The organism is Tabrizicola sp. T46 (assembly GCF_057219895.1).
Window position 1 is genome coordinate 1 of sequence record NZ_JBXVVV010000002.1, and the last position, 107,081, is coordinate 107,081.

General features: G+C 65.4%; 115 protein-coding genes and 2 tRNA genes (1 of these 117 running past the window's edge). 57 read left to right on the top strand and 60 right to left on the bottom strand.

What is annotated here, in order from left to right; genetic code table 11:
- Positions 1-48: 48 nt before the first annotated feature.
- Positions 49-125: transfer RNA gene (locus AC2D9V_RS07410), tRNA-Met, on the top strand.
- A 404-nt stretch (positions 126-529) separates the two neighbouring features.
- On the opposite strand, the gene AC2D9V_RS07415 is transcribed toward AC2D9V_RS07410, so the two are convergent.
- Both AC2D9V_RS07415 and AC2D9V_RS07420 read right to left on the bottom strand, forming a co-directional pair.
- Positions 530-994: a hypothetical protein gene (locus AC2D9V_RS07415; protein ID WP_484713425.1), complete on the bottom strand. Its 465-nt coding sequence runs from the start codon at positions 992-994 to the stop codon at positions 530-532.
- Between the two features lie 108 nt (positions 995-1,102).
- Entirely contained in the window at positions 1,103-2,206 is a 1,104-nt protein-coding gene (locus tag AC2D9V_RS07420) for an ArsR/SmtB family transcription factor (protein ID WP_484713426.1), read from the bottom strand.
- A 64-nt stretch (positions 2,207-2,270) separates the two neighbouring features.
- Here AC2D9V_RS07420 and AC2D9V_RS07425 point away from each other — a divergent pair, with 64 nt between their 5' ends.
- The 4 genes from AC2D9V_RS07425 (at position 2,271) to AC2D9V_RS07440 (ending at position 5,409) form a co-directional block, all read left to right on the top strand.
- The gene (locus tag AC2D9V_RS07425) at positions 2,271-3,146 is read left to right on the top strand and encodes an AraC family transcriptional regulator (RefSeq protein ID WP_484713427.1); all 876 of its coding nucleotides are present in this window, start codon (positions 2,271-2,273) and stop codon (positions 3,144-3,146) included.
- Positions 3,147-3,228: 82 nt separating this feature from the next.
- On the top strand, positions 3,229-3,546 hold the full coding sequence (locus AC2D9V_RS07430; protein WP_484713428.1) for a 2Fe-2S iron-sulfur cluster-binding protein: 318 nt from the start codon (positions 3,229-3,231) through the stop codon (positions 3,544-3,546).
- Positions 3,543-4,625, top strand: a complete 1,083-nt coding sequence (locus tag AC2D9V_RS07435; RefSeq protein ID WP_484713429.1) for a cytochrome P450 — start codon at positions 3,543-3,545, stop codon at positions 4,623-4,625. The genes AC2D9V_RS07430 and AC2D9V_RS07435 overlap by 4 nt, the downstream gene beginning before the upstream one ends.
- The gene (locus AC2D9V_RS07440; RefSeq protein WP_484713430.1) at positions 4,615-5,409 is read left to right on the top strand and encodes a 3-methyl-2-oxobutanoate hydroxymethyltransferase; all 795 of its coding nucleotides are present in this window, start codon (positions 4,615-4,617) and stop codon (positions 5,407-5,409) included. Before AC2D9V_RS07435 ends, AC2D9V_RS07440 begins: the two co-directional genes overlap by 11 nt.
- A 56-nt stretch (positions 5,410-5,465) precedes the next feature.
- On the opposite strand, the gene AC2D9V_RS07445 is transcribed toward AC2D9V_RS07440, so the two are convergent.
- Positions 5,466-6,266 (bottom strand): IclR family transcriptional regulator, encoded by an 801-nt coding sequence (locus AC2D9V_RS07445; protein ID WP_484713431.1) that lies wholly within the window; start codon positions 6,264-6,266, stop codon positions 5,466-5,468.
- Positions 6,263-7,003 carry an SDR family NAD(P)-dependent oxidoreductase gene (locus tag AC2D9V_RS07450; RefSeq protein WP_484713432.1) on the bottom strand — a complete coding sequence of 247 codons (741 nt, stop codon included), beginning with the start codon at positions 7,001-7,003 and terminating at the stop codon, positions 6,263-6,265. Before AC2D9V_RS07450 ends, AC2D9V_RS07445 begins: the two co-directional genes overlap by 4 nt.
- A 148-nt stretch (positions 7,004-7,151) precedes the next feature.
- Between AC2D9V_RS07450 and AC2D9V_RS07455 the strand changes: the two genes are divergently transcribed.
- The 7 genes from AC2D9V_RS07455 to AC2D9V_RS07485 are packed head-to-tail and all read left to right on the top strand — an operon-like array spanning position 7,152 to position 14,037.
- On the top strand, positions 7,152-7,928 hold the full coding sequence (locus tag AC2D9V_RS07455; RefSeq protein WP_484713433.1) for an SDR family NAD(P)-dependent oxidoreductase: 777 nt from the start codon (positions 7,152-7,154) through the stop codon (positions 7,926-7,928).
- A gap of 25 nt (positions 7,929-7,953) precedes the next feature.
- Positions 7,954-9,303, top strand: coding sequence for an ABC transporter substrate-binding protein (locus tag AC2D9V_RS07460; RefSeq protein WP_484713434.1), 1,350 nt, complete (start codon positions 7,954-7,956; stop codon positions 9,301-9,303).
- Between the two features lie 53 nt (positions 9,304-9,356).
- Positions 9,357-10,226: a carbohydrate ABC transporter permease gene (locus tag AC2D9V_RS07465; protein ID WP_484713435.1), complete on the top strand. Its 870-nt coding sequence runs from the start codon at positions 9,357-9,359 to the stop codon at positions 10,224-10,226.
- A complete protein-coding gene (locus AC2D9V_RS07470) occupies positions 10,226-11,044 on the top strand; it encodes a carbohydrate ABC transporter permease (protein ID WP_484713436.1) in 819 nt (272 codons plus the stop codon). Before AC2D9V_RS07465 ends, AC2D9V_RS07470 begins: the two co-directional genes overlap by 1 nt.
- Positions 11,041-11,961: an aldose epimerase family protein gene (locus AC2D9V_RS07475; protein ID WP_484713437.1), complete on the top strand. Its 921-nt coding sequence runs from the start codon at positions 11,041-11,043 to the stop codon at positions 11,959-11,961. Before AC2D9V_RS07470 ends, AC2D9V_RS07475 begins: the two co-directional genes overlap by 4 nt.
- 7 nt (positions 11,962-11,968) lie before the next feature.
- Complete coding sequence (locus AC2D9V_RS07480; RefSeq protein WP_484713438.1) at positions 11,969-13,138, top strand: mandelate racemase/muconate lactonizing enzyme family protein; 1,170 nt, start codon at positions 11,969-11,971, stop codon at positions 13,136-13,138.
- The gene (locus AC2D9V_RS07485; RefSeq protein ID WP_484713439.1) at positions 13,135-14,037 is read left to right on the top strand and encodes an SMP-30/gluconolactonase/LRE family protein; all 903 of its coding nucleotides are present in this window, start codon (positions 13,135-13,137) and stop codon (positions 14,035-14,037) included. Before AC2D9V_RS07480 ends, AC2D9V_RS07485 begins: the two co-directional genes overlap by 4 nt.
- 79 nt (positions 14,038-14,116) lie before the next feature.
- On the opposite strand, the gene AC2D9V_RS07490 is transcribed toward AC2D9V_RS07485, so the two are convergent.
- The gene (locus tag AC2D9V_RS07490; protein WP_484713440.1) at positions 14,117-14,686 is read right to left on the bottom strand and encodes a hypothetical protein; all 570 of its coding nucleotides are present in this window, start codon (positions 14,684-14,686) and stop codon (positions 14,117-14,119) included.
- Between the two features lie 114 nt (positions 14,687-14,800).
- On the bottom strand, positions 14,801-17,089 hold the full coding sequence (locus AC2D9V_RS07495) for an adenosylcobalamin-dependent ribonucleoside-diphosphate reductase (protein ID WP_484713441.1): 2,289 nt from the start codon (positions 17,087-17,089) through the stop codon (positions 14,801-14,803).
- 111 nt (positions 17,090-17,200) lie between these two features.
- Here AC2D9V_RS07495 and AC2D9V_RS07500 point away from each other — a divergent pair, with 111 nt between their 5' ends.
- Complete coding sequence (locus tag AC2D9V_RS07500; protein WP_484713442.1) at positions 17,201-17,623, top strand: DUF1489 family protein; 423 nt, start codon at positions 17,201-17,203, stop codon at positions 17,621-17,623.
- A gap of 48 nt (positions 17,624-17,671) precedes the next feature.
- Here the strand turns inward: AC2D9V_RS07500 and AC2D9V_RS07505 are convergent, their stop codons facing one another.
- Positions 17,672-18,022, bottom strand: coding sequence for a hypothetical protein (locus AC2D9V_RS07505; protein ID WP_484713443.1), 351 nt, complete (start codon positions 18,020-18,022; stop codon positions 17,672-17,674).
- 129 nt (positions 18,023-18,151) lie between these two features.
- Here AC2D9V_RS07505 and AC2D9V_RS07510 point away from each other — a divergent pair, with 129 nt between their 5' ends.
- Entirely contained in the window at positions 18,152-18,991 is an 840-nt protein-coding gene (locus AC2D9V_RS07510) for a ParB/RepB/Spo0J family partition protein (RefSeq protein WP_484713444.1), read from the top strand.
- A gap of 405 nt (positions 18,992-19,396) precedes the next feature.
- On the opposite strand, the gene hisG is transcribed toward AC2D9V_RS07510, so the two are convergent.
- The 3 genes from hisG to hisS form a co-directional block, all read right to left on the bottom strand.
- Positions 19,397-20,089 carry an ATP phosphoribosyltransferase gene (gene hisG, locus AC2D9V_RS07515; protein ID WP_484713445.1) on the bottom strand — a complete coding sequence of 231 codons (693 nt, stop codon included), beginning with the start codon at positions 20,087-20,089 and terminating at the stop codon, positions 19,397-19,399.
- Positions 20,086-21,180, bottom strand: coding sequence for an ATP phosphoribosyltransferase regulatory subunit (locus AC2D9V_RS07520; protein ID WP_484713446.1), 1,095 nt, complete (start codon positions 21,178-21,180; stop codon positions 20,086-20,088). The genes hisG and AC2D9V_RS07520 overlap by 4 nt, the downstream gene beginning before the upstream one ends.
- An 88-nt stretch (positions 21,181-21,268) precedes the next feature.
- Positions 21,269-22,744 (bottom strand): histidine--tRNA ligase, encoded by a 1,476-nt coding sequence (gene hisS / locus AC2D9V_RS07525; protein WP_484713447.1) that lies wholly within the window; start codon positions 22,742-22,744, stop codon positions 21,269-21,271.
- A gap of 79 nt (positions 22,745-22,823) precedes the next feature.
- On the opposite strand from hisS, the gene AC2D9V_RS07530 reads away from it, so the two are divergent.
- Positions 22,824-23,021 carry a SlyX family protein gene (locus AC2D9V_RS07530; RefSeq protein ID WP_484713448.1) on the top strand — a complete coding sequence of 66 codons (198 nt, stop codon included), beginning with the start codon at positions 22,824-22,826 and terminating at the stop codon, positions 23,019-23,021.
- Between the two features lie 8 nt (positions 23,022-23,029).
- On the opposite strand, the gene AC2D9V_RS07535 is transcribed toward AC2D9V_RS07530, so the two are convergent.
- A complete protein-coding gene (locus tag AC2D9V_RS07535) occupies positions 23,030-23,674 on the bottom strand; it encodes a DUF924 family protein (RefSeq protein ID WP_484713449.1) in 645 nt (214 codons plus the stop codon).
- A 182-nt stretch (positions 23,675-23,856) separates the two neighbouring features.
- Between AC2D9V_RS07535 and AC2D9V_RS07540 the strand changes: the two genes are divergently transcribed.
- From AC2D9V_RS07540 to AC2D9V_RS07560, 5 genes are all read left to right on the top strand, one after another.
- A complete protein-coding gene (locus AC2D9V_RS07540; protein WP_484713450.1) occupies positions 23,857-24,639 on the top strand; it encodes a transporter substrate-binding domain-containing protein in 783 nt (260 codons plus the stop codon).
- 39 nt (positions 24,640-24,678) lie between these two features.
- Positions 24,679-25,482, top strand: a complete 804-nt coding sequence (locus AC2D9V_RS07545; RefSeq protein WP_484713451.1) for an amino acid ABC transporter permease — start codon at positions 24,679-24,681, stop codon at positions 25,480-25,482.
- Between the two features lie 54 nt (positions 25,483-25,536).
- Complete coding sequence (locus AC2D9V_RS07550) at positions 25,537-27,549, top strand: M3 family metallopeptidase (RefSeq protein ID WP_484714469.1); 2,013 nt, start codon at positions 25,537-25,539, stop codon at positions 27,547-27,549.
- Between the two features lie 39 nt (positions 27,550-27,588).
- Positions 27,589-28,353, top strand: coding sequence for a TSUP family transporter (locus AC2D9V_RS07555; protein ID WP_484713452.1), 765 nt, complete (start codon positions 27,589-27,591; stop codon positions 28,351-28,353).
- 68 nt (positions 28,354-28,421) lie between these two features.
- Positions 28,422-29,102, top strand: coding sequence for an alternative oxidase (locus AC2D9V_RS07560; protein ID WP_484713453.1), 681 nt, complete (start codon positions 28,422-28,424; stop codon positions 29,100-29,102).
- A 45-nt stretch (positions 29,103-29,147) separates the two neighbouring features.
- Here the strand turns inward: AC2D9V_RS07560 and zapE are convergent, their stop codons facing one another.
- The gene (gene zapE / locus AC2D9V_RS07565) at positions 29,148-30,233 is read right to left on the bottom strand and encodes a cell division protein ZapE (protein WP_484713454.1); all 1,086 of its coding nucleotides are present in this window, start codon (positions 30,231-30,233) and stop codon (positions 29,148-29,150) included.
- A gap of 390 nt (positions 30,234-30,623) precedes the next feature.
- On the opposite strand from zapE, the gene AC2D9V_RS07570 reads away from it, so the two are divergent.
- Positions 30,624-31,712, top strand: coding sequence for an aminotransferase class V-fold PLP-dependent enzyme (locus AC2D9V_RS07570; RefSeq protein WP_484713455.1), 1,089 nt, complete (start codon positions 30,624-30,626; stop codon positions 31,710-31,712).
- 14 nt (positions 31,713-31,726) lie between these two features.
- Here AC2D9V_RS07570 and AC2D9V_RS07575 read toward each other — a convergent pair whose 3' ends face one another.
- Positions 31,727-32,833 carry an alpha/beta hydrolase gene (locus tag AC2D9V_RS07575; protein ID WP_484713456.1) on the bottom strand — a complete coding sequence of 369 codons (1,107 nt, stop codon included), beginning with the start codon at positions 32,831-32,833 and terminating at the stop codon, positions 31,727-31,729.
- Positions 32,834-33,171: 338 nt separating this feature from the next.
- Here AC2D9V_RS07575 and AC2D9V_RS07580 point away from each other — a divergent pair, with 338 nt between their 5' ends.
- Complete coding sequence (locus AC2D9V_RS07580; RefSeq protein WP_484713457.1) at positions 33,172-34,527, top strand: glutamine synthetase family protein; 1,356 nt, start codon at positions 33,172-33,174, stop codon at positions 34,525-34,527.
- A gap of 28 nt (positions 34,528-34,555) precedes the next feature.
- On the opposite strand, the gene AC2D9V_RS07585 is transcribed toward AC2D9V_RS07580, so the two are convergent.
- From AC2D9V_RS07585 to AC2D9V_RS07600, 4 genes are all read right to left on the bottom strand, one after another.
- Positions 34,556-35,764 (bottom strand): efflux RND transporter periplasmic adaptor subunit, encoded by a 1,209-nt coding sequence (locus AC2D9V_RS07585; RefSeq protein WP_484713458.1) that lies wholly within the window; start codon positions 35,762-35,764, stop codon positions 34,556-34,558.
- Between the two features lie 4 nt (positions 35,765-35,768).
- Positions 35,769-38,132 carry an ABC transporter permease gene (locus AC2D9V_RS07590; RefSeq protein ID WP_484713459.1) on the bottom strand — a complete coding sequence of 788 codons (2,364 nt, stop codon included), beginning with the start codon at positions 38,130-38,132 and terminating at the stop codon, positions 35,769-35,771.
- Positions 38,126-38,836: an ABC transporter ATP-binding protein gene (locus tag AC2D9V_RS07595; RefSeq protein ID WP_484713460.1), complete on the bottom strand. Its 711-nt coding sequence runs from the start codon at positions 38,834-38,836 to the stop codon at positions 38,126-38,128. Before AC2D9V_RS07595 ends, AC2D9V_RS07590 begins: the two co-directional genes overlap by 7 nt.
- Before the next feature lie 66 nt (positions 38,837-38,902).
- Positions 38,903-39,265: a hypothetical protein gene (locus tag AC2D9V_RS07600; protein ID WP_484713461.1), complete on the bottom strand. Its 363-nt coding sequence runs from the start codon at positions 39,263-39,265 to the stop codon at positions 38,903-38,905.
- Between the two features lie 132 nt (positions 39,266-39,397).
- Here AC2D9V_RS07600 and ppsA point away from each other — a divergent pair, with 132 nt between their 5' ends.
- The 4 genes from ppsA to AC2D9V_RS07620 all read left to right on the top strand — a co-directional run bounded on the left by ppsA (position 39,398) and on the right by AC2D9V_RS07620 (position 45,089).
- Positions 39,398-41,830: a phosphoenolpyruvate synthase gene (ppsA, locus tag AC2D9V_RS07605; RefSeq protein WP_484713462.1), complete on the top strand. Its 2,433-nt coding sequence runs from the start codon at positions 39,398-39,400 to the stop codon at positions 41,828-41,830.
- A gap of 249 nt (positions 41,831-42,079) precedes the next feature.
- Positions 42,080-42,766, top strand: coding sequence for a hypothetical protein (locus tag AC2D9V_RS07610; protein WP_484713463.1), 687 nt, complete (start codon positions 42,080-42,082; stop codon positions 42,764-42,766).
- A complete protein-coding gene (locus tag AC2D9V_RS07615) occupies positions 42,766-43,869 on the top strand; it encodes an AAA family ATPase (RefSeq protein ID WP_484713464.1) in 1,104 nt (367 codons plus the stop codon). Before AC2D9V_RS07610 ends, AC2D9V_RS07615 begins: the two co-directional genes overlap by 1 nt.
- Complete coding sequence (locus AC2D9V_RS07620; protein WP_484713465.1) at positions 43,866-45,089, top strand: vWA domain-containing protein; 1,224 nt, start codon at positions 43,866-43,868, stop codon at positions 45,087-45,089. Before AC2D9V_RS07615 ends, AC2D9V_RS07620 begins: the two co-directional genes overlap by 4 nt.
- Positions 45,090-45,568: 479 nt before the next feature.
- Here the strand turns inward: AC2D9V_RS07620 and AC2D9V_RS07625 are convergent, their stop codons facing one another.
- The 4 genes from AC2D9V_RS07625 to AC2D9V_RS07640 are packed head-to-tail and all read right to left on the bottom strand — an operon-like array spanning position 45,569 to position 49,329.
- Positions 45,569-46,654, bottom strand: a complete 1,086-nt coding sequence (locus AC2D9V_RS07625; protein WP_484713466.1) for a type 2 periplasmic-binding domain-containing protein — start codon at positions 46,652-46,654, stop codon at positions 45,569-45,571.
- Between the two features lie 44 nt (positions 46,655-46,698).
- Positions 46,699-48,039, bottom strand: a complete 1,341-nt coding sequence (locus AC2D9V_RS07630) for a TRAP transporter large permease (RefSeq protein WP_484713467.1) — start codon at positions 48,037-48,039, stop codon at positions 46,699-46,701.
- Positions 48,039-48,548 carry a TRAP transporter small permease subunit gene (locus tag AC2D9V_RS07635; RefSeq protein ID WP_484713468.1) on the bottom strand — a complete coding sequence of 170 codons (510 nt, stop codon included), beginning with the start codon at positions 48,546-48,548 and terminating at the stop codon, positions 48,039-48,041. The genes AC2D9V_RS07630 and AC2D9V_RS07635 overlap by 1 nt, the downstream gene beginning before the upstream one ends.
- Before the next feature lie 22 nt (positions 48,549-48,570).
- Positions 48,571-49,329: a DeoR/GlpR family DNA-binding transcription regulator gene (locus AC2D9V_RS07640; RefSeq protein ID WP_484713469.1), complete on the bottom strand. Its 759-nt coding sequence runs from the start codon at positions 49,327-49,329 to the stop codon at positions 48,571-48,573.
- Between the two features lie 149 nt (positions 49,330-49,478).
- Between AC2D9V_RS07640 and AC2D9V_RS07645 the strand changes: the two genes are divergently transcribed.
- The 3 genes from AC2D9V_RS07645 to AC2D9V_RS07655 are packed head-to-tail and all read left to right on the top strand — an operon-like array spanning position 49,479 to position 53,495.
- A complete protein-coding gene (locus tag AC2D9V_RS07645; protein ID WP_484713470.1) occupies positions 49,479-50,867 on the top strand; it encodes an NAD(P)/FAD-dependent oxidoreductase in 1,389 nt (462 codons plus the stop codon).
- Positions 50,860-52,068: an NAD(P)/FAD-dependent oxidoreductase gene (locus AC2D9V_RS07650; protein ID WP_484713471.1), complete on the top strand. Its 1,209-nt coding sequence runs from the start codon at positions 50,860-50,862 to the stop codon at positions 52,066-52,068. The genes AC2D9V_RS07645 and AC2D9V_RS07650 overlap by 8 nt, the downstream gene beginning before the upstream one ends.
- Positions 52,065-53,495 (top strand): FGGY family carbohydrate kinase, encoded by a 1,431-nt coding sequence (locus AC2D9V_RS07655; RefSeq protein ID WP_484713472.1) that lies wholly within the window; start codon positions 52,065-52,067, stop codon positions 53,493-53,495. Before AC2D9V_RS07650 ends, AC2D9V_RS07655 begins: the two co-directional genes overlap by 4 nt.
- Positions 53,496-53,593: 98 nt before the next feature.
- Here AC2D9V_RS07655 and AC2D9V_RS07660 read toward each other — a convergent pair.
- The 4 genes from AC2D9V_RS07660 to AC2D9V_RS07675 form a co-directional block, all read right to left on the bottom strand.
- A tRNA-Arg gene (locus AC2D9V_RS07660) sits at positions 53,594-53,670 on the bottom strand.
- Positions 53,671-53,718: 48 nt separating this feature from the next.
- Positions 53,719-55,059, bottom strand: a complete 1,341-nt coding sequence (locus tag AC2D9V_RS07665; protein ID WP_484714470.1) for a sensor histidine kinase — start codon at positions 55,057-55,059, stop codon at positions 53,719-53,721.
- A gap of 93 nt (positions 55,060-55,152) precedes the next feature.
- The gene (locus AC2D9V_RS07670) at positions 55,153-56,568 is read right to left on the bottom strand and encodes a dihydrolipoyl dehydrogenase family protein (RefSeq protein ID WP_484713473.1); all 1,416 of its coding nucleotides are present in this window, start codon (positions 56,566-56,568) and stop codon (positions 55,153-55,155) included.
- A 1-nt stretch (position 56,569) separates the two neighbouring features.
- The gene (locus AC2D9V_RS07675) at positions 56,570-57,304 is read right to left on the bottom strand and encodes a TVP38/TMEM64 family protein (RefSeq protein ID WP_484713474.1); all 735 of its coding nucleotides are present in this window, start codon (positions 57,302-57,304) and stop codon (positions 56,570-56,572) included.
- 257 nt (positions 57,305-57,561) lie between these two features.
- Between AC2D9V_RS07675 and rpmH the strand changes: the two genes are divergently transcribed.
- From rpmH to yidD, 3 genes are read left to right on the top strand one after another with little or no spacing between them, the layout of a single operon-like run.
- Positions 57,562-57,696 carry a 50S ribosomal protein L34 gene (gene rpmH, locus AC2D9V_RS07680; protein ID WP_103259146.1) on the top strand — a complete coding sequence of 45 codons (135 nt, stop codon included), beginning with the start codon at positions 57,562-57,564 and terminating at the stop codon, positions 57,694-57,696.
- A 38-nt stretch (positions 57,697-57,734) separates the two neighbouring features.
- Positions 57,735-58,142: a ribonuclease P protein component gene (gene rnpA, locus AC2D9V_RS07685; protein WP_484713475.1), complete on the top strand. Its 408-nt coding sequence runs from the start codon at positions 57,735-57,737 to the stop codon at positions 58,140-58,142.
- Positions 58,139-58,411 (top strand): membrane protein insertion efficiency factor YidD, encoded by a 273-nt coding sequence (gene yidD / locus AC2D9V_RS07690; RefSeq protein WP_484713476.1) that lies wholly within the window; start codon positions 58,139-58,141, stop codon positions 58,409-58,411. The genes rnpA and yidD overlap by 4 nt, the downstream gene beginning before the upstream one ends.
- Here yidD and argE read toward each other — a convergent pair.
- Complete coding sequence (argE, locus tag AC2D9V_RS07695) at positions 58,408-59,556, bottom strand: acetylornithine deacetylase (protein WP_484713477.1); 1,149 nt, start codon at positions 59,554-59,556, stop codon at positions 58,408-58,410. The genes yidD and argE overlap by 4 nt on opposite strands.
- Positions 59,557-59,652: 96 nt before the next feature.
- Between argE and AC2D9V_RS07700 the strand changes: the two genes are divergently transcribed.
- Positions 59,653-60,327 carry a hypothetical protein gene (locus tag AC2D9V_RS07700; protein WP_484713478.1) on the top strand — a complete coding sequence of 225 codons (675 nt, stop codon included), beginning with the start codon at positions 59,653-59,655 and terminating at the stop codon, positions 60,325-60,327.
- A gap of 23 nt (positions 60,328-60,350) precedes the next feature.
- On the opposite strand, the gene AC2D9V_RS07705 is transcribed toward AC2D9V_RS07700, so the two are convergent.
- Positions 60,351-61,334 (bottom strand): adenosine kinase, encoded by a 984-nt coding sequence (locus AC2D9V_RS07705; RefSeq protein ID WP_484713479.1) that lies wholly within the window; start codon positions 61,332-61,334, stop codon positions 60,351-60,353.
- Complete coding sequence (gene nth, locus AC2D9V_RS07710; protein WP_484713480.1) at positions 61,331-61,975, bottom strand: endonuclease III; 645 nt, start codon at positions 61,973-61,975, stop codon at positions 61,331-61,333. The genes AC2D9V_RS07705 and nth overlap by 4 nt, the downstream gene beginning before the upstream one ends.
- Positions 61,976-62,075: 100 nt before the next feature.
- Here nth and AC2D9V_RS07715 point away from each other — a divergent pair, with 100 nt between their 5' ends.
- The 3 genes from AC2D9V_RS07715 to AC2D9V_RS07725 all read left to right on the top strand — a co-directional run bounded on the left by AC2D9V_RS07715 (position 62,076) and on the right by AC2D9V_RS07725 (position 64,530).
- The gene (locus AC2D9V_RS07715) at positions 62,076-62,906 is read left to right on the top strand and encodes a methylated-DNA--[protein]-cysteine S-methyltransferase (RefSeq protein WP_484713481.1); all 831 of its coding nucleotides are present in this window, start codon (positions 62,076-62,078) and stop codon (positions 62,904-62,906) included.
- 106 nt (positions 62,907-63,012) lie between these two features.
- Positions 63,013-63,660, top strand: a complete 648-nt coding sequence (locus AC2D9V_RS07720) for a YiaD family glycine zipper/OmpA-like lipoprotein (protein WP_484713482.1) — start codon at positions 63,013-63,015, stop codon at positions 63,658-63,660.
- Between the two features lie 102 nt (positions 63,661-63,762).
- The gene (locus AC2D9V_RS07725) at positions 63,763-64,530 is read left to right on the top strand and encodes a FadR/GntR family transcriptional regulator (RefSeq protein ID WP_484713483.1); all 768 of its coding nucleotides are present in this window, start codon (positions 63,763-63,765) and stop codon (positions 64,528-64,530) included.
- Between the two features lie 111 nt (positions 64,531-64,641).
- On the opposite strand, the gene AC2D9V_RS07730 is transcribed toward AC2D9V_RS07725, so the two are convergent.
- From AC2D9V_RS07730 to AC2D9V_RS07750, 5 genes are all read right to left on the bottom strand, one after another.
- Positions 64,642-65,196 carry a F0F1 ATP synthase subunit B gene (locus AC2D9V_RS07730; protein ID WP_484713484.1) on the bottom strand — a complete coding sequence of 185 codons (555 nt, stop codon included), beginning with the start codon at positions 65,194-65,196 and terminating at the stop codon, positions 64,642-64,644.
- Positions 65,197-65,199: 3 nt separating this feature from the next.
- Positions 65,200-65,724: a F0F1 ATP synthase subunit B' gene (locus tag AC2D9V_RS07735; protein WP_484713485.1), complete on the bottom strand. Its 525-nt coding sequence runs from the start codon at positions 65,722-65,724 to the stop codon at positions 65,200-65,202.
- 68 nt (positions 65,725-65,792) lie between these two features.
- Positions 65,793-66,029 (bottom strand): F0F1 ATP synthase subunit C, encoded by a 237-nt coding sequence (locus AC2D9V_RS07740; RefSeq protein WP_484713486.1) that lies wholly within the window; start codon positions 66,027-66,029, stop codon positions 65,793-65,795.
- 44 nt (positions 66,030-66,073) lie between these two features.
- Entirely contained in the window at positions 66,074-66,835 is a 762-nt protein-coding gene (locus tag AC2D9V_RS07745; RefSeq protein ID WP_484713487.1) for a F0F1 ATP synthase subunit A, read from the bottom strand.
- Positions 66,836-66,837: 2 nt separating this feature from the next.
- On the bottom strand, positions 66,838-67,167 hold the full coding sequence (locus tag AC2D9V_RS07750) for an AtpZ/AtpI family protein (RefSeq protein ID WP_484713488.1): 330 nt from the start codon (positions 67,165-67,167) through the stop codon (positions 66,838-66,840).
- 204 nt (positions 67,168-67,371) lie between these two features.
- Between AC2D9V_RS07750 and AC2D9V_RS07755 the strand changes: the two genes are divergently transcribed.
- A complete protein-coding gene (locus AC2D9V_RS07755; RefSeq protein ID WP_484713489.1) occupies positions 67,372-67,746 on the top strand; it encodes an ArsR/SmtB family transcription factor in 375 nt (124 codons plus the stop codon).
- 121 nt (positions 67,747-67,867) lie between these two features.
- Positions 67,868-68,044, top strand: a complete 177-nt coding sequence (locus AC2D9V_RS07760) for a hypothetical protein (RefSeq protein WP_484713490.1) — start codon at positions 67,868-67,870, stop codon at positions 68,042-68,044.
- Here AC2D9V_RS07760 and AC2D9V_RS07765 read toward each other — a convergent pair.
- From AC2D9V_RS07765 to AC2D9V_RS07825, 13 genes are all read right to left on the bottom strand, one after another.
- Positions 68,013-68,807, bottom strand: coding sequence for a division plane positioning ATPase MipZ (locus AC2D9V_RS07765; protein ID WP_484713491.1), 795 nt, complete (start codon positions 68,805-68,807; stop codon positions 68,013-68,015). The two genes, AC2D9V_RS07760 and AC2D9V_RS07765, sit on opposite strands and share 32 nt — an antisense overlap.
- Before the next feature lie 204 nt (positions 68,808-69,011).
- Positions 69,012-69,233: a 50S ribosomal protein L31 gene (gene rpmE / locus AC2D9V_RS07770; protein ID WP_484713492.1), complete on the bottom strand. Its 222-nt coding sequence runs from the start codon at positions 69,231-69,233 to the stop codon at positions 69,012-69,014.
- An 11-nt stretch (positions 69,234-69,244) separates the two neighbouring features.
- Positions 69,245-69,619, bottom strand: coding sequence for a 50S ribosomal protein L19 (gene rplS / locus AC2D9V_RS07775; RefSeq protein ID WP_484713493.1), 375 nt, complete (start codon positions 69,617-69,619; stop codon positions 69,245-69,247).
- Between the two features lie 262 nt (positions 69,620-69,881).
- The gene (gene trmD, locus AC2D9V_RS07780; protein ID WP_484713494.1) at positions 69,882-70,682 is read right to left on the bottom strand and encodes a tRNA (guanosine(37)-N1)-methyltransferase TrmD; all 801 of its coding nucleotides are present in this window, start codon (positions 70,680-70,682) and stop codon (positions 69,882-69,884) included.
- 42 nt (positions 70,683-70,724) lie between these two features.
- Complete coding sequence (locus AC2D9V_RS07785; protein WP_484713495.1) at positions 70,725-71,696, bottom strand: hypothetical protein; 972 nt, start codon at positions 71,694-71,696, stop codon at positions 70,725-70,727.
- Positions 71,697-71,741: 45 nt separating this feature from the next.
- The gene (gene rimM / locus AC2D9V_RS07790) at positions 71,742-72,248 is read right to left on the bottom strand and encodes a ribosome maturation factor RimM (protein WP_484713496.1); all 507 of its coding nucleotides are present in this window, start codon (positions 72,246-72,248) and stop codon (positions 71,742-71,744) included.
- 64 nt (positions 72,249-72,312) lie between these two features.
- Complete coding sequence (gene rpsP, locus AC2D9V_RS07795; protein ID WP_484713497.1) at positions 72,313-72,666, bottom strand: 30S ribosomal protein S16; 354 nt, start codon at positions 72,664-72,666, stop codon at positions 72,313-72,315.
- Between the two features lie 59 nt (positions 72,667-72,725).
- Positions 72,726-73,022: a chorismate mutase gene (locus AC2D9V_RS07800; RefSeq protein WP_484713498.1), complete on the bottom strand. Its 297-nt coding sequence runs from the start codon at positions 73,020-73,022 to the stop codon at positions 72,726-72,728.
- Positions 73,019-73,651, bottom strand: coding sequence for a GNAT family N-acetyltransferase (locus tag AC2D9V_RS07805; RefSeq protein ID WP_484713499.1), 633 nt, complete (start codon positions 73,649-73,651; stop codon positions 73,019-73,021). Before AC2D9V_RS07805 ends, AC2D9V_RS07800 begins: the two co-directional genes overlap by 4 nt.
- Entirely contained in the window at positions 73,648-74,175 is a 528-nt protein-coding gene (locus AC2D9V_RS07810) for a GNAT family N-acetyltransferase (RefSeq protein ID WP_484713500.1), read from the bottom strand. The genes AC2D9V_RS07805 and AC2D9V_RS07810 overlap by 4 nt, the downstream gene beginning before the upstream one ends.
- Positions 74,172-74,711 carry a GNAT family N-acetyltransferase gene (locus AC2D9V_RS07815; RefSeq protein WP_484713501.1) on the bottom strand — a complete coding sequence of 180 codons (540 nt, stop codon included), beginning with the start codon at positions 74,709-74,711 and terminating at the stop codon, positions 74,172-74,174. Before AC2D9V_RS07815 ends, AC2D9V_RS07810 begins: the two co-directional genes overlap by 4 nt.
- Complete coding sequence (gene ffh / locus AC2D9V_RS07820; RefSeq protein ID WP_484713502.1) at positions 74,708-76,219, bottom strand: signal recognition particle protein; 1,512 nt, start codon at positions 76,217-76,219, stop codon at positions 74,708-74,710. The genes AC2D9V_RS07815 and ffh overlap by 4 nt, the downstream gene beginning before the upstream one ends.
- 179 nt (positions 76,220-76,398) lie before the next feature.
- The gene (locus AC2D9V_RS07825) at positions 76,399-76,884 is read right to left on the bottom strand and encodes a hypothetical protein (RefSeq protein ID WP_484713503.1); all 486 of its coding nucleotides are present in this window, start codon (positions 76,882-76,884) and stop codon (positions 76,399-76,401) included.
- A gap of 101 nt (positions 76,885-76,985) precedes the next feature.
- On the opposite strand from AC2D9V_RS07825, the gene AC2D9V_RS07830 reads away from it, so the two are divergent.
- The gene (locus tag AC2D9V_RS07830; RefSeq protein WP_484713504.1) at positions 76,986-77,900 is read left to right on the top strand and encodes a LysR family transcriptional regulator; all 915 of its coding nucleotides are present in this window, start codon (positions 76,986-76,988) and stop codon (positions 77,898-77,900) included.
- A 4-nt stretch (positions 77,901-77,904) separates the two neighbouring features.
- Here the strand turns inward: AC2D9V_RS07830 and recQ are convergent, their stop codons facing one another.
- On the bottom strand, positions 77,905-79,944 hold the full coding sequence (gene recQ / locus AC2D9V_RS07835) for a DNA helicase RecQ (protein WP_484713505.1): 2,040 nt from the start codon (positions 79,942-79,944) through the stop codon (positions 77,905-77,907).
- Positions 79,945-79,946: 2 nt separating this feature from the next.
- Positions 79,947-80,234 (bottom strand): YggT family protein, encoded by a 288-nt coding sequence (locus AC2D9V_RS07840; RefSeq protein WP_484713506.1) that lies wholly within the window; start codon positions 80,232-80,234, stop codon positions 79,947-79,949.
- A 129-nt stretch (positions 80,235-80,363) separates the two neighbouring features.
- Between AC2D9V_RS07840 and AC2D9V_RS07845 the strand changes: the two genes are divergently transcribed.
- The 9 genes from AC2D9V_RS07845 (at position 80,364) to AC2D9V_RS07885 (ending at position 89,097) form a co-directional block, all read left to right on the top strand.
- Complete coding sequence (locus AC2D9V_RS07845) at positions 80,364-80,891, top strand: acyl-CoA thioesterase (RefSeq protein ID WP_484713507.1); 528 nt, start codon at positions 80,364-80,366, stop codon at positions 80,889-80,891.
- A 128-nt stretch (positions 80,892-81,019) separates the two neighbouring features.
- Positions 81,020-82,390, top strand: coding sequence for an MFS transporter (locus tag AC2D9V_RS07850; RefSeq protein WP_484713508.1), 1,371 nt, complete (start codon positions 81,020-81,022; stop codon positions 82,388-82,390).
- A complete protein-coding gene (mepA, locus tag AC2D9V_RS07855) occupies positions 82,390-83,283 on the top strand; it encodes a penicillin-insensitive murein endopeptidase (RefSeq protein ID WP_484713509.1) in 894 nt (297 codons plus the stop codon). Before AC2D9V_RS07850 ends, mepA begins: the two co-directional genes overlap by 1 nt.
- An 87-nt stretch (positions 83,284-83,370) precedes the next feature.
- Positions 83,371-83,991 carry a queuosine precursor transporter gene (locus tag AC2D9V_RS07860; protein WP_484713510.1) on the top strand — a complete coding sequence of 207 codons (621 nt, stop codon included), beginning with the start codon at positions 83,371-83,373 and terminating at the stop codon, positions 83,989-83,991.
- 320 nt (positions 83,992-84,311) lie between these two features.
- Positions 84,312-85,340 carry an AraC family transcriptional regulator gene (locus tag AC2D9V_RS07865; RefSeq protein ID WP_484713511.1) on the top strand — a complete coding sequence of 343 codons (1,029 nt, stop codon included), beginning with the start codon at positions 84,312-84,314 and terminating at the stop codon, positions 85,338-85,340.
- Between the two features lie 94 nt (positions 85,341-85,434).
- On the top strand, positions 85,435-86,877 hold the full coding sequence (locus AC2D9V_RS07870; protein WP_484713512.1) for an arylsulfatase B: 1,443 nt from the start codon (positions 85,435-85,437) through the stop codon (positions 86,875-86,877).
- Between the two features lie 28 nt (positions 86,878-86,905).
- On the top strand, positions 86,906-87,673 hold the full coding sequence (locus AC2D9V_RS07875) for a porin family protein (protein ID WP_484713513.1): 768 nt from the start codon (positions 86,906-86,908) through the stop codon (positions 87,671-87,673).
- 102 nt (positions 87,674-87,775) lie between these two features.
- Positions 87,776-88,198 (top strand): alternative ribosome rescue aminoacyl-tRNA hydrolase ArfB, encoded by a 423-nt coding sequence (arfB, locus tag AC2D9V_RS07880; protein WP_484713514.1) that lies wholly within the window; start codon positions 87,776-87,778, stop codon positions 88,196-88,198.
- Entirely contained in the window at positions 88,195-89,097 is a 903-nt protein-coding gene (locus AC2D9V_RS07885) for a phosphotransferase enzyme family protein (protein ID WP_484713515.1), read from the top strand. The genes arfB and AC2D9V_RS07885 overlap by 4 nt, the downstream gene beginning before the upstream one ends.
- 23 nt (positions 89,098-89,120) lie before the next feature.
- Here AC2D9V_RS07885 and pncB read toward each other — a convergent pair whose 3' ends face one another.
- Together pncB and pncA are read right to left on the bottom strand one after the other, a co-directional pair.
- Positions 89,121-90,413, bottom strand: coding sequence for a nicotinate phosphoribosyltransferase (gene pncB, locus AC2D9V_RS07890; RefSeq protein WP_484713516.1), 1,293 nt, complete (start codon positions 90,411-90,413; stop codon positions 89,121-89,123).
- A gap of 2 nt (positions 90,414-90,415) precedes the next feature.
- The gene (gene pncA, locus AC2D9V_RS07895) at positions 90,416-91,024 is read right to left on the bottom strand and encodes a bifunctional nicotinamidase/pyrazinamidase (protein ID WP_484713517.1); all 609 of its coding nucleotides are present in this window, start codon (positions 91,022-91,024) and stop codon (positions 90,416-90,418) included.
- 99 nt (positions 91,025-91,123) lie between these two features.
- Between pncA and trhO the strand changes: the two genes are divergently transcribed.
- Positions 91,124-92,035, top strand: a complete 912-nt coding sequence (trhO, locus tag AC2D9V_RS07900) for an oxygen-dependent tRNA uridine(34) hydroxylase TrhO (RefSeq protein WP_484713518.1) — start codon at positions 91,124-91,126, stop codon at positions 92,033-92,035.
- Between the two features lie 18 nt (positions 92,036-92,053).
- On the opposite strand, the gene AC2D9V_RS07905 is transcribed toward trhO, so the two are convergent.
- Complete coding sequence (locus AC2D9V_RS07905; protein WP_484713519.1) at positions 92,054-93,091, bottom strand: LLM class flavin-dependent oxidoreductase; 1,038 nt, start codon at positions 93,089-93,091, stop codon at positions 92,054-92,056.
- Positions 93,092-93,329: 238 nt separating this feature from the next.
- Between AC2D9V_RS07905 and AC2D9V_RS07910 the strand changes: the two genes are divergently transcribed.
- From AC2D9V_RS07910 to AC2D9V_RS07920, 3 genes are read left to right on the top strand one after another with little or no spacing between them, the layout of a single operon-like run.
- Positions 93,330-93,812, top strand: a complete 483-nt coding sequence (locus AC2D9V_RS07910) for a RidA family protein (RefSeq protein ID WP_484713520.1) — start codon at positions 93,330-93,332, stop codon at positions 93,810-93,812.
- Positions 93,813-93,864: 52 nt separating this feature from the next.
- Positions 93,865-94,080, top strand: coding sequence for a type II toxin-antitoxin system PrlF family antitoxin (locus tag AC2D9V_RS07915; RefSeq protein ID WP_484713521.1), 216 nt, complete (start codon positions 93,865-93,867; stop codon positions 94,078-94,080).
- Positions 94,067-94,396, top strand: coding sequence for a type II toxin-antitoxin system PemK/MazF family toxin (locus tag AC2D9V_RS07920; protein WP_484713522.1), 330 nt, complete (start codon positions 94,067-94,069; stop codon positions 94,394-94,396). Before AC2D9V_RS07915 ends, AC2D9V_RS07920 begins: the two co-directional genes overlap by 14 nt.
- A 5-nt stretch (positions 94,397-94,401) precedes the next feature.
- Here AC2D9V_RS07920 and AC2D9V_RS07925 read toward each other — a convergent pair whose 3' ends face one another.
- Positions 94,402-95,145: an NYN domain-containing protein gene (locus AC2D9V_RS07925; RefSeq protein ID WP_484713523.1), complete on the bottom strand. Its 744-nt coding sequence runs from the start codon at positions 95,143-95,145 to the stop codon at positions 94,402-94,404.
- Positions 95,145-96,275, bottom strand: a complete 1,131-nt coding sequence (locus AC2D9V_RS07930; RefSeq protein ID WP_484713524.1) for an S-(hydroxymethyl)glutathione dehydrogenase/class III alcohol dehydrogenase — start codon at positions 96,273-96,275, stop codon at positions 95,145-95,147. Before AC2D9V_RS07930 ends, AC2D9V_RS07925 begins: the two co-directional genes overlap by 1 nt.
- 170 nt (positions 96,276-96,445) lie before the next feature.
- Between AC2D9V_RS07930 and AC2D9V_RS07935 the strand changes: the two genes are divergently transcribed.
- Positions 96,446-96,724 (top strand): I78 family peptidase inhibitor, encoded by a 279-nt coding sequence (locus AC2D9V_RS07935; protein WP_484713525.1) that lies wholly within the window; start codon positions 96,446-96,448, stop codon positions 96,722-96,724.
- Between the two features lie 56 nt (positions 96,725-96,780).
- Here the strand turns inward: AC2D9V_RS07935 and AC2D9V_RS07940 are convergent, their stop codons facing one another.
- A complete protein-coding gene (locus tag AC2D9V_RS07940; protein WP_484713526.1) occupies positions 96,781-97,221 on the bottom strand; it encodes a cytochrome c in 441 nt (146 codons plus the stop codon).
- 169 nt (positions 97,222-97,390) lie between these two features.
- Here AC2D9V_RS07940 and AC2D9V_RS07945 point away from each other — a divergent pair, with 169 nt between their 5' ends.
- A complete protein-coding gene (locus AC2D9V_RS07945; protein WP_484713527.1) occupies positions 97,391-99,055 on the top strand; it encodes a Y-family DNA polymerase in 1,665 nt (554 codons plus the stop codon).
- Positions 99,056-99,133: 78 nt separating this feature from the next.
- Here the strand turns inward: AC2D9V_RS07945 and AC2D9V_RS07950 are convergent, their stop codons facing one another.
- A complete protein-coding gene (locus AC2D9V_RS07950; protein ID WP_484713528.1) occupies positions 99,134-100,291 on the bottom strand; it encodes an acetyl-CoA C-acyltransferase family protein in 1,158 nt (385 codons plus the stop codon).
- A 130-nt stretch (positions 100,292-100,421) separates the two neighbouring features.
- On the opposite strand from AC2D9V_RS07950, the gene AC2D9V_RS07955 reads away from it, so the two are divergent.
- Positions 100,422-101,522 (top strand): MFS transporter, encoded by a 1,101-nt coding sequence (locus AC2D9V_RS07955; protein WP_484713529.1) that lies wholly within the window; start codon positions 100,422-100,424, stop codon positions 101,520-101,522.
- A 33-nt stretch (positions 101,523-101,555) separates the two neighbouring features.
- Here the strand turns inward: AC2D9V_RS07955 and AC2D9V_RS07960 are convergent, their stop codons facing one another.
- Entirely contained in the window at positions 101,556-102,116 is a 561-nt protein-coding gene (locus AC2D9V_RS07960) for a DUF2585 domain-containing protein (RefSeq protein WP_484713530.1), read from the bottom strand.
- A gap of 98 nt (positions 102,117-102,214) precedes the next feature.
- Between AC2D9V_RS07960 and AC2D9V_RS07965 the strand changes: the two genes are divergently transcribed.
- Complete coding sequence (locus AC2D9V_RS07965) at positions 102,215-102,436, top strand: hypothetical protein (RefSeq protein WP_484713531.1); 222 nt, start codon at positions 102,215-102,217, stop codon at positions 102,434-102,436.
- 40 nt (positions 102,437-102,476) lie between these two features.
- Here the strand turns inward: AC2D9V_RS07965 and AC2D9V_RS07970 are convergent, their stop codons facing one another.
- The 4 genes from AC2D9V_RS07970 to AC2D9V_RS07985 all read right to left on the bottom strand — a co-directional run bounded on the left by AC2D9V_RS07970 (position 102,477) and on the right by AC2D9V_RS07985 (position 106,772).
- Entirely contained in the window at positions 102,477-103,217 is a 741-nt protein-coding gene (locus AC2D9V_RS07970) for a metallophosphoesterase (RefSeq protein WP_484713532.1), read from the bottom strand.
- Between the two features lie 81 nt (positions 103,218-103,298).
- Positions 103,299-103,889: a dimethylsulfonioproprionate lyase family protein gene (locus tag AC2D9V_RS07975; protein WP_484713533.1), complete on the bottom strand. Its 591-nt coding sequence runs from the start codon at positions 103,887-103,889 to the stop codon at positions 103,299-103,301.
- 43 nt (positions 103,890-103,932) lie between these two features.
- Positions 103,933-105,525, bottom strand: coding sequence for a phosphoglycerate dehydrogenase (gene serA / locus AC2D9V_RS07980; RefSeq protein ID WP_484713534.1), 1,593 nt, complete (start codon positions 105,523-105,525; stop codon positions 103,933-103,935).
- 89 nt (positions 105,526-105,614) lie between these two features.
- Positions 105,615-106,772, bottom strand: coding sequence for a phosphoserine transaminase (locus AC2D9V_RS07985; RefSeq protein WP_484713535.1), 1,158 nt, complete (start codon positions 106,770-106,772; stop codon positions 105,615-105,617).
- Positions 106,773-106,927: 155 nt separating this feature from the next.
- Between AC2D9V_RS07985 and serB the strand changes: the two genes are divergently transcribed.
- A protein-coding gene (gene serB / locus AC2D9V_RS07990) for a phosphoserine phosphatase SerB (RefSeq protein ID WP_484713536.1) crosses the window boundary here: on the top strand, positions 106,928-107,081 show its 5' portion. The gene runs 722 nt beyond the window's last position; the window shows 154 of its 876 coding nt (coding positions 1-154); its start codon is at positions 106,928-106,930; its stop codon lies beyond the right edge, outside the window.

A 107,081-nucleotide genomic window follows, 5' to 3' on the forward strand; every position in this document is an offset into this window, starting at 1 on the left:
CGCGACCCACCAGGGCCGCAACTCGACCAGGCCGAACAGGCCAAGCGTCGCGGGGTGGAGCAGCCCGGTAGCTCGTCAGGCTCATAACCTGAAGGCCGCAGGTTCAAATCCTGCCCCCGCAACCAGGTTTTACGAATAGCCTCAACAGGTTAGCGGCCGCCCTCCCGGGCGGCTTTTTTCTGCGCTGCGCGCAGGTCAACAATAGGTCAACAAGCGGACGAATTCCGCGTGCGATTCCAGTGGGATAGTGGCCAATCAGGATCAGGAACGCGCGAAAACCGCAGGAGACTGCGTTCAAACGGGACGAAGGCTGATCCGCAGATGGGAAAGCGCCTCGTGATCTCGTCCCGCCTCTGATCCAAGCTCCAGACTCATTGATCGTCAAAGCCGAAACAGGACGGTTGCACCGGTGGTGAGTTCCGCGTCGCTATTGGGCGACCGCCCACCACCTGCTCATGGGCGTTCGCCGACGAAAACCCCTTCTCGGCCCGACCGCGAAGGCTCCGAAGCGTCCTGGCCGCAAGGTCCATCAGGTGGAGGTGGTAGACCAATACGTCCCACCCTTATGGTTGACGTATTCGACAAAGGCCCGCGCTTCGTCCAGACCGCGAGACCCGAGGTTGACTGCCAGCATCATGTCGGTCCCGGCCTTCTCGGCCCAGTCGGCGAATTCGTGGATCCCAACCTGGTTGGTCTCGGTCGTGCGCCAGGCGAGGTCGAGGCGTTTCGGACGCTGGTCCTTTGGGCCGATGCCATCCTCCCAGTTATAGGCGGAGACGAAGTTGCCGCCCGGATAGCGGCAGATCGGGGTGTCGAGGGCACGGACAAGATCGATCACGTCCCGACGCATCCCTTCGGCGTCGGCTGTCGGATGGCCCGGTTCGTAAATTCCGGTATAGACTGCGCGGCCCAGGTGTTCGAGGAACGAGCCGTATAGCCGCTTGTCGATATCCGCGATCGTATAGGCGCTATGCGCCGTGACCTTTGCCTTCATTCTTCCCTCCCGGCCGGATGATGCGAATCCGCCTATCCGGTCCATACCAGTTTTTCCGGTATAGTTCGCCGCGATGTGAAAGTCCGTCAAGCGAAATGGTGTAGGGTTTCAGCCGCGCATCAGGCGAAGCGTGATGTCACTGTCGTGGTTGCCGAAACCCCGACCGAAGATGTTGAGCCCCCCGGGGTGACGCGCATCTTCCTTCACGCCAATCCGCACCCGGATGGAGCGGTGGTCGCTCAGCTCGAGGTCTGACAGAGCGCAGTTCGAAATCCGCTGCCCATCCAGGAAGGTCCCGTCTGCGGTCACCTCCCAGCGCTTCAGATCGCCATACTGCGACCCCGCCAGTTTCCACCAGTCCGGCGTATAGTTTCCCCGCTTGTCGCCGTTGTCACCAGGCGACGTCCAGGTCCCGATCTCATGGCCATTGATCGCAATGGTGATGTCCGACGGCCAGTCCTTCGAGGTCCCGGGAACTTCGGACGAGATCTCAAGGGTCAGCTCTACCGCTCGCACAGCCGTTCCGGCCAGCTTGGCGTTATTGGGGAACTGGTACTCGACGAAGCCTCTGGTAAACCACAGCAATCCAGCGCGCATCCGGTCTGGATCAAGAAAGGTGTCCGGCACGTCCAGAAGCCCGATCACACCATCGGGCGAGCACAGACCGCACGGCGCCGAAACTTCGCAGCGCGTGTAGAGCCCGATGGGCATGGACACTTCGATCGCATCCGAAAGTTGCGCAGACGGAGGGTCCTTGAAGGCAATCAAGAGCTCGGTGAAGGTCGAAAGGCAGATTTTCTGGCTGCCTTTTCGGCCCTTTTCCGACCTCGTCTGCACCAGTCCGGCATCGACCAGGATCTGGATGTTCGACGATACAGTCGACTGCGGAAGGTCGAGATCCTCCGAGATCTGATTGACATTGCGGGGTCCGCGACGTGTCAGATGCTCAAGAATCCTCGCCCGGACTTCGCTGGCAAGACTGCGCAAAATGTCCTGGCGCTCAAGGGGATCGATGACGAGAATCTGGTTTGTCATGACATCACTGTTCCAGCCTGACCCTTTAGTATCAGGATCATCGATGCAAATAAAGTTGAACGACGACAGTGGCTTTTCCCACGGCAAGGCCCAACGAAACAATCCAGCACGCAGAAGAATGTGTTCTGCTGGCGCGCAAGAAGCAGAATTGACCTTGCGCCACGGCTGCGTATCCAAGGCAGTATGCAGCCCTTTCTACCCCGCCAGAACTCTGCGCCCCTGACCACGGGAGACTTGCCGGATGGATGTCTCGCCCAGCTTCGAACTGATCCGCGGCCGGGCAAACACGTTTCTCTTTGCCGAAGTGGTCCGGCTGGAAGCCGGAGCCGACAGACGGGGTGCGCCGGTTCATTTCCATCCGCAGACTGAACTTGTCTGGTTCCGCAGGGTGGAAGGGGCGGTGGTGCTGGATGGCACCAGCTATCCGTTGCAGGACCGCCAGGCTGTTCTGCTGCCCTCAATGCAGGTCCATTCCTTCGAAACCGGCACCGGTCCGCGCGACTGGGTCCTTCTGCAGTTCGAGCCTTTCCTGATCGAGCCGCTTCTGCCGCGGGCACCGCTTCTGGCGGCAGCGCGCCCGCTGATCCTGTCGCCCGACCCCGAAACCGCGGCGCGCATCGATTTCCTGTGCGACTGGCTGTGTGCGATTTCCACACGGTCCGATCGCGCGCTGGAAGCGCAGCAGGTGCTGGTTCTGATCCTCGTCACTCTGGCCGCGGCACGTCCGGAGCCGGCCAACTGCATCCCGGAGGTCCAACCTCTGTCAGGGCCCCTGCAGGATGCTCTTCGGCTGATCCATGCCGACCCGCGCGGGGCCCCCAGGCTTGCGGCGGCTGCCCGGCGCGCGCGGGTCAGCGATGCCCATTTCTCGCGCCTGTTCAAGGCGCGGGTCGGCATGGGTTATGCGGCCTATGTCCAGATGCACCGGCTGAACGTCGCCGCCCGGCATCTCCTGACCGGTCAGGATCCTGTCTCGCAGGTCGCCTACTGCGTCGGCTTCTCGTCGGCTGCGCATTTCTCGACTGCCTTTGCCGAACGCTTCGGTCTGAACCCCAGAACCTTCCGCAACCGCGGCCTGGGAAGATCGGACCATGATCAAGACGGGAAAAGAAATTGACCGCAGCGGAAAAGAAGCTCTCGTTCGCCAAACGCGACCGAGCCGATATCCTGTCCCGGCATCACGACACGGGAGACAGAGGTTGGCGACGTTCACATTCAAGCTTGGGGATGGGCAGCTCAGGACCCTGACCGCGCACGGCGGAACGGTGATGGAGGCGGCTCGTGCCGCTGGTGTTCCCGGGATTGTCGGCGAATGCGGTGGTGCCTGCGCCTGCGGAACCTGTCATGTCCACCTGTCCCCTGCGGCACTTGCCGCGCTTGGGACGGCCACGCAGGCCGAGGCGAACATCCTTGAATTCGAAGACAGCGCGGCCCCATCCAGCCGCCTGTCCTGTCAGATCAGGGTCGCCGATGTGCCCGACGGCACGCTCTTCGTTGTTCCCAGGGTGATCGCATGACCACGACCGTCGAGCGCAATGCAGAGGACGGGGACGAAATCGTCCATGTCCGTGCCTATCGCAGTCTGCGCCAGATCGCCAGGGACTGGCAGCAGTTCAGCAATGACGCGCTTGGCCGCATCCAGATCCCGGCAGAGGACCAGACGCGCACGTTCCGCCAGTATCCCATCGAGGCCGACCCGCCACAGCACACCGCCTATCGCGCCCTTGTTCAGGCGACTTTCAATCAACCCTTCGATCCTGATTATGCCGCCCGGATTTCCGAACTGATCGAAGGGATGGTGACCGAAGCCCTGGCAAAGCCCGATGTCGAGGTTGTCGAAGGATTTGCCCTGCCGCTGCAGTCGCGCGCGTTGACCCATCTGCTGGGCATGCCGGCAGAGGAAGCGGATCTCTGGGTTGGCTGGGGCTTGCATGCTTTCCGCGCCGAGACGGGCTATGACCTTGCACGCGCACGCCGGCTGGTGGACTACATCGCCGACAGGCTGGAGCGTGCGCCGCAGGAATGGCCGGGAAGTCTCTTTGCCGTGTTGCGAAAGGCAACCCTCGACGGTACCCCGCTGTCGCATGACATGGAGATGGGCTTTGCTCATCTGGTCTTTGCGGGGGGACGCGACACGGTGATCCGGCTGATCTCGGGCGGCATCGCCTATCTTGCCGGGAACCCAGGGGCTCTGTCCGCACTCAGGGCCGAGCCGGGCCTTGCCACGACGCTTACCGAGGAGCTGGTCCGATACCTCTCGCCTTTGCCATACCTCGGTCGCATCTGCTCCCGGCCGACCGAGATCGACGGCGTCCCCGTGGCGGCCGGTCAGCGTGTGGCGCTGTGCTTTGCCGATGCGAACCGCGACCCGAGTGTGTTCTCCGACCCTGATCGCATCGTCATGGACCGCAGCCCCAATCCGCATGTCGGCTTCGGCAGCGGGCCGCACAGCTGCCTCGGCTCGGCTCATGCGCGCCTGCTTTCGCGCACTGTGCTCCGAACCCTGGCAAGTCGTGTCGCGCGACTAGAGCCGGTGGACTCCGTGCCGCCGGGGCTCGACTTCGAAAAGCTCAGGGTTCGTTTCCATGAAACTTGAGGCACATCACATCCGTGCGCTGAAGGGTCAGCGCCAGCTGATACAGATCAACGTGAACGGCGCCGACCAGGCTGCCGCAGCCGAGGCTGCCGGCGGCATCGACATCATCGTGAATGGAGAGAAGTCGCGCTGGTCCGAGATCCGGCGCGCTGCGCAAGGCACCCATCTCTGCCTGTCGCTGGTGCATGGTCAGGCCGCCAGCCGGTCCGACGCATTGCGGCAGGCCTTCGAAGCCTTGGATATGGGGGCTGACTCCGTCTACTGCTCGCTGTCACCGCATTTCATCGAGGCTCTGGCGCGCGAAGGCATCCCGGTCTGCGCCCATGCCGGACTGGTGCCGCAGAAGGCGCGGCTGACGGGGATGCGAGGCTTTGGCAAGACTGCTGCCGAGGCGCAGCAGGTGTTCCGTGCGGTCAAGGCCTTTGAGGATGCCGGTGCCGCGATGGTCGAGCTTGAGTGCCTTGCCGCGCCGGTAACTGCGCTGATCACGTCGGCGACCCGCCTGACGACGGTCTCGATCGGGTCGGGGCCGGGGGCGGATGTGCAATACCTGTTCGGCTGCGATATTCTGGGAGAGCCGGGTTTTCGCCCGCGCCACGCACGTGCCTTCGACGACTTTGCTGCCGAGTATTCCCGCCTTCAAACCCGCCGCATTGCGGCCTTCGCCGCCTTTCGCGATGCCGCCCTCTCGGGCACCTATCCCGCCGATGCCGAAACCGTCGCAGCCAGTGCCAACGAAATGGCCCGCTTTGCAGAGTGGTTGAAGTCTGCCTTGCGGGAGTGACCGGATGTGAAACGCGGTTTTCGGTCTGACCTTGCTGTTTCGGGTGCAGCCCCCGGTCAGGCCTTGCTTGAAAGAAGTGCGGCCCCCAGGTCGGCGGCCGCCTCCCGGACGGCGGCAACCAGCAAGCGATGGTCGGGCGAGCTGAGGCGCTGCTCGGGCGCGGCAAGGCTGATCGCGGCCATGACTTTGCCTTCTGCGTCCAGAACCGGCGCGGCGATGCAGCCGGCATGTTCGTTGGTCTCGCCGATCTCGATGGCAAAGCCCGCACGACGGCACGCTCTGATTTCGGCCATCAGGCGATCGACGTCCGTTTCCGCCCGGCCGGTGGGGGAAGGGGCTACCGTCGCCTCCAGAAGCCGGCGCAATCCGACGTCGTCAAGGTCAGAGACCAGCAGGCGTCCTGCTGCGGCCCAGTTCACCGGAACCCGCGAGCCGGTATTCGAGATGATGCGCACCGCGCGCACGCCTTCTTCCTTGAGAAGCACGTGCATCAGCGGGCCTTCCATGGCCGAGAGCTGCACCGTTTCGCCGGTCTGATCGCGCAAGGCGCGCACGATCTGCCCGCCAACCCGCAGGATGTCGATCTGCGCGCGGTACCCGGCCCCAAGTTCGTGCAGCCGATGGCCCAGCGCAAACCGCGTGCCATCTCCTGCGGGGGTGAGCAGGCCTTCATGCAGCATGGCGTTCAACAGGTCATAGGCTGTCGACTTCGGGATCGAAAGGGCGGTGGCCATCTCGGCGACACTCTGCGGCTGACCGCGGCCGTGGATCAGGGACAGCATGGCAACGGCTCGGCGCAGGCTGCGCGCACCCGAGCCGCTGGGGGCGGTCCCGGCCGGATTGGCCCGGGCGGTCAATACGTCGCCCGGCCGCCGGAGAGATCGAAGACCGCGCCGGTGGTGAAGCTGTTCTCCTCCGAGCACAGCCAGGTGATCATTGCTGCCGCTTCCTCGACCTTCAGAAACCGGCCGCGCGGGATCTTCGAAAGCATGTATTCGATATGGGTCTGCGCCATCTGGTCGAAGATCCGGGTCTTGGCTGCCGCCGGAGTGACGCAGTTCACCGCGATGTTCTGCCCGGCATGTTCCTTGCCCAGCGACTTCGTCAGCGCGATTACCCCGGCCTTCGATGCCGAATAGGCCGCTGCGTTCGGGTTCCCCTCCTTCCCCGCGATCGAGGCGACGGTGACGACCCGACCGTATCCCTGAGCCTGCATCTGCGGCAGGATCGACCGGCAGCAGTTGAAGGTGCCGGTCAGGTTGATCTCGATGATCTGCCGCCATTCGGCAGGGTCATAGGCCACGACTGGTCCGTTCGACCCCGCAATCCCCGCCGAGGTGACGAGGACGCCCACCTGGCCCAGCGCCGCCTCTGTCGCCGCCGCCGCCTGCGCCACCGCCGCCGTATCGGCCACGTCTACCGCGAAGGACCGCCCGTCAAGCGCCTGCGCCGCCTGCCGGGCAAGGTCTGCGTCCATGTCCCAGATCGCCACCTTCGCCCCTGCTCGGGCAAGCCTCTCGGCCACCGCAAAGCCGATACCCTGTGCCCCTCCCGTCACCACCGCGACCCGTCCTGCCAGACCCGTCCCGTTCATTCGCCTGCCCTCCGGCCCGCTTGACTCGTGGTAGGGTCAACCCTAACCTGTACAAAACCCCGGACGCAATTCCGAAATTTCGGAATAGGGGCAGGGAGGATCGGATGTCGCGCCAGACCCTTTCCGCACGATCCCGCCGAGGCCCTGCGTGAGCGGGCTGCTTTCCGGCCTTTCCTGTCTGGTTACCGGCGCGGGCCAGGGCCTGGGCCAGGCAATAGCGGAAGAAATGGCCGCTGAGGGCGCGCATGTCACGCTTGTCGACCGCAATGCCGCGACGGTCGCAGAGGTTGCCGCAACGATCCGTGCGAAAGGTCTAAGCGCCGAGGGCCATGCGCTCGACGTCACCGACGCCAAGGCCTTTGCCGCGCTGGTGGCCGACCTTGGCCGGCACCGCGGGATCGATGTGCTGGTAAACAATGCGGGGATCAATCCGCCTGCCCGCAGCATCCTCGACGACACGCAAGAGGACTGGGACCGCACCATCGCCGTCAACCTCGAAGCGGTCTGGCGCGGGTCCAAGCTTGTCGCCCCGCACATGGCCGAGCGCGGCGGAGGGCGGATCATTCACATCTCCTCGGTCCAGGGCTTCGTTTCCTCGGGCAAGTGCGGGTCCTACAACGCGGCCAAGGCCGGGGTCATCGGCCTTACGACCTCGATGGCGGTAGAGCTTGCGCCTCACGGCATTCTCGTCAATGCCGTTGCCCCGGGCTTCCTGCGCACCCCGATGTCCGTGGTCGATGGCGTGGACGAGACCGAAACGCCCGAATTCCGCGCCTGGTATGTCGACCGCGGGCGTATCCCGCTGCGCCGCGCGGGCGAACCATCGGACGTCGCCGGAACCGTCGTATTCCTGGCCTCACCGCTTTGCCGCTGGATGACGGGTCAGGTCCTGACTGTGGACGGCGGCATGACAGCAACATTCTAGCTCGCAAAGATAAAGGGAGGACGACATGACCACGCTTGCAAGACTTCCAACCCGTCTCGACCGCCGCCGCTTCCTTCAGGCCGGGGCGGGCCTCGGCGCGCTCACCTTCAGCGGCGGTCTCGCCGGCCGTGCCCTTGCGCAAACGCCCGCGCTCGACATGTGGTGGTGGGGAGAGCAGGAACTGCCCGGCCTTCAGGCCTATCTCGACAAGGCCATCGCCGCCTTCACCGAGGCCCAGATCACCCCGATGCTGCAGGATACAGCCGTCGTGATCTCACAATTCCAGACCGCCGCAGCGGCAGGCGAGGCACCTGACATCCAGTATCTCTGGAACGGTATCTACCATATGGAAAGCGTCTGGCTGGGTTATCTCGCCCCTCTGTCCGACCTGATGAATGCCGATATCCTTGCCGCTTCGAACCATGGCCCGCTTTCGCGTTTCGACGGCAAGGTCTGGCGCATGGGATGGTATCCCCTGCCGATGCCCTGGTATTACAACAAGGACCTGTTCGAGAAGGCCGGACTGAACGCCGACGCGCCACCCGCAACCTGGGATGAACTTCTTGCCGCCTGCGAGGCGCTGAAGACCGCCGGGATCGAGCCCTTCGGCGGCGGCGTGCAGGACGGCTACTGGGCCGAGTGGTACCTGACCCACGCCCTGTCGCAGAACCTCGACACTGTAGGCGACGCGGTGAACCTCTTCATCGGCGATCTCGACTTCCGCGAGCCGCGCTACCACCAACACTGGGTAAAGCTTGCCGAGCTCCGCGATGCGGGCTTCCTGAACAAGGACATGGCAAGCCTTGGACTGTACCCCGGGATCGACCTCTGCGTGAACGGCCAGCTTGGTATCTGCTCCTCGATCGGCACGCGGCTGCCGGCGGATGCCAAGACCACGAACGGCCGCATCGGTTGCATGACGCTTCCGGTCTTCGGTCAGGGGCAGCTTGCAGGCCGCCCTGTAGTGGACATGCAGGGCCTTGGCATCAGCGCAGGGTCCGAGGCTCCCGACGTCGCGGCACGGTTCCTGGAGTTCCTGAACGCGCCCGAACAGCTCGCCTCCTTCTGGGAAGCCACCGGCTGGATTCCCGCCGCTTCGGGCTTTGATGACAGCGTGATCGCCGACCCCTCGGTCAAGGACCTGTGGACCAGATGGGGCAAGGCCGAAAACCGGATCACCAACATCACCAACCTGATGCCCGGCCAGTTCTACGAACAGGCGGCGATCCCGACGGGCCAGAACATCATCACCGCCGGGATGTCAGGTGAAGAGGCGGGCGAACTCGCGGCCCAGGTCGCCCAGGAATGGCGCGCGTTCAACCCTGACCTTGTCGAGAAATACCAGGCCTGGGCCGCAGAGCTTTCGGCCAGCTGACCGCTTCCGGGCGCGGCCTCATTGCCGCGCCCGCCCTCGCCCGAAGGCCCCGGATGCGCCGCAACTCTCCGCTTCTGCCCTATCTCTTCCTCCTGCCGCTGGTCGCGCTTCTGACCTTCGTCTTCGGGCTTTCGCTGATCCGGCTGGTCGAGTTCAGCTTTAAGCAGGTCCGCGGCATCGACGGCCCGTGGATCGGCCTGAGGAACTACGAGCTCGTGCTGGGCCAGCCCCTGTTCTGGGAGGCGGTCCGCCACAACCTTCAGCTTTTCCTCGTCATCCCGGTGATGGTCGTCATCGCGCTGGCCCTAGCCCTCCTCCTCTACGAACGCCTCCCCGGCTGGCGCGTCCACCGCACGATCCTGTTCCTGCCTTACATCCTCGCGATTCCGATCATCGCGGTGGTGATGAAGCAGATGTTCCAGTTCTCCGGCCCGGTGAACGCGGTCCTCTCGGCACTGTCGCTGGACTTTCTGGTGCTGGACTGGATCGGGTCGGCAGATGTCGCGCTCTGGACCGTCATGGGCCTGATCCTCTGGCGGGAAACCGCGCTGGGGGTGATCCTGTTTCTCTCCCGCCTCATGGCGCTTGACGAAACCCTGATCGAGGCCGCGCGGCTGGACGGGGCGAAATGGTGGCACCGGGCCTGGTATGTGCTGATCCCGCAGATGCGCGGTGTGATCGAGTTTTTCGTGGTGATCAGCGCGATCACTATGCTGTCAGCCGTCTTTTCCTATGTCTACGTGATCGGGGGCGGGCGGGGTGGGCCAGGCACCGCAACGATGGTCATCGAGCTTTACATCTTCAACGCACTGATCCGCACCAGCTTGCCCGGCATAGCGGCGGCAGTCAGCGTGATGCTGTTCCTCGTCTCGCTCCTTCTCATCTGGGCGCTGTTCCGTGTCCGCCGCAGGGAGGCCGACTGATGCGCGCCCGGATACGCCCGCTGCCGCATCTTGCGCTGACGGTCGCTTCAGCGATCGCATTGGTTCCGACCATCTACATGCTGGTCACCGCGCTGAAGTCGCAGGAGGAGTATCAGGCCGACAAGACCGGCCTGCCGGATGGGCTGGTGCTCGACCATTTCCGCCAGATCCTGTTCGAAACGCCGATCTTCCTTTGGATGCTGAACAGCCTGATCCTTGTCGCAGGCTCGGTCGCCCTGTCGCTGGCGGTCTCCTGTCTCGCCGCCTATGCCATCGCGCGGATGGAGTTCCGGGGCCGCGACACGATTTTCACCCTCTCCACCGCACTGATGGCCGTGCCGCCGGTCGTGCTGATCGTGCCGCTTTTCGTCCTTTACACGCAGCTTGGCCTGATCAGCACCTTTACCGGCGCGATCCTCATTTATGCCGGGCTGATCACGCCCTTCTCGGTCTACCTGCTCGTCACCTTCTTCCGCACTCTGCCACAGGAACTGATCGACGCCGCCGTGATGGACGGGGCAGGCCACCTTCAGATCCTCCTGCGCGTCGTCCTGCCCCTGTCGCTCGCGCCCCTTCTCACGCTGGTCATCGTGAATGCGCTTTTCGTCTGGAACGACCTTCTGATGGCGGTGATCTTCCTGCAGGACGACGCCAAAAAGACGGTGATGGCCGGAATCGCGGTGTTTCAGGGGCGCTACAACAACCAGATCCCGCTGACGATGGCCGGGATGGCCGTGGCCGCCGCACCGATGCTGATCCTCTACCTGACCTTTCAGCGCCATTTCGTGCGCGGTCTCATGGCGGGGGCGGTCAAGTGACGGTCGTGCTCGAAAACAGCACCCTGCGCGCGACCGTAACGCCACGCCTTGGCGGCACGATAACCGCGCTCCGTCACCTGCCCAGCGGGGCCGAACTCCTCGCCCGCACGCCTTGGGAAACCTTGTCCGAACCGCTGGACTTTGCACCCGATGAGGCCACCTGGCTCACCCGCTTCTCCGGTGGCTGGCCGGTGATGTTCCCGAACGCAGGCGACGCTTGCCGGGATGGAACCGTTCGGCATGGCTTCCACGGCGAGGGTTCGATCGCCGAGTGGCAGGTGACCGAGACCTGGAACGGCCTCATCCTGAGCCGCCGGTTCGAGACCGCGCCTGTCTCGATGACCCGTCAGCTTGCGCTTGAGGGCAACCGACTGATCGTCGTCGAGACTGTCGCCGCACACGCCCCCTGCACCACCGTCTGGGGCCAGCATGTGACACTGGGGGGCGATCTGTTGAACGGGCCGGTGACACTCGACACCAGTGCCCGCCAGCTGCGCGCCTGTGCCCATTTCATCCCGCCCGAAAGCCCCCTTCTGCCCGGTGCGACCGGGACCTGGCCAATCCTTCCCGGCCGCGAGCGCCCCGTGAACCTCGCTCACCCGCCCGAGGGAGCCTCGCTTCTCGCCTGCCTCGCCGACCTCGGCCCCGCGCCCTGGGCCAGCCTTTCCCGCGCCGATGACCTGACTGTCCGGCTTGACTGGACCGCCGAACCCTGGCCCCTCGCCTGGCTCTGGGTCGAAACCGGCGGCACGAGGGGCGCTCCCTGGAACGGCCAGGCCCGCATGATCGCCATCGAGCCCTGCTCGACCTGGCCCGCCACGGGCCTTGTCGCTGCCCGGGCCGCCGGCGGTCCTGTCCTCACCCTCACCCCGGGCGAGGTCCGCCACGCCACGATTTCCCTGACCGTATCCTCCTGAGGCCCTCATGCGCATCGACGCCGTCGACTTCTTCTACCTCGCCATGCCCACCGTCACCACCGCCGCCGACGGCAGCCAGGATGCCCTTGTCGTCCGCGTCAGCGCGGGCGGCCATGTCGGCTGGGGCGAGTGCGAGGCCTCCCCCCTCGCCTCCATCGCCGCCTGGGTCGCGCCAATGTCGCACGGCGCCTGCCGCCCGGTCGGGGCCTCGGTTCTGGGCCGCAGCCTGAACGGACCGGAAGACATCGCGGCGATGGCGCATGACGTCGCCTACAACTCGATGGACCTGCTGCAGGCCGCCCACACCTGGTCGGGGGTGGAGATAGCGCTGTGGGACCTCCTCGGCCGCGCGCGGGGGGAACCCGTCTGGCGACTTCTGGGGCAGGACAAGGCCCATCCGAAGCTGCCCTACGCTTCCGTCCTCTTCGGCCAGACACCCGAGGAAACGGGCGCGGCGGCAAAGGCGATCCGCACCGCGGGCTTTACTGCGGCCAAGTTCGGCTGGGCCCCCTTCGGCCTCGACCTTGCCGAGGACATCCGTCATCTGGAAGCCGCCCGCGCAGGCCTGGGAGAGGACGGTATCCTTCTCATCGACGCCGGCCAGATCTTCGGCGCGGATGTCGAGGCCGCTGCCCTGCGCCTTCCCGCCCTCGCTGCCGCCCGCGCCGCATGGCTCGAAGAACCCTTCGGCGGTTCGGCCCTTGCCGCCTATGCCGCGCTGGCCGCCCGTTCGCCCGTCCCGCTTGCCGGGGGTGAGGCCGCGCATAACGCCGACATGGCCGAGCACCTCATCGACTTCGGCCGCGCCGGCTTTGTCCAGATCGATACCGGGCGCATCGGCGGGCTCGGCCCCGCCCGGCGCGTCGCGTTGAAGGCCGCCGCCTCGGGTGTGACCTATGTCAACCACACCTTCACCTCGAACCTTGCCCTGTCCGCCTCGCTGCAACCCTACGTGGGGCTGGAAAGCCACCGCATCTGCGAATACCCCACCGGACTGCAGCCTCTTGCCCGCGACCTTACCCTGACCCGGATCGCCCCGGGACCCGACGGCCTCATCCGGCTGCCCGACGCCCCAGGCCTGGGCATCGAGGTCAACCCCGAGGCGCTGACCCACTACGCGGTTGAGGTCGAGATCAAGGTCGGCGGCAAGCTCCTTTTCGCCACGGGTCGGGCATGACTGGGCCGGCCAATCCGGGGCCGGTCGAACGGCTGGCGGCAACCGGTGCCAAGGTCGGAGAGTCGCCCCTTTGGCTCCCGGACCGGAACGTCTGGCTCTGGCTGGACCTCCAGGGCCGCAGCGTCCATCTCTACGATCCTCTGACCGCAGCCGATCGGGTGATCGCCCGCGACCTTCCCGAGGATCTCGCCTGCCTCGTCCGCTGGACAGCAGACGCAGCGCTTCTTGTCTCGGTGCGCGGGTTTCACCGGCTTGACATCACAAACGGCACGGTCCGCCCTGTGGCCTGCCCCATCGACCTACCTCCCGGCACCATCTTCAACGATGGCAAGGTCGACCGGCACGGCGCGCTCTGGATCGGATCGTCGGACGCCGCAGAATCCGCTCCCATCGGTCGGCTCTGGCGTCTGTCGCAGGGGCAGGTGACCGAGATCGCGGCCGGCTTCACCGTTTCGAACGGCCCCGCCTTTGCGCCGGACGGAAGTGCTGCCTATTTCGCAGATACCTTCGGCCGCCGGGTCCTTCGCTTTGCGCTCGACCCGGCGGGCAGACCGACGGCGCAAAAGACCTTCCTGTCGCTCGCAGACGAGGAGGGCTATCCCGATGGCATGACCACCGACAGTGCAGGCACGCTTTACGTGGGCCATTGGGACGGCTTCCGCATCAGCCGCCACGCGCCCGACGGTGCCGCCCTGCCGCCGATCCCGGTTGCCGCGCGGAACGTGACCTCCCTGGCCTTCGGGGGCGAAGCGATGCGTTCGGCAGTGGTGACGACCGCCGCCCTGTTCCCCGGGCAGGAAGACCCGGGTCCGGCAGGCTGGAATGGAGATCTCCTGGGTTTCCGCTCACCGGTCCCCGGGCTTGTCGAACCACCGCTCGCTTCCGATTGGAACGGCTGAGGCCACAATCCGCTTCGGGTTTGCAGGTCGCCCTGTGCCGCCTTTGGCGCGGGCAAAGCCGCGGCCGCGGGCGCGCGCGTCATTCGTCCTTGTTGCCCGCCGCCTTCCTCTCGCTCTTGGCAATAAGCTCCTGCAGCACTTCCTCCCGCGGGCGCCAGTTGTAGCGTTTGTCTTCCCTGGTCGGAGACCAGAACAGATTGCCACCGTTGCGCCAGGGGTCGACGACGATACCGTCATAGACTGTGTCGCCGGGCCTAGTGATGACCGCCGTGTGATGGATGATCCGGAATTCGCTTGGCGGCGAGATCGCCCGCTTGATCTCCAGGGTGCGGAACCCTTCCTGCTTCAGGCGCTTGCTCAGATCCTCGGCCCAATGGTTGCACAGGCCCCGCTTGCGCAGACCCTGGTGGACCTTTTCATTGTGGATGATCGGCAGGTCGGTAATGCCGTATTCCTTGGCAAGCTGAAGCGAATAGTTGAACGATATGTCGGCAGCGCGCCTCGCCTCTTCGGGGTCCACTTCCGGCCCAAGCCGCATGATCTCCTGCGCAAGGGCATCGATGTTTTCCTGCTCGACAGTCGGCGTATAGGCACAACCCCCTATCGTCAGGGTCGCGGCAAGAAGGAAAAGCACCTTTCGGCGGATCATCGGGGCAGCCTTGTCAGCAGATTGGTCACGGTAGGGCCAACAGGCATTCCCATATCCAGTAAGTGCCGGCAACTTCACCCGATCAGCTCGAAGGGTCAAGTGACCGCCGACCCCTCACCCGCACTTCGAATGCCCGCAGGACCCGCAGGTCAGGCAGCCTTCCACCATCCGCAGGTCATAGCTGCCGCAGGACGGGCAGGCCTTCTTCGGGGCCTCGCCCACCCGCACCACCTCGGCCTTGGGGTCGGACTTCAGCCCCAGCCCCTCGCCCTCGATGAAACCGATGTCGATCAGGTGCCGCTCGATCACCCCGCCGATGGCCGCCAGGATCGACGGGATATAGCGCCCCTCCATCCAGGCCCCGCCGCGAGGGTCGAAGACGGCCTTCAGCTCCTCCACGACGAACGAGATATCCCCGCCGCGCCGGAACACCGCTGAAATCATCCGGGTCAGCGCCACGGTCCAGGCGAAATGCTCCATGTTCTTCGAGTTGATGAACACCTCGAACGGCCGCCGGTGCCCCGCCGTCACGATATCGTTGATCGTGATGTAAAGCGCGTGCTCCGAGCCCGGCCACTTGACCTTGTAGGTCTGCCCCTCAAGTGCAGCAGGCCGGTCCAAGGGTTCAGAGAGGTAGACCACCTCGCCCCCGCCCGCGACCCCGCCCCGGACCTGATCCGGGGCCTCCCCCGGTGCCTTCTCGGACGTTTCGGACACCGTCAGGACCGACCCCGTCACCTCGTTCGGCCGGTAGGTCGTGCAGCCCTTGCAGCCCTGGTCCCAGGCGGCCATGTAGACCTCCTTGAAGGCGTCAAAGCTGATGTCGACCGGGCAGTTGATGGTCTTCGAAATGCTGGAATCCACCCACCTTTGCGCCGCCGCCTGCATCCGCACATGGTCCAGCGGCGGCAGGGTCTGGGCGTTTACGAAATGCGGGGGCAGGGGCGCGTCGCCGAACTTCTCGCGCCAGAGGCGCACCGCGTAGTCGACGACTTCCTCTTCAGTCCGGCTGCCATCCGGCTGCAGGACCTTACGCGTATAGGCATAGGCAAAGACCGGCTCGATCCCGCTGGAGACGTTCCCTGCGTAAAGGCTGATCGTCCCGGTCGGCGCAATGCTGGTCAGAAGCGCATTGCGGATGCCGTGCTTCCGCACCGCCTCGCGGACGTCCGCATCCATTCCCTGCATGTTGCCCGATGCAAGGAACCCCTCCGCCTCGAACAGCGGAAACGCCCCCTTCTCCTTCGCCAGATCGACCGATGCGAGATAGGCCGCCCGCGCAATCGCATGCATCCAGCCCTCGGTGACCTTGGCCGCCTCTTCCGACCCATAGCGCAGCCCGACCATCAGCAGCGCATCGGCCAGCCCCGTCACGCCAAGCCCGATCCGCCGCTTGGCCTGCGCTTCCGCCGCCTGCTCGGGCAGGGGAAAGCGGCTGGCATCGACAACGTTGTCCATCATCCGCACCGCGACGCGGACCAGCCGGTCCAGCGCGCCGGTGTCCAAGGCAGCGCCCGGCTCGAAAGCCCCCGTCACCAGCGTGGCAAGGTTGATCGAGCCCAGCAGGCAGGCGCCATAGGGCGGCAGGGGCTGCTCGCCGCAGGGGTTCGTCGCGGCGATCGTCTCGGCATAGCCAAGGTTGTTCATCGCGTTGATCCGGTCGATGAAGATCACCCCGGGTTCCGCATAGTCGAAGGTCGACCGCATGATCCGGTTCCACAGGTCCCGCGCCTCGACCGTCTTGTAGACCTTCCCGCCGAATGACAGCTCCCAAGGGCCGTCCGCCTTGACCGCCGCCATGAAGGCATCGGTCACGAGGACGGAAAGGTTGAACATCCGAAGGCGCGCCGGGTCCTTCTTCGCCTCGATGAAGGCCTCGATATCCGGATGGTCGCAGCGCATCGTCGCCATCATCGCGCCGCGCCGGCTGCCCGCCGACATGATCGTCCGGCACATCGCATCCCAGACATCCATGAACGACAGGGGGCCCGAGGCATCCGCCGCCACCCCTTTCACCTCGGCCCCCTTCGGCCGGATGGTCGAGAAGTCGTACCCGATCCCGCCGCCCTGCTGCATCGTCAGCGCGGCTTCCTTCAACGCGGTGAAGATGCCCTCCATCGTGTCGGGGATCGTTCCCATGACAAAGCAGTTGAAGAGGGTGACGCTGCGCCCCGTTCCCGCCCCCGCCGTGATCCGCCCCGCCGGCAGGAACCGGAACCCTTCCAGCGCCGCATAGAACTCCGCCTCCCACTTCGCCGGCTCGGCCTCCACCTCCGCCAGCGCCCGCGCGATCCGCCGCCAGGTATCCTCGACCGTCCCGTCAATCGGCGCGCCGTCGGCTGCCTTCAGGCGGTACTTCATGTCCCAGATCTGCTCGGCAATGGGGGTGTCGAATCGCGACATCGGGCGATTTGTCCTTCAAATTGTGGATAAGTCCGGGCGAACCCACAAGATACGCCCATGCCCCCTCCGGGTCAACTTGCACTCGCCCCGCCGCCGGCTATCTTCGCCCCCATGATCCACCTCATGAAGCTCTCCGTCGGTTCCGTCTCGGTCGAGGACCACGAGGACTGGCAGATCAGCCAGCGCCCGCACTGGCCCACCGGACAGGCGATCCACGTCACCCGCATGTGGCCGAAACGCGAGGCCGAGGTGCTGGACGGCGGCTCGCTTTACTGGGTCATCAAGGGCCTCGTCCTCTGCCGCCAGCGCATCCTCGACCTGAAGGAGGTCAACCTCGGCGACGGCATCCCCCGCTGCGCCCTGATCCTCGATGCAGCCATCATCCGCACCGAACCGGCCCCCCGCCGCCCCTTCCAGGGTTGGCGCTACCTCGAACCGAAGGACGCCCCGCGCGACCTGCCGAAGGCCCGGGCAAAGGACGATCCCCTGCCCGAAGCCCTCGCCCTCGCCCTGGCCGAGATCGGCCTGCGCTGATCCCCCGGGCCCACCAACTTTCGACGAAAATTCGCAGGCGGCCCGGCGTCAGAAATTGTTCGGGTTCCCCGCGACGATCGTCCCCGTCCCGCCGTCCGCGCCGTCCTTCACCCAGGTCACCGCCTCGCCGTCGATCCGGACGCCCCAGCAGTCCTTCCCCTCGCCATAGTCGAAGCACATGGCATCACCCTCGACCGTCCAGGTCCCGGTATAGCCGTCGCCCTTGATCGCGCCGTCGGCCGCGTAGAACTCGGTGTAGGCGCCGGAGGCCGTCATGCTGCCCTGCACCGTGTTGCCGGCAATCGCCGCGCTGATCTCGGCGCCGGTGGCCAGGTCCTGCGCCATCGCTGCGGCAGTCGACAGGCCAAGGGCCAGCATCGCGGGGAACAGTCGGGTCATTCGTCTCACTCCTTGTGTGGGTTGCCCGTCGCCAGATAATCCGCAGCTTGCGCCCGTCCAGCGCACGCCCGGCTTACCCCGCCTTCACCCTCTCTCCCGCACCCTCGCCCGGGAAAAAATGAGCCGCCGATGGACCCCCTCCACCACATCCCCCTGGCCGAGATCGACCGCCACGCCCTTCTGCGCGACCGAACCGTCCTGGACGAAGGCGCCCTCCACGCACTCCAGTACTCCATCGCGCTGGAAGGCCTCCGCCTGCCGATCGAGGTCTGGCCCCTCGCCGCCCCCCACCCCGACCCCGAAACCGGCCCCTTCCGCTATGGCCTGATCTCCGGCCTCCGCCGCCTGACCGCCTGCGAGGGGCTGGGCCACACGACGATCCCCGCCTTCCTCCGCTCTCCGCCCAGCACTGCCAGCGCGCTCGCCGCCATGGTGACCGAGAACGAGGTGCGCGAACCCGTCTCGCCTTGGGAAAAGGCCGTCCTCATCCTGAACGTGATCGAGGAAGGTCACTTCGACACCCCCGACGCCGCCATCGCCGCCCTTTTCCCCGCGCTCTCCCGCACCTCGCGCAACCGCATCCGCGCGCATGTCCGCGTGGTGCAGGACCTCGGCCCCTTCCTCGCCACGCCGCACCAGATGCCGACGCGCCACCTCGACATGATCGCCGCCGCGCTCTCCACCGGGCATGAGGACCTGCTGGCGGCCGTCCTCGAGCCCCTCACCGGGGCCGGAATGACGACCCAGTGGTCCGCCCTCCGCCCGGTCTTGGAGGATGTGCTGCGCGAACCCACCAACCCCGTCACCTGCCGCCCCCGCCGGTTTCTGAGGCTCCCCCAGGGCCTGACCATCACCCGCGAGCCAACGCCCACCGGCTGGCTCCTCCGCCTCACCGGCCCCGAGGCCCGGAAAGGCGGTCTCGCCGACGACGTGATGGACAAGGTGGAAGAGTGGTTCGCCAAACCTTAGGTCGGGGCCCGCGCCGACGAAGACCCCCGTAGGCTGGGGTTCCACCCCACCACCGCCCTCAGTAGGGTGCGCTGCAGCGAACCACCCCGTCCCCGCAGGTCGGGCTTCAGCCCGACTCTCCCCGCGCCCCGGCCATCACAGCCTGTCATCCCCACGCAAGCGGGGATCCACCGTTTCGGCCCGGGCTGGATCCCCGCTATCGCGGGGATGACACAACCTCCGTCCCAACCGACAAGAGTTCCGAGCCGTGACTGGGAGGCACCGGCGGAGGGCCTTACTGGCAGGACCAGGGATCGCCTGCGTGGAAGTTGGCTCTATACACGCCTTAACAAACCCCTAACGCCCACACGCAACCCACTGTTATCGCGAGACATTCCCATTTTGACCACTGTGGTCACCCGGAGTCTATTGCGGCCCCCGGACCCCCAGCAGCCCCGCCAGCCGGCCCATCGCCGCCCGGTCCTCCCCCGTCCACTCCGCCGCGCGGGAGGACCAGAGGACCGCCTCGCTCCGGTGGATCAGCCCGTCCGAGAGGACCCGCAGGTGGTTGGCCCGCAGCGTCTCGCCCGAGGAGGTGATGTCCGCGATCGCCTCGGCCGTGCCGTTCTTCACCGTCCCCTCCGTCGCCCCCAGGCTGTCGACCAGCTGGTAGTCGGCGACCCCCTGGGCCTGCAGGAACTCCCGGACCAGCCGGTGATACTTGGTCGCGATCCGAAGCCGGAACCCATGCGCCGCCCGGAAGGCGGCGGCGGCGGCATCGAGGTCGTCGACCGTCTCAACGTCGATCCAGACGTTCGGGACCGCGATGATCAGGTCGGCCTGGCCAAAGCCGAGGCGGGCGAGTTCCTCGACCTCGTCCTCGGCCAGCTGTTCCCGGACAAGGTCCGACCCGGTGACGCCGAGGTGGATCCTGCCGGCAGCCAGCTCACGCGGGATTTCCCCGGCGGAGAGGAAGACGGGCTGGATGCCGGGCAGGTCGGCGGTGCCGGAATACTCCCGCTCCGCCCCTGTCCGGCGGATCTGGAGGCCGCGCTGGCCGAACCAGGCGAAGGTGTCCTCCATCAGCCGCCCCTTCGACGGCACGCCGATCCGGATCATGACGCCCCCCTCAGCCGTGCGACGAGGCCGGGGCGGATGACCCCCCCGACCGCCGGGATCGAGGCGCCCTGGCCCAGGACCGCCGTGAGGGCGTCATACCGGCCCCCGCTGGCGACGGGGGGGAGGCCGGGGGCGTGGAAGCTGAAGACGAAGCCATCGTAGTATTCGAGGCTGGTCCGGCCGTGGCTGGCCTCGAATGGAAGGGTAGCGATATCAACGGCTTGTGAGGCCAAAGCCTCCAGCCGGGCCGCGAAGCGGTCGACGGCCGGGGCGATGGCAGGCAGGAGGGGGGTGATCCCCCGGAGGTGGGTCAGGGCCGCCGCAGCCGGGGCCTCGAGGCCGAGGAGGTCGTAGAGGAGGGCGGCCTCGGCTGCCTTGATCGGGGGGGTGGCGGCGTCGGCGACGAGGCTTTCGGCGCGGGCGGTGATCTCTTCGGCCGTGCGGAGGCCGATGAAGGTGCCGGCCTCCTCGATCATGGCGGCGGGGGTGCCGGTTGCAAGACGGTCGAGCAGGCGGAGCCGGCCGGCCGGGACCGGGGCACGGCCGGCGAAACGGTCGAGGAGGGCGCGGAAGCGGGCGGGCCGCCAGATGTGGCGGAGGAGGGCCGCCTTTCGTCTATCTGTGGTATCAAGCCCACGCACGGCGGCCATCAGGATGCCGACATCCCCGGTCACCGGGCGCAAGGACAGGTCGGCCAGAAGGTCACGGAACAGCGCAAACACCTCGGCATCCGCGACCTCGGGGGCAGCGCGGTCGAAGACCTCATACCCCACCTGAAGATACTCGCTGGCCCGGCCCGAGCCGCGCGGCTGCTTGCGGAAAACCTCGCCCAGATAGGCATAGCGGGCGGGATCGGCTCCGTGGGCCATGTGGGCCTGCACGACCGGGACGGTGAAGTCGGGGCGGAGCATCATCTCGCCCTGGAGGGGGTCATCGGTCACATAGGCGCGGGCGCGGATATCCTCGCCATAAAGGTCAAGGAGGGTTCCGGCGGGTTGCAGGATGTCGGTTTCCACCGGCACGGCCCCGGCGGCGACGAAGGCGGCCAGGAAGCGCTCGCCCTCGGCGCGGATGGCGGCCTTGGGGGTCATGCGTCGGCCTTGCGACAGGCAGGCGCGTGGCCGGGCGGGGCCAAGAATTTTCGACGAAAATTCTTGATGGACTGGACGGCGGCAAAGGTCATCGGCCCAGCATCCGCTTGACCGCAGCCACGAGGTCGGCCCGTGGCACCTCGACCTGGGCGGGGCGGTCTTTCCATTCTTCCAGAGTGGCGCTTTCGGCGATCTTTGCGCCGAGGATCAGGTCCTTGAGGATGACCGTCCCGGCAGCGGCTTCGTTGCCGCCCTGGATGACGGCGACGGGCGAGCCGCGCTTGTCGGCGTATTTGAGCTGGTTGCCGAAGTTCTTCGGGTTGCCAAGGTAGACCTCGGCCCGGATGCCGGCGGCGCGGAGTTCGCCGACCATGGCCATGTAGTCGGCCATCCGGTCGCGGTCCATCACGGTGACGACGACCGGCCCTTCCGTTTCGCCCCCGATGCGGCCCTTTGCGCGGAGCGCGGCGAGGAGGCGGTCGACGCCGATCGAGACGCCGGTTGCGGGCACGTCCTGCCCGGTGAATCGCTTGACGAGGCCGTCATAGCGGCCCCCGCCGGCGACCGAGCCGAAGTTGCGCGGGCGGCCCTTTTCGTCAGTGATCTGGAAAGTGAGCTCGGCCTCATAGACCGGGCCGGTGTAGTAGCCGAGGCCACGGACCACGCCGGGGTCGATGACGATGCGGTCGGGGCCGTAGCCCTGGGCGGCGAGGAGGTCGGCGATCGCCTCGAGTTCTGCCACCCCTTCGGTCCCGATTGCGGAGGCACCGACTAGATCGCGAAGGCGGGCGAGCGTGTCTGCGCCAGTGTCGCGCTTGGCCGTCGTGAAGCCCATGACCACCTCGGACTGAGCAGAATTCAGCCCGGCACCCTTTGTGAAATCGCCACTTTCGTCCTTGCGCCCTTCGCCCAGAAGCGCGCGGACGCCCTCCGGTCCCAGACGGTCGATCTTGTCTATGGCACGGAGGACGATGCCGCGTTCGGCGTGCTTGTCGTCCCCGGCGAGGCCAGCAACCTCCATCACCCCGTTCAGAACCTTGCGATTGTTCACCTTCACGACGTAATCCCCGCGCGGGATGCCCACTGTTTCCAATGCATCGGCCAGCATCGCGCAGATTTCGGCATCCGCGGCGACCGAGGCTGACCCGACGGTATCCGCGTCGCACTGGTAGAACTGCCGGAAGCGGCCCGGCCCCGGCTTTTCGTTCCGCCAGACCGGGCCCATCGCATAGCGGCGGTAGGGCGAGGGGAGGTCGTTGCGGTACTGCGCGGCAACGCGGGCGAGGGGGGCCGTCAGGTCATAGCGGAGGGCGAGCCAGTCGGCATCCTCATCCTGCCAGGCGAAGACGCCTTCGTTCGGGCGGTCGACGTCGGGAAGGAACTTGCCCAGCGCCTCGACCGTCTCCACCGCCGAGGTTTCCAGAGGGTCGAAGCCGTAGCGATGGTAGACCCCGGCGATGGCATCCAGCATCCCCTTCCGTTCGGTCACTTCCGTGCCGAAGTAATCGCGGAACCCTTTCGGCGTTTCGGCCCGGGGGCGGCGGGGGGATTTGTCGTTCGCCATGGGGGGCTTGCCCTTCGCTTCTTGTCGCGCCTCGTGTAACGAAAGGGGCAGGGGGCGGCAAGCGTCAGGGAAAGCGGGCATGGACCGGATCGAAGCGCTGGAGGAACGGATCGCGCATCTGATCCGCACGGTCGACGACCTGTCGGATGTGGTGGCGCGTCAGGCGGGCGAGATCGACCGGCTGACCCGGCTGACGCGCCTTCTGGCCGAGCGGGAAGCCGAGCGGGAGGCGGGGATCGATGCGCCGGCGGCCAATGTGAAGCCGCCGCATTGGTGAGGCGTTGCCTAGCCCCTTGGCGGGGACGGGGCGAGATGGGGAAAGTCGCCCGCTGCGATGTAGCTTTCCTCGTCTTTGGTGGAGATGCGGCCGAGGATCGCGTTGCGGTGCGGGTGGCGACCGAAGCGTTCGATGACCGCCCGGACGCGGGCGTTCTGTGCCCTGAGACGGTCTCCGGTTGAGGCGAGACACTCCGGCAGGTCTGCTACAAGCTCTTCGGAGAGCCGGTCCATCAGGTCGATGCGGTCAAGATGGTCCGGGCCTTCACAATGCCCGAGCGCGATGATGTAGAAGAGCCGTGCCCAGGGGGGAACAGCTCTTGCATCCCCATTCCGGATTCCCTCCAGCGCGAGACACGTTGCCTTGATGTCCTGCGCATAGGCCGCAGGCGTGTCGCGCCAGAGCGAGCGGGGAAACTGGTCCAGCGCAAGGAGAAGAGCCAGGCGACCCTGTGGCGTAGTGGCCCAGTGGTCGAGTTCGCCTTTAGCTGCGGCCCGCGTCAGGCCCTCGAACCGCGCAGCAATGGCTTCGTCCATGCCGCCATACATTCGTTCCCGGATCCAGCCGGTGAAGGCCTGCTGATCCGTCCAGAAGCCGGTGTCGTGAAACCAGAACTTGAGCACCTCCTGGGGGTCATGCAGCGAGACGGTCATGGTGTTTCCCCTGCGACGGGCGAGACTGGCAGCGTGCTGCTGGCGCACGATTCGTGCAAGTGCAGGCCGTTCTGCCGTGAGGCGAGGCTTTCTGCCGGGATGGGTGGTGCGGGTGCCTTGCGCGCGCCGGTCCCTCTGGTCATAGTCTGCCATCGAAAAGAACCAACCGGGAGCCGGAACCCATGAAACTGACTGCTGCCCTTCTGGGCCTTAGCCTTCTGACCACCCCTGTCCTCGCGCAGGACCTGCCGGACCTGCAGGGCCGCGAAGTCGTGGTGGTGACCGAGAATGCCTATCCGCCGCTGCAGTTCCTGGACAAGGACGGGCAGGCCGTGGGCTGGGAATACGATGCGATGGCCGAGATCGCCAAGCGGCTGAACATCACCGTGAAATACGAGAACATCAGCTGGGACGCGATGATCCCGGCGGTCAGCGAGGGGCAGTATGATCTCGGCATGACCGGGATCACGATCCGCGATGACCGGAAGGAGCAGGTGGATTTCTCGGACAGCTACATGACCAGTGAAATGGTGATGATGGTGCGCGGGGATGAGACGCGGTTCACGGATGCGAAGAGCTTTGCGGAAAACGCCGATCTTCTGATGGCGGCGCAGCCAGGGACGACGCCCTTCTATGTCGGGGTCTACGAAGTGCTTGACGGCAACGAGGCGAACCCGCGGATCAAGCTCTTCGAGACCTTCGGAGCGACGGTCGAGGCGCTGAAGGCCGGCGACGTGGACCTGGTGCTGACCGACGGGACCGCCGGCGCGGGCTATGTCGAGGCGTCGGGCGGGGGCCTGAAGATCATCGGCGAGAAGCTGGGGACCGAGGATTTCGGCTTCATCTTCCCGAAGGGGAGCGACCTGGTGGCGCCGATGAACGCGGCGATCGCCAGCATGAAGGCCGACGGCACGATCGACGCGCTTAACACCAAGTGGTTCCTTGAATACAAGATGGGCGAGTAAGGACCCCGGGCCCGGGCGGCAGCGTCCGGGCCCTTTCGCATGACGCCCAATCCCGAACCTGACAAGGACTTTCCCTGGTGGCTGGTGATCGTGGGGATCACCGGCCTTTGGCTGTTCTACGAGGTCTGGGCGAGCGAGGTCTATTCGGCGGCGCTGTCCACCCTGGCGAAGGGGATCTGGATCACCGTCCTTGTCACGCTGGTGGCCTATTTCGGTGCCTGCGTGATCGGGCTTGGCCTCGCGCTGGCGGGGCTGTCGCGGTGGATCGTGCTGCGGCAGGCGGCGCGGCTCTACATCGAGGTGATGCGGGGGATCCCGATCATCGTGCTGCTTCTCTACGTGGCCTTCGTCGTGGCGCCGGGGCTGGTGGCGGCCTGGAACTGGGTCGCGGTGCCGCTGGGGGCCGATGAACTGCGGGGGCGGGATTTCCCGTTGCTCTGGCGGGCGGTGATTGCGCTGATGCTGGCCTATTCGGCGTTCCTGGCCGAGATCTTCCGGGCGGGTCTGCAGGCGGTGGACAAGGGCCAAATCGAGGCGGCGAAGGCGCTAGGGCTGAATGGCTGGCAGCGGTTCCGCCACATCGTCTTTCCGCAGGCGTTCCGGATGGTGCTGCCGCCCTTGGGCAACGACTTCGTGGCGATGGTGAAGGATTCGTCGCTGGTCAGCGTGTTGGGGGTGAGCGACATCACGCAGCTGGCCAAGGTGACGGCGGCGGGGAACTTCCGCTATTTCGAGACTTACAACGTTGCGGCGCTGCTCTATCTCACGATGACGATCGGGCTATCGCTGCTCTTGCGGCGGCTGGAGACGCGGCTGCGGGCAAGGTCCGGCGCGGAACGCTGAGAGGGCAGAGCCTCCGGCGGGGATATTTGGAGACGAAGAATGAACGCTGGTGCGATGAGCAATCCGTTGCTGCAGGTCTGGGACACGCCGTTCGGCCTGCCGCCTTTCGCGGCGATCCGGGATGAGGATTTCGGGCCGGCCTTCGACGAGGCGCTGGTGCGGGCGCGGGCGGCGATCGGGGCGATTGCGGAAGGGCCGGGGACGTCCTTTGCCGAGGTGATCGAGGCGCTGGAGCTGGCGGAGGGGGACCTCGACCGGGTGTCGGGAGTGTTCTACAACCTTGCCGGCGCGGACAGCACCGAGGCGCGCGAGGCGCTGATGCGGGAACTGGCCCCGAAGATGAGCGCGTTTTCGTCCGAGGTCACGAACAACAAGGCGCTTTGGGCGAAGATCGAGGCCCTGTGGCAGGGGCGCGAGAGCCTTGGGCTGACGGCGGAGCAGGGCCGCGTGCTGGAGCTTTACCGGCAGATGTTCGTCCGGTCTGGTGCTGCGCTGGACGGCGCGGCGGCAGAGCGGCTGACGGCGGTGAAGGCGCGGCTGGCGGTCCTTGGGACTCAGTTCGGGCAGAACCTGCTGGCAGAGGAGCGGGGTTGGTTCATGGAGCTTGCCGCGGCTGATCTGGCGGAGCTGCCGGAGTTCGTGCAGGCGGCGGCGAAGGCGGCGGGCGCGGAACGCGGGTCGGGGCCGGTTGTCACGCTGAACCGCAGCCTGATCGTGCCGTTTCTGCAGTTCTCGCCCAACCGCGCCTTGCGCGAGAAGGCCTATGAGGCCTGGGTGGCGCGGGGGGCAAATGGTGGCGAGACGGACAACCGGGCCGTTGCGACAGAGATCCTGAGCCTGCGGGCGGAACGCGCGGCGCTGCTGGGCTATGCGGATTTCGCGGCCTTCAAGCTGGAACCGGAGATGGCGAAGACGCCTGACGCGGTGCGGGACCTGCTGATGCGCGTCTGGACGCCGGCGCGGGCTAAGGCGCTGGAGGATGCGGCTGTCCTTGAGGCGATGCTGAAGGCTGACGGGTTTGCCGGCCCGCTGGAGCCGTGGGACTGGCGCTACTATTCCGAGAAGCGGCGGAAGGCGGAGCATGACCTCGACGAGGCGGCGCTGAAGCCATACCTCAGCCTTGATGCGATGCTGGCGGCGATGTTCGACTGCGCCACCCGCCTTTTCGGGCTGGAGTTTCGCGAGATCGAAGGCCCGTTCTATCACCCCGACGTGCGGGGCTGGGAGGTTACCCGGGCGGGTAAGCATGTGGCGGTGTTCCTGGGCGACTACTTTGCGCGGGGGTCCAAGCGGTCCGGTGCCTGGTGCAGCGCGATGCGGTCGCAGCGGAAGCTCGGCGGTGAGCAGCGGCCGATCGTGGTGAACGTCTGCAACTTTGCCAAGGGCGACCCCTGCCTTCTGTCCTATGACGATGCGCGGACGCTGTTCCACGAATTCGGCCATGCGCTGCACCAGATGCTGTCGGATGTGACCTATGGGTTCATCAGCGGCACCTCCGTGGCGCGGGACTTCGTCGAGTTGCCGAGCCAGCTTTACGAGCACTGGCTGGAGGTGCCTGAGGTGCTGGAAACCCATGCGCGGCACCACGTGACGGGCGAGCCGATGCCGGCGGACATGCTGGAGCGGCTGCTGGCGGCGGGGACGTATGACCAGGGCTTTGCGACCGTGGAATTCGTGTCGAGCGCGCTGGTAGACTTGGAGTTCCATACCGGCAGCCCGCCCGCCGACCCGATGCAGCGTCAGGCCGAGGTGCTGGAAGGGCTGGGGATGCCGCGGGCGATCCGGATGCGCCATGCGACGCCGCATTTCGCCCACGTGTTCAGCGGAGACGGCTATTCTTCGGGCTACTATAGCTACATGTGGTCGGAGGTGATGGACGCCGATGCCTTTGCGGCCTTCGAGGAAGCGGGCGATCCTTTCCACCCGGAGACCGCCGCGAAGCTGGAGCAGTTCATCCTGTCGGCTGGCGGGTCGGAGGACGCCGAGGCGCTGTACCTGAAGTTCCGCGGCAAGATGCCGGGGGTCGAGGCCTTGCTGAAAGGCCGGGGGCTCTTGGACGCGGCCTGAGGGCTTGCCCTTCGCGCGTTGCCGGGTGACAAGCGCCGGGTGTTTGAAGTTGCGACCCATCTCGCGCTGGTCCTGATCCTTGCGGCCTTTGTCGCGGGGGTTGTCGACAGCATTGCAGGCGGGGGCGGGCTGGTGACGGTCCCGGTCCTCCTTCTGTGCGGGGCCTCGCCGATCGAGGCGCTGGCGACCAACAAGCTGCAGGGGACCTTCGGGTCGGGCACGGCAATGATCGCTTACGCCCGGGCGGGCCATGTCAGGCCGAAGGAGCAGGTGGGCATGGCAGCGATTTCGGCCCTGGCCGGGGCAGGGGGTGCGCTGGTGGCGCATCTCATCCCGGTCGAGGTCCTGCGGATCATCATGCCGTTGGTCCTGATCGGCGTTGCGGCCTTCTTTGCGCTGAAGCCGGGACTGACCGACGAGTCGCGGGCGGCGCGGATCAGCCCGCCGGTCTTTGCTGCGACGGTGGTGCCGCTGGTGGCGGCCTATGACGGGTTCTTCGGACCCGGCACGGGATCATTCTTCATGATGGGCTTCGTCCTTCTGGCAGGCTACGGCGTGTTGAAGGCCACGGCTCATACCAAGATGCTGAACTTCGCCTCGAACCTTGGGAGCCTTCTGGTCTTCATCCAGACCGGGGCGACATGGTGGTTCGTCGGTCTGGCCATGGCAGCGGCGCAGGTGGCCGGGGCGAGCCTGGGTGCGCGGCTGGCGTTGCGTGTCGGTGCCGGCCTCATCAAGCCGCTGATCGTGACCGTGTCGGTCGCGATGGCCCTGCGCCTTCTGTGGCAGGCGCTGGCAGGGTAGCGCAGATCGTCGCACCGGATTGCAGGCGCGCTGCTGACTTCCATCTTTCAGACAGGAAAGGATGGATCATGTTCGACAACGTACCCGACCCCGCCCAAACCCGCACGCTGGACCAGCACAAGGCCCCCGAAGGCCTGTCTGACCGGATCGCCCTGCGGCTCGTCAAGTTCATGCGCGTCTTTGCCGACGCCTTCTTCTCGAAACGCTACGGCCACCGCGCGGTGGTGCTGGAGACCGTCGCCGCCGTGCCGGGCATGGTGGGGGGCCTTCTGCAACACCTGAAGGCGCTGCGGCATATCCGCGAGGATGAGGGCTGGATCCGCGAGCTTCTGGACGAGGCCGAGAACGAGCGGATGCACCTGATGACCTTCATCCACATCGCCAAGCCCTCGCTTTTCGAGCGGGCGCTGATCATGGGTGGGCAGGCGATTTTCTTCAACGCCTACTTCTTCCTTTACCTCTTCGCGCCCAAGACCGCGCACCGGGTGGTGGGTTACCTCGAGGAAGAGGCGGTGGTCAGCTACACGAGCTATCTGGCCGAGGTGGACGCCGGCCGGGTCGAGAACGTGCCTGCGCCGAAGATCGCGATCGATTACTGGAAGCTGCCCGAGGACGCGCGGCTGCGCGAGGTGATCGTTGCAGTCCGGGCGGATGAGGCCAAGCATCGTGACGTGAACCACGGGTTTGCCGACGTGCTGGCGGCCGGTGCGCCGAAGCGCTCGGTCGCGGCGGGGCGGGCGCTGGACTGAGGACGGGACGAGTTTTCTGCGAAAACTCGGGGCCCGCTGGCGGGCTTAGGCGACCTCGCCCCAGTCCGCCGCCTGCATTTCGCGCAGGCGGCTGGCGGTGCGGTCGAATTCGAATGAGCCTTCGCCTTCGAGGTAAAGCCGCTCGGGTTCGTCCGCCGCCGAGGCGATGAGACGCACCTTTGCCTCGTAAAGCGCGTCGATCAGGGTGACGAAGCGTTTCGCCTCGTTGTAGTTCGCGGCGGAAAGCTGGGGGATGTCCTCAAGGATCAGGACGCGGACGGCGCGGGCGATGGCAAGGAAATCGGCCGGGCCAAGGGGGCGGGCGCAGAGGTCCCAGAAGGTGGCGCGCCCGACGCCGTTGGCGAAATGCGGCAGGGTCAGCTTGCGACCGTTGACCTCGAGATCAAGGGCCGCGCCGGTCGCCCCGCCGGTGAGGTCGGTCCAGATCGCCGAGATCGCTGCCGTGGCGGTGCGGGCGGGGTGGAAGTAGACCTGCGCCCCGGCAAGCCGGTGCTGGCGGTAGTCGGTCGGGCTTTCCAGTTCCACGACCTGGAGCCGGGTCTCGATCAGGTCGATGAAGGGGAGAAAGAGCGTCCGGTTCAGGCCGTCCTTGTAAAGGTCGTGCGGCGGGCGGTTCGAGGTGGTGACGATCACGACCCCGGCGGCGAAGAGTTTCTCGAAGAGGCGCCCGACGATCATCGCGTCGGTGATGTCGGTGATCTGCATCTCGTCGAAGGCGAGAAGGCGGGTATCCCGGATCACCGCCTCGGCCACCGGGGCGAGGGCATCTTCGACCTCGCGCTTCCGGGCCTCGTGCATGCCGCGGTGAATCTCCTGCATGAAGGCGTGGAAGTGGATGCGGCGTTTCTGCGGGATCGCCGTGGCCTCGGTGAAGAGGTCCATCAGCATCGACTTGCCGCGCCCGACGCCGCCCCAGAGGTAAAGGCCCTTCGGGGGCGTCAGGGGTTTGGCGAAGAGCCCGGCGAAAAGGCCGACGCGGCGGGTGGCGTTTGCCTCGAGCCAGGCGCGCAGGTCTTCGAAAAGCGGCAGGACGGCGTGCTGGGCGGGATCGGCGCGCAGGGTGCCTTTGGCAACCTTCGCCTCGTAGATCTCGGTCAGGGTCTGGCGCATCGCGGGGTGGGTTTCGCTGGATCAGGTGAGGATGATCGGGTCTGGCCCGCTGTGTGCACCTTCGTCAAGCCGTGTCGTGTGCGCCGTCTCTTGCGCAAGTGCCGGCATCGAATGCGGTCGTGGTTCTTGCCATGTCCGGCAAGGGGTCGTTGGCCGTCGTTTCGGTGCAGGCGATCAGTGGACTTGGACTTGTCCTTCATGACCAAGAGGAGGTCGCAACAGAGCCGTCATGGCAAGCGAAACGGGCGTTCTCGCCGAAGGGGCGGATGCACAAACCTTTACGCGCGGCCTTCTATCGGAAGTGACGAAAAGCTGGTACGCGGGAAGCGATGTCCATCTCCCGGAACGCCGCAGATGTCGAAGTCCTATTTCCTTTATCATTCAATAGGAATGTATCCGGGCAAGGCCGAGGATCTGGCGCAGGCGATGGCCGGCTTCGCCGAAGTCTGGGGGCGGGCGGACGATTCGCAATGGGTTCATGTCCTGCCCCTGCGCCAGCGGTTCATCGATCGCTGGAGGCAGATATTGAAGGCCGCTGAAGGCACGGTCACGACGTGCGACAGCGTCACGCAGGGACTGCACATGGTGATGGATGCCCTGCCTGAGAGGATACTCAGAGGCCGTACAGTACTGGTAGCGGCAGACTGCTTTCCATCAAGCCATTTCCTGCTGACAGGGATGGCACGGCGGCGTGGCTTCGAACTGCGCACTGTGGCACTCCGTAATGGCGCGGCTGCAGTCGATGACGATGATTTCCTGTCGCAGTGGACGCCTGACGTGGCAGTGGCCCTGGTCACCTGGGTCTCGTCGACCACGTCGGCCCGCGTTGATCTTGCCCGCCTGGTTGACCATGGCCGACGCATGGGCTCGTTGGTCGGTGTCGACGTTACTCAGGCCGCGGGACTTCTGCCGTTCGACGTAGCCGCGCCCGAAGTGGACTTCGCCCTTTCGACGTCGTTGAAGTGGATGTGCGGCACGCCTGGTGCCGGCGCCCTATATGTTGCGCCGTCACTGATCGCCGAATGTCAGCCTGCACTGCGCGGCTGGTTCAGCCAGCCTGACCCCTTCAACTGGGACATATCGCAGTTTTCCTATGCCGGAGACATCCGCCGGTTCGACTCGGGTACACCTTCCTGCATGGCGGCCCTGGCCTCGCTTCCTGCGATGGACTGGCATGCGAGGCAGGATCACGCGGCACTCTTGGCACACAACCGTCGTCTGACCAGCCAGATATTCGCTGCTGCGGATGAGTTGGGCCTCAAGGTGCTCACCCCGCGCGACGACGAAAGGCGCGGGGGATCGGTCATGCTGGACTTGCCGCAGGCCTGTCCGGCCCCCGAGGTTGTTGCCCGGTTGCGAGCGCGCAGCGTCACAACTGACCATCGCGGCCAGACGCTGCGCCTTTCGCCCGGCACGGTGACCACTGACGAGGGCTGCGAACTGCTTGCCACAGCGTTGGCAGAGGCGATGCAGGGCTAGGCCGACCTTGCAGCTTACGGTCCAAGGATGGTGATCGGCAGATCACCCAGCAGCCGTCCAAGCGCGGGAGTGGGCGTTTCGCCGAAACTGCGGTTGGCGTTCAGCCCCCTCCCGATCAGTCGGACGACCTCGGGCGAACCGGCAAACTTGGAGTGGCTGCCCGAGGAGGAATCCTCGATCTGCGAAAGGTCGATCACCGTGAGGCCAAGTCCTTCAAGCTCGGTTGTGTTTGCGGCACCGACCCGGGGCACACCCCCGGCGATGCGTCGGGAAAACCGCAGGGCCGCATCGTCGGTCGATGCCAGGATGTACATCCGCTCGACCACCGGCCGCGGGAGTTGTGCCAACTGCGTGCGGAAAAGGTCGATGTCGATGTCGGGCGAGGCCAGCATGATCGTGTCGAGCACGTTGCGGCTGTTCAGCCACCCCTCTTGCTGCGCGTCCACCAGGCCTTCCATAGTGAGGAACGCACCCATCGAATGGGCAAAGACATCGATGCTGGTCGCGTTCGTCTTGCCGAGGATACTCGCGAGTTCGGCGATCTTGCCTCGGGCGACCAGGGCGCTGTTCAGGTCATAGACATAGCGAGGGGCCCTTGCGGCCGAGGCCCAGGTGAAGAGGACCGGCACGCCCTGGAACCCGGTATCCTCGACGAACTGGCCAAGGCGCAGGATCGCGTCACTGGTCGTGTTGTTGTAGCCGTGAATGAAGAGGAGGATCTTTCGCTCCTCCCTGGGGCGCTTTGCGAGCTCACGGTTCAACTCGGCCACGAAGGTGCCGCTGGTGCTGTAGACCACGGGGTCGACCACCGTGAATTCCGTTCTTGGATCGGGCGGCAGGCGCCTGGGCCGGTCGAGCGTCCCTGTGACATGCGTTGGCGGAATCGTGACATTCACAGATGCAAGGCCGATTTCGGGTGCACGTTCGCCGGAAAAGAAGGCGCCGACCACTTCGGAGGCTTCGCGGGTTGTCGTGATGAAGATGCGGTGTTGTGTAAGGCCTTCGACAGACTGCGACGGTATATCCGGGTTCGCGATGCCGACAAGCTCTGGCGGGCGGCTGCAGCCCGCGAGAAGTCCGACTGAAAGTGCCAAGACGGTCCCAAAGACAGAGAAGCGCATCCAGAACTCCGTAAGTTGCGATCCGATCGGTCCGCCACATGGCGCGAACCTAACCTTGCGGCATGAACCTCGCAAGCGAGCATATTCATCCGCCTGGAAGTCCGATGCCTTCGGTTCTACCGCGGCCACGAGAAATGCTGGCCCTTGCAGGCGGGGTGAAAATCGTTTTGCCTGACGACCGCCGCTCCCGTCATGGTGGCGATGGTATCGAATATCGGTCTTGACCGCCGCATCACATCACCAGCATCTGACCTGCTCCGGCAGAGGTCAGGTCCGTCAACCCGCCCGCCCGTTCTGCCCGGGGTGAAACTGGATCAATACGCTAGGAAAATCTGACCATGTCCGTTCCCGTCGAACTGGCCGCCTATCTGGAAAAGCATCCCGACACCCGCTTCGTCGATGCGGTTCTTTATGACCTTTGCGGTACGGCGATCGGAAAACGCGTACCGGTGCGCGATGCAGCGAAACTGTGGTCGGGTGGCGTTGCCTTCTGTGCCGGCATCACGACACTGGATGCCCTTGGTGCCTGCTGGGATGTGAACGGCATCGGATTCTCGGACGGCGATCCCGATGCCACCAGCTACCCGATACCCGGCACGCTGGTGCCCGTGCCATGGGCGGAGGTTCCGACGGCCCAGGTCCAGATTGCTCCGGCACCCCCGACCGATGCGTCGCACTGGTGGTTTGATCCGCGCGCCATCCTCGGGTCAGTCGTTTCATCTTTCGCGGAGCTGGGCCTGAAGCCTGTGGTTGCAAACGAGCTGGAATTCTACTTTGTCGACCCCAGACGTGATGAAAGGGGCCGCATCTCACCCGCCGTGCCTGGGCGAAGCGGTCGTGCCCCCGATGCGCCACGGGTTCTGGCGTTTGACAAGCTGGACGAATGGGCCAGCCTTCTGGCCGAGATCGATGCGGCTTGCGTGGCACAGGGCGTACCGGCAGGAGCGGCAACGGCAGAGTATGGCGGAGCGCAGTTCGAGGTGAACCTGGCACATGTCGATGACCCGGTTCTGGCCTGTGACCACGCGGTTATGCTTCGGCGTATCATCAAGGGAGTGGCGGCACGGCATGGTCTGGAGGCCACCTTCATGTCCAAGCCATTTGCCGACCAGTCAGGATCAGGGCTGCATGTCCATGCAAGCCTGGTGGATCTTGCAGGCGTCAATGTCTTTGACGAAACGAGGCCAGACGGTGATCGCCTTCTGGGGCATGCCATCGCAGGACTGCAGGCGAGCACCTACGACGCAATGGCCTTTTTCGCCCCGAACATTAATGCCTATCGCCGCTTCGCCCCGAACCAGTTCGTACCCGTGAACACGAGCTGGGGTTTCAACAACCGGTCAGTCTCTTTCCGAGTGCCAATGGGCGGCGGCCGCGCCCGTCGGATCGAACACCGTATCGCCGGGGCAGATGCGAACCCATATCTTGTGATGGCGGCAATGCTGGCTGGTTTTCACCATGGTCTGTCCCACAAGCTTACTCCGACCCCGCCCTCCACCGGAAACGCGGGAGAGGAAGCCGATCCGGATATGCCCCTTCGCCTCTGGACCGCGCTTGACCGGCTTGAAGGATCTAGCCTCATGGCCAGCTATTTCGGCCCGCGCTATCCCGCAGCCTATGCTGCCATCAAGCGCAGCGAATTCGAGGCTTTCATGGCCGATGTCCTGCCACGGGAATATGACTGGTATCTGTAAGGCGGCAGGTCTATCCACGTCATGACGGTCAGTCGCCGGTGGTGATTCCAGCATCGCCGGCCCGAGGCACCACGGCCACGCCATCGGCAATACGGTCATTCGGGTGAACTATCACCAGGTCGCCTGTCTGGAGGCCGTCCAGCACCTGCGCGAAACGCTCATTCCGTTCGCCAAGTGTCAGCGTTTGAAGACGTGCGCGCCCATCCCGCAGGACAAAGGCGGCCCAGGACTTGCCGTCCCGGAAGAGCGCGCCAATCGGGAGGGTGAGTACATCCCTGGCGCGCCAGAGCGTAATCCTGGCAATGACCCGAAAGCCGTGACCTAGCTGGGCATGGCTTTCGGGTTGGCCTTGCAGCGTCAGGATCACCTTGACCCGCTGTTCTTCGATCCCTAGTGCCGAAACCTTGGTCACTGCGGATGGCTCCACCCGCTCGACCACGGCCGGAATGGGGTTGCCGCCCCAACCGGTGACGGTCGCAGTTGCTCCTGGCCTGACACGGACCGCATCGCGCGATAGAAGTTCCACCTCGACTTCCATGTTCCCCGGGTCACCGATCTCCAGAAGCGGCGTACCGGGCTGAATAACCTGTTCGCTTTCGGTCAGCACCCGCAACACCCGGCCAGACGTCGGCGCAAAGACCTCAAGGCAGCATTTCCCGGCCTCGCCATTCTGGTCAGGGCGCAGCACTGCAAGTGCGCTTTCAAGCTCCTTTTCGCGGACGGCAAGGTTGGCAACCGCGCTGCTGACCGCCGCTTGGGTGGTTCGCTGTTCACGGATGGCGTCGTCATGGGCACGCTGCGAAATTGCCCCCTTTGCGAAAAGGGCGATGGCCCGATTGGCTTCGCTGGTCATGAAGTCGTGAATGGCCTCGGCCTGGGCAAGTTGAGCGCGCGCAAGTTCGGTTGCGGCTTGGGCGGCAGCGGCGGCTGCTTCGGCCACCGCGCGGGCCCGGCTGTCCAGCAGCACTGGCGCAGCAGGTCCGATAAGGGCAACGACGGTTTCGCCTTCTACAACGCTGTCGCCGGCATGAAGACTGATGCGCTGAAGCTTCCCGGCGGTGGTTGCAGAGACCGTGAAGACATCCCGGATACGTGCCTCGCCTTCCTCTTCGACCACGATCTCAAGCGGACGCAGGGCGACCTCGGCAAAATCCACCTCGATTGGCCGAGGGATGAAGGCCCAGACCAGAAAGCCGACCAGAACAAGCAAGATCGCGGCGGGGACAAGGCGTAGCATGGGGTTACTCCCGTGTCTTCAGGACTTCGATCATGTCCAGATTGTTGATCCGCCCGCGGATGGCTGCGGCCGAGACGAGGGCGGCGGCCATGACGACCAGTGAGGCGGTGGCAAAGACCTCTCGCCCGATCACGAAGGGCACGCGGTAGAGGTCGGACGAAAAGGCAGCAACCATCGCCAGGCTGATGCCGTAGCCGATCATCCAGCCGATCGGTTGTGCCAGAAGGACGACGGTGGCCAGTTCTGCGAAGAGGACGCCAGACACCTCGCGGTTGGTGAAGCCAAGGACACGGAGGCTGGCAAGTTCCCGCCCCTGCTCGGAAAGGGCAATGCGCGAGAAGTTGTAGACCACGCCGACCGCGATGACGGTGGCCAGTCCGACGTAGACGGTGATCATCACGGTAATGTTCTCGGCCAGGGTTTCCTTGAACCGGTTCAGCATCAGCGAGGTCACGGTGATCATTTCCGTTTTGGGGGCAGCCTTTGCAGCGGCGAAAAAGGCCGCGTCCTGGGCTTCGTCGATCATCAGGTTCAGTCCCGAGACGAGCGCCCCTTCCCCCATCAGCCGGTTGAGCGCGGCGATGTCCATCGTCGCGCCCAGTCCGACATAGCCCAACGAGATGCCGCTGACCGGTAACGTCAGGGTGGGACGTGCCCCCTCTAGCACCTCGACGGTGACCAGATCGCCGGGGCTGACATTGAGAGAGTCGGCCAGCGCCTCTGACAGGATCAGTCCGGACTCGGGCAGGGTCATGGGCCTCAGGCTGGCATCGAGCACCCGGGAAAGCTCTGCCCCGGCAGGGTGGCCCATGATGCCCAGCTTCTTCGACAGGTTCCGGTGACTGATCCGCGCGGTGACCATGCGAAAGGGTTCGGCCGCCAGGACGCCGGGCATTTGGCGAACCGCGAAGAGGGTGCGCTGCGGCTCGGGTGTTCCGAAGACCACCTGGACGTCGTGTCGTTCGCTGCGGAAGAAGGTGATGTCGATCATGTGGTTGATCGACCCGAAGGACCAAAGCGACGCCACCAGGATTGCCACGGCCATTGCGACGCCCAGCGTGCTGGATGCGGTGCGGAACGGCCAGCGGAAGAGGTGACGCGCGACCATGACACCGGTCTGGCGCATGGGCACGAACCGCCGGACCCAACCGGCTTTCTGGCGGTAGCTTGCCGGGGCAGGCGGTGCCATGGCGACGGCTGGAGGCAGCTTTGCGACGGTACGCACGGCCTGCAACGCGCCGGTTATGGCCGAGGCCAGCGTGATGATGGCCGCAAGCCCGTAGATCTGCGGATCACGCGTGAAGAGCAGGTAGGGAAAGGAGAAGAACCGCGCGTACATCCCTGCCAGACCGGCCCCGAGCCAGGTGCCGACCGCAAGGCCGATGACGATGCCGAGCACAGAGATCAGCAGCACAAATTCGATGTAGTGCTGCGCCACAGCGCGCGAGGAATAGCCGATGGCCTTCAGAAGACCGATCTGCTCGCGCTCCAGCGTGATGAGGCGAGAGAGGGTCATGTTGACCAGCATTGCCGCGACCAGAAGGAAGATCGGGGGGAGGACCTTCACCATGGCCGACAACTGTTTCAGTTCGGCATCGAGGAACGCGTGCGAGGTCTGGTCCTTCCTTGGGAATGCCCCGATGCCGCCATAGCGCGCCGTCAGCCGGTCCAGCGTTTCGATGACCCGGTCCGGGTTGGCGCCCGGCGCGAGTTTCAGGACAACGTTCGAAAAGGCGCCCTCCAGGTCGAACGCGGCTTCAAGGCTGGTGCGCGGGGCCCAGACGACACCGAAACGGCGCGGGTCAGGCATCATCTGGCCGGGGCCGAGGGCATAGATGAATTCGGGCGAGAGGGCGACCCCGGTCACCAGAAGCTCGCGCCGCTTGCCATTCATCAAAACTGGCAGCCGGTCACCCGGTCCAAGGGCATGGGCGGTTGCGAACCCGTCTGCAATCACGACCTCTTCAGCGGACTGCGGATCGGGAAGCCGGCCGACACGCAGGTAAAGCTGGTTGAGCCCGGCGTCACTGGCTGGAAGCGAGACGAAAAGCACCGATCCCGGTTCCGTCATCCCGGGAAGATCCAGCAGCCCCAGCTTCACGATCCGTGCCTCGGCATCAAGGACGCCTTCGATCTCGTCAATCTCGGCCAGAAGGCCGCGGGGGGCGCGGGTCACGTCGGCGAAGACATCGGCGAAGCGGTAGTCCTCGTAGTATCGCGCGCGGGTCTCATAAAGCGAGGAATAGGCGCCGTTGCCGAGGATGAGCGTCGCCACCCCGGCAGCGAGGACCAGCGCAATCGCCAGAACCTGCGCCCAAAGCCGCTGCAGGTCGCGCAGGACCTTGCGGCGAAGGGGGTTGATCACCATGCGACCTCCGACGCGGCCTTCTTCACGGCGTTCACGCTTTCCTCGACGATCCGACCGTCGGCAAAGCGGATCACGCGGTCGGCAATGTCGCGGATTGCGGCGTTGTGGGTGATGACCAGTGTCGTTGCCCCGACTGCCCGGTTCACCTGAAGCAGCGCCTCAAGGACCTTGACGCCGGTGGCGCTGTCCAAGGCTCCCGTCGGTTCGTCACACAATAGAACCTCGGGGTTCTTGGCGATGGCCCGGGCGATGGCGACACGCTGCTGCTCGCCGCCGGAAAGCTGGGCCGGGAAGTGATCTGCACGGTCTGCAAGGCCGACCAGCGCAAGCGCCGCGTCTGCTGTCATGGGGTGGCGGGCGATTTCGGTGACCAGCTGGACGTTCTCACGCGCCGTGAGGCTGGGCACGAGGTTGTAGAACTGGAAGACGAACCCCACGTGGTCACGCCGGTACTGGGTCAGCCCCTTTTCATCCAGTGCACTCAGCTGGTGATCAGCAAACCAGGCCTCGCCGGCGGTTGCGGTATCAAGCCCGCCGACGATGTTGAGGAATGTGGATTTACCCGAACCGGAGGGCCCAAGGATAACGATGAACTCGCCTTTGCGAGCCACGAAGTCGATGCCGCGAAGGGCATGCACCTCGAGCGCACCGTTGCGATAGACCTTTGTCAGGCCTTTGGCACGGAAGACGATGTCAGCGGTCATGGCACCAAGGCTCCATACCGGCACATTGGTCTCGGCGTTGGGGAAACCTTACAGCTGCGCCGTGGTTCAGCGCTGGATCTTCTGCAAGGCCACGTCGAGAAGCGCCTCAAGCAAGGCAAGCGAGACGACCGAGCCCGTCCCAAGCCCCACGATCTCGATTTCGTCACTGCCACGCGTTTCGCGCAAGGAACAACGCCAATGGCCATCAGGTTCGGTTGCCTTGCCTGTCAACTGGATCGACCAGTTCGGCAAGGCCATGTCGATCAGGTGAAGTACCGCTTCCACCTTGTCCGTCACGGATTGCGGCAGCGCGGGGAGAGTCGGAAACACAAGCCTTGCGGCATCGGCGGCTTCGACAAGCAGAGCCTCGTCCAGTGTCGAGGCGTCCGTGACCCGCTCTTTCGCGTTCAGGATGTCCGTCTTAGTCATCGCGGTCTCCATTTCCGTGCTGTTGCGCCATCAAGCCATCAGATTTCCGTGCGCGCCTTGATCCGCGTCAAGAACCGTCACGAAAGGACGGCGCATCCTCCGCCCCGTGCAGCCAACCCGGAGGAGAGCGCGATGGCCCGGAAGTCCGTCAACGTCATGTGGTTCGAAGACCTGTCGCGCGGCGATGTTGCCCTGGTCGGCGGCAAGAACAGTTCTCTGGGCGAGATGGTGCGCCAGTTGGGCAGGAAAGGGATCAAGGTCCCTGGCGGTTTTGCCACGACCGCCGACGCTTACCGCGCCTATCTGACGGCCAATGACCTTGATGCGCGGATCGACGACGTGATCACGCGTTGGCAGGATAACCGGATCACGCTGCATGAGGCCGGTACTCAGGTCCGAGGCATGATACTTGAGGGTGATTTCCCAAAGGACATCCACGACGACATCCTGGCCGCTTACCGGGAACTCTCGCGCCGGGCGGGAACGACGGACCTGCCGGTCGCCGTCCGATCCTCTGCCACGGCCGAGGATCTGCCGGACGCAAGCTTTGCCGGACAGCAGGAAACCTACTTGAACGTGCGGGGCGAAAAGGCCGTGCTGGCAGCGTGCCGGCGTTGCTATGCCTCGCTTTTCACGGACCGGGCGATCACCTACCGGCAGTTGAAGGGCTTTGGTCACACGAAAGTCGCGCTGTCCATCGGGGTGCAGCGGATGGTGCGGTCGGATACCGGCGGGTCCGGCGTGATGTTCTCGATCGACACCGAGAGCGGGTTCGACAAGGTCGCGCTCATCACTGCGGCCTGGGGGCTGGGCGAAAACGTCGTGCAGGGCGCGGTGAACCCGGACGAGTACGAGGTCTACAAACCCTTCCTCGGCAAGAAATCCCTTACGCCCATCGTCAAGAAGTCGCTCGGCGCGAAAGAGATCAAGATGATCTACGCCGGCAGCGAAAGCGGCGAGACGAAGAACGTCCCCACCTCCAAGGCCGAACGGGCGGCCTGGGTGCTGAGTGATGCAGAGATCCTTGATCTCGCGCGGATGGCGACGACGATCGAGACGCATTACGGCCAGCCGATGGACATGGAATGGGCCCGCGATGGTGATACGGGCGAGCTTTTCATCGTGCAGGCCCGGCCGGAAACCGTGCAGTCGCGCAGCGATACCGGGGCGATCAAGTCTTACAGCGTGAAGAAGGCCGGAAAGGTGCTGCTGAAAGGTCTGAGCGTCGGGTCTGCCGTTGCCACTGGAAGGGTCAGCATCATTGAGTCGGCCCATGAGATCGACCAGTTCGTCGACGGCTCGATCCTTGTGACCGGTACCACCGACCCTGACTGGGTGCCAATCATGAAGCGCGCCTCGGCGATCGTGACCGACCACGGCGGCCGCACCAGCCATGCTGCCATTGTCAGTCGCGAGCTTGGCTTGCCCGCCATCGTGGGCACCGGCAATGCGACGCATGTCCTGCATGACGAGCAGGAGGTGACCGTCTCTTGTGCGGGTGGCGATGAGGGCGTGATCCATGAGGGGATCGCCGAATTCACCACCGAAACCCTGCGTCTGGATGACCTGCCGCAGACCCGAACGAAGATCATGCTGAACCTCGCCAATCCGTCCGCCGCCTTCCGCTGGTGGCGGCTGCCGTTCGACGGGGTAGGCCTCGCGCGGATGGAGTTCGTCGTGAACAACGCGCTGAAGGTCCACCCGATGGCGCTGGTGCATTTTGACGCCTTGAAGGACGAAACGGCCAAGGCTGAAATCGCCGAATTGACCAAGGGCTATGCCGACAAGACTGACTTCTTCGTCGACGGTCTTGCGCGCGGCCTTTCACAGATTGCCGCCGTCGCCTACCCGCGCCCGGTGATCGTGCGGATGAGTGACTTCAAGACCAACGAGTACGCCGAGCTTCTGGGCGGGCGTGAATTCGAGCCACATGAGGAAAACCCGATGATCGGTTTCCGTGGCGCCTCACGCTATTACTCGCCCCGCTACGAGGCGGGGTTTGCGCTGGAATGCAAGGCGATCCTGAAGCTGCGGAAAGAGATGGGCTTTGACAACGTCGTGGTGATGATCCCCTTCTGCCGGAGTCCGAAAGAGGCTGACCGCGTGCTGGAGACTATGGCCAAGCATGGGTTGAAGCGCGGGAAGGATGGTTTGCAGGTTTATGTCATGGGCGAGATACCGGCGAACGTGATCCTTGCGGAAGATTTCGCGGCCCGGTTTGACGGGTTCTCCATCGGCTCGAACGATCTGACGCAACTTACCCTTGGGATCGACCGCGACGCCGAGGATCTTGCCGAACTCTTTGAGGAATCCGACCCCGCAGTCCTGTGGATGATCGAGAACCTGATTACGCGGGCACACAAGGCCGGGGCCAAGGTCGGTCTCTGCGGTCAGGCACCAAGCAATGACCCGGCTTTTGCACGGTTGCTGGTCAGGGCCGGGATCGACTCCATTTCGGTAACCCCAGACAGTTTCGTTGCAGTGAAACGCAACGTCGCAGAAGCGGAAGCCACCCCGCTCACCAGGAAGCTCGACAAGACTGAGCCTCTTGCCCCGGCCCCCTAAACAGGCCCGTCGGACGGGCAAGCCGCTAACGAATTCAGCCGCAAAGGCGGTTGCCACCAGTGCAGTTGCCTTCCGCAAGCTGGCGAGGGAAAGCAAGCAAACGGCGCTTGAGCCAAGAAGCAATTTGGCGCGCCGGACCTTTACGGCTCAACGACGACCTTCCGGTTGGGGCGCAGTTTTCGGCAGGCTTCAAGGCGTTTGCAAACCTGACTGGCCGTCCTATGTCCGCGATGGAAGTCGTGAGATGCGATGCTGATCCTTACAAACGCTACGTTGTGGAATCCTGGTGTGCTCGAGACGCGCAGCCTGCCGAAGAAATTCCTGGGCCGGGTCCTTGTCGTACCGCTGACCGCAAACATCAGGCTATGGAGTCGACTTCTGGTCGAGATGCAGGTCGTGCGTTTCGCGGTTACGCTTCTACCCTTCGCGCTAAGTCCAATTCTGGTTGCCGACCTTGCGGTCCCGGTCATGCAGGCCCCGGCCCTCATGGTTATGCTGGTCGTACTTGTTGAGTTGAGGGTCCTGCGTCTAACGGCAGCTGAACGGGCGGCCCAAGTCGAGCCGGACGACGCGGCCCGCAGGCTGGACATCCTCAGCTTTCGCGCGCGCGCGTGTCTGCGGACTATCGCAGCACGGCATGACTTGCGGGAGGGGTCACTTCGACTCGTGGTCGAACAGTCGGAACTCGCACGGGTCCCGCCGCTGACGCTTGTCTCGGTGCAGGGCGACGTGCCGCGCCCTCATGTATTGTCGCTTAAGTCCGATGATCGCGATCTGCTGCAGCAAGGATTGTTCGACAATGCCTTCAGCGAACTGGACCTGCTGAGCGTCAATCACCGGGACAACCTTTACATCCGCGAAATCACGCAGGAAGCGCGGGCGGTGTCGGCGCATGCCCGGTTGGCAGCCCTGCTTGAAAAGGGTGCTACGGCCTGATGGGTGTGAACGCAACAACAGTGTCTGCCGGAGAAGCACTGCGCGTGCTGCAGGCCGGCTGGGAGGCGCAACGGGCGGGGGGCATGACGGCCTCGTGGATGCTGCACGGCCGTCCGGGGGTCGGAAAGACCGAACTTGTGCAGACTCTTGCCGACCGGATCGGGGCCGAGCTTCATGACCTTCGTCTCACCACGATGGAGCCGCAGGACCTGCGTGGACTTCCCTACTATGACCACTCTACGGCCAAGACGGTCTGGTATCGCCCCGAAGACCTGCCTGACAGTGATACCCCGGCCATCCTGTTCCTCGACGAACTGACGGCAGCGGCCCCTTCACTGCAGCCGACGGTTTACGGACTGCTGCAAGAGCGTCGGGTTGGCCGTCACCAGCTTCCGGCCAGCGTGATGATCGTGGCTGCGGGAAACCAGGTCGAGGACGGCGCGATCGCCTATGACATGGGCACGGCCCTCAGCGACCGGCTGATCCACATGATCGTGCAAGCGAGCGCCGAGGACTGGCTGGCGAACTACGCCATCCCCGCCGGCATTCACCCCACCGTAGCCGCGTTCATCCGCACGCGCCCTGACCTACTTGAGACGACCGAAGACAGTCTCCGTCGGGGCCAGATGATCGCCTGCACTCCTCGGAGCTGGACGCGTGTCAGCCGCATCATGGACTGCATCGCTGATCGCGCGACCCGGCAGGTGATGGTAGCGGGCACGGTCGGGGCAGCCCCGGCGGCCGAGTTTTCGCTTGTGGCAGATGAAATCGCGGCGACGGTCCGGATCGATCAGATGCTTGCCACCCCCCGAAGTGAACGTGGCGCGCTCTACCCGACAACTCTGCATGGTCTGACGGCGATGGTCTTCGGACTGGTAGGGATCACCACCCGCGAGACCCTGCCTGCCGCCATCGAGATCCTGGCGGATCTTCGTGCGGAGAAGGGTTTGGCAACACGGGGCCTGCCGATCAGTGAACTTGCCAGCTTCGGCTTCGAACTTCTGATCGGGCGAGCCCTTGACCAGGGCTGGCAACAGGTCTTCGCGAGCTCGCAGCTCTATGCCGAGTATGCAGCTGATCGTCGTGCGATGGGCTTGCCATGAGGCCGCATTCGGCCCGCGCCGCGCGGGCTATTGCCCATTTGGGAGAGGTCGATGCTGCACTTGCCGTCCTGGCGCTCTGGTGCCGTCACCGCGACGGGACCGGGCACACGGTGACGCAAGGCGAGGTCATAAGCTATGGGCCGGGCTTCGATCTCTTAGGCCTGCCAGAACAGGTCGGCCTTGTGGCGCACCATGTCCTGCATGTGGCGTTGCGGCACTCGGCGCGCTCGGCGAACATCGTAGAACGACTGGGCGATGCCTTTGATCCGGTGCTTTTCACGCTGGCTGCAGATGGCATTGTCAACGAGGCGCTGATCCTTGCGGGCCATGCCATTCCCCGGCCTGCCGTCCTTTTGACCGAACTTCTCGCTGAAGCCGGGAAGCCCGCGCCAAGCGCAGTCGCCGCGCTCGAGCGCTGGGATGCGGACCGGCTGGCAATGGTATTGCACAGCGACCCGGCACGGGCAAAGCGTGTGCGCGACTGGGCCAGGACGCGGGGCTTTGCCGATGACCTGCGAACCGGCGAGAGGGACGAAGCCCAGCCCGCACAGTCTGCAGCTGACTGGCGCAACCAGATCCTGCGCGCCATGGAGGCTGGCCGGAAGGCCGGGTCTGGCATCGGTCGCCTTGGAGCGATCCTGGCCGATCTCGCGCCCGATGTGCTGCCGTGGGAAGTGCTTTTGCGGGGACTGCTGGCCAAGGCACTGGCGGAACGCCCGAAAGCAAGCTGGCACCGCCCTTCGCGGCCCTTCATTGCGCGTCTTGCCGAGGCAGAAAGACGTGGCAGCGCCATGCCCGTCTTTGAGCCGGGGAACCAGCGCAGGGACCAACGACCGAGGATCGTGGTAGGGCTGGACACCTCTTCCTCCATCGCCCCTCAGAGCCTGCGGCTATTCTGGGCCGAGGCCGACGGCATTGCCCGCCGGACTGGGGCAGAGGTGCATCTCCTGGTCTTTGACGAGGCGGTCCATGAATCGCGCCGCCTTGATCCTCCCGCTTGGCGCGATCATGCCAGACAATCGGTCAGGACGGGCGGCGGCACGGACTTCACAGACCTCTTCGCCAGAGGTGCACTCCTGCATCCGTCGGTCCTTGTCGTGCTCACCGATCTGGAAGCGGCAATGCCTGACCCGCCAAGGTTTCCGGTCATTTGGGCTGTGACCGGCCGTGTCAATAGACCTCCTTTCGGCAGATTGGTCGTCATCGGCGACCAGGCGTGAACTGCCTCTCGCACATCGCAGGGGAGCGGATAGCATCGCCCAGTCGCGGATGCACCACCGAAGCTGTCAACAGATGCGCGGTAGTTGTTCGCCGATCAGCGTATCGACCAGACGGCGTACGCCGAATGCAGTCCGCAGGGTGACCCAACCAGCGGGGCCAGGCGCGGCTTGTCGATCACACAGTTTCTGTCGCTATCCGGCAACGACCACGACGCTGTCACAAGCGTGTAAGGACCCGGATGCTGCGGGTCGGGTTTCACCGACCCGCATTCCAGCAAGAGCAGTATCCTGCCTGGACGATTACGAGGGGAAAGCCCCGGCTGCATTGCTTGAATGAGCCGGGGGTTGTCACGAACGACAGCCGACATTGGAGTGCCCCTTCACTCGTTGCTCAGAAAGGAACCGTATCAATCAGCCATCAGCTGCCAGTCTTCCTTGCACTCCAACCTGCGCAGCATTCAGCAGCGCGAGCTCCGATGCTAGCGGTAAGGGTATCCTGCCTTTTCCATCGTGTCGGCGTACTTCTTGAACGCTTCAATCACTTTGGCCGATCGAGGCGATGACGCCGCCACTTCGTCCCAGAAGCCCTTGGAATCTTCAAGAACCTGGGCCCATTCAGCATCCGGAAGCGAGGTAAGCTCCATCTTTTCGCCCTCGACGCGCAGCTTGGCCTCGCCGCCCCAGTACCAGACGTTCCGGTAGTAGTGCGACTGGTCGATCGTGATCTTGAACAGCTCCTGCAGGTGCGGAGGCACCTTCTGCCAGCTGGCGGTGTTGGCGAAGTAGCTGCCAAACCACGCCCCCGTCACCGAGTTGGTCAGTGCATAGTTGCACACATCCGCCCATCCAACTTCATAGGCCTCCGTGAAGCCGCACCAAGCCACGCCGTCAAGCTCCCCGGTTTGCATTGCGACTTCCACGTTGTCCCACGGGATTGTCACCGGGACGAGGCCATACCTGGCAAGGAAACGCCCAGCGGTCGGAACGCCGAAGACGCGCAGGCCCTGCATGTCGGCGAGGCTGCGGATCGGCTTGTCCACGGTGAAGATGTGCAGCGGGTCCCAGGCGCCGGCCGAAAGCCAGGTGACGCCGTCGACTTCCGAATACGCCTCTTCCCAGATTTCCTTCAGCCCGTAATACCGGAATAGCGCCGGCACATCGAGGCTGAAGCGGGTGGCAAAGGGGAAGTAGCCGCCGAACACCGCGATGTCGACGGGCGAGGCCATCGTCGCCTCGTCCGACTGGACGGCATCAATCGTGCCGTTCTGCAGTGCGCGGAAGAGATCCGCCGTTGGAACCAGCTGGTCGGCATAGAAGAGCTCGATCTCCATCTCGCCGTTGGCGGCTGCGTTGAAGGCATCGATCTGCGGCTTGATCACATGGGCGCCAAGGGGGGCGCCAGAGTAGGTCTGAAGCCGCCACTTGATCGGGCCGGTCTGGGCGATCACCGCCGGAGCGGCCAGCGTTGCGCCGGCCACGGCGCCCGCGCCCATCACCGACTGGCGCAGGAAGTTCCGGCGCGAGGCGAGGATCGCCTCGGAAGGGCTTGGTTTCTTGTCCGTCATCTTCGTCTCCTTGTTGCAGGGGCTCTTTCGGCCCGGTTGGTCGTTCAGCCCCGCACGCTTTGCAGCTGCTCGGGCAGCCACAGAGCGATCTGCGGGAAAATCATCAACAGCACGATGGTCAGGATCATCATCGCCACGAAGGGCCAGATCGAACGGTAGATGTCGCCCAGGCTGATCTCGCTCGGCGCAAGCGAGCGCATGAGAAACAGGTTATAGCCGAAAGGCGGCGTGATGTAGGCGATCTGGCAGGTGATCGTGTAGAGGATGCCGTACCATACCAGCTGGTTGTCGAACCCAAGGTCCAGGCTCGCCACCAGTGGAATGTAGAGCGGCGCCACGATGACCAGCATGGCCGTGTCGTCCAGGAACATCCCCAGCAGGATGAAGCTGACCTGCATCATGATGATGATCATCCAGGGGCTCAGGTCCCACTGTGTGATGAACAGCGTCTCGATGGCCTTCACCGCGCCCAAGCCATCGAAGACCGAGCCGAAGGCCAGCGCCGCAAGGATGAGCCACATGAACATGCAGCTGACGGCGAGCGTCTTCATCGAGGTCTCGCGCACCAGCCGCCAGCTGAACCGCCCCTTGGCCCAAGCCGCCAGCGTCGCCGCGGTGGCGCCCACGGCAGAGCTTTCCACCAGGCTCGTGATGCCACCGACGAAGAGTCCCGTCATGGTGAAGAAGATCAGGAAGGGGATGATCCCCGCCTTGGCCAGCGCCAGCTTGTCGCGCAGAGGCATTGAAAGCTCTTCGGCCGGGACCGGGGGTGCGAGCTTCGGGTTCAGTTTCGCCCGGACCATAATGTAGACGATGAACATCGCGGCCATCATCAGCCCCGGCATCACGCCCGCGAACCACAGCTGCGACACCGGCTGCCGCGCGATCATGCCGTAAAGCACCAGCACGACCGAGGGCGGGATCAGGATGCCCAGCGACGATCCGCCTTGCACCACGCCCGAAATCAGCACCTTATCGTAGCCGCGCCGGATCATCTCGGGCAGGGCAATCGTGGCGCCAATCGCCATCCCCGCGACCGACAGCCCGTTCATCGCCGAGATGATGACCATCACCAGGATGGTGCCCACGGCAAGGCCCCCCGGAAGGCGGCCGAACCAGACATGCATCATCTTGTAGAGGTCTTCCGCGATCCCGGATTCGGCCAGGATGTAGCCCATGTAGATGAACATGGGCAGTGTCAGCATGGCATACCAGTTGAAGAGCTTGAACACCTGATTGTAAGGCAGTTCAGCCGCGCCGTTGCCGTACAGAAGCAAGGCCGCCCCTGCCGCCACAAACCCGATCGCCGCGAACACCCGCTGTCCGGTGATCAGCAACAGTGCCATCGTGGCGAACATCAGAAGCGCAATCATCTCGTATGACATCAGATGCGCTCCCCGCGCAGGGTGGCGATGTGCTTGAAGACCAGGCTGAACGCCTGCAAAAGCATCAGCACAAGGCAGACCGTAAGGAGCGCCTTGATCGGGACGGTGGAGGGGTTCCAGATCGAGAACCGCCGCTCGTTCGTCTCGATCGCGTATTGCAGCGACGAGATCGAGCCCCAGAGCATCACGCCCAGATAGAAGATCAGGCACCAGACGGTGAAGAGGTCGACCTTCGCCTTCCCGCGCTCGGACATGTTGGCGTACCACAGGTCCATCCGCACGTGTTCGTTGTTTTTCAAGGTGATCGGCCCGCCCATGAAGTAATAGGCGGCCAGCGTGAACTGCGTGAGCTCGATGGCCCAGTGCACCGGCATGTTGATCACGTTGCGCGTTACCGCGTCAAACAGCAGCACTGCGCCCATGAAAAAGATCAGCGAGGCCGCAAGGTATCCGACGTAGTCCGAGATCCGGTCGATCAGCCGGACATAGGCCTTGATCACCTGCGGCATGCGCGCGCCCCCTTGCCGGTTGTCACATCCACAGGTTCACCCCCTTGTCGATCAGCGCCGCCTTGTGCGTCCGGTCCAGCCGCCCGTCGGTGACCAGAAGCCCGATTTCCGAAACGGAACAGACCATATGCGCCGCGTGACGCCCGAATTTCGTCGCATCGGCCAGCACCGTCAGGCTGCGGGCATGGCGGATCATCGCGCGCGCAATCTGCGCCTCGTCGAAACTAGCGTCCATCGCGCCGGTCGCGGGGTCCATCGCGGCCACCGTCAGGATCGCTCGGTCAGCCCGGTAAAGCGCGATCTGTTCCAGCACTGCGCTGCCGGTCGTCTGGGCATTGTCGACTCCGTAACGCCCGCCGAGAAGGTGGATCGCTGCATCCGACCCGGCGCGGGCCAGCCTCTCGGCCAGCCGGCAAGAGTTGGTGATGACCGTCAGGCCCGGGATTCCCGCCAGCCCCTCGGCCGCAGCCAGCGTGGTCGAGCCGGTGTCGATGAACAGCGTCTCGCCCGGGGCCACCGCTTCGGCCAGACGCCGTCCGATCTGCGCCTTTTCGGCAGCCGAGGCGACCTCGCGCTCGCCGTGGCTGGGCTCGGCCGCCAGGAACGGTCGCCGCGCGCCGCCGTGCACCTTCTGCACCCGCCCCTGCTCGGCCAGCTGCCCGAGATCCCGGCGGATCGTCTCGGTCGATACGTCGAAGTGTGCTGCAAGCATCTCGACCGAGACTTCTCCTTCGCGCCGGATGATCGCCTCGATCCGAGGCTGTCGTTCGTGCGGCTTCATCCCATTCCCCGGTTGCCAGCCGAACCGAGGAGATGGCCCCGGGTCAACCTGTTTTTTACCCGGCGGTCAATTTTGTTTCCCGCCGTCGAATCGTATCTTGACGAGAATGACCAAATAGTCAATTCATGTTGAAAACCACAGGATGAACGATGCTATCGTCGGAAACCCCTGCCCAATTCGACGTCGCTGTTATCGGGGCTGGCATCGTGGGTTGTGCCTTGGCCCGGGCCTTCGCCCTGGCTGGCGCGCGGGTCGTGGTGCTGGAAAAGGCGGCCGACATCCTTGACGGGGCGTCCAAGGGCAACAGCGCGATCCTGCACACCGGATTCGATGCGCCCGAAGGCAGCCTGGAGCTTGCCTGTATCCGTGAAGGCTATGCGCTATACCACGAAGTCCACGCCCGGCTTGGCTTGCCCTTGATCCGCGCGGGTGCCATGGTCCTTGCCTGGACGGAGGAAGAGGAGGCGACCCTTCCCACCCTCATGGCCCAGGCGCTGGCGAACGGGGTCACCGATGTCCACCCCCTGACCGCGCACGAAGCGCGGAAGCTAGAACCCCAGCTTGCCCCGACTGTCCGCGCCGGTTTCCGCGTGCCGGGCGAACACCTGATCGACCCCTGGTCCGCCGCGCATGGCTATCTCCTCCAAGCGCTCGCCAACGGGGCCGAGCTGCGCCGCGGCGCCGAGGTCGTGGCCGCCCGCCGCTCTGGGAAGGCATGGCATCTGATAACCAAAGCGGGGGACGTAACCACGGGCCACGTGGTCAATGCTGCTGGTCTCTGGGGCGACGAGGTCGACCGACGAGTGACTGGCGAGAGCTGGTTCCGGATCAAGCCGCGCAAGGGACAGTTCGTGGTTTACGACAAGACCGCCTCTGCCTTGGCTGCGCATATACTCTTGCCCGTGCCGACCAAGATCACCAAGGGCATCGTCGTCTGCCCCACGGCCTTCGGCAACCTCCTCGTCGGCCCGACCGCCGAGGAACAGGACGACCGCGAACACGCCGAGCTGGACCGCCCGACCCTGCAGGCCCTGATGCGGCGGGGGGAGGAGATCCTGCCCGCGCTCGCCAGCCACGAGGTCACGGCCGTCTACGCCGGTCTTCGCCCTGCGACCGAGGAGAAGGAGTATCGCCTGCGTTTCGACCTTGCTCCGGAATACACCTGTGTCGGCGGCATCCGCTCTACCGGCCTCTCGGCGGCGCTCGGTATCGCTGCTCATGTTGTCCGCCACGTCAACGGCGACTGGCGAGCTCTGCCCGATCCCGCCTGGCCGCAGGTGTCGAACATCTCCATAATGGGCGCGCGGGACTGGCAATGCCCCGGCAATGGCGGCATCCTCTGTCATTGCGAACTGGTGACGCGGCGCGAAGTCGAGGCGGCAATGACCGGCCCTCTTGCTGCGGGCAGCCTTGCCGGGCTGAAGCGCCGAACTCGCGTCACGATGGGCCGCTGCCAGGGGTTCTACTGCTCGGCCGAACTTGCGAAAGTCACCGAAGGCCGCCTGGTCCAGCCTATGCTGGAGCCGGGACATGCCTGACGTCCTGATCGTCGGCGGCGGCCCGGCGGGGCTGGCGGCCGCCACCGAACTCGCTCGCGCCGGTCGCCGGGTCACGATCCTCGAGCGCGAGCCCGAGGCCGGGGGCATCCCCCGCCACTGCGGCCACTACCCCTATGGGATGCGCGAGTTCCAACGTCTCCTGAAAGGCCCCGCATACGCCGCCCGCCTTCGGGCCGAGGCGCTGGCAACAGGCGTCTCCATTCGAAGCCGCACGACTGTCACCGCGCTCCTCCCAGGCGGTCAGCTTGAGGTCACCGACGATCAGGGCCCCGCCACCCTCTCCGCCCGCGCCGTTCTGCTCGCCACTGGCGTGCGTGAGACCAGCCGCGCCGCCCGGCTGATCGGGGGCGAGAAGCCGGGTGGTGTCATGTCCACCGGCGCACTGCAGGGGATCGTCCACCTCAACCACCAGCGCCCGTTCAAGCGCCCGGTGATCCTTGGGAGCGAACTCGTCGCATTCTCCTCCCTTCTCACCTGCCGAGAGGCGGGCATCCGGCCGGTCGCCATGCTTGAACCCGGGCCCCGCATCACTGCACACTCTCCCCTCTTGTGGCTCGCCCGGCTGATGGGCGTACCCGTGCGCCTCGGAACCGAGATCGCCGCGATTCACGGCCGCACCCGGGTGGACGGCGTGACGCTGGCCACCCCCGATGGACCCGAGGAATTGGCCTGCGATGGTGTCATCGTATCGGGCGGCTTCCGGCCCGACGCGGCACTGATCCGACCAAGCCACCTGGAGGTGGACCCGGGCTCTGGCGGCCCGATCATCGACCGCTGGGCTCGCCTGACTGACCCAAGCTATTTCGCCGCCGGGAACCTCCTCCGGGGCGTGGAAACCGCCGGCTGGTGCTGGGCCGAGGGCCGCCGGACCGCCCGTGCGATCCTTGCCGCGCTGGACGGTAGGCTCCCTGAACCGGGGGGCGCGCGGCTGACCGTCTCTGCCCCGGGCCTGAGGCTTGCCGTGCCGCAGGTCATCGGCCCCGCAAGCCCCGACGCGGCGCATGACCGCCTGCAACTCCGCCTCGACCGGGCGGTCCAAGGGAGGCTCATCCTATCCCAGGATGGCCGCACCCTGACCGAACGCCGCATCGACAGCCTGCCCGAACGACGCCTTTCCTTGCCACTTCCCGCCGCACCCGGCCCCGACCCGATCACCCTGGCGCTGGAGCCGTTCGCATGAGGATCGCCGCCATCGACCAGGGTACGACTAGCACCCGCGTGCTGGTAATGGAGGCGGACGGCCTTCTCCGCCCCATCCTGTCCTTGTCCCATGCCCAGACCTACCCCGCCCCCGGCCATGTGGAACAGGATGGCGAGGAGCTTCTCTCCAACATCCGACGCTGCCTCGACGCTGCCAAGGCCGATATCGTCGCAATTGCGAACCAGGGCGAAAGCTGCCTTGCCTGGGACGCGCGCGACGGGCGGCCGCTCAGCCCGGTGATCTCGTGGCAGGACGACCGTACCGCCCCGATCACCGCCGGGCTGTTGGCGGAAGGCGCAGGCCCTCTGGTCATGGCCCGAGCGGGCCTTCCGCTTGATCCCTACTTCTCTGCCGCGAAGCTCGGCTGGCTCGCCCGGCAGCCCCGGGCGGCAGAACTCGCCCGCAGTGGTAGCCTCCGCCTCGGCACGACCGACGCCTTCTTCCGCGACCGGCTGACGGGACGGTTCGAGACTGATATCGCCACCGCCTCGCGCACATCGCTGATGAATCTGGAAACCGGGCAGTGGGACAGCGATCTTTGCCACCTCTTTGGAGTACCGCTGGATTGCCTGCCTGTAATTGGTACGACATCTGGCGATCTCGGGCGCGTTCCCGGCGGAGCGAGGCTTGCCGTCTCAATTGTCGACCAGCAGGCCGCCCTTTTCGGGCATGGTTGCAACCGGCCAGGCGCCACAAAGGTGACCTTCGGCACCGGCGCTTTCGTGCAATGCCTGACCGGGTCCCTCCTGCGCCCCGACCGTCCCGGCCCGTTGCCTACTGTCGCCTGGCAAGCGGCCGGCGCACCAATCACCTATGCTCTGGACGGCGGTGTCTACGCCGCGGCATCCGCGGTGAATTGGGCAAAGGGTCTGGGACTATTTGACGATTTCACAAGGATTTCCTCCTTTTCCACCCCGCCCGCGATCGACCGCGGCATCGCCTTTGTGCCGGCTCTGGCCGGTCTTGGCTGCCCGCACTGGAACCGCCTTGCACGCGGGGCCTGGCTGGGGCTTGGCCTGGGAGACGGGAGGGATGACATGATGCAGTCGCTGCTTGAAGGCATCGCGCTTAGAACGGCCGAGGTTCTTGCGGCGATACAAGCTCTACATCCGCTTGACGGCCCGGTCTCGGTCGATGGCGGCCTGTCGCGCAACGGCTACTTTGTGGAGTTCCTGTCCGAGGTCGCCGGTCATGACCTGTTTCTTGCCGCTGAAACCGAACAGACTGCAGCAGGGCTTGCATGGATGGCGGCGGACAGCCTCGGCATGAGGCGCCCCGATGAAAAGGCAGGCCGTACAGTATTTGCAGACGCTACCCAACGCACCGCTCGGCTCGCGGCTTTTGCAGCGGCAAGACGGGCAATTGAAGACTTCTCGTTGGTGGGTAGCCTGGCCGCGCCCACTTGATCCAAGGCGCTGGCGCGCGGTTGACTGAAGCGTCGCTCGGTTGCCTTGATCGGAATGGGGCTGGATGGCCAAGAAGATTCAACCTTACCAAAGGCGAGTGGCGGACCCGGAGCGATTCGAACGCCCGACCCTCAGATTCGTAGTCTGATGCTCTATCCAGCTGAGCTACGGGTCCGCATGACCGCGGCGTTTAGCCTTGGCGGACTGCCAATGCAAGGCCAAATCACACTTCAGACACGTCGGTATCTTTTGGCAGGTGAATGGCGAATTCGGTTCCTTCAGCATCGCTTCGGGCAAGTTCAAGTCGCCCGCCATGGCCGCGCACCAACTCGGCTGCGATGGCAAGACCAAGGCCGGTACCGCCCTTTCGCGCTCCTCCCTGGAAGGCGGAAAACAGATGTTCTTTCGCCTTCGGGGGCAAACCTGGGCCGGTGTCACCGACACGGATCCACCATTCACGTTCATCTTCACCAGCCGAGATCTCAATCGAACCCGGCTGGCCAACTGCGTCGATCGCCTGCCTCGCATTGCGCACAAGGTTCGACAACACCCGATAAAGCTGTTCACCATCGGCACGGACCGTAAGGCCTGGCGGCACGTCGATCAGGATCGTCACCAATCCGTCACCGGCCAGCCCTTCGCCTTCCGCAACATCCGAGACGAGTTGAGCCAGGTTCAGCCTGCGCAACTGCGGTGGCGGTTCTTCTGCTTTGCCGAAAGCCAGAGTAGATTCGCACAGCGAGACTGCCCGGCTGATCGAACTGACGAGCTTTGGGGCCGATCGGGCCACCACCGGGTCGGCACTTGCCTCGATCCGGTCAGCGAAAAGCTGCGCTGTAGTCAGTATGTTGCGCAAGTCATGACTTATCTTGGCAACTGCGCCGCCAAGTTGGGCGAGCCTTTCCTTCTGCCGAAGCGCACCGGTCAGCTGGGTCTGCATCGATTGCAGCGCCTCTTCCGCAACGCGCAACTCCTCGACGTCGGCATTCGGCGCAATCACCCGCCGGGCGTCTTCCGGTGCTTCGGCATAGGTTTGCATATGGCGGACAACGCGCCGGATCGGCAAAACCAGCAGGCGTCGAACCGCAAGGAAAAGAAGAAAGGCCGTCACGACCGAGATCAGCGCCGAAAGAATGAGGATCCGAAGCCCGTACTCCACCATCGAGTCCCGGAGCGGCTTTGTCTCCATTGTAACTTCGATCAGCGTGCCGGCCTCTTGCACCGGGTAGCCGATTACCCTGATGATCCTGTTCTCGGGGTCCGCAAGCAATGCGAAGGCGTCCCGCACAAGCTCCCACGGGCCGGCCATGCGAAGGTCGAAGGTGTCGTGAACTTCTCCCGGAATTGGCGAAGACAGGACCAACTGGCGCACCTCGTCGCGGCGGAGGACGACGTTGTAGACCTCGGCATTCGCCAGAAGTTCGGCCTCCAGCTCGGGCATAATCATCTCTTCGGTCGCAAGCTGGGTCAGGGCTGCGATCTGGGCTTGCTTAAGACGCGTCAGAAGGAAGTCCGCGCGGTAGCGTGCAACCGAAGGCACGAAAATCAGGATTTCTGCCAGCATGACAAAGATGACGGTCAGGATCAGGAACCGCCCTGAGAGCGTGTTGAGAAACCTCTGACGTCGCTCCGCCACCCGGCCCACCTTTGCCTGACTTCAGGGGATCAGGCGTTGCACCGTCCGCACGATCCCCTTTATGGCAGGACTACCAAAGAGTTTCGGGGAAAAATAGGCGCTTGCGGCGCGTTTGGAAACCTCGCCCAGCGTGGGGTAGGGAGCAACCATGCCGGCAATGGCGGAAAGCTTCAGCCGCGCGCTGATTGCCAAAGCCCACAGTCCGATCAGTTCACCCGACTGTGGCCCGACAATGCTGGCCCCGACCGGCCGCCCCTTTACGACCATGACCTTGATCAGGCCTTTCATGTTGCCCTCGGCCTGCGCACGGTCGTTGTGGGAAAACTCCGCGCGGACCACGGTCAGCCGGTCCCCATGGGAAGCGCGGGCTTCTGCTTCGGTCAGACCAACCTGGGCAAGTTCCGGGTCGGTGTAGGTCGCCCGCGGCATCGCGCGCAGGTCGGCCTTTGCAGGCAGACCGAACATCGCCTGTCGGATCACGATACCCGCATGCCAGCCGGCGACATGCGTGAACTGCAGGCCCCCGGCGGCGTCACCCACCGCATAGACCCTGCGGTTCGTGCTGCGAAGGCGTGCATCGACCGTAACTCCCTTTGGCGTGTAGGCAACGCCGGCCGCCTCAAGGTTCATCCCCTCAAGCGCAACCTTGCGCCCCACCGCCATCAGGATATGGCTGCCGGTGACCTGGGTTCCGTCGCCCAGCGTCACCTCGACCACCCCCGGATCGCCCGCAAGGCGGACGACCGGCTGCCCCTCGACGAAACGGATGCCCTCAGACTTCAGCGCCTCGATCACGAGTAAAGCAAGCTCCGGGTCTTCGCGCCCCAGCACCTTTGCACTTTCGATCACGGTGACATCGCAGCCCAGGCGGCGGTGCGCCTGCGCCATCTCGATCCCGATCGGTCCGCCACCGACGACGATCAGATGGCTTGGCCGCTCCCGAAGGTCGAAGATCGTCTCGTTGGTCAGGAAGGGTACCGAATCCGCGCCCTGGACCTGGGGAACGAAGGGCCGTGAGCCGGTCGCGATCACAAAGCGCCGCGCGCGGATAGTCTGACCGCCGGCCTCGACCTCGCGTGGGCCATTGAAGCGGGCGAAGGCGCGAATGACCGTACAACCCAGCCCTTCAAAGCGTTCCTGGCTATCGACCGGGGCAATCGCATCGATTACGGCTGCGACATGATCCTTCACTGCGCCGAAGTCGATGGTCGGCTCATTTCCGGCTACTCCCCGGAAACCCCTGCGCTGAGCTTCGGCGGCCTTGGCGGCGGCGATCAGCGCCTTCGACGGCACGCAGCCCGCGTTCAGGCAGTCGCCGCCCATTTCCCCGGCCTCGATCAGGACCACCCGCGAGCCCAACTGCACCGCGCCTGCCGCAACGGAAAGCCCGCCCGATCCCGCGCCGATCACGCAGATGTCGGTATCGATCCGCGCCATATCAGAAATCCTTCCGGAACGCCCGCAACACCATCGGCAAAGCCGCAAGTGCCGCAAGGCCAAGCAGGGGCAGCAGGATCGAAGGCGTAAAGATGATGCCAAGATCCGGCGTCGATCCCTGTTCGAATACCTCTCCTAGCCCGGCTCCAACAGAGGTGAAGACAAGCGCGCCGGGAATGATGCCCAGAACCGTCGTGACCGCATAGCGAAACAGGCTGGACCCGGTGAAGGCGGGGATAAGATTGGCCAGGACGAACGGAACCAGGGGCACGAGGCGCATGATGAAAAGCACCGACCATTCGTTCTTCTTGATGGCCACGATCAGCCGCGCGGCCACCCCGCCCCCCTCGACAACCCGTCGCGCCAGTTGGTCGCCGAAGCTGGATCGTGCGACCAGAAAGATCAGCACCGCACCGATCGCAGCACTGGTTATGTTGAAGAAAACCCCGGGCACGACCCCGAACAGGAACCCTCCCGTCAGGGTGGCAATCGTTCCTCCCGGCAGGCAGAAGGCAACGATCGCAACGTAACTCGCCATGAACACTGCAACCGCCGCAAGGTAATGCGTGTCACGAAAGGCAACGAGGTCCTCGCGCCGCTGTGCCAGTGTCTCAAAGCTCAACTGGTCGCGGAAGAACACCGCTCCAAGGACGGCAATTGCCAGAACGACAAGGAACGGCAGGCGCCGCAGCCATCCGCTGCGTTCTTCGTTGCCTGGGACATCCTGCGCCGGCATGAGTTCTGGCCTTCCCTGCATTGGTGGCAAGAATGGCGTATTCAGAGGTGATTGCACAGGTCGATCACGCCACGTTGATGCTCTGCGATGGTGCCGGAACGACGACGCACGGGATTTGTCGCGACGGAACGGAAATCTTGCGGAAAAAGCAGGTTCCTCACGTTGACTTGCCCGCCAAGCGCCCGTAAAGGACTGGCTTCGAGTTACAGGCCCTCGAATCCGTACGGGGTTCGGGTTACGTCTAATGGAGAGCCGCGATGAAGCGCACCTTTCAACCGTCGAACCTGGTTCGCAAGCGCCGCCACGGGTTCCGCGCCCGCATGGCCACCAAGAATGGCCGTCTTGTTCTGGCTGCGCGCCGCGCCAAGGGCCGTCACAAGCTTACCGCCTGAAGCCATGCGCCTCTAGGGGGCGCAGCAGGGGTTGCGACATGACACCGCCGAAGACCGAGGGGCAAGGCCATGGCGCCGAAGCACCCGCAGGGTCTTCGGCGGTTTCGCTTTCTGTGCTTGCCAAACGCGCGGACTACCTCAAGGCAGCGTCAGCCCGGCGGCAGGGGACTAGCGGATTCCTCCTCCAAGCCCGCGACCGGTCGGATGGCGAGGCCAGTATCCGGGTCGGTTTCACCGCGTCCAAAAAGATCGGCAACGCCGTCTTGCGCAACCGCGCCAAGCGCCGGCTGCGCGCACTGGCGCGCGGCGTACTTGCAGGTCTCGCCCGGCCCGGCTGGGACTATGTGCTCGTCGCCCGGCCGGAAGCTACCGTAAGCCGCCCATACGCCGATCTCTGCCGTGATCTCGAGGCGGCGCTCGCCGTTGTGCACCGGGGGCGGCCATGAACCCCCTTGCCCATGTGCTTGCGCTGCCTGTCCGGGCCTACCGGCTGGTCCTGTCCCCCTGGGTGGGCCACGGCTGCCGGTTCCAGCCCACCTGCTCGGCCTACGCGCTTGAGGCACTGGACCGCCACGGGGCGCTTAAGGGCGGATACCTGACTGCGCATCGTCTTTGCCGCTGTCACCCCTGGGGCGGGCATGGCTATGACCCAGTACCGGGGGCTGATCCCGAACACGACGCGCAGATCCGCCGGGACGGTGACGGCAAGTCCTAGATCCCCGCTTCCAGCCGGTCGATCAGCGCCCCCAGCATCGTCTCGCAACGCCGCAGCTGTTCGACGGTGACGAACTCGTCCGGCTTGTGACCCTGGGCCATCGACCCCGGCCCGCAGATCACCGTCGGGATGCCGAGCCTCTGGTCGAAAAGGCCGCCCTCTGTCCCGAAAGCAACCTTGATCGTCCCGTTTGCGCCGGTCAGGCCCTTCACGAAATTGACCACGCCCGCATCGGACGGCGTGCCAAGGCCGGGATAGTCCCACAGGCGTGTGACCTGGATCGCCGCCTCCGGAAACTCGGCCTTCAAGGGGGCGACAATCGCCTCCGCCTCTGCCTCAAGCCGCGCGATAAGGGCACCGACATTCTCTCCCGCCAGCGACCGGATCTCGAAATCCAGCGTCGCATGGTTCGGCACGATGTTGACCTGCACCCCACCAGACATCTTGCCGACATGCAGGGTCGTGTACGGCACATCATAATCGCCATCCCGCAACCCGGTCGCGGCGACCTCAGCCTGCAGGCGCCGTACCGCGCCAAGAAAATCCGCCGCCAGATGCAACGCGTTCAGGGCAAGGGGTGCCAACGCCGAATGCCCCTCCCGTCCGGTACAGGTGGCGCGCAGTGCGACCTTCCCCTTGTGGCCGGTCGCAACCTGCATCCCCGTCGGTTCGCCCACGATGCAGAACCGGGGCTTCACTGGGGCTTGGGCCAGCATATCGATCAGGCTTCGCACCCCCATGCAGCCGATCTCTTCGTCGTAGGACAGCGCAAGGTGCAGCGGCACCTTCAACGGTTTCCGGGCCGCCGCCAGCATCGCCGCTACGGCACAGGCGACAAAGCCCTTCATGTCGGCCGCGCCACGCCCGAAGACCTTCCCGTCACGCTCGGTCATCGCAAACGGCGGATAGCTCCAGGTCTGCCCGTCCACCGGCACCACATCCGTATGGCCCGACAGCATGACTCCGACCGCACCCTCGGGCCCAACCGTCGCATAGAGGTTGGCCTTTCCTGCCGCGTGATCGGGGATCAGCGTCACCCCGATACCTTCGGCTTCGAGAAGCCCCTTGACGTACTCCATCAACGCCATATTCGGCCGCGAGCTTACGGTATCGAAGGCCAGAAGCCTGTCCAGGATCTCGCGCATCGGTCTCTCCTTGTCCTGAACCTGCTAGCGCGAAACGCGGGCACGGAAAAGGTTTCCCGTCTTGCCGCGCCGCACCGGCTTTGCGACAGTCGCACCATGCCGCGCGTCCTCATTGCCCTCCTTGCCGCCCTCGCCATGCCCGCCCTGGCCCAGGAAGCAAATGTGACTGCTACTGCCAATGGCGAACCCGGCAGCGCCGCACAGCTGATCCTTGCCCAAGAGACCTATCTTGCGGCCATTTCGTCGGGCGAGATTTTGCCCCTCCTGGAGTCGATCCAGCTTGCGCGCGCTGTCACGCTGCGCCCGGCCACGGGTTGGGAAAGAACGGCAATCGGCGGTGCCCCGGCAGAGCCCGCAGCCGACCAGCACACCCCACCCGATCCGGCCGGCGAGATGGCATTGACGATCGCACGGAACCTTGCGGGGGATGACCCCGACCTGCAGGACATGGTCTGGGACCTGGACGCCCAGCTTCCCGGATCGCGCACCCTGACTGCGGTCGAGGCGCGCGCCAAGCTTGGTCCGGGCCAGACCGACGAATGGCGCATGCCGCTTTTCGGTCAGGTGCCGGCCGAGATCGGCCTGATCGGCGATGGGAACAGCCCGCTGGAGATCACGGTCCGCGATGCGGGCGGCGCGTCGATCTGCGCCGAAGCGGCGAGTGTCCAGCCATTCCTCTGCCGCCTGACTCCTGCCCGGAACGGTTTCTTCACCGTCGAGATCGTGAACCATGGCTCGGCGGCCAACAGCTACCGGCTGATCGGGAATTGATCGCTCCTACCGCCAAAGTCAGGTCAGATCAGGCCTTCCTTGCGGAACAGTTCCTTCAGGTCCGTCTCAGGTCTTGCGCCAAAATGGCTGATGACCTCGGCAGCCGCGACGCAGCCCATCCGTCCGGCAGTGGCAAGAGACTGGCCGGTCGCCAGACCGTATAAGAAACCCGCAGCAAACTGGTCACCAGCGCCAGTTGCGTCGACGGGCACGACCCGACGAACCGGCACCACCGCCTGATCGTCGCCCCTGACGACGATCACGTCATGGCCCGAGCGGGTGCAGACGACAAGGCCTGCATCCCGCGCGGCCTGCTCAAGTGCGGCAGACAGGTCGGTCTTATAAAGCGACGCCCATTCGTGCTCATTGCCGATGACATAGTCGAGCGATTTCACCAGGCGCCGGAAGTCGTCGCGATGGCGGTCCACACAGAACGGGTCGCTCAGCGCGATGCCGGCTTTCCCTCCGGCCCTATGGCAAAGGTCGACCGCACGTTCGAAAGCCTGTTTGCCCTTGGGTTTGTCGTAAAGATAGCCTTCAAGGAACAGGATTTCGGCGCTGCCCGCCACGCTGTCCGAGACATCGTCGGGCCCAAGTTCCGAGGAAATGCCGAGGTAGGTATTCATCGATCGCTCGCCATCTGGCGAGACGAAGATCATGCTGCGCGAGGTGGGCAGCTCACCGCCCGGCACCGGCGGGTTGACAAAGTCGGTTCCCTCGTCGGCCATCGTGCGCGCGTAAAAGCGACCCAGCGCGTCATCATGGACTCGCCCAATAAAGGCGGTGGTCAATCCAAGGTTCCCCAGTCCCGCCAGCGTATTTGCCACCGACCCGCCGGGGGCCTGCTGGCGATTGGTCATCGCGCCGTACAGAAGCTCTCCCCGTTCGCGCTCCACAAGCTGCATGATGCCCTTCTGGATGCCCATCAGGTCAAGAAAACTGTCATCGGCGGTCGAGAACACATCGACGATGGCATTGCCGATACCGACGACCTGATAGGACTTCATGCGGTCTTCTCCGGGTAAAGGCACCAGTCCCGGATCGGGCAGATGCCGCATTTGGGTTTGCGCGCGACGCAGATATACCGCCCATGCAGGATAAGCCAGTGATGCGCGTGGGCCTGATACTCGACCGGCACGTTATCCTCGATCGCCCGTTCAACCGCCATCTCGTCACGGCCGGGGCAGATGCCGGTGCGGTTGCCGACCCGGAAGATATGCGTGTCGACAGCCTGGGCCGGGTGGTGAAACCACATCGAAAGGACGACATTCGCCGTCTTGCGCCCGACCCCCGGCAGCGTGGTCAGCGCGGCGCGTGAACTTGGGACCTCGCCGCCGAAATTCTCGATCAGCAGGCGCGACAACTTGATGACGTTCTTCGCCTTGTTGCGGAATAGGCCGATGGTCTTGATGTGTGCGATCAGCGCATCTTCCCCAAGATCAAGCATCTTCTGCGGCGTGTCGGCGATCTGGAACAGCTTGCGCGTCGCCTTGTTGACGCCGATGTCCGTCGCCTGCGCGGACAGGGCAACCGCGACTAGAAGGGTGAAAGCATTGACATGCTCAAGCTCGCCCTTCGGATGGGGTTCGATCTCGGCAAATCGGGCGAAGACCTGCCTCATGGCAGCGTAGGGAAGCTGTGGCGTCATTCCACTTTTGCAGCACATAAGCAGCCGCGCGACAAGCCGCAGGAAACGGGTCGCGGACCGGAAGGGCCCCCATTAGATTGGCAGTCCAAGGAGAAGCGCGATGACCGACCAATCCCCAGCATACCACTACCAGGTGATCGCCCGCGCCCTGGAGGTGATCGACGCCGAAGGCCCCGCGCTGACGCTTGAGGACCTTGCAGCAAGGATGCGGATGAGTCCGGCCCATTTCCAGCGGGTCTTCAGCCAGTGGGTCGGCGTCAGCCCGAAGCGGTACCAGCAGTATCTTACGCTGGGCCACGCGCGACGTTTACTTGCCGAGCGCCACACTATGCTCGGTACCGCGCTAGAGACCGGGCTTTCCGGCACCGGCCGCTTGCACGATCTGTTCCTGACCTGGGAGGCCATGTCCCCCGGCGACTACGCCCGCGGCGGCGATGGGCTGACGATCCGCTGGGGCTGGTTCGAAAGCCCCTTCGGACCCGCCCTGGTCATGGCGACCGAGAAGGGCATCTGTGGCATGGGCTTTGCCGACGAGGCGGGGGCCGAAGCGACGCTGGAGGACCTTGTCCACCGGTGGCCCAAGGCCACCTACGTCGAGGACCCGATGGCCCTTCGGCCCCTTGTCGATGCCGCCTTCGGCGCAAAGCCGACAGAGCTTCACCTCATCGGCGCGCCGTTCCAGATCAAGGTCTGGGAGGCGCTCCTCGCAATTCCGACCGGCCACGTCACCACCTATGCCGACATCGCAGGCGCCATCGGTCATCCCGCGGCGCACCGCGCGGTGGGTACTGCGGTCGGGCGCAATCCGATCTCGTTCCTGATCCCCTGCCACCGGGCGCTCCGCCGCGACGGCGGACTGGGCGGCTATCACTGGGGGCTTCCCCGTAAACGCGCGATGCTCGCCTGGGAAACCGCGCGAAGCGAAGCGTGATGGGCAAAACCCTGCCGATGCGAAGCAGGACTGTAAGACCACGTCTAAGCTTGATATAAGCTTGGGACGAGCCCTGAACGGGCCACAGTCAAGAGGCGAGAGCATAATGATGAGCAAGACCCCCCTGATCCTGGCGGCGATCAGCACCCTGGCCCTTTCGGCCTGCGTCGACCCAAATGCGCCGATGGGTACCCAGACGCGGCAGGGTGCCGCGATCGGCGGCCTGACCGGCGCGGTCCTCGGCGCGGCCACGGCAAGCGATGGAAACGAACTGCGCGGCGCACTCATCGGTGGCGCGCTCGGGGCTGGTTCCGGCGCGGTGATCGGCTCGGCGCTAGACCGTCAGGCGGCCGAGCTGCGCTCGCAGCTGCCCTCGTACATTACCATCGCCAACAACGGGCAATTCCTCGTGGTGAACATGCCGCAGGACCTTCTTTTCGAGACGAACAGCGCGGCCCTGACACCAAACCTGCGGCGCGACCTGCAGACCATCGCCGGCAGCATCTCGCGCTATCCCGACACCCGGATCGAGGTGATCGGTCATACCGACAACACCGGCTCGGCCGCCTTCAACCAGGATCTTTCGCAGCGTCGCGCTGCGTCGGTCGCGAACGTGTTGCGCGACAGCGGTGTTCCTTCCAACCGCCTCGTGACCTTCGGCCGCGGCGAAGAGCAGCCCATCGCCTCGAACCTGACGCCCGAGGGCCGGGCGCAGAACCGCCGGGTCGAGATCATCATCCGACCGACGCGGTGATCCTTCTGTCGTGTTTGGAAATGGGCCGGGGTCTTCCCGGCCCATTTCTTTTGTGCTTTTGTCCAATTGGTCATAATTTCCGACCAGTTGGTGGGGGCCAGCATGCCGTTCCAGAAGGTCGCGCCGGAAAAGCTGTCACAGTCGGTGGTCCGGCAGATCGAGCAACTGATCCTGCGCGGCATCCTGCGACCGGGAGAGCGTCTGCCGTCCGAACGGGACCTTGCCGAAAAGCTGGGCGTGTCGCGCCCTTCCCTGCGCGAGGCAATTAGTGAACTGGCGGAGGCCGGCCTTCTGACCAGCAAAGCCGGCTCTGGAGTGTTCGTGGCCGAAGTACTGGGTTCGGCCTTCTCACCGGCCCTCGTGCGCCTGTTCGCCACGCATGACGAGGCGGTGTTCGACTATATTGCCTTTCGCCGGGACATGGAGGGTCTGGCTGCCGAACGCGCGGCGCGCCTGGGATCCGAAACGGACCTTAGGGTGATCGATACCATCTTTCGAAAGATGGAAGCGGCTCACCAAAAGCGCGACCCCACGGACGAGGCGCAACTCGACGCCGCCTTCCACATGGCGATCATCGAGGCTGGCCACAACGTCATCATGTTGCATATGCTGCGGTCGATGTTCGATTTGCTCCGGGACGGTGTCTTCTATAATCGCCAGATCATGTTCCGGAACCGCATCACGCGGGAACAGCTTCTGGACCAACACCGCGCAATGAACGATGCGATCCAACGTCGGGACCCGGACGCCGCGCGAGCAGCGGTTGCAGCCCATCTGAGCTATGTCGAACAGGCCCTGGTCGATCAGATGCGCGCCGAGAAGCACGAGATCATCGCCCGCCAGAAACTGGAACAAGAGGCAAGCCGCTAAAAGGGCAAAAGACGTCCGCTTGGCCGACCGGGGAGCGACCTTATCCGCCGTCGAATGAAAAAACCGGCAGGCCTTGGGCCTGCCGGCAATATCTTGGTGATAGACGTGGTGTCAGTGCATCCGAGCTTCGACCTGCCCGATAGCAGCATCGATCGAGGCTGAAGCAGCCTCCGCCGTCATCTGCTTGGCCAGGACATCACCAGCCGCCGCGACTGCTACGTTGACCGCCTGCTCTTTCACCTGCCGGATCGCCGCAGCCTCTGCCGAGGCGATCTGGTCGGTTGCCGCTGCCATACGGCGTGCGATCGACCGTTTCAGTTCGGCCTTTGCTTGCTCGGCTGCCGCAAGGGCCTCATCACGCGCCGACGAGACGATGCGCTCAGCCTGCTCCTGCACTTCCTTCTGCCTCCGTTCATAGGTGGCAAGGATCGACTTCGCCTCTTCGCGAAGGCCGCGGGCCTCGTCGATCTCGGCCTTGATGGCTGCCGCACGGGCGTCAAGCATTCCGGCAAGTTTTCCTGGAACCTTGAGGTAAACCAGCAAGGAGACGAAGGCGATAAAGCCCAACAGAACCACGAAGTTGGTGTTGGCCAATGAGAAGAACGGTTTGTCCGCTGCAAGCGCGGGAGAGGCGATCAGGGCCGGAAGAATGGAAAGCCGTACCATAACCTATCCTTTCAGCCGTGCAGTCACCGCAGCCGTCACGGCCTTGGTATCCGCAGCACCACCAAGTGCCGCCACCAGTTCACCTGCCGTCTCGCGGGCAACCTCGGCCACGGCGGCCGCTGCCCCGTCGCGGATCGCAGCGATGGTTTTCTCGGATTCCGCAGCCTTTGCCGCGATTTCCGCATCCGCCTTTGCCGTCGCAGCGTCGAGGTCTTTCTGGATCTCTGCCTTGGCCGCGGCAATGATCTTCGCTGCCTCGGTACGCGCCGAAGCCAGCGCTTCATTATAGGCCTTCTCGGCGTCCACCGCCTTTTGCTTCAGCTCTTCGGCTGCCGCGAGATCATTCGTGATCGTGCTCTTCCGGTCGGCCAGAACCGCGCCGATACGCGGCAGGGCGATCTTGGTCAGCACCAGATAGATCACGACCAGCGTGACCAGAAGCCAAAAGATCTGGTTCGGCCAGGTCGAGAAATCCAGCTGGGGCATGCCCACAGCCTCTCCTGCCTCGCCATGTGCTTCGGTTGCCATGTCGTCTCTCCTAAAACCTTGGAACCAGGGCCGGGATATCGCCCGGCCCGGAAGTCAGGCCGGAAAGATCAGACGGCGAACATCAGCAGAAGCGCGATCAGGAACGAGAAGATCCCGAGCGCTTCGGCGAAGGCGATGCCGACGAAGAGGTTGGCCATCTGGCCGGGGGCAGCCGACGGGTTGCGCAGCGCGCCCGCGAGGAAGTTGCCGGCAATGTGGCCCACGCCGATGCCGGCGCCGCCAAGACCGATGGTGGCAAGGCCAGCACCGATGAACTTGCCCATTTCTGCGATATCGCCTTCCATTTGGTAGCTCCTTTTTGGAATTGGCTGAAGGTTGTTCCGGACCCTTAGTGGTGGGCGTCGCCCACCGCGTCGCGAAGGTAGACGCAGGTCAGAATGGTGAAGACATAGGCCTGGACGGATGCGACCAGCACCTCAAGCCCGTAGATCGCCATGATCGCCAGGATCGGTACGACCGAGGCGACACCCATGACACTCGCAAAACCGGCGAAGACTTTGATCACGGCATGGCCCGCCATCAGGTTGCCGCCGAGACGGATGGAATGCGACAGCGGACGCACGAAGTACGAGATCACCTCGATCACCGCCAGGATCGGGCGCAGCGCGAGCGGCGCGGACGAGACCCAGAACATCGACAGGAAGCCGATACCCTTGCGGTAGAACCCGACGACGGTGACCGTAAGGAACACCATCAGCGCAAGCGTTGCAGTCACCGCGATATGCGAGGTCGTGGTGAAGGAGCTCGGGATCAGGCCCAGGATGTTCGACAGGAAGACGAACATGAAAAGCGTCATGATGTAGGGGAAGAACTTCAGCCCCTCGTGGCCCGCCACATCCTCGACCATCTTGTGGATGAAGCCGTAGAAGAGCTCGGCCACAGACTGCCCACGGGACGGGACGATCGCCCGGCGGCGGGTGGACAGCACAAGAAGCGCGATCAGCGCAAGGATTGCTATGCCCATCCAGAGGGTGACGTTGGTCGGTGTATACCAGTAGATCGGACCGTCGCCGAACAGCGGCTTGACCAGGAACTGATCCATCGGGTGGATCTGAAGTCCGCCAGCGTGTTCTTCCCCGGTCGTCGCCATCGTCAGTTCCCTTTGCCCTTCGCGGCCTTCGCCGCCGTCTTTTCGCCAAGCTCCCGCGCCGTGCCCAGCATCGTCCGGATGCCTGCGGCAAAACCGAGAAGCGAGAAGATCACCAGGAAGATGGGCAGCGTGCCGGCAAGCACGTCGATCCCGTAACCGATGCCCGCCCCCAGCACGATGCCGGTCGCAAGCTCGATCACCATCCTCCAGGCCACCTCGCCCTGCGAGAAACCCTTGGCTGTGGTGGTAGGCTCGGCCTTCGGCTTTTCCCTCACCTTCTCCAGCCGCTCTTCAAGCGCGCGCAGCCGGTCAGGATCGGGTTCGGACGCCATTGGTCAGGCCCTTTCACAGTCGGGCGGAACCTACGGACAGGGCGGATAGGAGTCAAGTGCGGCTGTCTTCCGGCAAGCATCTGTAAAATATGGATTTACTGTCTTGCCGTCAGTGCCGAAAGCCTGCTTTGGCACCCTTTGGCACCAATCGCCATATTCAACCTGACGGTTGACGATCACGCCGCCGAGCCGGATAGTCCGCGCATGACCGACCGTCTCGACCTCGTCTTCGCGGCCTTGGCCGACCCGACCCGCAGAAGGATCCTCGCGATGCTTCTGGAAGACGACATGGCGGTCACAGATGTGGCCGACCCGTTCGACATGAGCCTCGCGGCAATCTCGAAACACTTGGGCGTTCTGGCCGATGCCGGTCTCATCAGCCGCGAACGCCGGGGCCGCGTGATCTGGTGCAAGCTCGAGCCTGATGCGATGCGCGACGCGTCGATCTGGATGCAGGGATTCGGGCAGTTCGACCCCCTGGACCTCGACGCCTTCGAACGATTTCTGGCCGACGAGCTGCGCGACGACGCGGATCAGCCAGAGCTGGAAACAGTAACCGCTGCAAAAGCAACAGCATAGCTTACCGAGAAACGCTCCGCCCCGGGCCCGTCCGCAAAGAGCCCAAGAACCAACCAGTGCTTGCCATAGTGCCGCCGTCCTTGCACACTATCTGGATGGAACGACCGCAAGGAACCGGCCAATGAAAAAAGCAATCAAGCTGCTGCGCAAGATCAGGATGCCCCGACTGAAGTCGGACGAGAAGGACGCGGAAGCGTTCGACAAGCGCCTGAAGAAGGTGAACCGCGCGCGCGTGGTGAACCAGGTGGGCCTCGGCGGCCCGGTGTTCAAAAGTCGACCGTCAGAGACGGAAGTCTGAGCCCCGCCATCAGGTCGCGCAGCTCTTGCCGCGCAGCGATGTTCGACAGGTTCAGCTGGTCGACGCCGGTATCCCGCAGGTCAAGCAGCGTCAGCCCGCGCGGGAAAAGCTCTCGGAAGATCACCCGTTCCGAGAACCCCGACAGCACGCGAAACCCGATACGGCGCGACAGTTCTTCCAGCGCCGAGCCGACCTTCTTCTTGTTGTGCATCGCCTGGGCTCCCAGCCGGTTCCGCACCACGATCCAGTCGATCGGCTTCAGCCCGGCCTGCGCACGCATCTGCCGCGCGCCCCAGACCATCTCGGCATAGATCGACGGGCCTTTCACCTGGCCAGAGGTCGGATCGACGCGCGCAAGCAGGTCGAAGTCCACGAAACTGTCGTTCATCGGCGTGATCAACGTATCGGCCATCGTATGCGCCAACTGCGACAGCCGGGTGTGGCTGCCGGGGCAGTCGATCACGACGAAATCCTTCTCGGCATGCAGCGCCTCGACAACCCCGGTCAGGCGTTGGTCCTGACTGGGGTCCGAACCACCCGGGCCGGGCAGGTCGCGATAGTCCGGGGTCGGCAGGTCAAGCCCGGCCTTCGCCATGAAGGCGCGCCGGTTTTCGATGAACCGGCCAAGGGATTTCTGCCGCAGGTCCAGATCGATGCATCCCACCCGCTTGCCAAGCCGCGACAGCGCAGTGGCCACGTGCATCGAGGTCGTCGACTTGCCCGAACCACCCTTTTCGTTGCCAACGACGATGATGTGCGCCATGGCGGTCCCTCTGCAGCTTCCCGCGCCTCTCATATTCAAAGGGGCATCGGGGTGGAAGCCGGGAAGCGATTTCTTTGAAGAAATCGCCACGGAGCCTTCAAAGGCTCCGGTCCGAAATCTTCGAAGATTTCGGCTTGCAGGTGTTCACCAAAGCAAAGGGCCTGCGTTTCCGCAGGCCCGGCGCAAGTCGTCCGTCGGATGGGATCAGAAGCCCAGGCCGGCGTACTTGTTCTTGAACTTCGACACGCGGCCACCGGTGTCCATCAGCTTGGCCTGCTGGCCGGTCCATGCCGGGTGCGCCAGCGGGTCGATGTCGAGCGACATGGTGTCGCCTTCCTTGCCCCAGGTCGAGCGCGTCTCGTAGGTCGTCCCATCGGTCATCTTGATGGTGATCGTGTGGTATTCGGGGTGAATATCGGCTTTCATCGTCCCGCTCCTTATTCGGCTTTGGCTTTGTAGGCGGCATCCTCGGCGATACGGGCCGATTTGCCGCGACGGGCGCGCAGGTAGTACAGCTTGGCGCGGCGGACCTTGCCGCGACGCACGACTTCGATGCTGTCGATGTTGGTCGAGTACAGCGGGAACACGCGTTCCACACCTTCGCCGAACGAGATCTTGCGGACGGTGAACGATGCGGCGATCGTAGCGCCACCCTTGCGGCCGATGCAGACGCCTTCATAGGCCTGCACGCGGCTCCGCGAGCCTTCGGTCACCTTGTAGCCGACGCGGATGGTATCCCCGGCCTTGAAATCCGGGATCGACTTGCCAAGCGCCGCAATCTGCTCGGCTTCGATCTGCGCGATGAGGTTCATGCGCGGTTTCCTTTTCTGCCTGCGGTGGTTTCCGCAGATGTGATGCCGCGCCAGAGCTTCCGGTCTTCGTCCGGGTCCCCCCTGGTTTCCCAGGAAGCCCGCCGCAGGTGGCGCCTGCTTTTCATGTTGGCCGCCCCTTCACGATGGCCCCGCGGAAGAAGGCGGGCAGGCAAAGGGAATCGGGTCCGATGGGCATGCACCCCGGACCGGGCGCGTATAGGGGGAAGCGAAGGATGGGTCAAGGGCCGGGGCAGGTCGTTCGTCAGCTTCGCTTGGCCCAAAGGTCCGGGCGCCGCGCGCGGGTCAAGGCCTCGGATTCTGCGCGCCGCCACTTCGCGATCTCGGCATGGTTCCCGGATTGAAGCACGGCCGGGATCTCCCGCCCCTCCCAGACCGCGGGCCTCGTGTATTGGGGGTGTTCCAGAAGCCCGTCCGAAAAGCTTTCCTCCTCGGTCGAGGCGGCATTGCCAAGTACGCCCGGAAGAAGACGCACGGTCGCATCCAGCACCGCCTGCACCGCGATCTCACCCCCGGTCAGGACAAAGTCACCCAGCGAAATCTCCTCGATCTCCTGATGGTCCAGCACCCGCTGATCGACACCTTCGAAACGTCCACACAGCAAGGTCATGCCCTCGCCCCCGGCAAGCCGGCGCGCGGTGGCTTGGTCAAAAGGACGGCCGCGCGGAGAAAGATAGACTACCGGCCAGCGGCTGCGGTCGACGGGCGTGCCCACGCGGGCGTGCCGCAAGGCCGCATCCACCACGTCCGGCCTCAGGACCATGCCCGCCCCACCACCGGCAGGCGTGTCGTCCACGTTGCGATGGCGTCCCTCGCCAAAGGTCCTCAGGTCGACGGTATCCAGTCGCCAAAGCCCCAGGTCCAGCGCCTTGCCGGTCAGGGAAAGTCCCAGGGTCCCGGGAAATGCCTCGGGGAAAAGCGTCACGACCTTTGCCACCCAGGCGCCCTTTACGAGGCGTGGTTCCTCCATCAGGTCGCGCGGGCTGGCCGTGGCGCGAATCGAAAGACGGCCGTGGCTCTTAGGCGGGGAAGCGGGGTCTGACATGATCCGGGCTTACCCGGAAAGCGCTGGGCGGGGAAGACCCCCTCAGGCCACCCGGACGGAGGTCTCGGATGCCTCGACCCGGTCCCGCGCCGGCTCAGCGCGTGCCGCCAAGGCATGTTCCAAGGCCTGCGCCAACGCCGCAAGTCCCTCCCTCAGGTCGGCCCGAAGATGCTCGGGCAGATCAAGTTCGCCGTTCGCGGCAAGCCCCTCCTTGCTCACGGCACGGATGTCCTGCGGATCAGGAAACTCTGCCGCGCGATCGGGAAATGCAGCGATCAGCGCGAGCGCCCTTGGCACAAAAAGACGCAGAAGGTCGGGGTTACCGTCAGCAAAGGAAAAGCTGCGGGCCATCGCGTTCGACACCTTCGCGGGGGCCACCACCTCCGGTTCCGAACACCAAAGGACCAGCGCGCGACGCAATGCGGCATGGCTGCGGTCGGGATGTGTCAGTGCTGCGGCCAAGGCCTCGAGCCTCAGATCAGCAGCCAGCCCGGAAAGCGAGTCGGCCGTTTTCGTCATGACTTCGGCGTCCGGCGCGCTGTCCGGCAGGTTCAGAAGCGGGATGATCGCAGCGGCGGCTTCGGCCGCAGCGCGCGGGGCCTGCGCGATCTCGGCCTCTTCATCCAGAAAGACGCCCTGGTTTGCCGCCTCGCGCGGGTCCCAGAGCATACGGCAAAGCGGGATGGCCAGAAACGAAACCGCAAGCGGGAAGATGGGATTGACGGCCGAAACGATGCCGGCCAGACCACCGATCCCCCGGCCGACGGCAAGCAGCACCGTAACCAGAAGGATCTGCGACAAGAGCTGCGTGACCGCAGCGCCGATCGCCGGAAGCGTCAGCCATTCCTGGGGACTGGCGGGCCATTGTTCTGGCCGCAGGACCATCAGCCAGACGATGAAGATGGCAACGAAGGGGGCAACCATGCCCCAGCCAAGCCCGCTGATCCCCGCAAACAGCGGGCCGATGTACAACAGCGCCGTCGCCGCCTTCAAAAGCCGGATGCGGGTCAGCATGACCAATCCCCTTCCATGACCCCGCAGCGTAGCGGGAACTTGGGCCTATTCCGTTTCGTCCGGCAGATCGACGATCAAACGACCTGCCGAAAGATCGACATTGGGCACGATTGCCTTGGTAAAGGGCAAAAGCAGGGCTGATTTGTGACGGGTCGAGGATATTTCGATGATATCCCCGGCCCCGTGATTGTGAATCGCGGTGACCTTTCCCAGGGCGTCACCCCCGGTATCAAGGACATCAAGGCCGATCAGGTCGGCGTGATAGAACTCGTCATCCGGCAGCGAAGGCAGCCGTTCCCGGTCGACAAAGAGGCTTGTTCCGCGCAGCGCCTCGGCCGCCTCACGGGTGGTGATGCCCGCAATCCGGGCGCCGAAACCTCCGGTGACGGGCTTGGTCAAGCTGATCCGGAATTCGCGGCTGCCGTCTTCGGAAGTCAGCGGTCCGTAAGAGGCGATGTCGGACGGGGTGGAGCAGAAGGACTTCAGCCGCACCTCGCCCGCGACCCCGAAGGCCCCGACGATCGCGCCGATGCAGATGCGGTCCTGTGCCATGAGATCCCCGGAGTTTCCGGCAGCCCCAAGCGGGACTGCCAGATTATTTTTTAAAATCAAAGTATTACTCAGCCGCAGGTTCAGCCGCGCGGGCGGCTTTCTTCGCGGCGCGCTCGGTCATCGCCTTGCCGGGTTTGGCCGCGTTGGGGTTGTTCCGGACGGTTTTCGGGCGGGCGCCGGCGGCTTCCAGCATGCGCGCGATGCGGTCGGTCGGCTGGGCGCCCTGTCCGAGCCAGTACTGCACACGCTCGAGGTTCATCACGACGCGCTTTTCGTCGTCCTTGGCCAGCAGCGGGTTGTAGGTCCCGAGCTTTTCGAGGAACCGCCCGTCACGCGGCATGCGGCTGTCGGTCGCGACGATGGAATAGAACGGGCGCTTCTTCGAGCCGCCACGGGCAAGACGGATTTTCATAGCCATTGGGTAGTCTCCTTGGTTTGATGTCGAAGGTGCCCTTGCAGGTGCACCCTACGTGGTTGTTATTTCTGCAGTTTCTCGTGATGCCTGATGACTTCGCTGATGATGAAGGTCAGGAATTTCTTTGCCAGATCGGGGTCGAGATCGGCCTCGGTCGCAAGCTGGTGAAGCCGCGCCATCTGGCGCGACTCGCGGTCGGGGTCAGAGGGGGGAAGCCCGTGTTCGGCCTTGAGCCGCCCCACCGCCTGCGTCTGCTTGAAGCGTTCGGCAAGGGTATAGACAAGGATCGCATCGAGCCGGTCGATCGAGGCGCGATGATCTTTCAGAAGTTCGGATGCGCGGGTTGCAGCGTCCATCATGTCCCCCTTTTCGACGTCTTCTTCGCGTCTTCCTTGCGTCTTCCTTCCGTCTCTACGCGCGGAGAGACGCCGGATTGTGCAACACTGCGGTGCACCCAGACCTGCGCGCCGTCGAAATCGGGCGCCCGGACCGCCCCGAGCCGTTCGGCCACGCGGACCGAGCGCGGGTTTGCCGGGTCGATGTAGCTGACGAGAGTCTCCAGGCCCATCGGCCCTACAGCATGGTCGCGCAGGGCGCGGGCGGCCTCGGTGGCGTAGCCCTTCCCCTCGGCCACTGGGCGGAAGAGGTAGCCGAGTTCGGGCACCTGATCGCCGGGCTCGAACCCGATGAGGACGAAGCCAAGCACTTCGCCCCCCGCTTTCGGCTCGACCGTCCAGAGCCCGTGGCCGCGCAGGAGCCAGAGGCCGCAGGTCGCGGCGAACTCGGTGAAGGCGTCGTCCCGGTTGAAGGGGCCGCCAAGGTGGGTGCCGGCGGGACCGGTGAAGATTTCGGCCCAGGCGTCGAAGTCGGACAGGCGCGGCGCGCGGAGGCGCAGACGTGCGGTTTCGATCGCCGGCAGCTCTGCGGCCAGCATCGCGGCGAAATCGGCCGCCGGGCCAGGTATGGACATTTCGTGCGGGGCGGTCATGCTGCACCTCCCGGCACGGGATGACGGTAGATATGGAAATCGCCGTCGGGATCGGTCTCGGTCCGCTCGCGGACCGCGCCAAGGCGAAGCGCCAGCGCCTCGGACCGGATGTTCGGCACGTCGATCATGCTGATGAGCGGCATGTGCGAAACGCGGGCGTGATAGTCGGCACGCGCTGCAACGGCGGCCTCGGCGGCGTAACCCTTGCCTTCGAAGCCGTCATAGAGATGCCAGGCGAGTTCCGGTTCCGGCCATTCGTCGTGGTAGATGACGCCGATCCGTCCGATGAACTCGCCCGCCTTGGTATCGACCGAAAAGAAGCCGTAGCCGCGCAGTGCCCAGTGGCCGATGTTGGCCAGAAGCCCGCGCCAGATCCAGCGACGTTCCAGCGTGCCGCCGACAAAGGCGTTCCGTGAGCTTTCGTTGAAGGCGAGCATGGTCGGAAAGTCTGCCTCACGCGGTTCGCGCAAGATGAGGCGGTCGGTTTCCAGCACGGGAATGGGCAGCGCGAAAGCGTAGGTCATGCCGCCCCCCGCAGGTCATGCCGGATGACCACGTCGCCGGGGTCGATCCCGGGAAGGGTCGGGTCGATCACCCCGCCCAGCCGCAGGCCAAGGGCGATTGAGCGGGTGTTGGCGGGTTCGATGATATTGGTGATGTGCGGCCAGTCAAAGCTGGCCTTCACCCAGTCGAGAACGGCGCGGGCCGCTTCCAGGGCCACGCCCTTGCCTTCGGCCCCGGGCACCACGAACCAGCCGAGTTCCGGTGCGGGGTAACCTTCGCCGTGGTAGATGCCGACCTCGCCCAGATAAGCGCCGGTCTTGCGATCATCCACGCCGAAGGGGCCGTAGCCCTTCAGCGGCCAGAGAGCGACGTCAGAGGCCCAATGCTCCCATGCGGCGCGCCGGGTTTTCGGCCCGCCTTCATGGACCGCGCGGTCAGAGGCGAAGAAGCTGGCCCATGCCTCGAAATCATCCAACCGGGGCGCGCGCAGCCGCAGCCGTTCGGTCTCAAGGACCGGCACGGCATCGGCGATCTGGCGCGCGATGGGCTGCATCATTTCTTCCGCATCAGCCCCGACAGGCCCGCAGGCAACGTGATCCCACGCGGCAGGCCGCCCATGCCGGGGGGCATGCCACCGCCCATGCCGCCCATCCCCTGACCCATGCCCTTGCCCAGCTCGGCGAGTTGTTCGGGCGACATCTTCGACGGATCGGGCATGCCGCCCTTGCCCATAAACTGGCGGATCATCTGCTTCATCGCGCCGCCCTTGCCCATCTTCTTCATCATCTCCGCCATCTGCTTGTGCTGTTTCAGCAGGCGGTTGAGCTCGGCCACATCGAGGCCCGCACCGGCAGCGATGCGCTTCTTGCGGGAGGCGGCGAGGAGATCGGGGTTCGCGCGTTCCTTCTTCGTCATCGAATTGATGAGCGCGATCTGGTGCTTGAGCATCTTGTCGTTGAGGCCCGCAGCCTCGGCCTGGGCCTGCATCTTGCCCATGCCGGGCATCATGCCCATCAGACCCTGCATCCCGCCCATCTTCAGCATCTGGTCAAGCTGCATCTTGAGGTCGTTCATGTTGAACAGGCCCTTGGCAAAGCGCTTGGCCATGCGTTCGGCCTGTTCGGCCTCGAACGTTTCCTGCGCCTTTTCGACGAGGGCGACGATGTCGCCCATGCCAAGAATGCGGCCTGCGACGCGTTCGGCCTCGAAGACCTCGATCGCGTCCATCTTTTCGCCAAGGCCGACGAAGCGGATCGGTTTCCCGGTGACCGCGCGCATGGAAAGTGCGGCACCGCCGCGCCCGTCGCCGTCCATCCGGGTGAGGACGACGCCCGAGATGCCGACCTTGCCGTCGAATTCGGTGGCGACATTGACGGCGTCCTGCCCCGTGAGGCCGTCGACGACGAGGAGGGTTTCGCGCGGCTGGGCGATGTCGCGCACCGCCTGGACCTCGTCCATCAGGACTTCGTCGATGTGGAGGCGGCCTGCGGTATCGAGGAAGACAACGTCATAGCCGCCAAGATTGGCCTGGGTCTTGGCGCGCTTGGCGATCTGGACGGCGGTTTCGCCCTTGACGATCGGCAGCGAGTCGACGCCGATCTGCGCGCCGAGGATCGCCAGCTGTTCCATCGCCGCAGGTCGGTTGGTATCGAGCGAGGCGAGAAGGACCTTCTTCCCGTTCTTCTCTTTCAGGCGCTTTGCCAGCTTGGCGGTGGTGGTGGTCTTGCCAGAGCCCTGAAGGCCGACCATCAGGATCGTCGCGGGCGGGTTGTCGATCTTGAGCGCGTCCGGCTCGCCCTCGCCGGCCAGAACGCGGATCAGTTCGTCATGGACGATCTTCACGACCATCTGGCCGGGGGTGATCGACTTTGTCACCGCCGCACCGGTGGCCTTTTCGGTCACGCGCTTGATGAAGTCGCGCGCGACGGGAAGGGAGACGTCAGCCTCCAAGAGCGCGGTGCGGACCTCGCGGAGTGCGGTGGTCACGTCTGCTTCGGTCAGCGCGCCTTGCTTCGTCAGGCGGTCGAAGACGCCGCCAAGGCGTTCGGACAGGTTCTCAAACATCGGCCGCATCTCCGTTAGACGTTTGCCCCGATATGGGACGGCGAGGCCCTGATGCAAAGCGGAAGCGCACCCGTGGGCGCAACGCGCTGACGGATGGCGATCCCGGCAAATGCCCAAGGGACCGGAAGCAGGAAGCCTCCGGGAATTCCCGCGGCGGATACGCCTGCGGGGCGTGGGAGTCAAGCCTTCGGGGTGCCAAGCCAGCGATTGGCGGCCTCGGCGATCCCGGCGGCGCCGTCGCCGCCGGAGTAGACCTCGGTCAGAGGGACCGGGCCGGCGAGGGTCTGCAGGACCGGGCGATGCGTGCGGTTGACCCTGCTGCGGCCGTTCGAGCGCGAGCGGGTGACCGAGGTTTCGACGGTCACCTCGGTGACATCGGTCAGGGGGAGTGTGCGCTCGGACTGGCCAAGGAGGCTGCGGGTGCGGATGACGACAGCCCCGGCGGCGCGGTCGAAGATCACGATCACCCGGCGCACGAAGACGACGAAGCAGATGCCGATGAGACCCGCGCCGAGAAGCATGGCGAAGGCCAACCAGGGGTCGTTGTCGAGGTTGGACAGGGCGACCGCCAGCATGATGAGGATGACCGCGGCAAGGACCGACCCCAGGATCCAGGGGCGGGATTCAAGCGTCAGGCGGTCGGAGAGGTCTTCGGCAATGCGCATGGCGAAATCCGGGTCGGTTCAAGGCGAAGGGAGTGTTGGGCCGATGGGGCGATGCGTCAAGCCGGGCCTTGCATGTCGGGGGGAAGTCGCCTTTTCTGTGCATGTCCGCACATGACAGCCGGGGATGCGCGATGGAGAACTGGGACGAGATCCGCACTGCTTACCACGTGGCGCGGCTGGGCACGGTGTCGGGGGCAGCCGAGACGCTGGGCGTCCACCATGCAACAGTGATCCGGCATATCGACGCGCTGGAGAAGCGGCTGGGGGCCAAGCTCTTCCAGCGCCATGCGCGGGGCTACACGGCGACCGAGGCGGGGCGTGACCTTCTGGCGGTGGCGCAGACCACCGAAGAGCAGTTCGCGCACCTTTCCAGCCGGATCAAGGGCCAGGGCGAGACGGTGTCGGGCGAGATCGTCGTGACCTCGATCGCCGGGATCTCGGACCTCCTGACGCCGGTGATGGTCAGCTTTCAGGACCGCTTCCCCGACGTTCGGGTGCGGTTCCTGACCGACATGCGGCTCTTCCGGCTGGATTACGGCGAGGCGCATGTGGCGATCCGGGCCGGAAGCGGGGCGGAAGAGCCGGATAACGTGGTCCAGCCGCTGACGCGGATGAAGACCGGGCTGTACGCCTCGCGGTCCTACGTCGATCGCCACGGGTTGCCCGCGTCGGAGGCGGAGTTCGACCGGCACCGCTTTGTCTGCACCGACAGCGACGTGACGCGGGCCCCGTTCCACCGTTGGCTGCGGGCCACCGTGGCACCGGAGCGGATCGCCTTTGCCGCGACCGAGCCTGCGGCGCTGGAGGCTGCGGTGCGGGAAGGCGCTGGCATCGGGTTTGTCGCGACCTATCGCGCGGCGGGGGACGAGGACCTGGTCGAGGTCCTGCCGCCCCGGCCGGAATGGGAGGCGCAGCTTCGGATCGTGACCCATGTCGACCTGCACCGCACGCGGAAGGTGCAGGCTTTCCTCGGCCACCTGAAGGAGTCGGCGAAGGGTTGGAAGGCCTGCGACTGACGGGTCAGCCGTCGCGGAGGATATCGAGGAATGCCGCGCCGAAGCGGTCGACCTTCTGTTCATCCATGCCGGGTAGTCCCGGAAGCTCGGTCAGCGTGGAGGGGCGGCGTTCGGCGATCTGGCGCAGGGTCGAGGAGCTACAAGACAGAAGCTTGCCGGTCCCGTCCTCGCCCCGGCTGAGGGCAAGCTGCGCCTCGGCCAGGCGGTCGAAAAGCGCGCCTTCGGGCTTGCCGACGAGGCGCATCCGGGCGGGGTGCAGGGTTTCGGCGGCCCCGGTGATCACCTCCAGGAATGCCGCACCATAGCTTTCCAGCTTTTTCGCGCCGACGCCGGTGATCCCGGCCATTTGATCGAGGGTCGCGGGCTTCTTCTCGGCCATCTCGATCAGGGTGCGGTCGGGAAAGACGACATAGGCGGGCACGTTCTGCGCCTCGGCCAGGGCGCGGCGTTTCGCCTTGAGAAGCGACAGAAGCCCCGCATCCTCATCCGACACCTGCGTCCGCGCCGGTTCGCGGGAAGCGGCAACGATGGTATCGCGCCGCAGCGTGACCGAGGCCTCGCCGCGCAGGATCGGGCGGGCGGCGTCGGTCATGCGGAGCGCGCCGTGCCGTTCGGGGTCGGGGCGCACAAGGTCGCGTCCCATCATCTGACGGAAGACGGCACCCCATGCGGGTTTGGAAAGGTCGCGGCCCACGGCGAAGGTCGGCAACTGGTCATGACCGCGCTCGCGCACTTTCGGGGTGGGCGTGCCGGTCAGGATGTCGATCAGGTGTCCCGCCCCGAACCATTCGCCGGTCCTGAGGATCGCCGACAGGGCCTTCCTGACCGGCTCGGTCGCATCGAAAAGCTGCGCCGGGCGGTCGCAGAGATCGCAGTTCCCGCAAGGTTCGGCAACCTCGCCGAAATAGCCGAGCAGGACCTGCCGCCGGCAGCCTTGCGCCTCGGCCAGACCGAGAAGCGCGTTCAGCCGGGCATGGTCGGCGGATTTGCGGTCGGGCGGTGCCACGCTTTCGTCGATCTGCTGGCGACGCAGGCGGATGTCGTCAGGGCCGTAGAGAGTGAGCGTCTCGGCAGGCAACCCGTCGCGTCCGGCGCGGCCGATTTCCTGGTAGTAGCCCTCGATCGACTTCGGCAGGTCTGCGTGCGCCACCCAGCGGATGTCGGGCTTGTCGATCCCCATGCCGAAGGCGACGGTGGCGACGACGATCAGGCCGTCGTCGCGCTGGAACCGGGTTTCCACGACCCGGCGGTCCTCGGCATCCATCCCGGCATGGTAGGCGACCGCCGGGTGGCCTGCCTCACGGACTGCCTGAGCAAGGGTTTCGGTCTTGGCACGGGTGCCGCAATAGATGATGCCCGACTGGCCCTTGCGGGCGGCAGCAAAGCGCAGGATCTGGTCGCGCGGGTTGTCCTTGACCGCGAAGGCCAGGTGGATGTTCGGCCGGTCGAACCCGCGCAGGAAGGTGGCGGGGGCTTCGCCGCCGAAAAGCCGGGCGACAATCTCGGCCCGGGTCTCCTCATCCGCGGTGGCGGTGAAGGCGGCCAGCGGCACGCCGAGGCTGCGCCTGAGGTCGCCGATACGAAGGTAGTCAGGGCGGAAGTCATGGCCCCACTGGCTGACGCAATGCGCCTCGTCTACCGCGATGAGGCTGACCCGCGCCCGCCGGAGGAAGCCAAGCGAAGCGCCCGAGGCGAGTCGTTCCGGGGCAAGGTAAAGCAGCTTCAGCCGCCCGTCGTCGATCGACTGGAAGACCGCCTCGGTTTCCTCTTCGGTATTGCCCGAGGTCAGCGCGCCCGCCTCTACCCCCGCAGCCCTCAGCGCGCGGACCTGATCGCGCATCAGTGCGATGAGGGGAGAGATGACGACCGTCACCCCGTCGCGGCAAAGCGCGGGTAGCTGGAAGCACAGCGACTTGCCGCCACCTGTGGGCATGATGGCAAGGGTGTTCCGCCCTTCCAGCACCGAGGCGACGATCTCGGCCTGGCCTGGCCGGAAATCGGGGAACCCGAAGACGGAGTGCAGAAGCTGGGCCGCGCGGTCCAAGGTCAGATGAGGGCGGCGGCGTTGTTCACAAGGACGATCCGCAGGGCATAGACCGCGATCAGGACGACAAGCGGGGCAAGATCAAGCCCGCCGATGTTCGGCAGGAACCTGCGGACCTGGCCGTAGATCGGTTCCAGAAGCCCGTTCAGGCCCTGCCAGATCGAGGCGATCACCGGCTGGCGCAGGTTCAGGACCTGGAAGTTGATCAGCCACGACATGATGATGTGCGCGATGATGATGAATTGGGCGATGTCGAGGATCAGCATCAGGATCTGGAAGATCGAGGTCATCGGGCACTCCGCTTACGGTCAGCGCAGAGGTAGCCGCCGGACGGCACAAGGGCAATGCCCAACGCAGCGTTCCCCTTGACGCCGCCCGCTGGCCGGGCCACCCCGTCGCGCGAAGCGAGGAGGCCGCCGATGTATCCCTTTGTCCGCATGTTCAAGGAAATCTGGCGCGCCCGGCGGATGGAGCCACTGGGGTTTTTCGAGCCCCACGTCTCGCACCACATCTGCTGGCCCTGGGACCTCGACTTCTGGATGGAGCTGAACAACGGCCGGACGCTGACGCTGTTCGACCTCGGCCGGCTGCCGCTGGCGGAACGGACGGGTCTCGTGCGGGTGATCCGGGCGAAAGGCTGGGGGCTTACGGTGGCCGGGTCGACCGTGCGCTACCGGCGGCGGGTCACGGTGTTTTCAAAGCTGACGATGCACAGCCGCTGCCTCGGCTGGGACAAGCGGTTCCTTTACATCGAGCAGTCGATGTGGCGGAGCGGGGAATGCACCTCGCATGCGCTGATCCGGATGGCGGTGGTGGGCAAGTCCGGCATGGTGCCGCCGGCCGAGGTTGCGGCGGCGATGACGGCAGTGGAAGGTCCGACCTTGCCGGACTGGGTCGAGGCCTGGATCGCTGCCGACGCGACGCGCCCCTGGCCGCCCGCGCGCTAGACACGTTCGGTTCGCTCATCGCTAGTGCGACCGACCCAACGATGAGCGGCCGAAGGCAAGCGAAGAGCAGCCGCTTGCGCCAAAGGCTTTTTCCGGGTTCACTTGCGGGAAAACGGGCAGGTGCAGGCATGGTCGGAAGTCGCAAGCGGATCTGGGGCTGGTACTTCTTCGACTGGGCGAGCCAGCCCTACAACACGCTGCTTCTGACCTTCATCTTCGGCCCCTACTTCGCCGAAATCGCCCGGGGCTACTACATGGGCACCGGGATGGACGAGGACGCCGCCAAGGCTGCGGCCCAGGCCTACTGGGGCTGGGGGCTGGCGGTCGCGTCGATCATCGTGGCCGTGTTGGCGCCGATCCTCGGGGCCATCGCCGACGGCACCGGGCGGCGGATGGTCTGGGTTCGGCTGTTCTCGGCCTTCTATGTCCTGGGCGCGGCGGGTCTCTGGTGGATCGCGCCGGGGGGCGAAGGGTCTATGCTCCTCTGGGCCGTGTGCCTCTTCGGGATCGGCTTCATCGGGATGGAGTTCGCGACGATCTTCACCAATGCGCTGATGCCCTCGCTGACGCAGGCGGACGATCTTGGCGCGATCTCGGGCTCGGGCTTCGCCTTCGGCTATCTGGGGGGGCTTGTGGCCCTGGTCCTGATGCTGCTGTTCTTCGCCGAGAACGCAAACACCGGGCTGACGCTGCTGGGCATCGAGCCGCTGTTCGGTCTGGATTCCGAGGCGCGTGAGGGAACGCGGTTCGTCGGGCCGTTCACCGCGATCTGGTTCGTGATCTTCATGATCCCCTTCTTCCTGTGGGTGAAGGAACCCAAGACCGACGCGCGGCCGCTGCACCTGGGACGCGCTTTCGCCAGCCTGCGCGACCTGATCCGGTCTCTGCGCTATCGCGGCAGCCTGTCGGCCTATCTTGCCTCATCGCTGTTCTACCGCGACGCGCTGAATGCGCTCTACGGGTTTGGCGGGGTCTATGCCTCGGGCGTGCTGAACTGGTCGATCATCCAGATCGGCACGTTCGGGATCGTCGGCGCGATCACGGCGATGGTCGCGGCCTGGGTGGGTGGGCGGCTGGACCGGCGCTTCGGGCCGAAGCCGGTGATCGCGTTCTGTATCGTGGTCCTGATCCTGGTCTGTTTGGTCATCGTGGGGATGACGCGCGAGAGCCTCTGGGGCATGCCGATGGACCCGGCGTCCAGCCTGCCGGACCAGATCTTCTTCGTCTGCGGGGCGCTGATCGGGGCCGCCGGGGGCGCGTTGCAAGCGGCAAGCCGCACGATGATGGCCTGGCACACCACCCCGGACCGCGCGACCGAGGCCTTCGGGCTTTACGCGCTTTCCGGTAAGGTGGCGAGCTTCATGTCGCCGGCGCTGATCGCGCTGGCCACGACCTGGACGGGATCGCAGCGGCTGGGCATCGCTCCGCTGGTTGTGTTGTTCCTCATCGGACTTTTCCTGTTATCCTTCGTCAAACCGAAGGGAGAGGTGCCCACGTGATGCTGACCCGCGCGCTTTTGCTGTCGCTTTGCCTTGCCGCCCCGGCCCATGCGGAAAAGCTGGCCAACCGGCTTTTCGGGGCGATCGACCAGCCGTCGCAGCAGGATCCGATGCCGATCGGGTCCTATGCGAGGGGCTGTGCCGCGGGCATGTGGGAGCTGCCGGAAACCGGGGCGACCTGGCAGGCGATGCGGCTGAGCCGGAACCGCAACTTCGGCCAGCCCGAGATGATCGACTACCTGATCGACCTTTCGGAAACCGCCGCAGCCATCGGCTTCGGCAAGGGGCTTTACATCGGCGATATCAGCCAGCCGCGCGGCGGGCCGATGACATCGGGCCACGCCAGCCACCAGATCGGCCTTGACGCCGACATCTGGATGCTGCCACCGCAGAGCCTGGCCCTCAGCGAGGGCCAGCGCGAGGAGATCAGCAGTATCCCCGTCCGGTCGGCGGACCAGCGGTCGGTGACCGCGAACTGGACCAAGACGCACCACCGCCTCCTGAAAGAGGCGGCGAGCGACCCGCGCGTCGACCGCATCTTCGTGGCGGCGGCGGTCAAGATCGAGATGTGCAAGACCGCCAGCGCCTCGGACAAGAAATGGCTGCAGAAGATCAGGCCCGTGGCCGGGCATGACACCCATTTCCACGTCCGCCTGAAATGCCCCAAGGGCGCGCGGTATTGCGAGACGCAGACGCCCACGGTGGCGGAACTGTCCAAGAACGGCGACGGCTGCGACGAGACGCTGACCTGGTGGGTGACCGATTACCTCGACCCGCCAAAACCTTCGGCCAAGAAACCGAAGGAGGACGACGCGCCAAGGAAGAAGGGCCCGCGTGAGTTCACAATGGCCGACCTGCCGAAACAGTGCCAGGCCGTGCTTGCCGCTGACTGAGGTTGACAGGGGGTGCTTGCGGGTATAGCCCGCACGCCGCCCGACAGGGCCAAGTCTCCGCAACCTTGCCAAAAACGGAATATCCCCATGCGCAGCCTTCTGCCCGGCGTCATCGCCATGGCGGTGATCGTCACCGCGTCGAACATCCTGGTCCAGTTTCCGCTGGGTGGCTACCTGACCTGGGGGGCCCTGACCTATCCCTTCGCCTTTCTGGTCACCGACCTGACGAACCGTCTTCAGGGGCCCGCCGCCGCCCGGCGTGTGGTGCTGGCGGGCTTTGCCACCGGGGTTGTCTGTTCCTTCATCGGCACTCAGGTGATGGGCGAGTTCGGCCCGCTGGTGACCCTGCGGATCGCCATCGGCTCGGGCGTTGCCTTCCTTGTGGCGCAGCTTCTGGATGTGGCGGTCTTCAACCGCCTGCGGGCGGGCAGCTGGTGGAAGGCGCCGCTGGTGTCCACGCTGATCTCTTCCAGCGTCGATACGGCGCTGTTCTTCACCATCGCCTTCTCGGCCATGCTGACCGTGCTGGAACCCGGCAATGACGTCAGCTGGGCCACCGCCCCGACCGCCCTTCTGGGCGTGGGTCCAGAGGCGCCGTTCTGGGTGTCGCTGGCCGTGGCGGACTGGCTGGTCAAGCTTCTGCTTGCAATTGTGGCACTTCTGCCCTTCCGGCTCATGGTTGCCAGGGCGATGGCAAAGGTTGCGTGATTTGTTTTGACAAACACAAAATCTGTGTCACGCTTTCCTTATCGGCAACCATTTGAAAGGAGGTGATCCAGTGTCTAGAGTGATATTGGAGAGAGGTGTCGGGACAGTCGGGAGGGGTATTTTCTAAGGGCAGCCCCTGGAAAATAGACCACCGATTGGATTTGGATGCCCTAACTGGCCCATCTCCTTGGATCTCGGAAAGGGTTGCCTCGAGCAGGGCAACCCTTTCTCTTTTCCGCCCTGCCTGCCGCTGCGGCGGGCAAGCCTGGCGGACCGCGTCGCCCTTTGATCCCGCGCAAGTGCGATGCTAGCCTGCCCCCATGTATGACAGAAGCGGCGTTCGCCTTTCGCTGGTCCACACCCTGCCTGCCACCGCCGAGGCGAACGGTGTGTCGCTGGCGCAGGTGCTGTCCCTTGGCGGGCTGGAGCCGGACGCCCTGACGGACCGCGACCGGATCGTCAGGCGCAGCCAGATCGTCGCTATGATGAACGGCCTAGCCCGCAAAAGCGGGAATGCGACCGTCGGGTTGCAGATGGCTGCTGCGACCGATCCAACCCTGCTTGGGCCATTCGGCAGGTCGCTTCTGGTCGGCCGGACGCTGGGCGAGGCCCTGGCGCTGCAACGGAAGCATATGCCCTGGCTCCAGCGGGGCACGACGATCAGGATCGGTATCCTGGGTCCGACGGCCCAATGGACCCACCGCATGCTGGGCTGCGACCCGTCCGAGGCGCGGTTTCTGTACGAGGGGATTGCTGCTTTCTTCGTCCGATTCGTGCAGGCAGCGACCGGGGAAAGGGATGCGGGGCTTCATGTTGTCCTGCCGCACAAGCCGCTTGCGCCACTTTCGGTCTACGAAGAGGCGCTGGGCTGCCCGGTGTCCTTCGAGCGCGGTGAGGATCTGGTGATCCGGTTCGATGCCGCCCTTCTTGGCCGTCCCAATCTCTTGTCCGGCGCTGGGGCGGCGAGACCCCTTGCCCTGACAGGTGAGGTGGTTCCGGTCGATTTCGACCTTTCCGACGACCATCTGATTGACAGCCTTGAGCGGATGATCGAGGTGGCCAGCCTTTGGGGTCGGTTCACCCTGCGCGATGCGGCCGTTGCCATCGGTCTGCCGCCGCGCAGCCTGCAACGGCGGCTTGCCCTGATGGGCACCACGTTCGAGCGGCTGGTCGACGACTGGCGTCGTGGCGAGGCGCGCCAGCTGATGGCGGACCCGACACGGGGCACGACCGAAATCGCCCTGCGGCTGGGCTATACCGATCCTTCCCATTTCATCCGGGCTTTCCGGCGCTGGGAGGGGATGTCACCCACCGCCTTCCGCCACGTCCTGGCGCGAAATGGCAATTGAGGGAGGGCCCGGGGCTGCCTAAAATCTCCGGGCCGTGGTGTCCGGGCAGGTCAGGTCGCGCGTCGCGGACCCTTTGAGTTGCAGTGAGGACGCCATGACGAAAACCGAAATCCAGACCACAGCGATAGCCGGCCCCAGCCGCAGGGATGTCCTGTCGGGGGCCGCCGGGTTCATGGCGGCGATTGCCGGGCTTTCCGTGCTGGCGGGGCGGGCGCAGGGGCAGGACGGGACGCGGCCGAACATCGTCTACATCGTGGCCGATGACCTTGGTTTTGCCGATGTGGGCTTCCGCGGGTCGGACATAAAGACGCCGAACATCGACCGGCTGGCCGCCGAGGGGGCAGTTCTGCAGAACTTCTACACCCAGCCGCTCTGCACGCCGACGCGAGCCGCCCTGATGACCGGGCGCTATCCCCTGCGTTACGGACTGCAGGTCGGGGTGATCCCTTCGGGCGGCACCTACGGGCTTGCGCCGGACGAACACCTTCTGCCGCAAGCGCTGAAGGAGGCGGGCTATTCCACCCGCATGGTGGGCAAGTGGCACCTTGGCCATGCTGACCGCGCTTTCTGGCCGCGCCAGCGCGGGTTCGATTACTTCTACGGCGCGCTGGTGGGCGAGATCGACCACTTCAAGCACGAAGCCCATGGCGTGACCGACTGGTACCGGGACAACGAGCTTCTGGTTGAACCGGGCTATGACACCGAACTGTTGGGCGCCGATGCCGTCCGCCAGATCGAAGAACACGACCCCGCCAATCCCCTGTTCCTCTACCTCGCCTTCACCGCGCCGCACACGCCCTACCAGGCGCCGCAGGAATACCTCGACCTTTACCCCGGCATCGCCGACGAGAACCGCCGCGCCTATGCTGGGATGATCACGGCGATGGATGTCCAGATCGGGAACGTCATCGCGGCGCTGGAGGCGAAGGGGCTGCGCGAGAATACGCTGATCCTGTTCCACAGCGACAACGGCGGCACGCGGTCGAAGATGTTCGTGGGTGAGGGTGCTGTGGCGGGCGACCTGCCGCCCGACAACACGCCGCTGCGCGAGGGCAAGGGGACGGTCTATGAGGGCGGCACGCGGGTCGTGGCGCTGGCGAATTGGCCGGGCCGCATCGCGCCGGGTGAGGCTCAGGGGGTGGTGCATGTCGTCGACATGCTGCCCACGCTGGCCGCATTGACCGGGGCGGACCTTGGCAAGTCCAAGGCGCTTGACGGGATGGATGTCTGGCAGGCACTGGCGGCCGGGCAGGCCTCGCCCCGGCAGGACATGGTCTACAACGTCGATCCCGGGATCGGTTCGGTGCGCGACGGCAAGTGGAAACTCGTGTGGAACGCGATGCTGCCACCGAAGGTGGAGCTTTTCGACCTTGAGGCCGATCCCGGCGAGTTGACCGACCTTTCGGCGGTAAACCCCGATAGGGTGGCAGAGTTGCAGGCGCGCGTCGTCGACCTTGCGCGGAGCATGGCGCCGCCGCTCTTCTTCCAGACGGCGCTTGGCGCGACCCTGTCGATGCCGCTGGTGATCGCGGACTGATCGGTCGCCGGGGAAAGGGACAGACGAGATGACGTTTCAGATCAGGAAACCGCTGGCGCTGGGTGTGGCCGCCCTCGTGGTCGCAGGACCGGGCATGGGTCTGGCCGGGGATTCGGGCGGCGACCGCGAGATCATCCTCACCGGGTATCTCTTCGCCAGCGCGCTGGACGGGCGGTCATCGCTGGCGCCGGGTCTGCCCGCGGCCGACATCGACCTCAGCTTCGGCGATGTGCTCGAAAACCTCGATTTTGGCCTGATGACAGCCGTGGAACTGCGGCAGGGGCGGTGGAGCTTTGTCGGGGACGTGCTTTACTCCAAGCTTTCGCCGGGGGGCACCCTGCCCGGCCCGGCAGCGGCCCCGGTGGAACTGGAGCAGAAGAACCTGACCCTGCAGGGCAGTGTCCTTTACCGGGTGCAGGACAGCGCCACGGTCAACGTCGACCTGGGCGCCGGCCTGCGGTACTGGAGCGTCGACAGCGACGCCTCGATCGGCCCGGTGGGACCCGCAAGTGTCTCTCTCGCGCACAAGGAAAACTGGCTCGACCCCGTGGTGATCGCGCGGATGAAGGCCGACCTCGACGAAAGCTGGAGCGTGACCGTCGCCGGTGACCTTGGCGGGTCCGGCAGCGGGTCGACGCTGACCTGGCAGCTTCTGGGCACGCTGAACTACCAGATGAGCGACCGCCTCAGCCTGCGCGGGGGGTATCGGGTCCTGTCGGTGGATTACGAGGATGACGGCTACGTCTACGATGTGGTGATGCGGGGTCCGGTGCTGGGACTGGCCTATCGGTTCTGAGGTGATCGCATCGCTGCGGGCTATCCGGGTGCCATCCGGCCCTTCCGTTTCCCGCCGCGACGGGCCACACTCGGGCCGAAGCCCCGCGTCCCGGCCCGATCCATGCTGCACATCACCGAAACCCTTGCCATTGCCGATTGGGAGCTGACCGAAAGCTTCATGCGCGCCTCCGGGCCGGGCGGGCAGAACGTCAACAAGGTCTCGACGGCAGTGGAACTGCGGTTCGAGGCCGAGCGGTCGCCGCACCTCGCGCCGGGGGTGAAGTCTCGGCTGAAGAAGCTCGCAGGGCGGCGCTGGACGGCAGAGGGGGCGATCGTGCTGCAGGTCGACGCAACCCGCAGCCAGGCCCGCAACCGCGAGATCGCGCGCGAGCGGCTGGTCGAGATGATCCGCGCGGCCCTTGTTGCGCCCAAGCGGCGGATCGCGACCAAGCCGACGCTCGGCAGCCAGCGTCGCCGGGTGGCTGCAAAGACGGCGCGGGGCGAGGTGAAGGCCCTGCGCGGCAAGGTGAGCGACGAGGAATGAGCATCGCCGACACCGCCGCCGCAGCTTGGGGCGGACGCATCCTGCGCGTGCTGCGCGACCGCGAGAACCATGTGTTCGAGATGGCCCTGCCTGCAGGCCGGGCCGCGCTGCGCCTGCACCGCCCGGGGTATCAGTCACCCGAGGCGATCCGGTCGGAGCTCTGGTGGTGCGCTGAACTTGCGAAGGCGGGCCTACCGGTGCCAGGGGCGATCCCGGCGCTGGACGGTAGCCTGCTTGTTGAACTTGAGGACGGACGGCACGCCTCGGCCATCGCCTGGATCGAGGGCGAGGCGCTGGGCGAGGCAAACCATGGCTTCACCCGCCCGCTGGCAGAGGTGGAAACTCTCTACAATGCGCTCGGGCGACTGCTTGCCCGGCTGCACCGCGTGACTGACGGGTTGGTCCTGCCCGATGGCTTCACCCGCCCCCGCTGGGACCGCGAAGGACTGGTGGGCGAGGCACCGTTCTGGGGCCGGTTCTGGGATCATCCGGCTGCAACCCCCGACCAACGGCGCGCGATGCTCCGTGCCCGCGACGCCTTGCGCGAACGGCTTGGGGGGCCGGTCGGCCTGATCCATGCCGATGTCCTGCGCGAGAACGTTCTGGTGAACGGTCGTTCGGTATCTTTGATCGACTTCGACGACTCCGGCTTCGGCTATCGCCTGCACGACCTTGGCACTGCCCTTGTGCAGACCGTGCAGCACCGCGAGCACGTGGCGCTGCGCGACGCGCTGATGGCGGGCTACGGCACCGGGGACAAGCACATGGTCGAGACCTTCATCCTCGCCCGTGCGCTGGCCTCGGTCGGCTGGACCATGCCAAGGCTGGCCGCCGGGGACCCGATCAACCGTAGCCATCTGGCCCGTGCGATGGCCTGCATCGACCGGGTTCTGGGCTGACCGGTGCCGGATGAACCGTGCGATCAGACGACGACGTCCAGCACCTTCTGCTCGCCCACGCCGAAAACGCGCTTGTAGCGTTCGATTTCGTCCGCCGGGCCCATCGCCTTGGCAGGGTTGTCCGAAAGCTTTACCGTGGGTCGGCCGTTCGCTGAAAGCGCCTTGCAGACAAGGCTGAAGGGGGCCAGTGCGTCATCGGCGACAAGCCCGCGGAAGTCGTTCGTCAGCATCGTGCCCCATCCGAAGGACACCTTGACGCGTCCCTTGAAACGGGCGTGAAGCTCTTCGATCTTTTCGACGTCGAGGCCGTCCGAGAAGATCACCAGTTTCTGCGTCGGGTCCTCGCCCCGGTCCCTCCACCAGCGGATCGCGGTTTCAGCGCCCTGCGCCGGATCACCTGAATCGATGCGGATCCCGGTCCAGCCCGCAAGCCAGTCGGGTGCGTTCTTCAGGAACCCTTCGGTGCCGTAGGTGTCGGGCAGGATGATGCGCAGGTTGCCGTCGTGCTCTTCGTGCCAGTCGGCCAGAACGCGGTAGGGCGCCTGCCTCAGGGCTTCGTCGCTGTCGGCCAAGGCGCTGTAAACCATGGGCAATTCGTGGGCGTTGGTGCCGATTGCCTCGACATCACGGTTCTTGGCGATCTGGCAGTTCGAGGTGCCGATGAACTTGGACCCGAGCCCCTCCTGCATCGCCTGGACGCACCAGTCCTGCCAGAGAAAGCCATGCCGGCGGCGGGTGCCGAAATCGGCGATCTTCAGGCCGTCGATTCCGCGCAGGCGTTCGATCTTTTCCCAAAGCCGGGTCATCGCGCGGGCGTAAAGCACCTGAAGCTCGAACCGGCCCATGTCGTTCAGGACCGCGCGGGACCGCAGCTCCATCAGCACGGCAAGCGCCGGGATTTCCCACAGCATCACCTCGGGCCAGCGGCCTTCGAAGGTCAGCTCGAACTGGCCGTCGTGCTTTTCCAGATGATAGGCGGGAAGCTTGAGGCCCTCGAAGAACTCCATGAAATCGGGGCGGAACATCTGGCGCTTGCCGTAGAAGGTGTTCCCGCGCAGCCAGGTGCTTTCCCCGCGCGTCAGGGTAAGCGAGCGCACATGGTCCAGCTGTTCGCGCAGCTCGCCTTCGTCGATCAGGTCGGCAAGGCGCACCTTGGTCGACCGGTTGATGAGGCTGAAGACAACGGTCGTGTCCGGTTTGTTGCGGAAAATCGACTGGCACATCAGTAGCTTGTAGAAGTCGGTGTCGATCAGCGACCGCACGATCGGGTCGATCTTCCACTTGTGGTTCCAGACGCGGGTGGCGATATCGACCATTCTCAGGCCTCCAGCGCGACGCCGGCGGCGCGCATTTTCTGGCGCGCATCGGCAAGCGAGCCGTTGAGGTCGATGGCCCGGGTCGCCCCTTCCAGAACGGTTGCCTTGAACCCAAGGCGCGCTGCGTCAAGCGCCGAGTAGGCGACGCAGTAATCCGTTGCCAGGCCCACGAAGGTCACCGCCGTGACGCCCCGGTTGCGAAGGTAGCCCTCAAGTCCTGTGGGAGTGGTCTGGTCATTCTCGAAGAAGGCCGAGTAGCTGTCGATGCCGGGACGAAAGCCTTTGCGGACAATAAGTTGCGCGGGGTCGGTGCGCAGGCCGGCATGAAACGCGGCGCCCGTGGTGCCCTGCACGCAATGGGTGGGCCAGAGGACCTGAGGGCCGTAGGGCATGGTCGTCAGGCTGAAGGGTGCCGCACCCGGATGGTTGGCGGCGAAGGAGGCGTGGTTGGCGGGATGCCAGTCCTGTGTCAGGACCACGGTGGGGAAGTCATCCATCAAGCCGTTGATCCGGCTGATGATCTCGTCACCCCCCGCAACGGCAAGGGCACCGCCTGGGCAGAAGTCGTTCTGGACGTCGATCACGATCAGGGCTTCGTTGGCGGGTCTCATGGCGGCCTCCGGCGGCTGTTTTCCTTGGGTAAGTCCCGGACCCGCCTGCCGTCAAGCGAAGCGCTTGAATTTCCGGGGACATGGGCGCAAAGGGGGGTCATGCTGACCGTCGCCGCACTTTACCACTTTTCCCGCTTTCCCGACCCTGCTGCGCTGAAGCTAGGTCTTCTGCAGGTCTGCGTTGCGAACGGGGTGAAGGGGTCGCTTCTGCTTGCGCCCGAGGGGATCAACGGGACGATCGCCGGGCCGCGCGAGGGGATTGACGCGGTCCTTGCGGCGGTGCGGGCCCTGCCGGGGTGCGCGGGGCTAGAGTGGAAGGAAAGTTTCGCGGAATCAATGCCTTTCGGGCGGATGAAGGTGAAGCTAAAGCGCGAGATCGTGACCATGGGGCAGCCCGATGTGGACCCCCTGGCGCGGGTGGGGAACTATGTTTCGGCGCGGGAATGGAATGCGCTGATCTCTGACCCCGATACGGTCGTGATCGACACGCGGAACGATTACGAGGTTGCGATCGGGACGTTCCGGGGTGCGGTCGATCCGGGGACGAAGGCGTTTGGCGAGTTTCCCGACTGGTGGCAGGAGAACCGGGAGCGGTTTCAGGGCAAGCGGATCGCCATGTTCTGCACCGGCGGAATCCGCTGCGAGAAGTCGACGAATTACCTTCTGGGGCAAGGGGTTAACCAGGTCTTTCACCTGAAGGGCGGGATCCTGAAATACCTTGAGGAGGTGCCGGAGGCCGAAAGCCTTTGGCTGGGGCAGTGTTTTGTCTTCGATGACCGGGTCTCGGTCGGGCATGGGTTGCAGCCCGGGGGCCTCAAGGTCTGCGGGGCCTGCCGGAGGCCGGTGACGGCGGAGGATCAAGCTGCGCCGGACTATGAGGAAGGGGTCTGCTGCCCGGCCTGTGTGAATGAGTATTCACAAACAGACCGGGCAAGGTTTCGCGAACGACACCGCCAGATGTTGTTGGCTGCGAAGCGTGGGACGCAACATCTGGGGCAGTCCCCGGATTGAGGTGGGTTGCCACCCACCCTACGCGGCTTTGTCGGCCAGCATCTCCTGCACCATGGGGATGACCTTTTCGCCGTAAAGCCGGATGCAGTTCATCAGGTCGGCATGGGGCATCGGGCCGGTCGAGTACTTCATGTCGAACCGCTGAATTCCGAGGGTCCTGATCGTCTTCGCGATCTTCCGCGCCACGGTTTCGGGGCTGCCGACACAAAGCGCGCCATGCTGAACCTCGGCCATGAACTTGTCTTTCGTGACCGGAGGCCAGCCGCGTTCGCGCCCGATGCGACCGAACATTTCGGCGTAATGCGGCCAGAGCTTTTCCTGCGCGATCGCATCGGTTTCGGCGACAAAGCCGGGGGAATGGACGCCCACGGGGCGGATCGGACGGCCAAGCTGGGCACAGGCGCGGTGGTAGAGGTCGACGTAGGGCGCGAAGCGGGCGGCATCACCACCGATGATGGCGAGCATCAGCTGGAGGTCCTGCCGGACGACGCGGACCACGCTTTCCGGGCTGCCGCCGACGCCGACCCAGACCGTCATCGGCTGGCCGAGGGTTGGGAAAACCTGCTGGTCATTCAACGGGCTGCGGGTCCGGCCGGACCAGGTGACGCGGTCCTCGCGGACAAGGCGGGCGAAGAGGTCAAGGCGTTCCTCGAAGAGCTGGTCGTAGTCGTGCAGGTCATGCCCGAAGAGGCCATAACTTTCGGTGAAGGACCCGCGCCCGAGGATCGGCTCGGCCCGCCCGTTCGACAGCGCGTTCAGGGTGGAGAACCGCTGGAAGACGCGGACAGGGTCGTCGGTGGACAGGACCGTGACGGCGGTGCCGAGCTTGATCCGCTTTGTGCGGCCAGCGATGGCGGCAAGCACGATCTCGGGTGCAGAGATCGCGAAATCGGCGCGGTGGTGTTCGCCCAAGCCGATGAAATCGATGCCGATTTCGTCGGCAAGCGTGGCCTGATCGAGGACCTCGCGCAGGGTGACGTCCATTGGCTGCGGTTTGCCGTCGGGGCAAAGGGTGACGTCGCCGAAGGTGTCGAGTCCGAGGGAGATGGGGGTCATGGGAAACTCCTTTGGCGCCAAGGTAGGGATTGGTTGATCCAAAATGAACGCGGATTTCGAGAGAGGGTCGGTTCAGGGCTGCACGGGAGGAGTCAAGCCTTTGCGGTCGTTGAATTAATCGGCGGTGAGAGGCTTGCGGCGACTGTCTTCTTTCCGTCTTCCTTGTGTCTTCCATCCGTCTTGCAGGCGCGCGGCGCGCAAGACCGTTAACCTTGGTCGGCGAATCAGGGAGTGTGCGATGACGTCACCCGAACGACTGGCCTTCGACATGGGACTGGACATCCCGGACTTCGACCGCGACGGCTATTACGGTGCCGATTACGGGACGATGAAGCCTTATCACCGGGTGGGCAGCCTTCTGTTCCTGTCGGGCCATGTGGCGCAGGTCGGCACGACGGTCACGCAGAAGGGGCGGCTGGGTGCGGATGTGACGGTCGAGCAGGGCTATCAGGCCGCGCGGCGGACCGGGCTGAACGTGCTGGGCGGGATCCGGCAGGCGGTGGGGTCGCTGGACCGGGTGAAGGGGATTGTCCGGAGCCTGAACTTCGTCGTCTGCACGCCGGAGTTCGAGGAGGTGCACAAAGTTTCATCCGGACTGAGCGATCTTTTCGTCGAGGTGTTCGGGCCGGAGCGGGGCCTTGGCGGGCGGGCGACCATCGGGGTGATGGCGCTGGCGAACGGCGTCTGCTTCGAGACCTGGGTGACGGTGGAGGTCGACTGAGTTGCGGCTGGTAAGGAAACGCCTTACATTGGCTCGGCAGATGGAGCCGGACATGATTGTCAGCAAGATCACCAGCAAGGCGCAAACAACGATCCCCCTTGCCGTGCGCAAGGCCCTGCGCCTGCAGGAGGGTGATCTTGTGGGCTATGAGATCCGCGACGGCAAGGTGATCCTGTCGCGGGCTTCGGCTTCGGCAGAGGATGATCCCTTCGCCCTGTTCGACGAATGGGCGGGCGAGGCGGATACCAAGGCCTATGCCGGGTTTTGAGCCTGGAACCATCGTCCGGGTGCCCTTCCCCTATTCGGACGGCACGACCACACAGCACCGCCCGGCCCTGGTCGTTGCGACCGTGGCGGACGGCTTCCTGATCTGGGTGCTGATGATAACGTCGGTCGAGAACCGGGGCTGGCCGGGAGACGTAGCCGTCGATGATCATGCCGCATGCGGCCTGCCCGTCCCGTCGATCATCCGCACGGCCAAGGTTGCGACAATCGAGGTCCGGGTGGCCGAGGCCCGGGGCAGGATCACGGCTGCCACCCTTGCGGAGGTGCGCGCTGCCTTGCGTGGAACGCTTGGGCTTTAGGCCCGTCAGGCGATGTCGCGGACCATGAGCTGGTTGCCGTCCTTTCTGACCTCGAACCGTTTGGTCAGCCGCTTCACGAGGTCGGAGAGCCGCGCGGAACCATAGGTGCGGGGGTCGAAGTCCGGGTCGGCGCGGACCATGTACTGGCCGATCTGGCCCAGAGAGAACCATTCGCCGTCGGGGTCGATCGAGGTCATCGCCTTGCGGATGAGGGGGATCGCTTCGGTTTCGGGGCGCTTGACGGGGACGGGTTCGGCCTTGACTGCGGGTTCGGCCCGGCTGGCGGATTTCGCCTCGGGCGTCGCCTCGCCGGTGATGTTCTCGATCAGGATGAAGCGGTTGCAGACCTTGCGGAGGGACTCCGGGGTCTTTGCCTCGCCGATTCCCACGACGTCGAGCCCCTCTTCCCGGATGCGGGAGGCGAGGCGGGTGAAGTCGCTGTCGGAGGAGACGAGGACGAAGCCGTCGAACTTGCCCTGGTGGAGGATGTCCATCGCATCGATGACGAGGCCGATGTCGCTGGCGTTCTTGCCCTTGGTGTTGGCCGATTGCTGGTGCATGACAAGGCCAAGGTCGCGGGCGGCGGTCTTCCAGCCGGCAAGCTGCTGGCTGGACCAGTCGCCGTAGACGCGGCGCAGGGCCGGTTCGCCGATGGTCGAGATTTCCTTCAGGATCGCCTCGGCATGGCGGGCGAGGACGTTGTCGGCGTCGATCAGGACGGCGAGCAGCTTGGTGCCGTCCCGCGCCATCAGTAGACCACGACCGAGCGGATCGACTTGCCCGCATGCATGAGGTCGAAGGCCTCGTTGATCCGGTCGAGCGGCAGGACATGGGTGATCATCGGGTCGATCTCGATCTTGCCGTCCATGTACCAGTCGACGATCTTCGGCACGTCGGTGCGGCCGCGCGCGCCGCCGAAGGCGGTGCCTTTCCAGACCCGGCCGGTGACCAGCTGGAAGGGGCGCGTCTCGATGGTCGCTCCAGCGGGCGCGACGCCGATCACGATGGACTGGCCCCAGCCGCGGTGGGTGCATTCAAGGGCGGCCCGCATCACCTTGACGTTGCCGGTGCAGTCGAAGGAGTAGTCAACGCCGCCGATCTTGTCGAAAGGGGTCTTCGTCATGCCGACGATATGGGGGACGATGTCGCCTTCGATCTTCGTGGGGTTGACGAAATGGGTCATGCCGAAGCGGCGGCCCCAGTCTTCCTTGTCGTCGTTGATGTCGACGCCGATGATCATGTCGGCCCCGGCGAGCTTCAGGCCCTGGATGACGTTGAGCCCGATGCCGCCCAGCCCGAAAACGGCGGCCTTGGCCCCGGCCTCGACATTCGCCGTGTTCAGCACCGCACCGACCCCGGTGGTCACGCCGCAGCCGATGTAGCAGATCTTGTCGAAGGGCGCGTCGTCGCGGACCTTGGCCAGCGCGATTTCCGGCAGGACGGTGTGGTTGGCGAAGGTCGAGCAGCCCATGTAGTGAAATATCGGCGTGCCGTCGAGCATCGAGAACCGGGTGGTCCCGTCAGGCATCAGCCCCTTGCCTTGCGTGTCGCGGATCGCGGTGCAGAGGTTGGTCTTGCGCGACAGGCACGAGGGGCATTCGCGGCATTCGGGGGTGTAGAGCGGGATGACATGGTCCCCCGGTTTCAGGGTCTTCACGCCGGGGCCGCATTTCACCACGACGCCCGCGCCTTCATGGCCGAGGATCGCGGGGAAGAGGCCTTCAGGGTCGGCGCCCGAGAGGGTGAATTCGTCGGTGTGGCAGATGCCGGTGGCCTTGATTTCGATGAGAACCTCGCCCTCTTTCGGGTCATCGAGGTTCACCTCCATGATTTCAAGGGGTTTTCCGGCGGCAACGGCGACGGCGGCACGGGTGCGCATGGGCGTGATCCTTGCAGGGGTTCGGTCAAGGGGCACGCTGGCCGATGCCTTCGGAAAATGCAACGCCGAAGGAGTGCCAAGGGGTCAGGAGAACGGTTTCCAAGCCAGCCTGCATGTGGTTGACTCGGTGGCGCATGGCCCCGTGGGGCCCAGCCACGAAAGGATCGCCCATGTCCATCCGTATTCTGCCTGCCGCCCTTCTTGTCACCCTGCCTTTGGCGGGATGTGTCGTCGAGACGGTGCCGACCCGGCCCGACCTTTCCACCTGCACCTCGAACGCGAATTACAGCCTGATCGGGTCCAGCATCAGCCTCGTGAACACCAGCCAGCTGGCCTCGACCGTGCGGATCCTGCCGCCGAACGGGATCGCAACGATGGATTACAACCCGGCGCGGCTGAACATCTCGACCGATGCGAACGGGATCATCACCAACCTGACCTGCGGCTGACGAAAAGGCCCCGGTCCTGCGACCGGGGCCGATCCCGCTTCCCCGTGGGGTAGGTGTTACTTCATGATGCGGTAGCTGGTGTGGCAGTCCTTGCAGGCCCCGCCGATCGCGCCCATCCCGGCGCCGATCGTTTCGGCCGAGGCGACGTCAACCGCCGCTGCGGCATCGCCCATCGCCTTGGCCTTGGCGAGGAAGTCATCCCAGTTGGCCCAGATCTCGGGCTTGGCTTCCGAGACCGGATCAGCCCCGCCCTGTTCCATGAAGGTGGCCTCGATCTTCGCTGCGGCGTCGATCAGGGCAGCCTTTGCACCTTCGGCCTTGGCGGCATCGAAGGCCTCCTTGCCGCCGGCCATGTTGCCAAGGATGCCGGTGTTCATGCCGACCAGCTTCATCAGTTCGGCGCGGGCGACGGCCTGCGGGTCGGTCGGTTCTTCCTGGGCATAGGCGGCACCGGCAGCCAGAACGGCCCCGAGTGCGAAGGCTTTGATCAACTTCATGCTTCTGGCTCCCTGTGCTGGATCGTCGCAGTCACTATAGGGGGGCGTTGCCGTTGCGTAAGCCGGGGCGTTGTGCGCTCACGCACTTGTCATTGCGGGTTGCGGCAGACTCGACTTGGGGTCGGCATGGTGGCAAAACTGGAACAAAGAGTGAACAAATGGAATCGGCATGGCCGGTCGTCGCATCCTTTCGCTGTGGTTTCCGCGTCTTCAGGCGGAACGCGTGCTGCGCCTGCGGCGGGATGCGCTGCCGGTGCCCCTGGCGGTGGTGGCGGACCGGAACGGGGCGCAGGTGCTGGTGTCCCTGTCGGCCGAGGCCACGGCGGCGGGGCTGGCGCAGGGGCAGGCGCTGCGCGATGCGACGGCGATCTGTCCCAGTCTTCTGACGGTGGCGGAGGATCCCTTGGGCGAGGCGCGGTTCCTGACCAGCCTGCGGCGCTGGGCGGGGCGGTTTTCACCCTGGGTGGCCGAGGAGGCGCGGGCAGGGCTGATGATCGACCTCACCGGGGCGGCGCATCTGCATGGTGGCGAAGAGGGCGTGCTGGCCCGGGTGGCCGAGGATTGCGAGGGGCTGGGGCTGACGGTGCGGGCGGGGATTGCCGACACGCCGGGCGCGGCCTGGGCGCTGGCGCGCTATGCGCGGGTGGCGCCGGGGGTTCTCCGGTCGGGCGATGCGATCGACCAGGAGGCGCGGGCGACGCGGTCGCGGGCCGCCAAGCGCCGGGGCTGGGAACGGGGCGGGAGTGCCCCGCGCCCGGTGGCGGCGCGGGGCGCGGAGGCGGCGGTGATCGCGCCGCCCGGCCGGCTGGTCGAGGCCCTGGCCGACCTGCCGCTGGCCGCGCTCCGGCTGGAGGCGGACACGGTGGACCGGCTGATGCGCCTTGGCCTCAGGCGGGTGGGCGAGCTGATGGGGATGCCGCGCGCGGGGCTGGCGCGGCGGTTCGGGGCGGACACCCTGCGCCGGCTGGACCAGGCCCTGGGGATGGAGCCGGAGCCCGTCAGCCCCGCGCGCCCGCCCCTGCACTTCGCGGTGCGGCTGACGCTGCCCGACCCGATCGGTCTGCGCGCGGATGTCGAGGCGGCGCTGGACCGCCTCTTGCCGCCCTTTTGCGAGAAGCTTCGCGCCAAGGGGCGGGGCGCGCGGCGGGTGGTCCTGCAGGCCTTCCGGGCGGATGGCGGGGTGGCGGCGGTCGAGGTGGGGCTGGCACGGGCGGCGGACAGCCCCGAGCGCATCCGGCCGCTTCTGCACCTGAAGCTCGATCAGATCGACGCGGGCTTCGGGATCGACTGCGTGCGGCTGGAGGCGCTGGCGACCGAGGCGATGACATCCGTTCAGCATCGCGGGCAGCTGGAGGCGACGGCGGGAGCGCTGTCCGGCAGCACGGCGAACCCCCATGCGCTGGACGACCTGATCGGGCGCCTCGGCGCGCGGCTGGGGTCCGAGGCGGTCACGCGCCTTCATCCGGCGGAAAGCCATGTGCCGGCGAAGGCGGCGAAGATCATGATGGCGGCCTGGAGTGCGGCGCATGACGGGCCCTGGCCCGCGCCGTCGGCCCCGCGCCCGCTGGTCATGTTCCGCCCCGAGCCGGTCGATGCGCCCGAGACGCCCGACCCGCCGGCAAGCTTCCGCTGGCGGCGGCGCGAGTTCCGGGTGCGGATGGCGGCGGGGCCGGAGCGGCTGCAGCCGGAGTGGTGGCTGGCGGACCCCGACTGGCGCGGCGGCTTTCGCGACTACTGGCGGATCGAGGCCGAGGGCGGCGAGCGGCTGTGGCTCTTCTGGGGACAGGGCGGGGCGGTCACCGATCGCTGGTACTGCGAGGGGGTGTTTTCCTGAACCCGCGCTCTTCGCTGCCCTTCGGGCGCTCGTCGCTGGTCTGCGAGAAGCGACCGAAGGGAAGCGCCGAGCGATGGTTCAGGCGCGCTCAATGGCCAGCGCGATGCCCTGGCCGCCGCCGATGCACATGGTGATGAGCGCCGTGCGGCCACCGGTGCGTTCGAGTTCATGGAGCGCCTTTACCACCAGGATCGCTCCCGTGGCGCCCACCGGATGGCCAAGGGCGATGGCCCCGCCGTTGGGGTTCACGCGGGCCGGATCAAGGTCCAGCGCGCGGGAAACGGCGAGGGCCTGGGCGGCGAAGGCCTCGTTCGATTCCACCACGTCGAAGGACTGGGGCGAGACCCCGAGTTTCTGGCACAGCGCCCTGACCGCCGGGATCGGGCCGATGCCCATCACCTTCGGGTCCACCCCGGCATGAGCATAGCCCATGATCCGCGCGCGGCTGCCCTTGTCGCTGCGTGACAGGACCAGCGCCGCCGCCCCGTCGTTGATGCCCGAGGCATTGCCCGCAGTCACGCTGCCGTCCTTCTGGAAGACCGCCTTCAGGCCGGCGAGCGCCTCGGCGCTGGTGGCCTTGGGGTGCTCATCGGTGTCGAAGGTGACCGGGCCTTTCCGGCCGCCGATCTCGATGGGCACGATCTGGCTGGCGAAGCGGCCTTCGGTGATGGCGCGGGCGGCGCGGGTCTGGCTTTTCAGCGCGAAGGCGTCCTGATCTTCGCGGGTGATCCCGTGCGCGGCGGCGACATTCTCCGCCGTGACCCCCATGTGGCCGGTGCCGAAGGGGCAGGTGAGCGCGCCCGTCATCATGTCCAAGGCCCGCGTGTCGCCCATCTTCTGGCCGAAACGGGCGGCGGGGAGGATGTAGGGCGAGCGGCTCATGCATTCCGCGCCACCGGCGAGGGCGAGGTCGGCATCGCCCAGCATCAGAGCCTGGACGGCCGAGACCAGGGCCTGCGCGCCCGACCCGCAAAGGCGGTTCACGTTCATCGCCGGTGTGGTTTCGGGGATCCCGGCCTGCATCGCCATGACGCGGGAAAGATACATGTCGCGGGGTTCGGTGTTGATGACATGGCCCATCACGACATGGCCGATCTGGCCGCCGTCCACTCCTGCCCGGTCAATTGCGGCTTTCGCGGCATGGGTGGCGATGTCGATGGGTGCTAGCGCGGCAAGCGACCCGCCGAAACCGCCGATGGCGGTGCGGGCGGCGGAGAGGATGTGGATGTCGGTCATGGCGGTCCCCCTTTGGCTTTCCCCATCTTGCACGAAAACGGCGCGGGTGGCGCGTGTCGTTGCGTCATCAGCCGGCATTGACAGTCCCCGCAGGGCGGGAGAGATCAGGCGGGCTGTCGGGAGTGTGCCGTTGAAAGACCTGATCCGGGCCCATGCGGGGCTGCTAGTCGCCGGGGTGGCGACCTTCATCATGATGGGGGCGGGGCAGTCGCTTTACGGGCCGGCGCTTCCGGCCTTTTCGCGCATCTTCGGGGTCAGCCTTGCGGAAGCGGGGATGCTCGTCTCGGCCCATTGGGTGGGCTGCTTCCTGGGCGTGGGGCTGATGTATTTAAAGGGCGGCGGGATCACGCCCCGGCACGCGCTGGCGGCGATGGCAGTGGGCGCAGCGGGGGTGGCGGCGCTGGCCGGGTGGTGGGCGACGATTGCGGCTGCGGTCGTCTTCGGCGCGGGTTACGGGCTGTCGACGGCGGTCTTCAACCCGCGCGTCCTGCGTGCCTTCGGAACTTACGGGCCATCGATGCTGTCGATGCTGAACGCCTGCTTCGGGGTCGGCGCCATCGCCGCGCCGCTGATCTTCGTGGCGCTGGGAAGCGATCCGCGCCTTTCCTTCGGGCTGACGGCGGCGCTGGCGGCGGCGATCTGGCTTTTTGCCGGGCCGGCAGGTCGCGTCGAGGCGGCCCCGTCGGGTGAAGTGAGGCCGTTCAGGCCGCATTGGGGGATCATGGCCTTCGGCGCGGCGGCGATCGGGCTGGAAGCCTGCCTGATCGGGCTTGGCCCCTCAGCGCTGATCCGGGCGGGCGTGGGCGAGGCGCGGGCAGCGGAGCTGTTGAGCGCCTTTTTCGTGGTGTTTCTTCTCTCACGCGTGGTGCTGATTTTCGTGGCGCACCGGATTGCCCCGTTCCTGCTTTACACCCTGGCAGTGGGCGCGGCCGCGCTGTGCGCGCTCGGGACGGTCTTCATCTCGCCCTCAATCTTCTTCGTGGCGATGGGGGCGCCGGCGGGGCTGTTCTTCCCGGGCTTCTATGTCACCGCGAGCGGCAAGATGGGCGAGGACCTGCGGGTGCCGCCGACGATCATCGCCTCGGGCCTTGTGGGCGGGATCGGCGCGCCGCTGATCGTCGCGCCACTGATGGAAGGAATGGGCGACCGCGGGTTCTTCGTGCTGGTGGCTGGGGTGACGCTGGCGCTGACGGTGGCGGCGGTGCTGTCATTGCGGCGGATGCGCGTCTAACGGGGTCCGCGTTTTTCGGCGAGAACGCGGGGCCTACCGGCCTGCCTGCCAATCGGCGATGGCATCGATCGGGAAGCTCAGCATCAGCATGTTAAGGAGAAGCCCGTCGCGGATCAGCCACATCGTCACGGCTTCGGTCACGAGGAAAAGCGTCACCGTCAGCCAGACCGGCAGGCGCGACGCGAGCCAGAAGCCGAGGATCATGGCGCCGATGTCCGCGACCGTGTTCAGGACGGAATCGCCGTAGTAATCCAGCGAGATGGTGACGGCGCGGTAGCGTTCGATGATCGCGTTCGAGTTCTCGATCACCTCCCAGGCGGCCTCGACTGCCGTGGCGATGGCCAGCCGCCAGCCGAAGGACAGGCGGCGGGCGACGAGCCAGAGGAGGAAGTAGAACATGAAGCCGTGGAGGACATGGCTGGGGGTGTACCAGTCGGTCAGGTGCTGGGAGTTTTCCGAGCTGAAGACCTCGCCATGCCAGAGCTTGACGTAGCCGCATTTGCACCAGGGCTCGCGTCCGATCCAGAGGAGCCAGGCGGCGGCGGCAAGGACGGTGACGAGAACGATGACGTAGGGGTTGAGGCGTCTGGACATAGGCGGAGGGGATCATGTCGCGCCCGTGGCGTCCAGTGGCTTGCGCCGGGGGTGTTCCGACCTATCGTCTGGCGGCAAGGACAGCGGAGGCATGCGGCGTGACCGAAAAGAACCCCTATCGCTTTGGCCCGACGCGGGGCGAGCTTTGGTTCTGGCTTTGGGTCTCAGCCGGGGGGCTGGCGCTGATGGCCTTTGCACTGGCCTATCGCGGCCTGCCGTCGGGTCCGGCGCTGGCCGAGGTTGTCGGGCTGGCCGGGCTGGTCTTCGGCTATCTGGGGCTGCGGTCTGTGAAGCGGCTGATCCGGCGCGAGCATCCCTGAGAGGGGCGGCTCATCGCTCGCCCTGCTCGCTCTTCGCTGGTCAGAGCGGGCCGTGAAGCGGAAGGCGCTCGCGACCGCGCGGCGTCAGGAGGGCCGCTTCGCGCCCCTCGATCACCACGGCCGAGAGCGGGCCACCATAGGCAGCGCCGGAATCGAGGTTCAGGCGGTTGCCGTAATGGGTCGGCATGTCGATGGCGGTGTGGCCGTGGACGACCAGCGGCCCGAAGCTGACGGTTGCGCTGAGGAAGGGCTCGCGGATCCAGACGAGATCGGTCTCGGTCTGGTTTTCCAGTGCCACGCCGGGGCGGATGCCGGCATGGACGAAAAGGCAGTCGCCGGCACGGTGGAAGGCGGGACGGAAGGACAGGAATGCGAGGTGGGCGGGGGGGACCGCTGCGCGCGCCTCGTCATGCACCTTCTGGAGCGGCCGGTCGCCGGCATTGGCGACCCCGTAGGAGCGGAGCGTGTCCGCCCCGCCGAGGCGGGGGTGGAGCCAGGAAAGCTCGGCCCGGAGGCCCGGCTCGGGCTCCCAGGGTTCGGCCATGAAGCGGGAGAACATGCGGTCGTGGTTGCCCTTGAGGACCACCCAGTCCGCGCCCCCGGCGAGGCCGTCGATCAGGAAATCGATTACCCCCCGGCTGTCGGGGCCACGGTCGACAAGGTCGCCGACGTGGATGACCGGGCCGGGGCCATGGCGGGCCATGTCGGCGGCGATCAGGTCATGCGCGGTCTTCAGGAGACCGAGGTGACCGTGGATGTCGCCGATGGCGTAGAGGTGCATGGGGTGCCCCGTGGCTGGCCGCCGGGGGCCAGCCCCCGGACCCCCGGGATATTTGAGCAGAAAGGAAGGGGCAAGGGTCCGTCAGGCCATGGGGTCGGGCAGCATGCGGTAGCTGTCGAACCCGATGTCGCCGGACCAGCGCCACATGGCGAGGAAACCACCCGGCCCGGCGCGCATGGCATGGGGCAGGTTCGGCGTGTGGTGGATCGCCTCGCCCGGGGTGAGGGTGAAGCGGCGGTCACCGGCCTGCCAGTCCGCCCGGCCGGCGAGGATGGTGTAGGTCTCGGCGGCGTTGTGGGCGTGGAGCGGATAGTAGGTTTCGGGGGCCTGGTAGAAGAGGCCGAAGAGGAGGCTGTCGGAGGTGATCGGCGCGTCGGGGCCGAGGAGGGTGACGATCGACTTGATTGCGCGCAGGGAGGTGGGCTGGAGCGAGGCGGCGGGGCTGTCCTGCCAGGGGAGCCACGAGTGGGCATCCCGGATTTGGGCGGCGATGGGATGGGCGCCGGGAAGGTTTGTGGCGTGCAGGATGCCGGGGGAGAGGGCGCAAGGCGGCTGAGCCGGGAGGTTGGTGCTGGCACCGGCGCGGAGGGCGGCGGCGGTGGCCTCTGCCTCGGGGCGGGGTTCAAGGGCCGTAAGGTCGGCGAGTGCGTGGAGAAGGTCGGACAGGTGCATGGGGGCCTCGGCCAGGCGGGGTGCCCGGCCGAGGCAAGGTGGGTCAGGCGACGTCGAACTGCAAGGCCTTGACCTGCTGGAACATGCCCGTCCCCTCCAGCGTCTCGATCACGCGAGGGTCGATCGGCTGGTCGAGGTAGAGGATCGCGATCGCGTCCTGCCCGACGCCGGAACGGCCCAGGGTGAAGTTCGCGATGTTGACGTTGTTCTTGCCCATCGTCATCCCCAGAAGGCCGATGATGCCGGGCACGTCCTCGTTCGTCGTGTACAGCATGTGCTGGCCGATCTCGGCGTCGATGTTGATGCCCTTGATCTGGATGAAGCGCGGCTTGCCGTCGGAGAAGCAGGTTCCCGCGACCGACCGTTCACGCTTGTCGGTCACCATCGTCACCTTGATGTAGGCGTCGAAGACCCCGGTCTTCTCCTGCCGGGTGGTGGAGATCTGGATGCCCTTTTCCTTGGCAACCACCGGCGCGGAGACAAGGTTCACGTCCGGGTTCTGCGCCTTCAGGACCCCCGCGATGACCGCCTGATTCAGTGCGGCGAGGTTCATGTTGGCGACCGAGCCGTCATAGAGGATATTGATCGCCTTGATCGGCTCGTCCGTCATCTGGCCGATGAAGGCGCCGAGGTGCGAGGCGAGCTTGATCCAGGGGCCCATCACGGCGGCCTCTTCGGCGGTGACGTTCGGCATGTTGAGCGCGTTCTGGACGGCGCCGGTCAGGAGGTAGTCCGACATCTGCTCGGCGACCTGGAGGGCGACGTTCTCCTGCGCTTCGGTGGTCGAGGCGCCGAGGTGCGGGGTGCAGACGACGTTCGCGTGGTTGAAGAGCGGGTTTTCGGTCGCGGGTTCGGTTTCGAAGACGTCAAGGGCTGCACCGGCGACATGGCCGGAGTTCAAGGCCTCGAGAAGGGCGGCTTCGTCGATCAGGCCGCCGCGCGCGCAATTGATGATGCGGACGCCCTTTTTGGTCTTCGCAAGGTTCTCGCGGCTGAGGATGTTGCGGGTCTTGTCGGTGAGGGGGACGTGCAGGGTGATGAAGTCGGCACGGGCGAGGAGGTCATCAAGCTCGACCTTGGTCACGCCAAGCTGCCGGGCGCGGTCGTCGGAGAGGAAGGGGTCATAGGCGACGACCTTCATGTGTAGGCCGACCGCGCGGTCGCAGACGATACCGCCGATGTTGCCGGCACCGATCACGCCGAGGGTCTTGTTGAAGAGTTCCACCCCCATGAACTTGGACTTTTCCCACTTTCCGGCGTGGGTGGAGGCGTTGGCCTCGGGGATCTGGCGGGCGACGGCGAACATCATCGCGATGGCATGTTCGGCGGTGGTGATGGAGTTGCCGAAGGGCGTGTTCATCACGATGACGCCCTTTTTCGAGGCGGCGGGAATGTCAACGTTGTCGACGCCGATCCCGGCGCGGCCGACGACCTTGAGGTTGGTGGCGTTTTCCAGAAGCTTCTCGGTGACCTTGGTGGCCGAGCGGATGGCGAGGCCGTCGTATTGGCCGATCACTTCGGCCAGCTTTTCCTTGTCCTTGCCGAGTTTCGGCAGGTAGTCGACCTCGACCCCGCGGTCGCGGAAGATCTGAACGGCGGTTTCGGAGAGTTCGTCAGAAACGAGGACTTTGGGCATGGGGTTCATCCTGTGAATGCGGATGGTGCGCCATGAATGCGCACCCTACGATGTGGGGTAGGGTGCGCATTCATGGCGCACCCGTGATGTCAGGCAGCTTGTGCGTGCGCAGCGATCTCGGCCGCGAAGGCATGGGCGATCCAGGGCATCAGCGCCTGGACATCCGCCGTTTCGACCGTCGATCCGCACCAGATGCGGAGGCCCGGAGGGGCGTCGCGGTAGGCGCCGAGGTCGAAGCCTGCGCCGGCCTTCTCGATCCGCTTGGCGACAGCTTTCGCAAAGGCCTCGCCGTCGGTGATGCGGGGATCGGTGAACTTGAGGCAGACCGAGGTGGTCGAGGCGGTGGCGGGGTCTTCGGCAAGGTTCGCGATCCAGGGGTTCTGGGCGCAGAAGTCGTGGACGACCTGCGCGTTGGCACTGGCGCGGGCGATCAGGGCGGGAAGGCCGCCGATGCTCTTCGCCCATTTCAGGGCCACGAGGTAATCCTCGTTCGCCAGCATCGACGGGGTGTTGATCGTCTCGCCTGCGAAGATGCCTTCGATCAGTTTGCCCTTGGACGTGAGACGGAAGATCTTCGGCAAGGGCCAGGCGGGGGTGTAGCTTTCCAGCCGTTCGACGGCGCGGGGGGAGAGGATCAGGACGCCATGCGCGCCCTCGCCGCCAAGGACCTTCTGCCAGGAGAAGGTGGTGACGTCGAGCTTCGACCACGGCAGGTCCATCGCGAAGGCGGCGCTGGTCGCGTCGCAGATGGTGAGGCCCTGGCGGTTCGCCGGGATGGCGTCGCCGGTGGGCAAGCGGACGCCGGAGGTGGTGCCGTTCCAGGTGAAGACCACGTCCTTGTCGAAGTCGACCTGGGTGAAATCGACGATCTGGCCGTAGGGCGCGATGCGGACGGTGGCGTCGAGTTTGAGCTGTTTGACCACATCGGTGACCCAGCCCTCGCCGAAGCTTTCCCAGGCCAGCATCTCAACGGGGCGCTGCCCCAGGAGCGACCACATCGCCATTTCGACCGCGCCGGTGTCCGAGGCGGGAACGATGCCGATGCGGTAGTCGGCGGGGACGTTCAGGATTTCACGGGTGAGGTCGATCGCCTCTTTCAGCTTGGCCTTGCCGACGGCGGCGCGGTGGCTGCGGCCCAGGGGCGCGTCGGCCAGCATGTCGAGGGAATATCCGGGGATCTTGGCGCAGGGGCCAGAAGAGAAGCGCGGGTTGGCCGGGCGCTTGGCCGGCGGAGTCAGGTCAGTCATGGTAGCCTTCCAGCTAAAAGCCCTTCGTTGGGGAAGGGTGTCCCGCCGCCGTGGGTAAGGGGGTAGCCGGGCTGGTGCAAGCGGAAAAATCGCGGTAATGCGCCGCATCGTCTGCGAAAAGCGACACCCGCGTTCACTATCGGAAACTTGTCCCCATGCTTGTCGTCACGCTTCTGACCAACCCCGAAACCCCGGTGCTGGAGCGGGTGACGGTGGAATCGCTCCGCAACGCCTGGGGTGGGGGCGAGGCGCGCTGGCTCGATCCCGGCGTGGCGGCGGAGTTCGATCTGGAGGCGCTGCCGGAGAACC

Bases quoted from the DNA above. Each gene is read 5' to 3' on its own strand.
- AC2D9V_RS07825 (WP_484713503.1), bottom strand. From the start codon at position 76,884: ATGCGCATTGCCGAAGACCTCTCCGACCGCCTGACGCTTGAATCCCGC.
- AC2D9V_RS07460 (WP_484713434.1), top strand. From the start codon at position 7,954: ATGACCACGCTTGCAAGACTTCCAACCCGTCTCGACCGCCGCCGCTTC.
- AC2D9V_RS07675 (WP_484713474.1), bottom strand. From the start codon at position 57,304: ATGCCGGCGCAGGATGTCCCAGGCAACGAAGAACGCAGCGGATGGCTG.
- AC2D9V_RS07865 (WP_484713511.1), top strand. From the start codon at position 84,312: ATGTATGACAGAAGCGGCGTTCGCCTTTCGCTGGTCCACACCCTGCCT.
- zapE (WP_484713454.1), bottom strand. From the start codon at position 30,233: ATGCGCCAGACCCTGACCGAGATCTACGAGGCGAAGGTTGCCAAAGGC.
- AC2D9V_RS07960 (WP_484713530.1), bottom strand. From the start codon at position 102,116: ATGTCCAGACGCCTCAACCCCTACGTCATCGTTCTCGTCACCGTCCTT.
- rpsP (WP_484713497.1), bottom strand. From the start codon at position 72,666: ATGGCTATGAAAATCCGTCTTGCCCGTGGCGGCTCGAAGAAGCGCCCG.
- AC2D9V_RS07750 (WP_484713488.1), bottom strand. From the start codon at position 67,167: ATGGCGTCCGAACCCGATCCTGACCGGCTGCGCGCGCTTGAAGAGCGG.
- ffh (WP_484713502.1), bottom strand. From the start codon at position 76,219: ATGTTTGAGAACCTGTCCGAACGCCTTGGCGGCGTCTTCGACCGCCTG.
- pncB (WP_484713516.1), bottom strand. From the start codon at position 90,413: ATGGTCGATATCGCCACCCGCGTCTGGAACCACAAGTGGAAGATCGAC.
- nth (WP_484713480.1), bottom strand. From the start codon at position 61,975: ATGACGCCACAGCTTCCCTACGCTGCCATGAGGCAGGTCTTCGCCCGA.
- AC2D9V_RS07610 (WP_484713463.1), top strand. From the start codon at position 42,080: ATGCTGATCCTTACAAACGCTACGTTGTGGAATCCTGGTGTGCTCGAG.
- AC2D9V_RS07910 (WP_484713520.1), top strand. From the start codon at position 93,330: ATGACGTCACCCGAACGACTGGCCTTCGACATGGGACTGGACATCCCG.
- AC2D9V_RS07510 (WP_484713444.1), top strand. From the start codon at position 18,152: ATGGACCCCCTCCACCACATCCCCCTGGCCGAGATCGACCGCCACGCC.
- AC2D9V_RS07940 (WP_484713526.1), bottom strand. From the start codon at position 97,221: ATGAAGTTGATCAAAGCCTTCGCACTCGGGGCCGTTCTGGCTGCCGGT.
- AC2D9V_RS07670 (WP_484713473.1), bottom strand. From the start codon at position 56,568: ATGGCGCGGATCGATACCGACATCTGCGTGATCGGCGCGGGATCGGGC.
- AC2D9V_RS07870 (WP_484713512.1), top strand. From the start codon at position 85,435: ATGACGAAAACCGAAATCCAGACCACAGCGATAGCCGGCCCCAGCCGC.
- AC2D9V_RS07520 (WP_484713446.1), bottom strand. From the start codon at position 21,180: ATGACCCCCAAGGCCGCCATCCGCGCCGAGGGCGAGCGCTTCCTGGCC.
- AC2D9V_RS07700 (WP_484713478.1), top strand. From the start codon at position 59,653: ATGCCGCGCGTCCTCATTGCCCTCCTTGCCGCCCTCGCCATGCCCGCC.
- AC2D9V_RS07915 (WP_484713521.1), top strand. From the start codon at position 93,865: ATGATTGTCAGCAAGATCACCAGCAAGGCGCAAACAACGATCCCCCTT.
- AC2D9V_RS07640 (WP_484713469.1), bottom strand. From the start codon at position 49,329: ATGAAGCCGCACGAACGACAGCCTCGGATCGAGGCGATCATCCGGCGC.
- AC2D9V_RS07415 (WP_484713425.1), bottom strand. From the start codon at position 994: ATGAAGGCAAAGGTCACGGCGCATAGCGCCTATACGATCGCGGATATC.
- AC2D9V_RS07810 (WP_484713500.1), bottom strand. From the start codon at position 74,175: ATGACCTACGCTTTCGCGCTGCCCATTCCCGTGCTGGAAACCGACCGC.
- AC2D9V_RS07480 (WP_484713438.1), top strand. From the start codon at position 11,969: ATGCGCATCGACGCCGTCGACTTCTTCTACCTCGCCATGCCCACCGTC.
- argE (WP_484713477.1), bottom strand. From the start codon at position 59,556: ATGCGCGAGATCCTGGACAGGCTTCTGGCCTTCGATACCGTAAGCTCG.
- AC2D9V_RS07495 (WP_484713441.1), bottom strand. From the start codon at position 17,089: ATGTCGCGATTCGACACCCCCATTGCCGAGCAGATCTGGGACATGAAG.
- AC2D9V_RS07530 (WP_484713448.1), top strand. From the start codon at position 22,824: ATGGACCGGATCGAAGCGCTGGAGGAACGGATCGCGCATCTGATCCGC.
- AC2D9V_RS07720 (WP_484713482.1), top strand. From the start codon at position 63,013: ATGATGAGCAAGACCCCCCTGATCCTGGCGGCGATCAGCACCCTGGCC.
- AC2D9V_RS07615 (WP_484713464.1), top strand. From the start codon at position 42,766: ATGGGTGTGAACGCAACAACAGTGTCTGCCGGAGAAGCACTGCGCGTG.
- AC2D9V_RS07930 (WP_484713524.1), bottom strand. From the start codon at position 96,275: ATGCGCACCCGTGCCGCCGTCGCCGTTGCCGCCGGAAAACCCCTTGAA.
- AC2D9V_RS07800 (WP_484713498.1), bottom strand. From the start codon at position 73,022: ATGATGGACGCTGCAACCCGCGCATCCGAACTTCTGAAAGATCATCGC.
- AC2D9V_RS07635 (WP_484713468.1), bottom strand. From the start codon at position 48,548: ATGCCGCAGGTGATCAAGGCCTATGTCCGGCTGATCGACCGGATCTCG.
- AC2D9V_RS07950 (WP_484713528.1), bottom strand. From the start codon at position 100,291: ATGACCGACATCCACATCCTCTCCGCCGCCCGCACCGCCATCGGCGGT.
- rimM (WP_484713496.1), bottom strand. From the start codon at position 72,248: ATGGCACAGGACCGCATCTGCATCGGCGCGATCGTCGGGGCCTTCGGG.
- AC2D9V_RS07785 (WP_484713495.1), bottom strand. From the start codon at position 71,696: ATGCTGACCCGCATCCGGCTTTTGAAGGCGGCGACGGCGCTGTTGTAC.
- AC2D9V_RS07735 (WP_484713485.1), bottom strand. From the start codon at position 65,724: ATGGCAACCGAAGCACATGGCGAGGCAGGAGAGGCTGTGGGCATGCCC.
- AC2D9V_RS07715 (WP_484713481.1), top strand. From the start codon at position 62,076: ATGACCGACCAATCCCCAGCATACCACTACCAGGTGATCGCCCGCGCC.
- AC2D9V_RS07935 (WP_484713525.1), top strand. From the start codon at position 96,446: ATGTCCATCCGTATTCTGCCTGCCGCCCTTCTTGTCACCCTGCCTTTG.
- AC2D9V_RS07760 (WP_484713490.1), top strand. From the start codon at position 67,868: ATGAAAAAAGCAATCAAGCTGCTGCGCAAGATCAGGATGCCCCGACTG.
- AC2D9V_RS07470 (WP_484713436.1), top strand. From the start codon at position 10,226: ATGCGCGCCCGGATACGCCCGCTGCCGCATCTTGCGCTGACGGTCGCT.
- AC2D9V_RS07905 (WP_484713519.1), bottom strand. From the start codon at position 93,091: ATGACCCCCATCTCCCTCGGACTCGACACCTTCGGCGACGTCACCCTT.
- rplS (WP_484713493.1), bottom strand. From the start codon at position 69,619: ATGAACCTCATCGCGCAGATCGAAGCCGAGCAGATTGCGGCGCTTGGC.
- AC2D9V_RS07550 (WP_484714469.1), top strand. From the start codon at position 25,537: ATGAGCAATCCGTTGCTGCAGGTCTGGGACACGCCGTTCGGCCTGCCG.
- AC2D9V_RS07535 (WP_484713449.1), bottom strand. From the start codon at position 23,674: ATGACCGTCTCGCTGCATGACCCCCAGGAGGTGCTCAAGTTCTGGTTT.
- AC2D9V_RS07975 (WP_484713533.1), bottom strand. From the start codon at position 103,889: ATGCACCTGTCCGACCTTCTCCACGCACTCGCCGACCTTACGGCCCTT.
- AC2D9V_RS07440 (WP_484713430.1), top strand. From the start codon at position 4,615: ATGAAACTTGAGGCACATCACATCCGTGCGCTGAAGGGTCAGCGCCAG.
- AC2D9V_RS07755 (WP_484713489.1), top strand. From the start codon at position 67,372: ATGACCGACCGTCTCGACCTCGTCTTCGCGGCCTTGGCCGACCCGACC.
- AC2D9V_RS07745 (WP_484713487.1), bottom strand. From the start codon at position 66,835: ATGGCGACGACCGGGGAAGAACACGCTGGCGGACTTCAGATCCACCCG.
- trhO (WP_484713518.1), top strand. From the start codon at position 91,124: ATGCTGACCGTCGCCGCACTTTACCACTTTTCCCGCTTTCCCGACCCT.
- AC2D9V_RS07580 (WP_484713457.1), top strand. From the start codon at position 33,172: ATGTCCGTTCCCGTCGAACTGGCCGCCTATCTGGAAAAGCATCCCGAC.
- AC2D9V_RS07845 (WP_484713507.1), top strand. From the start codon at position 80,364: ATGTATCCCTTTGTCCGCATGTTCAAGGAAATCTGGCGCGCCCGGCGG.
- AC2D9V_RS07600 (WP_484713461.1), bottom strand. From the start codon at position 39,265: ATGACTAAGACGGACATCCTGAACGCGAAAGAGCGGGTCACGGACGCC.
- AC2D9V_RS07805 (WP_484713499.1), bottom strand. From the start codon at position 73,651: ATGACCGCCCCGCACGAAATGTCCATACCTGGCCCGGCGGCCGATTTC.
- pncA (WP_484713517.1), bottom strand. From the start codon at position 91,024: ATGAGACCCGCCAACGAAGCCCTGATCGTGATCGACGTCCAGAACGAC.
- serA (WP_484713534.1), bottom strand. From the start codon at position 105,525: ATGCCCAAAGTCCTCGTTTCTGACGAACTCTCCGAAACCGCCGTTCAG.
- AC2D9V_RS07840 (WP_484713506.1), bottom strand. From the start codon at position 80,234: ATGACCTCGATCTTCCAGATCCTGATGCTGATCCTCGACATCGCCCAA.
- AC2D9V_RS07665 (WP_484714470.1), bottom strand. From the start codon at position 55,059: ATGCTGGCAGAAATCCTGATTTTCGTGCCTTCGGTTGCACGCTACCGC.
- AC2D9V_RS07730 (WP_484713484.1), bottom strand. From the start codon at position 65,196: ATGGTACGGCTTTCCATTCTTCCGGCCCTGATCGCCTCTCCCGCGCTT.
- AC2D9V_RS07500 (WP_484713442.1), top strand. From the start codon at position 17,201: ATGATCCACCTCATGAAGCTCTCCGTCGGTTCCGTCTCGGTCGAGGAC.
- hisG (WP_484713445.1), bottom strand. From the start codon at position 20,089: ATGATCCGGATCGGCGTGCCGTCGAAGGGGCGGCTGATGGAGGACACC.
- AC2D9V_RS07830 (WP_484713504.1), top strand. From the start codon at position 76,986: ATGTCCGCACATGACAGCCGGGGATGCGCGATGGAGAACTGGGACGAG.
- ppsA (WP_484713462.1), top strand. From the start codon at position 39,398: ATGGCCCGGAAGTCCGTCAACGTCATGTGGTTCGAAGACCTGTCGCGC.
- AC2D9V_RS07705 (WP_484713479.1), bottom strand. From the start codon at position 61,334: ATGAAGTCCTATCAGGTCGTCGGTATCGGCAATGCCATCGTCGATGTG.
- AC2D9V_RS07925 (WP_484713523.1), bottom strand. From the start codon at position 95,145: ATGGCGCGGGACGGCACCAAGCTGCTCGCCGTCCTGATCGACGCCGAC.
- AC2D9V_RS07575 (WP_484713456.1), bottom strand. From the start codon at position 32,833: ATGCGCTTCTCTGTCTTTGGGACCGTCTTGGCACTTTCAGTCGGACTT.
- AC2D9V_RS07885 (WP_484713515.1), top strand. From the start codon at position 88,195: ATGAGCATCGCCGACACCGCCGCCGCAGCTTGGGGCGGACGCATCCTG.
- AC2D9V_RS07920 (WP_484713522.1), top strand. From the start codon at position 94,067: ATGCCGGGTTTTGAGCCTGGAACCATCGTCCGGGTGCCCTTCCCCTAT.
- mepA (WP_484713509.1), top strand. From the start codon at position 82,390: ATGCTGACCCGCGCGCTTTTGCTGTCGCTTTGCCTTGCCGCCCCGGCC.
- AC2D9V_RS07625 (WP_484713466.1), bottom strand. From the start codon at position 46,654: ATGACGGACAAGAAACCAAGCCCTTCCGAGGCGATCCTCGCCTCGCGC.
- AC2D9V_RS07725 (WP_484713483.1), top strand. From the start codon at position 63,763: ATGCCGTTCCAGAAGGTCGCGCCGGAAAAGCTGTCACAGTCGGTGGTC.
- AC2D9V_RS07875 (WP_484713513.1), top strand. From the start codon at position 86,906: ATGACGTTTCAGATCAGGAAACCGCTGGCGCTGGGTGTGGCCGCCCTC.
- AC2D9V_RS07860 (WP_484713510.1), top strand. From the start codon at position 83,371: ATGCGCAGCCTTCTGCCCGGCGTCATCGCCATGGCGGTGATCGTCACC.
- AC2D9V_RS07490 (WP_484713440.1), bottom strand. From the start codon at position 14,686: ATGATCCGCCGAAAGGTGCTTTTCCTTCTTGCCGCGACCCTGACGATA.
- AC2D9V_RS07545 (WP_484713451.1), top strand. From the start codon at position 24,679: ATGACGCCCAATCCCGAACCTGACAAGGACTTTCCCTGGTGGCTGGTG.
- AC2D9V_RS07450 (WP_484713432.1), bottom strand. From the start codon at position 7,003: ATGAACGGGACGGGTCTGGCAGGACGGGTCGCGGTGGTGACGGGAGGG.
- AC2D9V_RS07655 (WP_484713472.1), top strand. From the start codon at position 52,065: ATGAGGATCGCCGCCATCGACCAGGGTACGACTAGCACCCGCGTGCTG.
- AC2D9V_RS07740 (WP_484713486.1), bottom strand. From the start codon at position 66,029: ATGGAAGGCGATATCGCAGAAATGGGCAAGTTCATCGGTGCTGGCCTT.
- AC2D9V_RS07570 (WP_484713455.1), top strand. From the start codon at position 30,624: ATGTATCCGGGCAAGGCCGAGGATCTGGCGCAGGCGATGGCCGGCTTC.
- AC2D9V_RS07595 (WP_484713460.1), bottom strand. From the start codon at position 38,836: ATGACCGCTGACATCGTCTTCCGTGCCAAAGGCCTGACAAAGGTCTAT.
- AC2D9V_RS07985 (WP_484713535.1), bottom strand. From the start codon at position 106,772: ATGACTGACCTGACTCCGCCGGCCAAGCGCCCGGCCAACCCGCGCTTC.
- AC2D9V_RS07485 (WP_484713439.1), top strand. From the start codon at position 13,135: ATGACTGGGCCGGCCAATCCGGGGCCGGTCGAACGGCTGGCGGCAACC.
- AC2D9V_RS07620 (WP_484713465.1), top strand. From the start codon at position 43,866: ATGAGGCCGCATTCGGCCCGCGCCGCGCGGGCTATTGCCCATTTGGGA.
- yidD (WP_484713476.1), top strand. From the start codon at position 58,139: ATGAACCCCCTTGCCCATGTGCTTGCGCTGCCTGTCCGGGCCTACCGG.
- AC2D9V_RS07815 (WP_484713501.1), bottom strand. From the start codon at position 74,711: ATGATGCAGCCCATCGCGCGCCAGATCGCCGATGCCGTGCCGGTCCTT.
- AC2D9V_RS07560 (WP_484713453.1), top strand. From the start codon at position 28,422: ATGTTCGACAACGTACCCGACCCCGCCCAAACCCGCACGCTGGACCAG.
- AC2D9V_RS07435 (WP_484713429.1), top strand. From the start codon at position 3,543: ATGACCACGACCGTCGAGCGCAATGCAGAGGACGGGGACGAAATCGTC.
- AC2D9V_RS07645 (WP_484713470.1), top strand. From the start codon at position 49,479: ATGCTATCGTCGGAAACCCCTGCCCAATTCGACGTCGCTGTTATCGGG.
- AC2D9V_RS07945 (WP_484713527.1), top strand. From the start codon at position 97,391: ATGGCCGGTCGTCGCATCCTTTCGCTGTGGTTTCCGCGTCTTCAGGCG.
- AC2D9V_RS07425 (WP_484713427.1), top strand. From the start codon at position 2,271: ATGGATGTCTCGCCCAGCTTCGAACTGATCCGCGGCCGGGCAAACACG.
- AC2D9V_RS07650 (WP_484713471.1), top strand. From the start codon at position 50,860: ATGCCTGACGTCCTGATCGTCGGCGGCGGCCCGGCGGGGCTGGCGGCC.
- AC2D9V_RS07540 (WP_484713450.1), top strand. From the start codon at position 23,857: ATGAAACTGACTGCTGCCCTTCTGGGCCTTAGCCTTCTGACCACCCCT.
- AC2D9V_RS07590 (WP_484713459.1), bottom strand. From the start codon at position 38,132: ATGGTGATCAACCCCCTTCGCCGCAAGGTCCTGCGCGACCTGCAGCGG.
- arfB (WP_484713514.1), top strand. From the start codon at position 87,776: ATGCTGCACATCACCGAAACCCTTGCCATTGCCGATTGGGAGCTGACC.
- rnpA (WP_484713475.1), top strand. From the start codon at position 57,735: ATGACACCGCCGAAGACCGAGGGGCAAGGCCATGGCGCCGAAGCACCC.
- AC2D9V_RS07850 (WP_484713508.1), top strand. From the start codon at position 81,020: ATGGTCGGAAGTCGCAAGCGGATCTGGGGCTGGTACTTCTTCGACTGG.
- AC2D9V_RS07585 (WP_484713458.1), bottom strand. From the start codon at position 35,764: ATGCTACGCCTTGTCCCCGCCGCGATCTTGCTTGTTCTGGTCGGCTTT.
- AC2D9V_RS07630 (WP_484713467.1), bottom strand. From the start codon at position 48,039: ATGTCATACGAGATGATTGCGCTTCTGATGTTCGCCACGATGGCACTG.
- AC2D9V_RS07465 (WP_484713435.1), top strand. From the start codon at position 9,357: ATGCGCCGCAACTCTCCGCTTCTGCCCTATCTCTTCCTCCTGCCGCTG.
- AC2D9V_RS07505 (WP_484713443.1), bottom strand. From the start codon at position 18,022: ATGACCCGACTGTTCCCCGCGATGCTGGCCCTTGGCCTGTCGACTGCC.
- rpmH (WP_103259146.1), top strand. From the start codon at position 57,562: ATGAAGCGCACCTTTCAACCGTCGAACCTGGTTCGCAAGCGCCGCCAC.
- AC2D9V_RS07765 (WP_484713491.1), bottom strand. From the start codon at position 68,807: ATGGCGCACATCATCGTCGTTGGCAACGAAAAGGGTGGTTCGGGCAAG.
- AC2D9V_RS07970 (WP_484713532.1), bottom strand. From the start codon at position 103,217: ATGCACCTCTACGCCATCGGCGACATCCACGGTCACCTCGGTCTCCTG.
- rpmE (WP_484713492.1), bottom strand. From the start codon at position 69,233: ATGAAAGCCGATATTCACCCCGAATACCACACGATCACCATCAAGATG.
- trmD (WP_484713494.1), bottom strand. From the start codon at position 70,682: ATGTCAGACCCCGCTTCCCCGCCTAAGAGCCACGGCCGTCTTTCGATT.
- hisS (WP_484713447.1), bottom strand. From the start codon at position 22,744: ATGGCGAACGACAAATCCCCCCGCCGCCCCCGGGCCGAAACGCCGAAA.